This window comes from Pseudomonas sp. REST10, assembly GCF_029542605.1.
Classification (GTDB): Bacteria; Pseudomonadota; Gammaproteobacteria; order Pseudomonadales; family Pseudomonadaceae; genus Aquipseudomonas; species Aquipseudomonas khazarica.
The window spans coordinates 1,469,329-1,582,991 of the sequence record NZ_CP035677.1 but is presented as its reverse complement, the minus strand read 5'-3'; the positions used below and the strand labels follow the sequence as shown (position 1 = coordinate 1,582,991).

The following is a 113,663-nucleotide window of genomic DNA, read 5'->3' as shown; positions in this document are numbered from 1 at the left end:
TACATAGGCGAGCGCCAGCGTACCGACCTGCCCTACCTCAGCGGCCAGGGTTCGAGCGATGACTGGTACCACCTGCGCCACCAGGCCGCGCTGACGCCCGAGGCGATCGCCCGCCTGGCCGAAGCCGCGCATGCGCGCTATGGCTTCAACGACTTCAAGCTCAAGGGCGGCGTGATGCACGGCGCCGAAGAGATGGACGCCATCCGCGCGATCAAGGCACGCTTCCCGGATGCGCGCGTGACCCTCGACCCCAATGGCGCCTGGTCGCTGGAGCAAGCCATCGCCCTGTGCCAGGGTCAGGGTCATGTGCTGGCCTATGCCGAAGACCCCTGCGGGCCGGAGAACGGTTACTCGGGCCGCGAAGTGATGGCCGAGTTCAAGCGCGCCACCGGCATTCCCACCGCCACCAACATGGTCGCCACCGACTGGCGCCAGATGGGCCACTCGCTGCGCCTCGAAGCGGTGGACATCCCGCTGGCCGACCCGCACTTCTGGACCATGCAGGGCGCCGTGCGCCTCGGCCAGGTGTGCGAGGAATTCGGCCTGACCTGGGGCTCGCACTCCAACAACCATTTCGACATTTCCCTGGCCATGTTCACCCATGCGGCAGCCGCCGTACCGGGCCGCGTCACCGCCATCGACACGCACTGGATCTGGCAGGAAGGCAACGAGCGCCTGACCCGTGAACCCTTGCAGATCGTCGCGGGTCAGGTGGAGGTCCCCGACAAGCCCGGCCTCGGCATCGAGCCGGACATGGAGCGGATCATGGCCGCCCACGAGCTTTACAAGAAAGTGGCCAATGGCGCGCGTGACGACGCCATGGCCATGCAGTACCTGGTTCCGGGTTGGCAATACGACCCGAAACGTCCCAGCCTCGGCCGCAACTGACTCAAGCGGCTTTCATCCACACCGGAGTATTCCAATGAAAAAAACATTCCGCGCCTCCCTCCTTTCTGCCCTGGTCGGCATCGGTGCCCTGGTCACCCACGCCGCGACGTTCGCCGATGAGGTCAACTGGCCGACTCGTCCGATCCAGGTGGTGGTCATCGCCAACCCCGGCGGCGACACCGACTTCAATGCCCGCACCATGGCCAAGTACTTCAACCAGATCACCGGCAAGACCATGGTCGTGACCAACGTCGCCGGTGGTGGTGGCACCCTGGCCGCCGAACAGGTCAAGGGCGCCGCAGCGGATGGCAACACCATTCTCTTCACCCACCCGGGCCAGCTGATCGTCAACGAAGTGGCCGGGCTCACCGAAGACAGCTACGAGACCTTCGACATCGCCTGCATCGCCGGCGTCGACAAGAGCACCGTGTTCGTCGCCTCCAAGCAGTCCGGCGTGACCAGCATGCAGGACCTGGTCGACAAGTCGAAAGCCAACCCCGGCAGCATCACCTATGGCACCGAAATGGGCAGCTTCTCGCATATCCAGGGCCTGATGCTGGAGAAACTGACCGGCGCCAAGCTGAAGATGGTCGACGGCGGCACCGTGTCCGACCGCGTGGTCGGTATGCTCGGCGGCCGCCTGGACATGGGCGCGATCACCTACGGTTCGGTGCAGGACTACGTCAAAGGAGGCCAGATGGTCGCCCTGGGCCAGCCCAACGCCGAGCGCAACGCCATGCTGGGCGAGGTGCCGACCCTCAAGGAGCAGGGCCTCGACATCACCATGGACAAGCCCTACGTGGTCGCCTTCCCGAAAGGCACCGACCCGGCCATCGTCAAGAAGATGTCCGACCTGATGAAGCAGATCACCGAAGTGCCCGCGTACGCCGAGGACCTGAAGAAGTTCAAACAGCCGGTATCCTACTTCGCCACCGAGGATGCGAAAGCGATCCTGGCCAAGACCCGCGAAGACTTCATGCAGTTCAAGGATGACCTGCGCAAGGCCAAGTAAGCCCTAACGCAACACCGGCCCGTGTCGATCCGGCCGGTGTTGCACCTCAGAACATCGAGGTACGCGATGAACACCCTGAACAAGAAAGAACTGCTCATTGGCGTCGCCATGCTCGGCGCCAGCCTGGCCTATCTGGTGATGGCCAAACAGCTGCCAGGCCATGAAGGTGTGGACGCCGCCACCGTTCCCACCCTCCTGGCCGGATTCCTGTCGCTGCTGGGCGTCATGCAACTGATCAGTGCCTTTTCCAGCAAACCCCGTGTGGCAGGCGAAACGCCAAGCCAGCCTGCGGGCAAGAACGAAGAGCCGGCACCCGGCATCATCGAACCCAAGACCGTCATCAAGACCCTGCTGCTGATCCTGGGCTACATCGCCCTGCTCGGCCCCGTGGGCTTTCCGCTGATGACCGTGGTCTACCTCTACCTGCAGTTCATCGTGCTGACTCCGGTGAACCAGAAGATTCGCCACCTGAGCTACCTGCTGATTGCCGTGGTCAGCTCCGCCGCCATTTTCCTGCTGTTCCGCGAGGCCTTCGACCTGATGCTGCCCGCTGGCCTGCTGAACAACTTCCTCTGAGGATCGACCATGCTCGAATTACTCCAGCAAGGCTTCGGTGCCGTCTTCTCCATCCATATCCTGATGCTGATGGCCGTTGGCGTGGCCATGGGCATCGTCTTCGGTGCCGTACCGGGGCTGTCCGCCACCATGGCGGTGGCGCTGTGCCTGCCGCTGACCTTCACCATGGGACCGCAGGCGGGCCTTTCGCTGCTGGTGGCGCTGTTCATCGGGGCGACCTCGGGCGGCCTGATCTCGGCAATCCTGCTGAAGATTCCCGGAACGCCCTCCTCCATCGCCACGGTGTTCGACGGCGGCCCGCTGATGGAGAAAGGCGAAGGGGTCAAGGCGCTCGGTGTCGGCATCGTCTTCTCCTTTCTCGGCACCATCTTCAGCATCGTCGCGCTGATGTTCATCGCGCCGCAGCTGGCCAAGGTGGCGCTGAGTTTCGGCCCGCACGAATACTTCGCCATCGCCGTATTCTCCCTGACCCTGATCGCCACCCTGTCGGCCGGTTCCATGGTCAAGGGCCTGTTCGCCGGCGCCCTGGGGATCGCCGTCTCCACGGTCGGCATCGCCCCCGTGGAGGCCATCCGCCGCTTCACCTTCGGCATCAATGAACTCAACGGTGGCTTTTCCATGCTCACCGTGATGATCGGCATGTTCGCCGTGGCCGAGATCATCAAGCTTGCCGAGAGCGGTCGCCATGCGGTGCAGGGCAAGGCCAAGTCGGTGAGCATGAAGAACATCAAGGGCTTCGGTTTCTCGCTCAAGGAGTTCCGCGAGCAACTGCCCAACGCCGCCCGCTCCGGAGCGATCGGCCTGGGCATCGGCATCCTCCCCGGCATCGGCGCCGGCACCTCCAACCTGGTGTCCTACATCATCGCCAAGAAGCGCGCCAAGGATGGTGATACCTACGGCAAGGGCAACATCGGCGGCGTGGTGGCCAGCGAAACGGCCAACAATGCCGGGGTCGGTGGCGCCATGATGCCGCTGATGACCCTGGGCATCCCCGGCGACACCGTGACCGCGATCATGCTCGGCGGCTTCCTGATTCACGGCATCCAGCCCGGTCCGCTGCTGTTCATCAGCCAGGGGCCGCTGGTGTACACCATCTTCGCCGCGCTGATCGTCGCCACCTGCATGATGCTGTTCATGGAGTTCTACGGCCTGCGCCTGTTCATCAAGCTGCTCGACGTGCCCAAGCACATCCTCCTGCCGATCATCCTGGTGCTCTGCGTGGTCGGTGCCTTCGGCCTGTCCAGCCGCCTGTTCGACGTCTGGTCGATCCTGCTGTTCGGCCTGCTCGGCTACGGTTTCGTCAAGGCCGGCATGCCGGCGGCGCCGTTCATCATCGGCTTCATCCTCGGGCCGATGGCGGAGACCAACCTGCGCCGGGGCCTGATGCTGTCGGACGGCAACTTCGCCGACTTCTTCACCAACCCCATCGCCGGCACCTTCCTCGGCCTGGCCCTGGCATTCGTGCTCTGGCAGGTGTTCAGCGCGCTGCGCCCGAAGCCCAGCGCGATCAACGAGATCCTCCGCACCTGAGACGGGGCGTTGAACACAAGAGGCCGCACACGCGGCCTCTTTTTTTGCCCTGCCTCGACGGCAGGCGGGGCGCCTGCGCTCAGCTAGCCGGTACAGGTCGTATTGTTCGGGAACAGGCAGCATCGGATAATGCCGCCAGAGCACCAACGCTCCCAATCGAAGATATGGAAAGTCTGTTCGATGAACCGCATAAACCGCACCGCCCTTCTCGCCTCAACCCTGCTGCTGTCCTCCACCGCACACGCCAGTGATAGCGGACTGTCCGATACGCTCAAGGCATTCGCCAACTGTGATGCCAGCTTCTTCTCGAGCATTCAGGCCCACAGTAAAACCTGGGAGCAATACGTACCGATCGAGCGTGCAGGCGAGGTTGCCTGGATTGCAGTTGAAAACCGAGCCCGTCGCTCGGCGAACTCCGTCCCAGTGCGCCACACGCCGGAGGTCGCCGGTATAAAGCTACTGTCCTACTCGGACGAAAGCTCCGACCTCGGGACGATGGGCTACTACCTGTTCTGGGGTTTCATCGCAGAAGGCAGCGCGGAGGACGTCGCTCGACAGCTCGGCAAGCTGATGGATCACCCCGAACGCTTGCAATCACTTGGCCCGACCTACGTTCGCAGTGAAATCAAGGATGGCAATCGCTGGCAGATGATCCCGCCGATCCCCGGAGCCCCGGGCACCAAGCGCCTCGAGCGGGTGCTGCTGATTGAGCCGGTAACCGGGCAAAGCGCCCAAACCCGCATCAGTTGTTCCCTGCAGGGTGCCGTCGATGCCGCGACCCTCGCAGCGTTACGCCCGGACATTCCAGCGACTGACTACCCCCAGGAAGTGCCTGATACGTCCATGGACAGCGTGGCATTACCGGAGGGCCTGACCAACGCGATTGACGCTCCTCTCCTGCAGCCGAAGTTCAAGTCGTTGCGCTATACGTACCGGTCACAGACAAATGGCAACCAAGCACCTTCTTCGGTATCGATAGCACTCGATGCCGAAGGATCGCTACTGAGAAAGAAAGAAACCTACAGCGAGACTTTTCATGTCGACCGTCTCGTCAAAGCGGACCTCGTCCAACTGAAGGCAAAGATGAACGGCATGGGAGTCAGCAACGTACTCGTGACCCAGACGCTGGAAGCTGCAATCCCTGCAAGCTGGAGCAGCGGTCAGGTCCTGAGCGCAAGAATGCACCATGAAAACGTTCCCCCAACCCCTCAGGACGAACCCGTGAACACCTTTCTGGAGTGCAAGGTAGGCGGACGTTTTCCTGCCCGCCAGGTATTCGAGTCGCTCTCCGGAGACGCCATCGAACTCGAGTGCAACCAAGGGAACTACCAAACCACCCGCGCCTTCATCGAGGATCTCGGTGTCGCCATGACACTGAAGTCGGTTTCGGATTCCAGCGAAAACGACTACACGATCACCTCACTGGAGCTGATCCGCTAGCAAATGCCAACGGCGTTGGTCAGCCAGGAGGGGCACCACAGACGTTGGCGCGCCTCCTGTCCTGCCATCATCAACCGCGCTGTCCGATTTCCGCCTGCTGCACCGTCCAGCCGGCGACCCGCTCACTGAGCGTCAGCCCCAGCCCCGGGCGCATCGGCACCTGCATGCAGCCATCGGCGATCTGCAGACGTTCCTCGAACAGCGGCTCCAGCCATTCGAAGTGCTCGACCCAGGTGGCGTGCTCGTAGGCGGCCGCCAGGTGGATATGGATCTCCATGACGAAATGCGGCGCCATGACCATGCCGCGCCGGCGCGCCGCCTCGGCCACCTGCAGGAATGGCGTGATCCCACCGACACGCGGGGCGTCGTGCATGATCACGTCCACCGCGCCCTGCTCGACGTAGGCACAGGCCTCGGCCGCGCTGCTGAGCATCTCGCCGCTGCCAACCGGCGTGACCAGCTGCGCCGACAGCGCGGCATGCCCCGCCAGATCGTGGGCGTCCAGCGGCTCCTCGATCCACACCAGGTTCAGCTCCTCCAGCGCCTTGCCCATGCGCAGCGCCGTGGTGCGGTCCCACTGCTGGTTGACGTCGACCATCAGCGCGACGTCATCGCCCAGTGCCCGACGCAAGGCCTGCACGCGGCGCAGGTCTGCGGCCTGGTCCGGCTGGCCGACCTTGAGCTTGACCCCACCGATGCCGCGCGCCAGCGACTGGCCGGCACGCTCGATGACCTCCTCGATGGGGGCCTGCAGGTAGCCTCCGGAGGTGTTGTAGCAAGGCACCGCCTCGCGCTGGGCGCCGAGCAGCTTGGCCAGCGGCAGCCCCGCACGGCGCGCCTTGAGATCCCACAACGCGCTGTCGAACGCCGCGATGGTCTGCACCGCCAGGCCGCTGCGACCGATGGAGGCACTGGCCCAGCTCAGCTTGCTCCACAGCCGGGCGATATCGTTGGGGTCCTCGCCGATCAGCAGCGGCGCCAGCTCCAGCGCCTGTGCGTACTGCGCCGGGCCGCCGGTACGCAGGGTGTAGGTGAACCCCAGGCCGTGCTGGCCCTGTTCCGTCTGCAGCTCGACGAACAGCAGGCTGACAGCCGCCAGTGGCAACTGGCGCCCAGTGGACACCTTGGCATCGCTCACCGCCCGCGCCAGCGGCAGCTCGACGGAACGCAGACCGACCCAGCGCACGGGGTCGGGGTTGTAACGCTCGATACTCATCCTCTTCTCCTCGATCAGGGCCGGCAAGGCAGTGCCGGCCCGTCGATGATGGACGCGAGAATTGATACAGGTCTAATCTACTTAACCACTCCATTGATACCCGAATTAGATCAATGTTCGACCTGTCCCAGCTGCGCTGCTTCACCACCCTGGCGGCGGAACTGAACTTCCGCCGCGCTGCCGAACGCCTGAACATGACCCAGCCCCCGCTGAGCCGGCAGATCCAGCTGCTCGAGCATCAGCTCGGCGTCAGCCTGTTCACCCGCAGCACGCGCTCGGTGGCGCTGACGGCGGCCGGCCGGGCCTTCTTCGTCGAAGCCCAGGCCCTGCTCGACCAGGCCCACCGTGCGGCACAGAGCGCCCGCCTGGCGGCCATCGGCGAAAGCGGTTCGCTGAACATCAGCTTCGTCGCCAGTGCGGTCTACGACCTGCTGCCGCACGCCGTGAGTTGCGCCAGGCGCGAGCGCCCCGGCGTGGAAATCGCCTTGCTGGAGATGAGCACCTTCGAGCAGGTGCAGGCCCTGCGCGCCCGCCGCGTCGACCTGGCCATCGTGCGGGCGCCCCTGCAACAGCCCGGCCTGAACAGCGAATGCCTGCTGCGCGAACCCTTCGTCCTGGCCGTGCCGGCCGAGCATCCCCTGGCCCACGCACGGCAACCGAAGGTGCAGATGCTGCATGAGCAGCCGTTCATTCTTTATGCCCATACCGCGTGGCAGCCGTTCAACGAACTGCATACCGGCCTGTTCCGGGCCAGCGGTATCCAGCCGCAGTTCGTCCAGTCGCTGGGCTCGACCCTGGCCATCCTGTCACTGGTCAACGCCGGCATGGGGCTGGCACTGGTGCCGCGCAACGCCAGCGCCATTCGCTTCGAACAGGTGCGTTTTCGCGACCTGGCGCTGCCCGCCGGAATCTGCGGCGAACTGCACCTGGCCTGGCGCGACGACAATGACAACCCCGCGCTGCCCGCCGTGCTCGAGGCCGTGCGCCAGGCGGCGCGCGACCTTCACCCGCAAACCTGAGTCTCAGGCGCGCTGGCCGACCTCGGCCTGCTGCACCGTCCAGCCCGCGACCTGCTCGCTGAGGCTCAGCCCCAGCCCCGGACGGCTCGGCACCCGCATGCGCCCGTTCTGGATCTCCAGACGCTCGTTGAACAGCGGCTCCAGCCACTCGAAGTGCTCGACCCAGGGCTCGCGGACATGGGTGGCCGCCAGGTGCACGTGCAGCTCCATGGCGAAGTGCGGCGCCAGGCTCATGCCGGCCTGCTCGGCCAGCGTCTGTATGCGCAGGTAGGGGGTGATACCGCCGACGCGCGGCGCATCGGGCATGAGGAAGTCGGCGCCACGCTGGCGGATGAACTCCCAGTGCTCGGCCGGGCTGGTGAGCATCTCGCCGGTGGCGATCGGCGTATCGAACTGACGCACCAGCTCGGCATGGCCTTCGGCGTCGTAGCAATCCAGCGGCTCCTCGATCCAGATCAGGTCGAAGGGTTCGAGGCGCCGGCACATGCGACGGGCCAGCGGCCGGTCCCACTGCTGGTTGGCATCGACCATCAGCGGGAAGCTCTCGCCCAGGTGCTCGCGCACCGTGCTGACGCGGTGGATATCCAGCGCCCAGTCGGGCTGGCCGACCTTGAGCTTGATGCCGCCGATGCCCTTCTCGCGGGAGAGCTCGGTATTCTTCAGCAACTGCTTGAGCGGCGTATGCAGGAAACCGCCGGAGGTGTTGTAGCAGCGCACCGAGTCACGCTGCGCGCCCAGCAGACGCGCCAGCGACAGGCCGGCGCGACGCGCCTTGAGGTCCCACAGGGCGACGTCGAAGGCGCCGATGGCCTGCGTCGCCAGCCCGCTGCGGCCGACCGAGGCGCCGGCCCAGCAAAGCTTGTCCCAGAGCCTGGCGATATCACTGGGGTTCTCGCCGATCAGGTTCGGCGCCACTTCCAGGGCGTGGGCGAACTGGCCGGGACCACCGGCGCGCTTGGAGTAGCTGAAACCCAGGCCGCGATGACCGTCGCGGGTTTCGATCTCGGCGATCAGGATGGCGATCTCGGTCATCGGCTTCTGCCGTCCGGTGAGCACCTTGGCATCGCTGATCGGGTTGGCCAGCGGCAGCGCCACGGAGCGCAGGTTCAGCCAGGTGATGCGGTCGTCGTCGGCATGTGGAATGGAGCGTTCGGTCATTGCGTGTTCCTCGTGCTGGACCCCGGCGCCCCGGATGGGCCGCCAGAAAATGGGCAACCCGAGCCAGATTATGATGATTGCGCAATCATTCAAGCACCCGTCAGAGCAGGTCCTGACCGCCTGTTCTGACCCGGCTCGACGCAACAATCCGATGAAAGCAAAGTGCCATCTCAAAATGACCTGTCTATACTCCAGCCATCGGCCTCCCTCAGGCCGGTACAACGCCAGGAGAGAGGGATATCCATAAGACTGACATCTGCGACCGTCAGGCTGGCAAACCCCAACGCTAGACCTCCGAGGCATGCCACCATGTTTCTGCAAAAATCTCTGCGCGCGCAGATTCTCGCCCTGCTCGGCGGCAGCCTGGCGCTGATCCTCATCACTGCCCTGGCCTGTTTCAGCTTTCTCTCCAACGGCATTCATTCCTACCGTGGCCTGCTCGATGGCCCGGTGGAGTCCTCGCGCCTGATCGACTCCGCCAACGTCGAGTTCAAGATCCAGGTGCAGGAATGGAAGAACGTGCTCCTGCGTGGTCAGGACAGCGCCAACCTGCAACGCTACTGGAGCCAGTTCGAAGAACAGGAGCGCAAGGTGCAGGACATCCTCGGCAAACTGGTTCAGGTAGCCGCTGCCGACCCGGCCCTGAAACAGCAGGTCGAACGCCTGCGCAGCGAGCACCAGGCACTCGGCGCCAACTACCGCAAGGGCCGTGATGCCTTCGTCGCTGCCGGTGCCGACGCCAAGGCCGGCGACGCGGCGGTCAAGGGCATCGACCGCGATGCCAGCGACCAGATGACCGCGCTGGTCGAGCAACTGCGGCAGAACAGCCTGAGCCAGGCCGAACAGATCAACAGCAGCGCCACTCGCACCATTCTCAGCGGCACCATCGTGATGCTCGGCGCCGCCCTGGTCATCGCGGTGTTCAGCCTGTGGCTGGTGAACCGCAACCTGATCATCCCCATTCGCCATCTGATCGGTCACGTCGACCAGCTCAGCCACGGCCAGTTCGGACAACGTGTGGAGAGCACCCGCCAGGACGAACTGGGCCTGCTCGCAGGTGCCGCCAACAAGTTGCGTGATTTCCTCGCCAGCACCACTGAGCGCCTGCACCACAGCACGCAGAACCTCGACAACGCCAGCAGCGAGTTGAACGCCATCGCCTCGCGCATGACCGAAGGCGTCAGCGAGCAGTTCGAACGCACCGATCAGGTCGCCACGGCGATGCACGAGATGTCCGCTACCGCGCAGGAGGTGGCCCGCCACGCTGCCGACGCCGCCCATGCGGCCAACGATGCCGACGACTCCGCACGCCAGGGCGGCGCGGTGATGCAATCGACCATCGCCACCATCACCGACATCCGTGGCGAAATCGCCAGTACCGCCGAGGTGATCCGCCGCCTGGAGAACGACAGCGGCCGTATCGGCAAGGTGCTCGAAGTGATCCGTGGGATTGCCGAACAGACCAACCTGCTGGCCCTCAACGCCGCCATCGAGGCCGCCCGTGCCGGCGAGCAGGGTCGCGGCTTCGCGGTGGTCGCCGACGAGGTGCGTCACCTGGCCCAGCGCACGGCCGAGTCCACGGCGGAGATCAACCAGATCATCGACACCGTGCAGACCGGGGCGCTGAATGCGGTGCGCGCCATCGAGAGCGGCCAGCAGCGCAGCGAACAGGGGGTGACCCAGGTCACCGAGGCCGGCGCCATGCTGCAGCGCATCACCGACGCGGTGGAGGCGATCCGTGACATGAACCATCAGATCGCCACCGCCGCCGAGGAGCAGACCTCGGTGGCCGAGGACATCTCGCGCAACCTCACCGAGCTGACCGCCATCGCCAGCGCCAACCAGGACAACGTCGAGCGCACGCAGATGGCCAGTCACAACCTGCGCGAAATGTCCGGGGAACTGGGCGACGTCACCCGCCGCCTGGGCTCCTGAGCCCTTCCCGCATGCCGGCGCAGGGATGCGCCGGCCAACTGTTCGAGCAAACTTGACGAGACGCTTTGACAGCGGCGGTATCTGGCACTAAGGTCCCCTTCTTGCCTATTCCCAGGCCTCCCCCTGCTCGCCAAGGAAACGGAATATGTTGCTCCGTCGCATGCTCATCATGCTCGGCGTCGTACTGCTCGTGGTACTCGCCCTCGCCGCCTACAAAGGCTTCTCCATCTACCAGCAGATCCAGATGTTCTCGGCCCCGCAGCCGGCCATCAGCGTGTCCGCAGCGCATGCCGAAGAGCAGCCGTGGCAAGGCCGCCTGCCCGCCATCGGCACCCTCAAGGCATTCCAGGGCGTCGACCTTGCCGCAGAAGTGGAAGGCATCGTGCGCGACGTGATGTTCGAGTCCGGGCAGAAAGTGACCCAGGGCCAGCCGCTGATCCAGCTCGACAGCGAAGTGGAGCGCGCCAGCCTGGCCACCGCCGAGGCCGAACGCAGCCTGGCGCAGGTCGAGTTCGAGCGCGGACGCAGCCTGGTCAGCCGGCAGAACATCTCCAAGAGCGAGTTCGACCGCCTGTCCTCGACCCTGCAGAAGGCCAGCGCCAGCGTCGCCCAGTTCAAGGCGCAGCTGGAGAAGAAGCGCATCAGTGCGCCATTCGCCGGCACCATTGGTATCCGTCAGGTCGACACCGGCGACTACCTCTCGCCAGGCGCCACCATCGCCACCCTGCAGGACCTGTCACGCCTGCATGTCGACTTCTTCCTCCCGGAGCAGCGTGCGCCGCAGCTGCAGGTCGGTCAGCCGGTCAAGCTGAGCGTCGCCGCCTATCCGGGGCAATCCTTCGACGGTCGCATCAGCGCGATCAACCCCAAGGTGGAGAACGAGACGCGCAACCTGCAGGTGCGTGCCACGCTGAACAACCCGGACGAGAAACTGCTGCCGGGCATGTTCGCCAACCTGGAAGTGCTGCTGCCGGATGACCAGCCGCGCGTCGTGGTCCCGGAAACCGCCATCACCTACACCCTGTACGGCAACTCGGTGTACGTCATCGCCGAGAAGAAGGGCGAGGACGGCGAACCGGTCAAGGATGCCGACGGCACCACGCAACTGGCCGTCGAGCGCCGCTTCGTCGAGACCGGCGAGCGTCGTGACGGTCGCGTGGTGGTCAGCAAGGGCCTGCAGGCCGGCGAGCAGGTGGTCACCTCCGGCCAGCTCAAGCTGGACAACGGTGCCCACGTGGCCATCGTCGACGACCAGGCGCAGCAGCTCGGGACAGACGAACCGGCTGACGCCACCGCGCAGTGACTTCGTCACCGTTGTAATGCTGTTCGATTGAGCGTGCGTCGCACCGGGCCCCTCCGAGGAGGGACCCGACGAGGGGAACCGGGTAGCGCAACGATGCTCCCGCACCCCGGCCCCGCCCCACGAACGGGGAGCGGCGCAGAACGTGCGCAACTGTTGATAGACAGGCCGCCGCAGGGCGGCCAAGGAAACCCTTATGGCTTTTACCGATCCCTTCATCCGCCGCCCGGTGCTGGCCACCGTGGTCAGCCTGCTGATCGTCCTGCTCGGTTTCCAGGCGTTCAGCAAGCTGGTCATCCGCCAGTACCCGCAGATGGAGAATGCCCTGATCACGGTGACCACCTCCTATCCCGGAGCCAACGCCGAGACCATCCAGGGCTACATCACCCAGCCCCTGCAGCAGAGCCTGGCCAGCGCCGAAGGCATCGACTACATGACCTCGTCGAGCCAGCAGAACCTGTCCACGATCTCCATCTACGCGCGTATCGGCGCCAACAGCGACCGCCTGTTCACCGAACTGCTGGCCAAGGCCAACGAGGTGAAGAACCAGCTGCCGCAGGATGCCGAGGACCCGGTGCTGTCGAAAGAGGCCGCCGACGCCTCGGCGCTGATGTACGTCAGCTTCTACAGCGACGAGCTGTCCAACCCGCAGATCACCGACTACCTGTCGCGCGTGATCCAGCCCAAGCTGGCCACCCTGCCCGGCATGGCCGAGGCGCAGATCCTCGGCAACCAGGTATTCGCCATGCGCCTGTGGCTGGACCCGGTGAAGATGGCTGCCTATGGCGTTACCGCCGGCGACCTCAACAGCGCGGTGCGCAAGTACAACTTCCTCTCCGCCGCCGGCGAGGTGAAGGGCCAGTACGTGGTCACCAGCATCAACGCCAGCACCGACCTGAAGTCGGTCGACGCCTTCGGTGCCATCCCGGTGAAGACGGTCGGCGACACCCGCGTGCTGGTGCGTGACATCGCCCGCGTGGAGATGGGCGCGGCCAACTACGACTCGATCAGCTCCTTCGATGGCATCCCCTCGGTGTACATCGCCATCAAGGGCACCCCCAGCGCCAACCCGCTGGACGTGATCAAGGAAGTGCGCAAGGCCCTGCCCGAGCTTGAAGCGCAGCTACCGCCGAACCTCAAGGTGGCCATCGCCTACGACGCCACCCAGTTCATCCAGGCCTCCATCGACGAAGTGGTGAAGACCCTGGCCGAGGCCGTGCTGATCGTCATCGTCGTGGTGTTCCTGTTCCTCGGCGCCTTCCGTTCGGTCCTGATCCCGGTGGTGACCATTCCGCTGTCGATGATCGGCGTGCTGTTCTTCATGCAGCTGATGGGCTACTCGATCAACCTGCTGACCCTGCTGGCCATGGTGCTGGCCATCGGCCTGGTGGTGGACGACGCCATCGTCGTGGTGGAGAACATCCACCGCCACATCGAGGAAGGCAAGACCCCCTTCGATGCCGCCATCGAGGGCGCCCGCGAGATCGCCGTGCCGGTGATCTCGATGACCATCACCCTGGCCGCCGTGTATGCGCCGATCGGCTTCCTCGAAGGCCTGACGGGGGCGCTGTTCAAGGAATTCGCCCTGACCCTGGCCGGTGCGGTGATCATCTCCGGCATCGTCGCCCTGACCCTGTCGCCGATGATGTGCGCCAAGCTGCTGCGCCACGAGGAAAACCCCTCGGGCCTGGCCCATCGCCTGGACATGATCTTCGACAAGCTCAAGCAGCGTTACCAGAAGATGCTGCACGGCACCCTCAACACCCGTCCGGTGGTGGTGGTGTTCGGCCTGATCGTCATGGCACTGATCCCGGTGCTGCTCAGCTTCACCCAGAGCGAACTGGCGCCCGAGGAAGATCAGGGCATCGTGTTCCTCTTCGCCAACGCACCGCAGCCGACCAACCTCGACTACGTCAACGCCTACACCAACCAGTTCGTGGAGATCTTCAAGACCTTCCCCGAGTACTACTCGTCGTTCCAGATCAACGGCTTCGACGGTGTGCAGTCGGGCATCGGCGGCTTCCTGCTGACGCCCTGGGACGAGCGCGACCGCACGCAGATGGAGATTCTTCCCGAGGTGCAGGCCAAGCTGAACCATATTCCCGGCCTGCAGATCTTCGGCTTCAACCTGCCGTCGCTGCCGGGTACCGGTGAAGGCCTGCCGTTCCAGTTCGTGATCAACACGCCGAACGACTACGAGTCGCTGCTGCAGGTGGCCGAGCGGGTCAAGGCGCGTGCGCAGGAGTCGGGCAAGTTCGCCTTCCTCAACATCGACCTGGCGTTCGACAAGCCGGAGATCGTGGTCGACATCGACCGCGAGAAGGCCGCGCAGATGGGCGTGTCCATGGAGGACCTCGGCAGCACCCTGGCCAGCCTGCTCGGCGAAGGCGAGATCAACCGCTTCACCATCGACGGCCGCAGCTACAAGGTGATCGCCCAGGTCGAGCGCGCCTACCGCGAGAATCCGGGCTGGCTGGACAACTACTACGTGCGCAGCGAGAGCGGCAGCATGGTCCCGCTGGGTACGCTGATCACCCTCAGCGATCGCGCCCGACCGACCAAGCTCAAGCAGTTCCAGCAGCTCAACTCGGCAATCATCGAGGGCGTGGCCATCGTCAGCCAGGGCGATGCCATCGACACCATCACCGCCATCGCCCGGGAAGAAGCGCCACGCGGCTACAGCTTCGACTACGCCGGTGCCTCGCGTCAGTACATCCAGGAAGGCAGCGCGCTGTTCGTCACCTTCGCCCTGGCGCTGGCGATCATCTTCCTGGTGCTGGCGGCGCAGTTCGAGAGCTTCCGTGACCCGCTGGTGATCCTGGTGACCGTGCCGCTGTCGATCTGCGGCGCGCTGATCCCGATCTTCCTCGGTTTCTCGACGATGAACATCTACACCCAGGTGGGCCTGGTGACGCTGATCGGCCTGATCAGCAAGCACGGCATCCTCATCGTCGAGTTCGCCAACCAGCTGCGTCACGAGAAGGGCCTGCCCCTGCGCGAGGCCATCGAGGAGGCCGCGGCGATCCGCCTGCGCCCGGTCCTGATGACCACTGCCGCGATGGTGTTCGGCATGCTGCCGCTGATCTTCGCCACCGGTGCCGGTGCGGTGAGCCGCTTCGACATCGGCCTGGTGATCGCCACCGGCATGAGCGTCGGCACCCTGTTCACCCTGTTCGTCCTGCCCTGCGTCTACAGCCTGCTGGCCAAGCCGGACGCGCAGCCACAGGCGCAGGCCGAGGCCTCGCCCGCTCACTGATCGCCCGTGGGAGGGCTCCGGCGGCGCCTGTCGCGGCCAGAGCCCTCCCAGCGGCACCCCTGCCAGCCAGCTGCTGATTCACCCAACCGACAGAAGGTCGCAATTAATCCTTGCTATTTTCGTAATAGGAATTATTCTCAGTTACGTAAAGACGGCCAAGGAGAACTGCCATGACCTACCTGATCGATGCCTGGCTGGATCGGCCACATCCCTACCTGCGTATCCTCAACCGCCAGACCGGCGAAGTCTGCGCCGTGCTGGAAGAAGATGCGCTGGACGAGCTGCGTGACCAGGGTGACCTGGACCTGCATGAACTGAGTTCGAGCGAGCCCATCGTGCTCAAGGAGTTGGTGCGCAGCCTGTTCCTGTTCTGCTACGCCAGGGCCTTGCGCCCCTGAGCGACACGTCGAGCGCCAGCCCTGGCGTCAAAACGCAAACGGGGCGCCCTGGTGACAGGGCGCCCCGTTTCGTTGCAGCCGCGCAGGATGGGCGACGTTTCACCCTTGCACCGTGATCACGATGCAAGGGTAGCGCCAGCGACCCGCCTGCGGATGGCGCTTACAGGATGTCGAGCAGCTCGACGTCGAACACCAGCACGCTGTGCGGCGGGATGCTGCCGACGCCCTGGGCGCCATAGGCCAGCTCGCTCGGCACGTGCAGGCGCCACTTGCTGCCGGTACCCATCAGTTGCAGGGCCTCGACCCAGCCCGGAATCACGCCGCCCACCGGGAATTCAGCCGGCTGGCCACGCTCGTAGGAGCTGTCGAACACGGTGCCGTCGATCAGGGTGCCGTGGTAATGGGTACGCACCTGGTCCTCGGCCGACGGCTTGGCGCCCTCGCCCGCCACCAGCACTTCGTACTGCAGGCCGGACGGCAATACGGTCACGCCGTCACGCTTGGCGTTCTCGGTCAGGTAGGCACGGCCTTCGCCAGCAGCCGCTTCGGCCTTGGCAGCGGCTTCGGCCTGCATGATCTCGCGGATGACCTTGAAGCTGGCCCCCAGCTCGGCCTCGGAAACGCGACTGGCCTGGCCGGAGAAGGCATCGGTCAGACCGGCGAGGATGGCCTGCAGGTCGACGCCCGGCGGCGGGTTGTCGCGCAGCTGACCACCGAGTTGACGACCGATGCCGTAACTGACGCGGCCCTCGTCGGAGGACAGATCGGGGCTGAAGGTGAATTCGGACATGAAAAGGCTCCGCTTGGGGCTACAAAAAGGTCGGCCAGCCTAGCACAGAACAGGATTCGACCGGACGCCGCGCCAGCCTGCCGAATGCAAATGGCCAGCTCGCCCTCACCGCCGCGCAATTGCTACTACCTTTAGCTAAGCCTCACTTAAGAAAAGGACAGATATCATATTGATATCATTCGTTCGCTTCCCCACGCAGGAGAGTGCGTCATGCAGGATAGCTCTCGCGTCAGTCTTCGGACATGGATATGGCGTGCTTTCGCTCAAACGGCCCTGATCCCGCTGATACTGGTGGAAACCGTACTCATCAGCGTCTATCTGATCAGCAACGTCTCCATTCGTGATGCGCAGATGTCCCACCTGCGCGAGACCGCACTCAACGACCTGCAAAGCGCGGCCGAACAGGAAGCCCATCTGTTCGAAAGCGAGCTGGGCCATATCTCGCGGCTGACATCCACCTACGCGGCGCTGACCCAGCAGACCCTGCACGACCAGCGACCTGTCGCCCCGGCCGAACTGGCCGTCACGCCCAGTGGCGTGCGCTACAGCGCCGAGGATGACGGCGGCTCGGCGTCTTTCTACTCCAACGTCACGCCGCTGCAGCAGCAGGACCTGAGCAAGGTCGCCCGGCTCGCCCAGCTCGACCCGCTGATGCGCGAAACGGTGCAGCAGAACCCGCTGGTCGCCAGCATCTACTTCAACAGCTGGGACAGCTACAACCGCATCTACCCCTGGTTCGACACGTCGCAGCAATACCCTCACGACATGGTCATCCCGGACTTCAACTTCTATTACCTGGCGGACGCCGCGCACAACCCCGAGCGCAAGGTCGAGCTGACCGACATCTACCTCGACCCGGCAGGCCAGGGCTGGATGCTCTCCGCCATCGCCCCGGTGTTTCGGGGCGACTTCCTCGAGGGGGTGGTCGGCCTGGACGTCACCGTGAGCAAGCTGCTCGAACATATCCAGGGCCTGGACGTGCCCTGGGGCGGCTACGCGGTGATCGTCAGCAACGAGATGAACATCATGGCCTTGCCTCCGGCCGGTGAAACGGATTTTGGCCTCAGCGAGCTGACCACGCATTCCTACGGTGACGCCATCAGCTCGGAGCTGTTCAAGCCGGAAGATTTCAATCTGCTGAAACGCAACGACACCATGGCCCTGGCGAAAAGCATCGGCGAGCGCAGCAACGGCGTCCTCGCCATGTCGCTTGATGGCCAGCCCAAGCTGGCGGCCTGGGCCAATATCCCGGCGACGGGTTGGCACCTGCTGGCGATCGTCGACGAGAGCGTGGTGTTCAGCCAGACCAATGCCCTGGCCAGCCACTACCGCAATATCGGCTACCTGCTGATCGCCGGCCTGGTGCTGTTCTATCTGGTGTTCTTCGCCTTCATGTGGGGCCGCGCCCGCAAGCTGACCGAGCGGCTGCGCCAACCCATCGGCGGCATCGTCACCATGCTTCGTGAAATCGGCCAGGGTAACTGGAAGCCGAAGCGCCCGGCGACCACCATCGCCGAGCTGGAAACCATCATCGACGACGTCGAATCCATGGGCCAGCAACTGGAGCGCAATGCCACCCAGCTGCAGCGCGCCACCCATGAAGCGCAGGAGGCCAGCCTGGCCAAGAGCCAGTTCATCTCCAGCATGAGCCATGAGCTACGCACCCCACTCAATGCCATTCAGGGCTTCGCCCAGCTGATGCGCATGCAACAGGCACCGCAAGACGTCCAGGAGACCGACTACCTGGAAGAGATTCTGCTGGCCAGCCGTCACCTCAACCAGCTGGTCGGGGACATTCTCGACTGGTCCAGCCTGCAGAGCGATCAACCGCGCCTGGAGTTGCGGAAGGTCGACGCCGTCGAGCTGATGCACGAGTGCGCGGACCTGGTCGCCCCGGAAGTCGAAGCACGCGGCCTGAGCCTGCAGGTGTCGCTGCCGAGCGAGCCCCTGCCGGTGCTGGCCGATCAGCGGCGCCTGCGCCAGGTGCTGTTGAACCTGCTCTCCAATGCGATCAAGTACACCCCCGCCGGAAGCATCACCCTGAGCTGCCAGGCCCGGGATGAACAGGTCCGACTGATGGTCAGCGACACCGGCATGGGCATCGCCAGCGAGCTGCAACCGCTGCTGTTCGAACCGTTCCAGCGCCTCGGCCAGGAGAACGGCGCCATCCAGGGCACCGGGATCGGCCTCTCGCTGTGCAAGGAGTACGCCGCCCTGATGAACGGCGAGATGGGCCTGGAAAGCCAGCCCGAGCAGGGCAGCCGCTTCTGGATCAGCCTGCCCCGCTACAGGGAATCCGAACGCACCGCCACGGAGCAGCCGCACAAGGCCAGAGCCCGCGTCTATCACGGCGACCTGGATGAGCGTAACCGCGAACTCGTCAGCCTGGCGCTGTCGGACTCCGACCTGCTGCAGTTCGACGATGGCCGCGAACTGCTGACAGCATTGCGCGCCCAGCGCCCGGATGTGCTGCTGTTGAGCGTGGACATGCACGGCCTGGACGGGCGCGAACTGTTGCGCACGCTGCACCAGAGCCCCGAGCTGGCAGACCTGCCAGTCGTGCTGCTGAGCCGTGAAGACCAGCTCGAGGAGCTGGTGGGGCTCGGCGTCAGTGCCCTGCTCGCCGTACCCATCGACCCCAACGAGCTTTACCAGCTGGTCCGAGACCTGACTGGCCAGGAGGCACCGCATGCTCTCTAAGGACTTCCAGCAATCACGGGTGGTCATCGTCGACGATGTGGTCGCCAACAGCCGCCTGCTCGAATCCAGCCTGAAGGCTTTCGGCCTGCGCAACACCATCAGCTTCTCGGATTCCGCCGCTGCGCTGGAATGGCTGCAGCACAACCCCTGGAGCCTGCTGCTGCTCGACCTGGACATGCCCGCCCCCAACGGCTTCGATATCCTGCGTGCACTGTCCGGTCGCGACCGCAGCACCAATCCGATCATCATCATCACCGCCCTCAGCGATACGGCCAGCCGGCGTACCGGCCTGGAGCTGGGCGCCAACGACTACCTGAGCAAGCCGGTCGACCTGCCCGAGATGATCCTGCGCGTGCGCAACAGCCTGCAGATGAACCAGGCGACCCTGGCCCTGCACGAAGCCAACCGCACCCTGGAACAACGCGTGCGCGAGCGCACCGCGCAACTGACCCTGAGCTACGGCGCGGTGGTGCGTACCCTGTCGCGCGCAGCGGCCTACCGTGACAACGAGACCGGCAACCACATCATGCGCATCGGCGAGTCCGCCGCGCTGATCGCCCAGGCCCACGGCATGGACCCGCACTGGGTCGAGCTGATCCGCCAGGCGGCACCCATGCACGACGTCGGCAAGATCGGCATAGCCGACGAGATCCTGCTCAAGCCCGGCAGGCTCAACGATGACGAGCGGCAGCTGATGCAGCAGCACCCGCAGATCGGCCACGCCATTCTTTCCGACCAACATGCCTCGGAACTGACCGCCCTGGCAGCGGAGATCGCCCTGAGCCACCACGAGAAATGGGACGGCAGCGGCTATCCTGAAGGTCTGAAAGGCGAGGCGATACCACTCTCCGGGCGCATCGTCGCCATCTGCGACGTCTACGACGCCCTGCGCATGGCGCGCCCCTACAAGGCTCCCTGGCCACGGGAGAAGGCGCAGGCCTTCATCCGCGAACAGTCGGGCAAGCACTTCGACCCGGCCCTGGTCGCCATCGTCGAGGGGCTGTACGAGCAGATAGAGGCCCTGCAGCAGAACCTCAGCGACGCGCCACAGGCGAAATGACCTTCGCGGATCAGGCCTGGCAAGGCCTGGCCACCGCCATCACAACTCGGGTACCGCCAGCATGAACTTCAGATCCATCTCCATCGCCCCGCGCGCCGCAATAGGATTTGGCTTGATTGCGTTACTGGTGTTCGCGCTGGGGGGCTTCGCCCTGCAGCAGATGCGCAGCATGCATGCCCACTCCAGCGAGGTCGAGGACAACTGGATACCCAGCCTCAATACTCTCGGCGACGTCACCCAGGACGTCCTGCGCCTGCGTGCAGTGACCTTGCGCATGGCGTTGAGCGACGACGCCCAGCAGTTGCAGGCGAGCGTATCGCTTGCCGACGAGCTGCTCGCCGATCTGGAGCGTGCTCAGCAGCATTACGAAACGCTGATCAGCTCAGACGAGGAACGCGCTCGATACGAGCAGTTCAAACGTGCGGAAACGGTCTATCTGCAGTTACGCGAACAGCTCGCGGAGGAGCTTCGTCAAGATGGCCGGCAGGCTGCGCACGCGACACTCGACAGCGTCAACCAACAAGCCGACTCGATGGTGGCTGCTCTCACCGAACTGATCGCGCTGAACCGCCAGGGCGCGTCAGCGGCGGCACGATCCTCCGGCGCCGTGTACAGCCATGCCCTGCGCGGCACCGTGCTGGCCATGGCCCTGGCGGCCATCGCCACGGCGATCCTCGCGACGCTGCTGACGCGCAGCATCGTCAGGCCGCTGGCCGAGGCCGTGCAGGTGGCCGACTCGGTGGCGGGCGGCAACCTGACCCTGAGCTTCGACACCCGGGGCAACGACGAACCGGCCAGGCTGCTGCTGGCCCTGAAGAGCATGCAAGGCAACCTGCGCGGCACCATCGAACAGATCGCCGATGCCTCCGACCAGCTGGCCTCCGCCGCCGAACAACTCAGCGCCGTGACCGAGAACACGGCGCTCAACCTGCACCAGCAGAGCCAGGAGATCGACCAGGCCGCCACGGCCGTCACCGAGATGAGCACGGCGGTGGACGAGGTGGCGCGCAACGCCGCCAGTGCCTCGGCAAGCGCCAACGCGTCGGGCCAGGTCGCCCAGCAGGGCAGCGAGCGCATCGCCCAGACGCTGTCGTCGATCAGCCAGCTGGCCAGCAACGTGGATGGCACCTCGAGCGACTTCGGTGAACTGGCCGACAAGATTCGCGGCATCAGCAAGGTGCTGGATGTGATTCGCGGCATCGCCGAACAGACCAACCTGCTCGCCCTCAACGCCGCCATCGAGGCCGCGCGTGCCGGCGAGGCGGGCCGTGGCTTCGCCGTGGTCGCCGACGAGGTCCGCGCGCTGGCGCACAAGACCGGCCAGTCGACGCGGGAAATCGAAACCATGATCGGCACCGTGCAGAACGATACCGAGCGTGCGCTGCATGCCATGGAGTCGAGCAACGGCCTGGCCCAGCACACCCTCGATATCGCCCAGGGCGCCGGCAGCGCGCTGCAGCAGATCATCCAGTCGATCGCCGAGATCGGCGAGCGCAGCCTGGTGATCGCCAGCGCGACCGAAGAGCAGGCCCACGTCGCCCGCGAGGTAGACCGCAACCTGGTCAACATCCGCGACCTGTCGCTGCAGAACTCGGCCGGCTCGGAACAGACCAGCACCGCCAGCCGCGCCCTGTCGAACCTGGCGGCCGACATGCAGGGCATGGTCGCGCGTTTTCAGGTCTGAGCGGCAGAGCGGCGTGCACGGCGGCAGCGCTCGGAGCAGTAGCGCACCTCGTCCCAGCAGCGCGCCCACTTCTTGCGCCAGGTGAAGGGCAGGCCGCAGCACGCGCACAGCTTCACCGGCAGCTCACCCTTCTTCACAGCATTTCTCCGACATCCAGCCGCGCCAGCAAGCGTTCCCCCCAGTCCCAGAGCGCCTGTTGCCGGGCGTCGTCCATGCGCGCCAGGTTACGGTAGACCATGCCCATGCGCGGGTTGCGCTGCAGGGGGTCGCGGTGACGCATGAGGAAGTGCCAGTACAGCGCATTGAACGGACAGGCCGACTCACCGGTGCTCTCGCTCACCTTGTAACTGCAGCCCTGGCAGTGATCGGACATGCGCTTGATGTACTGACCACTGGCGCAGTAGGGCTTGGAGCCGAGGTAGCCGCCATCGGCGTGCATCACCATGCCCAGGGTATTGGGCAACTCGACCCAGTCGAAGGCGTCCATATACACCGCCAGGTACCAGTCACAGATGGCCTTGGGCGCGATGCCGGCGAGCAGGGCGAAGTTGCCGGTGAGCATCAGCCGCTGGATGTGGTGTGCATAGGCGTGCCGCAGAGTCTGACCGATCGCCTGGCGCATGCAGTTCATGCGCGTCTCGCCGGTCCAGTAGAACGCCGGCAACGCACGCGAGTTGCCGAACGCATTGCCTTCGGCATAGTCGGGCATGCGCAGCCAGTAGATGCCGCGCACGTACTCGCGCCAGCCGATCAGCTGGCGAATGAAGCCCTCGGCCGCGTTCAGCGGCACATCGCCTGCGCGGTAGGCCGCCTCGACCTCGGCGCAGATCCGCCGCAGGTCGAGCAGGCCGATGTTCAATGCGGCACTGATGCGCGAGTGAAAGAGAAACGGCTGGTCGTCGGCCATGGCGTCCTGGTAATCGCCGAAGTCGGCGAGGCCCCTGACGAGGAAGTGCTGCCAGAGACGCTCGGCCTGCTCCGCCGTCACCGGATAGTCGAAGCCGTCCAGGCTGCCGTAATGGTCGGGGAAGCGTTGCGCGACCAGCGCCAGCACTTCACGGCTGATGGCGTCCGGCTCGATCCGTAACGGCGCGGGCGGCTGCACCTCGCGCGGCAACGCCTTGCGGTTGTCTGCGTCGAAGTTCCAGGCGCCGCCCTCGGGCGTACCGTCCGGATTGAGCAGCAGGCCGTTGCGGCGACGCATCTCACGGTAGAAGTACTCCATGCGCAGCTGCTTGCGTCCCTGCGCCCAGTCGGCGAAGGCCTCCCGGCTGCAGAGAAAGCGCGAGTCGGCATGCCAGTGGATCGGCACGCCGCAGTGGCGCAGTGCCTGCTCCAGACGCCAGTCGCCGCATTCGGTCAGGTGCACTTCGGCAGGATCGAGCTGCTGCGTCCAGCGCAGCAGCTCGCCGGGCAGCGAACCACTGTTGTCCACGTCGTCCAGGGTTACGTAGTGCACCTGCAGCCCCTGCTCGCGCAACTGCTCGGCGAAATGGCGCATGGCGCTGAAGATCAGGGCGATCTTCTGCGGGTGGTGCGGCACATGGCTGGCCTCCTCCATCACCTCAGCCAGCAGCAGGTGGTCGCGCTGCGGGTCGACGTCCTGCAGAGCGCCAAGGCCCGGCGTCAGCTGGTCTCCCAGGATCAGCACCAGCCGGCGCACACCCGGCTCGCGCGTGAACGAGGCGGTCACCAACTGGAACGGAAGGCGATGGGCACGCGCAGGCTGTTGTCAGCCGATGGCATGCCGCACATCTCGTCGTGCACCGAGCTGTGCACCAGGAAGAAGGGCAGCGCCGGCATTTCCTGCAGGACGTCCCGTGCGTGCTCGACCGAGCGCAGGTTCAGCGTGCTGCCGCGCGGGTCGAGAATCGGATGGCTGCGGCCGTCCATCTGCGCTTCGAGCAGATAAATGCCGCCTTCCAGGGAAATCAGGTTCAGTTCATCGATACGCCCGGCCTGGGCGTGGATAGACAGGTCATGCAGATTCATCAGGTCGGCCTCCTGGTTAAACTATACAAGAACCTATACAAAATTGATTCTTGTACAACACAGGAAAAACTCAAACCTGAAAAGCAGACCGCCCGTCATGTTCGGACGGGCGGTCGGGGGCGTGCGGGTCAGTCGTGCTTGGGCTTGGTCAGCTTGTCCAGATAGCCCATGGCGAAGGCGGATGCGACGAACGTCATGTGAATGATCACGTACCACATCAGCTTCTCGTTCTCGATCTGCTGGGCATCCATGAACATGCGCAACAGGTGAATCGAGGAGATCGCCACGATGGAGGCGGCAACCTTCATCTTCAGCGAGCTGGAGTCCATCTTGCCCAGCCAGTCGAGTTTCTCCTTGCCTTCATCGATGTCCAGCTGCGAGACGAAGTTCTCGTAGCCGGAGATCATCACCATCACCAGCAGGCCGCCGACCAGCGCCATGTCGATGAGCGACAGCAGCACCAGGATGAGCTCCGACTCGCTCTTCTCGAACACGTGCGGAAGGATGTGGAAGATTTCCTGGAAGAACTTCAGCGACAGGGCCAGCAGCGCGAGCGACAGGCCGAAGTAGATAGGCGCCAGCAACCAGCGCGAGGCATACATCGCGTTTTCGAGTAAGCGTTCCATGTGTGGCTCACAGAAGGAAAAGAAAAACGGCGGCGAGTATAACCAGCAGCCGGCCGCAGCAGAAGCATCGGTGAAATTGTGGATAACCCTCTGGACCGGGGCCTGGGCAGCCCTGGGGGCGCTGCCGCTCAGCTCTGCCCGTCGGTCTCGGGATGGCGCTGGAAGGCCCCTGGCAGGCTGTAGCGCTCACCGTTGACGCGGCGCAGCTCGGCCTGCAGGTGCACGCGCCAGATCGGCGGTTCGCTGCACTCGACATATCCCTGCACGAACAGGCTCTCGGCGATCGCCTCGAGCACGTCCTCAGCGACGAAAGGCCCATGGAACGGGCCCTGGGCCCGGATCGCAGAAGGTTGCGCCCCCGACATCCCGGCAGCGCAGAGCAACGTCCAGCGTCCGTTGTCTCCTGCCAGTGGCCTGATGATGCATTCGATGCGGGTCACCAGGCCCAGGCATTGGCGGGTAAGGCAGAGGCTGCGCGACATGACGACGACCCTCGCAGAATCCAGACCTCAGCCTACACCCCGAACGCTTGCACTGTGAAGCCAAAGTTATTCACGCAATCTGTGGATAACTCTGTGCATGACGGGTGAGCAAGATGCCTGGGGCAGCTACCCCAGGCGATCCGGGACAGTCGTGCAAGATTCGATCAGCTGGCGCCGCCCTCCTCCTCGCCCTTCTTGCGTCGGGGTGCCTTGGCCGGTTTGGCGGCCTCGGCCTTGGCCTTCTCGACCTTGGCTTTCTCGGCCTCGACCGGCTTGCTCTCTTCCTCCAGGCCGATCTCGGCGATATCGCGCAGGCGCTCGACCACCCGGGCGTTGACGCTGCCCTTGGGGAAACGGCCCTTCTCGTCGGGGTGCCCGGCCGGCTCGCCGACCAGCAGGCTCAGGGCCTCGTCGACATGGCGCACGGCGTAGACGTTGAACTGGCCGGCGCGCACCGCCTGCAGCACGCGCTCGTCGAGCATCAGGTTGGCGACGTTGGAATGCGGGATGATCACCCCCTGTTCGCCCGTCAGGCCACGCGCCTCGCAGAGCCGGAAGAAGCCCTCGATCTTCTCGTTGACCCCGCCGACCGCCTGCACTTCGCCGAACTGGTTGATCGAACCGGTGATGGCGAAGCACTGCTTGAGCGGCGTGCGCGACAGCGCGGAGATCAGCGTGCACACCTCGCCCAGCGAGGCGCTGTCGCCATCGACGTAGCCATAGGACTGCTCCAGGGCGATGCTCGCGGAAATCTCCAGCGGGAATTCCTGGGCATAGCGACTGCCGAGGAAGCCGGTCAGGATCATCACCCCCTTGGAGTGGATCGACTGGCCGAGGCTCACCTCGCGTTCGATATCGACGATGCCGCTGCCGCCGGGGTAGACGGTGGCGGAAATACGCGCCGGCACGCCGAAGTCCGAGTCGCCGACGGCCAGCACGGTGAGGCCGTTGCACTTGCCCACGGCAGCGCCACTGGTGTCGATGAGGATGATACCGGCCAGCATGTCATCGATGATCCGCGCCGAGACCCGCCCGGTGCGGGTCGCCTTGGCCTTCAGCGCGCGCTCGATATGGCCGACCTCGGTGATGCTTTCACCGGCCAGCTGACGGATGAAGTCGGCCTCGCTGACCAGCTGGAACAGATCGCCGATCCGCGCCGACAGGCGCCCCTGGTGCTCGGCCAGACGCGCACTGTAGGTGGCCAGGCGTGCCACGGCCGCGCCGGTGAGCGGCGCCATGCCCTCTTCCGAGGTGCGGGTCTTCATCAACTGGGCGAACTGCTCCAGGCTGTCCTCGGCCAGCGGGATGTCCTCGTCGAAGTCGACCAGCACACGGAACATCTCCTGGAAGTCCGGATCGTGATCCTGCAGCGCGTAATAGAGCTGGCGCGAGCCGATGATCACCACCTTGAGCTGCAGCGGGATGACCTGCGGGTTGAGGGTCACGGTGGCAATGCGGCCCAGGTCGCCCAGCGGCGACTCCATCTTCAGCTGGCGCGAATGCAGGGCGCGCTTCAGCGCCTCCCAGACGAAGGGCTCGCCGAGCAGCTTCTCCGCCTCGACCACCAGGTAGCCGCCGTTGGCCCGATGCAGGGCGCCGGGACGCAGCTGCCGATAGCTGGTGTACAGCGCCCCCTGGTCGGAGCTGTATTCGATACGGCCGAACAGGTTGTCGTAGGTCGGGTGCGACTCGAACACCACCGGCGCGCCGCCATTGGCGTGATGGCCGACCACCAGGCTCGGGCAGTACATCTCTTCCAGCAGCTTGCGCAGCTGCGGGTCGGCCTTGTCCACATCCACCAGCTGCTCGACCGCGGTCTTCAGCAGGTTGACCTGCATGGCCTGCAGGTAGGCGCAGACACCGGCGTTCTCCGCATACTTCTCCGACAGCGGCGCCAGCAGCGGCTGCAGGGCCACGGTGATGGTCTCTTCGTTGAGCTGGCGCAGCAGGTTGCTCGATTCGCGCTTCCACTGCGGCAGGCTCGCCAGTTCTTCGTTCAGGCGCTCTTCCAGCTCGGCGATATCGGCGTGGAAGCGCTCACGGTCGGCCTCCGGCAACTGGGCGAACTCGGCCTCGTCCAGCGCCTTGCCGTCCGCCATCGGGGTGAAGGCGATGTTGCTGCTGTCGCGGTACAGCGCCACGCCCTTCTCCAGCGCCAGGCGCTCGATCACGTCCAGCGCCTGGTCGTAGCGCTTGTTGAAGCCACGGTCGATGGCGCTCTTCTTCTGCTGGTAGGTCGGCGTCTCGAACACCGCCGGGAAGGTGGCCAGCAGGTTGTCGATCAGCTGATTGATATCGGCGATGAAATCGCCGGCGGTGCCGGCAGGCAGCTCCAGGGCGCGTGGCTCGCGTGGCTCGTCGAAGTGGTTGACGTAGACGCGGTCGGCCGGGGTGTCCATGCGCTTGGCTTCCGCCTTGAGGTAGCGCTGGACGAAGGAGAAGCGCCCGGTACCCGGCTCGCCCATGACGAACACGTTGTAGCCCGGGCGCGGCATGGCCACGCCGAACTGCAGGGCCTCGACCGCGCGCGCCTGGCCCAGCACGCCGCGGAAGGGTTCGAGATCATCGGTACTGTCGAAATTGAACTGCTCGGGGGCGAAGGGGCGGGTCAGTGATTCGGGGGCAAGGCGCAAAGCATCGAGGCTACGCTTGGACATTGGCGATCCTTATAGCGGGCGGAGTCTTCCGCAAAACATGGGGTGATTCTGGGCCTGTGGCGCGAAGAGGATCAAGGCTTGATTCAAGGCAATGCGCAAAAACGGTGCTGCGATAAGCTGCCACGCATTGCCCCACCAAGCCTGCGCCATCGACAGGCAGCCCCACCACAAGGAACCTTGCCTATGAGTGCCTTTCAGGAAATCGCCGCCCTGCTCAGCCTGTCCGCGCTGCTCGGCATGCTTGCCGTGAAGCTGCGCCAGCCGCTGATCATCGCCTACATCCTGGTCGGCATTCTCGCCGGCCCGGCGGTGATGAACCTGTCGGGCGATCACAGTTCCATCAGCCTGCTGTCGGAAATCGGCATCACCGTGCTGCTGTTCGTCGTCGGTCTCAAGCTGGACATGCACCTGGTACGTACCCTGGGTGCGGTGGCCCTGGCCACGGGCCTGGGGCAGCTGGCCTTCACCATCCTCGCCGGCCTGGCCCTGTGCCGCCTGCTGGGCCTGGACTGGACGAGCGCCGGCTACGTGGCCGTCGCGCTGACCTTTTCCAGCACCATCATCATCGTCAAGCTGCTGTCGGACAAAGGCGAGATCGACTCGCTGCACGGGCGCATCGCCATGGGTTTCCTCATCGTGCAGGACATCGCCGTGGTGCTGGCGATGCTGGTGATCAGCCTGTACCAGCCGGCCAGTGGCGAGCACACGGGCCTGTCACCGCTGGCCCTGATCGGCGCGCTGCTGGCCAGCCTGCTGGTGCTCTACCTGCTGATGCGCTTCGCCCTGCCCCGCCTGCTGACCCCCATGGCCCGCTCCCCCGAACTGCTGATGCTGGTGGCGATCGCCTGGGGCACGCTGCTGGCGGGCGGTGCCGAGGCACTTGGCCTGTCCAAGGAGCTGGGCGCATTCATCGCCGGTTTCTGCCTGGCCTCCACGCCGCTGCGCGAGGCGATCGCCAGCCGCCTGACCAGCCTGCGCGACTTCCTCCTGCTGTTCTTCTTCCTGCACCTGGGCATCCAGCTGGACTTTTCCTACCTGCACCAGCAGATCGGCAGCGCCGTGCTGCTGTCGCTGTTCGTGCTGATCGGCAACCCCCTGATCGTCATGGCCATCATGGGCGCCATGGGCTACCGCAAGCGCACCGGTTTCATGGCCGGGCTGACGGTGGCGCAGATCAGTGAGTTCTCCATCATCTTCGTCGCCATGGGCATCAGCCTCGGCCACGTGGGCGGAGCGGCACTGGGACTGACGACCCTGGTGGGAATCATCACCATCACCCTGTCCACCTACATGATTCTCTACTCGCAACCGCTGTTCGAACGCCTGTCCCCCTGGCTCGGGCTGTTCGAGCGGCGTGTCGCCCACCGCGAGAATGCCGAGGACAACGCCCCCGCCCAGGCGCAGCCGGAGGTCATCGTCTACGGCCTCGGTCGCTACGGGCGTGAGCTGGCGCACCGCCTGCAGGAGGGCGGCCTGCGCGTGCTGGGCGTGGACTTCGACCCACAGGCGCTGGCCAGCGCCCGCCAGGCCGGCCTGGCCGTGTGCTACGGCGATGCCGAGGACGCCGACTTCATCGCCCACCTGCCCCTGCAGCAGGCCCGCGCGCTGGTCAGCACCATCCCCCAGCGCGAGGTCAACGCATTGCTGCTGCGCGCCGCGCGCAGTGCCGGCTTTCGCGGCAGCGTGACCCTCAGCGCCTTCCGCGAAGGCGACCTGGAAGCCTTCAATCGCGCCGGCGCGGCCAGCGTCCTGCAACCCTACATCGACGCCGCCGACTCGGCCGCGCGGCGTCTGCTGCAGGAAGTCGAGGCGCCGCTCAGTTGAACTCGGCGCAGTGCAGGCAGTACTCGGCGACCGGCATGGCGGCCAGGCGCGCCGCATCGATCGGCTCGCCACAACACAGGCATTCGCCATAGCGCCCTTCCGCCAGCCGCTGCTGCGCCTGGCGCACCCGCACCAGGCCCTGCTCGGCCTCGGCCAGCAGGGCTTCCAGCACTTCATCGTTCTGCCGTTGCTGCGCCTGCTCGGCGAAATCGGCCGAATGGGTGCGCCCAAGATCGCGGCGAATCGCCTCGGCGCGGGTCGTATAGTCGCGCTGCAGCGCGTCCAGCACATCTCGATGAGCCATGAGCCCTGTCTCCTTGGGAGTGAGGAATCGCCAGTGTGATCCGCCGCGCACGGCGCAAGACTGACGCCGATCAGCACTTGCGCGAAATGCGTTCATCGACTGCCTTGACACCCAGCGCATGGCTGACCAAAGCTCGGTCATCCTCATAACCAGAAGAACAGTGCCCTTGAAACGGATATTCGCCGTCATCGCCCTGAGTCTCAGCCTGCCCCTGCATGCCGCCAGCCTCGAACGATTGGCTGACGATCCCTACTGGATCGCCCTGGGCCATTACGAAACCGGCAAACTCGGTGGCTGGCGCAGCTACGTCGACGACGACGATTTCTTTCTCGCGGAACACGGCGCCAGCGACCCGGCAGCCGAGCTCCAGGCGACCGTCAAGGCGCTGTACCAGCCCGCCGAGCTGGGCGACCGCCACCCGCAGTGCGTCTACCCGGCGCGCACGCGCTGGCTCAAGGCGCAGCTGCAACTGAACGACCTGCCCACCCCGGACTGCGCCGAGTACCGCACGTGGATCGCCGACGTGAACCCACACAGCACGGTGCTGGTGTTCCCGGCGGCCTACCTGAACAGCCCGTCGTCGATGTTCGGTCATACCCTGCTGCGCATCGACCAGCCCGACATCGACAGCCACAACACCGCCTTGCTCAGCTACGCGCTGAACTTCGGGGCCTTCATCGAAGGCAACGACAACAGCATCCTCTATGCCTGGCGCGGGCTGATGGGGGGTTACCCCGGTTTGTTCGCCCTGGTGCCGTACCGCGAGAAACTCAGCGAGTACAACCGTCTGGAGAACCGTGACCTGTGGGAGTACCGGCTCAATCTGACGCCGGAAGAAACCACGCGCATGGTCGAGCACGTCTGGGAACTCAAGCAGATCCGCTTCGACTACTTCTTCTTCGACGAGAACTGCTCCTACCGCCTGCTGGAACTGCTGGAAATCGCCCGCCCCGGCATCGAGCTGACCGAGCACTTCCCGCTCACCGCCATCCCCACCGACACCGTGCGTGCGGTCAAGGACGCCGGGCTGATCGAGCGCATCGACTATCGCCCGTCGCGTGAGCGCGAGCTGCTGGAGCGTGCCGCCCCGCTGGACGCCGACGAGCAGGCCTGGGTACTGCGCCTGAGCCAGGACCCGGCGCAACTGGACGACGCCGCCTTCACCGCCCTGCCCGCCGAGCGCCGCGCCCTGATGCAGGACGCGGCCTTCCGCCTGGTGCGCTACCACGCCAACGACGAAGAGCGCAGCAGCAACGCCCAGCGCAGCTTCCAGCTGCTCGGCGCCATCAGCCGCAATCCGCCGCCGGCGCTGGACGTCGAGCGCCCACCGCTGCCCGAGGAAGGCCACGAGTCACGGACCTGGCAACTGGCCGGCGGCAGCCGCGACGATCGCGCCTTCGCCGAGTACGGCCTGCGCATGGCCTACCACGACCTGAACGACAACCTCGACGGTTTCCCGCTCGGCGCACAGATCGAGATTCTCCAGCTCAAGCTGCGTCAGTACGAGAACAACCACTGGCAGCTGCAGCGCCTGGACCTGGCCAACATCCGCTCGCTGACCCCGCGCAACGCCTTGCTGCAACCGCTCTCCTGGCAGGTCGGGGGCGGTCTGGAGCGGGTGCTGGGTGAAGACGGCGATACTCCGCTGGTCGGTCATCTCAGTGGCGGTGCAGGCGCCAGCTGGCAACTGCACGACAACCTGCTCGGCTTCGCCCTCGGCACCGCGCGCCTGGAATACAACGAGGACTTCGCCGCCGTCATCGCCCCCGCGCTGGGCTTCAACACCGGCCTGCTCTGGCGCAACCCCATGGGCAACCTGACCCTGGAGGCGGCTGGCGACTACTTCCACAACGGAGAGGTGCGCCGCCGCCTGTCACTCAACCAGCAGTGGGAAGTCTCGCGCAACCTCGGCCTGCGCCTGAGCGCCCAGCGTGAGTTCAGCCAGCTCGCCAGCCCGGTCAACGAGGTGAAGCTGGAGCTGCGCTGGTATCACTACTGACGCAGCGCCTGCCAATCCAGGCCGAAGCGCGCCAGGTACTTGCGCAGGCGGTCGGCATCGTTGGGTTGCGCCTTGGCCAGGCGTGATACCTGATACAGGCGTCTGCCCGCTTCCGACAGGCTGTCGGCCTGGCGGCACACCTCGATCACCGCCTGCAGCTGCAGACGGTCGAACAGATCGAGGCCGGCAGCCTGCTCACCGAGCAGATCGCCCAGCGCGTCCTGCTGCTGGGCCAGCCCCCAGGCCCGCCGCAGCCGCGTGATTTCCTCCTCGACCTGCGCCTCGTCGATACGCCCGCTGTCGGCCAGGGTGGCCATGCGCGTGATCGAGGCCGACAGCTCGCGGAAGTTGCCCTGCCAGGCCGCCTCGCCCGAGCTGGCAAACGCCAGGTAGCGGCGCCGTGCCTCCAGGTTGAAGCGCACCATGCGCCCCTGCTCGCGAGCATGACGCTCAAGCTCGAAGTCGATGTTCGGTTCGATGTCCTCACGCCGCCCGGCCAGGCCCGGCAGCTCGAAGGTCCACAGATTGATACGGGCATAGAGGTCCTCACGGAACAGGCCCTCGGCGACCCGCGTACGCAGGTCGCGGTGAGTGCCGGCGATCAGCAGAAAGTCGCTGCTTACCTCCTTGTCCGAGCCCATCGGGAAGAAGCGTTTTTCCTCGATGGCCTTGAGCAGCATGGCCTGCTCGTCGAGACCCAGCTCGCCGATCTCGTCAAGGAACAGCATGCCGCCATCGGCCGCGCGCAGCAGGCCATCGCGGGCGTTCTGCGCACCGGTGAAGGCGCCCTTGATATGGCCGAACAGCGCCGACATCGCGCCATCGCCGCGCAAGGTGGCGCAGTTGACCTCGACGAAACGCCCCTCGACCAGATGGCGACTGCGCTTGAGTTCGTACACGCGGCGAGCGAGGAACGACTTGCCGGCACCGGTCGGGCCGATCAGCAGCATCGGCGCCGATGAGCGCAACGCGACCCGTTCGATCTGCTCGATGCTGCGGTTGAAGGCGTCATTGCGCGTGGCGATGCCGGACTTGAGGAAGGCCAGGCTTTCCAGGCGCTTGCTCTGAAAGCGCGAGGCGATGCGGTCATAGCGCGACAGGTCGAGGTCGATCAGTGCATGGGTACCGGTGACCTGCGCCGCCTCATCACGCTTTCGCGCCGGTGAGGTCTGCACCAGGCGCGCCGGCAGATAACGCGCCTCGGTCAGCAGGAACCAGCAGATCTGGGCCACGTGGGTACCGGTGGTGATGTGCACCAGGTAGTCCTCGTGCTCGGTATCGAAGGCATAACCGCTGGTGAAGTCATGCAGTGCGCCATACACCTCCTCGAAATCCCAGGGGTTGCGCAGGTGCATCGGCTGCAGGCGCACCTCGGTCTCCGGGGAAATCTGCCGGATGTCGGCGCGGATGCGCTCGGCCAGGCTGAGGTCGCGTGCATCGGTACCGTGAATCAGCTCCAGGCGATCGATCAGCAGATCGGCCTGCTGACACAGACCGATGCTCGGCCGCCACTTGTTCCAGCGGTTGGCGCCCTTGCCGACCCGATCCAGGGTCGCGCCGATGAAACCGATGGCGACCGTGCGCTTGCCATTCATATCCGCCGCCTCAGAGACTATCCATAAAGATAAACAACGATATCATCAGATATGAAAATTGCAGAGTGCGCTGTCGAGAGCTTTTCCCTTATGAGCAAGAAAACAAAATTAAATCCTTACAAATCAATTAGTTGAAATTTAATCACAGCCAACCAACAAAACCTGGCACAGCCGCTGCAATAGTCCTGGCACAACGGATAAACACAGCGAGACGCCACGATGGCCAACTTCAATCTGTTCAACACCCGGGCCGCGCAACTGCCGGCCAGCGACACCCTGAATCAGCAGCAGGCACCGGCTTATGCCTACACGCCCAAGCACAAGCTGGCTCAGCTCGCCGTCACCGGCTGCCTGAACCAGACCTTCTACGCCGAGGCTGAAACGCAGCTGGCCGAAGTGCTGAAGCTGGTCGCCGAACTCGACGCCCGCTACGTGGCCAAGGCCGCACTGTACGCCCGCAAGAAAGGCCACATGAAAGACATGCCGGCCCTGCTGCTGGCAGCCCTGGCCGCCCAGCGCTCGAGCCTGGTGCCGGCGCTGTTCGAGCAGGTGGTGGACAACGGCAAGATGCTGCGCACCTTCGTGCAGATCCTGCGCAGCGGCGTGACCGGACGCAGATCGCTCGGTTCGCAGCCCAAGCGCCTGGTGCAGAACTGGCTGAACGCGGCCAGCGAACGCCAGCTGCTGCAGGCGGCGATCGGCAACCAGCCGTCACTGGCGGACGTGGTGAAGATGGTTCACCCCAAGCCGAGCGAAGCCTGGCGCGAAGCCTTCTTCGCCTGGCTGATCGGCAAGCCGGCCGATGCCGCCGCCCTGCCGCCGCTGACCCGTGCCCTGCTGGCCTTCCGCAGCGGCGCCAGCAGCGAGCTGCCGGACGTGCCGTTCCAGCTGCTCGGCAACGAGACGCTGAACGCCGAGCAGTGGGCCGAACTGGCCGGACGCATGGGCTGGCAGGCCCTGCGCATGAACCTCAACACCCTGCTGCGCCATGGCGCACTGGCGGTCGAGGGTTGCGCAGAGCGGGTCGCACAGCGTCTGGCTGACGCCGAAGCCGTGGCCAAGGCACGGGTTTACCCGTACCAGCTGCTGGCCGCCTACCGCATGACCGGCGACGGTGTGCCGCTGGCCGTGCGCGAGGCGCTGCAGGACGCCCTGGAGCTGTCGCTGGCCAACGTGCCGGCGCTGAGCGGCCATGTGGTGGTGTGCCCGGACGTGTCCGGCTCGATGCACAGCCCCGTGACCGGCTACCGCCAGGGCGCGACCACGGCGGTGCGCTGCATCGATGTCGCGGCGTTGGTGGCGGCGGCAATCCTGCGCAAGCAACCGCGTGCTCAGGTACTGCCGTTCGAGAACAAGGTGGTGAAGGTGGCGCTCAACCCGCGTGACAGCGTGATGAGCAACGCGCAGAAGCTGGCGGCGGTCGGCGGTGGCGGCACCAGCTGCTCCGCGCCGCTCAAGCAACTGGCCGACGCCAAGGCCAAGGTGGACACACTGGTTCTGGTTTCCGACAACGAATCCTGGATCGACGCCCGCCGCCATGGCGCCACCGAAACCCTGCGGCAGTGGGAACGGATCAAGCACATCAACCCGCAAGCGCGGCTGATCTGCATCGATCTGCAACCCTACGGCACCACGCAGGCGGCGGACCGCAAGGACATCCTGAATGTCGGCGGCTTCAGCGACGCGGTGTTCGATGTGCTGGCACAGTTCGCCAGCGGCCGCTTCGGCGCCGGCCACTGGGTCGACGCCATCGAGCAGATGGAGTTATGACAACGCGCCCGGCCAATTGCGGCCGGGCACACAGATCAACGATTTCGAGCGCATTCGAATGCCGATGGGACTACATCCAAGACGTCTCATCACACCCTTGTCGACTGCGCACGAAGGCACGAATGCCAGTGGCTGTACATGGGTTATGCCGGGTTCGATACCGGCCCGTGGCAACACGGAACAGTCACTCATCTTGTCGTGCCACCTGATTCAGAGTTTTGCGACGAATGCCGGTGGAACTACACCCTTCCACGGTCGAGATGCGGGTTCGAATCCCGTCGGTTCCAGAGGGTCTGGTGGCACTTCGTCACGACCGCGCCGGAGCCTGTTTGGGTGCGAGGCAAGGCACGAGCCGTGAGGTTTGGTTATTCCAAATGAACGGCGAGTAACGCTGCATCGCACCCAAACAGGCCCGGCCCTCCGGGTTGCGCTAGAAATCCCGCCAGCCGTTGTTGCGGGACTTGGCAAGGGAACACCATTCCCTGCGTCCCGCGCCTAGCCTGGCGGGATTTCTAGCAGCAACGCGGTTCGCGACGAAGCGTCACCAGCCCCTCCACGGGGTCGTAGTTCAATGGCAGAACACGAAAACGTTTCACCACACCTTGTCGTCGCATCTTTTTTGGCCCGCCACGGCGGGCCGGCAGCGAATGCCACGGGTACTACATTGGGTCGCGGGTTCGAATCCCGCCAGCCGCAAGGCTGTAGCTCAGCCGGTAGAGCAAATGTGCCCGTTATCTCGTCGCTGCGCGGAGGCCCGGCCTCCACTTTTTTGACTGACCCGGCGAATGCCGGTGGAACTACAGAACGTGAAGGTTGCGGGTTCGACTCCCGCCCCGGCAACGGGTAGCTCAATGGGATAGAGCAGCGCGCATGTTTCACCACCTCTAGTCGCCGCACTGCACACACGCCGGATGACCGGCACGAATGACGAGTGAATGACGATGCAAACCAAGACTTACAACCTGCTGGAAGTGGCCAACGGCAAGCCGATCAAGCTGTGGACGCAAGGCGTCCCGGTCGAGGAGGACGCCAAGCAGCAACTGATGAACACGGCGAAGATGCCGTTCATCTTCAAGCACCTGGCGGTGATGCCGGATGTGCACCTGGGTAAGGGCTCGACCATCGGCAGCGTGATCCCCACGGTCGGCGCGATCATCCCGGCGGCCGTTGGTGTGGATATCGGTTGCGGCATGATCGCCGCGCGCACCACGCTGATGGCCCACGACCTGCCGGATAACCTGGCCGGCCTGCGCGCCGCCATCGAGAAGGCCGTGCCGCACGGCCGTACCTCCGGGCGCGGCGCCCGCGATAAAGGTGCCTGGGAGAACGTGCCGGAGCTGACCGACCACGCCTGGTCGGCGCTGAGCGAGCGCTTCAAACTGATCACCGACAAGCACCCGAAGCTGGAGAAGACCAACAACCGCAAACACCTGGGAACCCTGGGAACCGGCAACCACTTCATCGAGGTCTGCCTGGATGAAGCCAACCGCGTGTGGTTCATGCTGCACAGCGGATCACGCGGCGTAGGTAACGCCATCGGTAACCTGTTCATCGAACTGGCCCAGGCCGATATGCGTCAGCACATCGCCAACCTGCCGCACCGCGACCTGGCCTACTTCGAAGAAGGCAGCCAGCACTTCAACGACTACGTGGAAGCCGTGGGCTGGGCGCAGGACTTCGCCAAGCAGAACCGCGCACTGATGATGCACGCGGTGATCGCGGCGGCACGAGGCGTGATCAGCAAGCCGTTCGACGTGGCGCTGGAAGCGGTGAACTGCCACCACAACTACGTGCAGAAGGAGCGCCACTTCGGCGAAGAGGTGCTGGTAACGCGAAAAGGTGCGGTGTCGGCGAAGAAGGGTGAGCTGGGGATCATCCCCGGTTCCATGGGGGCCAAGAGCTTCATCGTGCGCGGCCTGGGGAACGAGGACGCGTTCTGCTCCTGCAGCCACGGCGCCGGCCGAACCATGAGCCGTACCAAGGCGAAGAAACTGTTTACCGTGGACGACCAGATCAAGGCCACGGCCCACGTCGAATGCCGAAAGGACGCCGACGTGATCGACGAAATCCCGATGGCCTACAAGGACATCGACCGGGTAATGGACGCCCAGCGCGAGCTGGTTGAAGTGATGCATACCCTGCGACAGGTGGTATGCGTGAAAGGATAGGAAAATGAAGTACCTGAACGACTGGCTGGAGCGGCTGAAAAGCCGCGCCCCCGCCGCAGATTACGGGGAGAACTGGCGCCTGCAGGAAGCGCAGAGCGCCCTGCGCCAGGGCCACGCAGAGGGCGACTGGGCAAGACTGAGCTGCCACCGCAATGGCCTGGTGCGCGAGGCCGCCGTACGCGAGCTCGGCGAGCAACCCTCGCCCGAGGCGTTGACGGCGCTGCTCGAACGCCTCAACGACTGGGTGCCGCAGATACGTACCCTGGCCAAGGCGGCGCTGCAGCGATACCTCACCAGCGAGCACGCCGCCGAGTTGCTGTACGCCCTGCCCCAGCTGATGGCACTGGCCGGGCGCCAGCGTGACGACCATGCTCCGACCCTGGCCGCCGCCCGCCTGGCACTGCAGGCCGGCTCGGTGCGCAGCCAGGTGGAAGCCGCCTTCGCCAGCAGCCAGGGGCAGGCGGCGCGTTTTCTCTTCGCGCTGCTGCTCGAAGTCAGCGACACCCCTGCCCGGCTGCTGGAGCGAGCCCTGGCGCACCGCGAAATGACCGTGCGCCAGCAAGCGGTGCTGGCCTGCCAGGCTCTGCCGGATGAACAGGCCATCGCGCTGCTGCAAGAAGCCCTGCACACACCCGGCGCCAGCGTGCGGGTAAAGGCCATGCATGCCCTGCTGCAGCGCCTCGACGACCCACGCGAACTGCTGCGTCGTGCACTGCTCGATGCCTCGCCCACCATGCGTAGTCTGGCACTCTGGGCGGCGCCACGCTGGCAGCTGGACGCCCGCCAGGTACTGAGCGGCCGTCTGCAACAAGCGCTGCCAGAGAGCAAGCGCGAGTGGCTCATGGTCCTCGGCCTGGCCGCCGACCTGGATACGCGCCTGGCGGATGACTGGCTGCAAGCCGCTCTGCGCGCCCCGCAAAGCAGCGTGCGCCTGGCCGCCGTCAGCGCCCTCGGTGACACACAGTTGAACGAGCAACTGGCCGCTCTCGATGACCCGGCAGACAAGGTCTTCGCCATGGCCGTGCGCAGACTCAGCCAGCAGCCCTGGTCAGCGATGGCCGAGGCACTGGATGCCCGCCTCGACCGCCAGCAGCTATCGCCCGCGCGCCACAGTGCGCTGATGCACCTGCGCCCGCGCTGGCAGCAACTGGCTTACCTGCTGCGCCGCCTGGACAGCCGCGAGGCTGACCAGCACTGGCTGGAGCAGATCGCCCAGTGGTGCCAGCGACAAGGGCTGATGGTCGACCCAAGCACAAGCCGCGACGAACGTACCCAGCTGCTGGAGCGACTGCAAAAACTGGAACAGCACGGCCAGCTGCCGTCAGGCTGCTACGCCCGTCTGGCCTGAAGGACACAAGGAAGAATGAAATGAACCTGCAACAACGCCACCCCCTCAGCGACGCCATGCGCGCGCGGGTAATGGAAGAACTTGAGCGCATAGAGCGCGAGCGCAACGTCAAGGTGCTGTATGCCTGCGAGTCAGGCAGCCGCGCCTGGGGCTTCGCCTCGCCCGACAGCGACTACGACGTGCGCTTCGTCTACGTGGAAAAACCGGACTGGTTCGTCCAGGTCGACACACCGCGCGACGTGATCGAGCGGCCGCTGGACGACGAGTTGGACGTCAGCGGCTGGGAGCTGCGCAAGACCCTCGGCCTGCTGCGCAAGTCCAACCCGACGCTGCTGGAATGGCTCGACTCACCGTTGGTGTATCGCCAGGAAGACGACGCCACGGCGCGCCTGCGCGAACTGGCCGAGCTGTTCTACAGCCCGCCGGCGGCGCGTCATCACTACCTGTCGATGGCCAGGAAGAATTTTCGCGGCTACCTGCAGGACGAGACGGTGCGCTTCAAGAAGTACTTCTACGTGCTGCGCCCGCTGCTTGCCGTACGCTGGATCGACCAGGGCCGCGGCCGCCCGCCGATGACCTTCGCCGACCTGCTGCAGACGGTGGACGACCGCGCCCTGCTGGCGGAAGTCGACGAGTTGCTGGCGCTCAAGCGCAGTTCTGACGAGTCGGCCTACGGCCCACGTCGCCCGGCGCTGCATGCGTTTATCGAAGCGCAGCTGGAAGGACCGGTGCCGTCGTTGCCACGAACACACACCGACTCTGGGTGCCTGGATGATTTCTTGCGCGACTGCGTATGGAGCTATGCCTCGAGATGAACGCTCGAAATAATGACAGTCACTCCAGACGACAACGCTCCAAGTGCAGCCTGTCGCTCAAAATCGCCAGAAACGCGCCCATCGCCGTGCTGCTGCGTCGTGGACCTACGGGTTGGGTACAGATGATCCGCTGGGATCTGCGTACCGACAGTTTTACCGAGGGCCAATGGTTCAAAGGGCGCATCTACGCGGAACTGAGCGATCTCTCACCCGACGGGGAGTTGCTGCTCTATTCAGCCAGAAAAGGCAATGCCTGGACGCTGGCCCGGACTGATAGAGTTGGCGAAACCTGGACGGCGATCAGCCGCCCACCCTACTTCACAGCCTTGGGCCTATGGCCCAATGGCTGCTGGGATGGAGGTGGCCTGTTCAACGAGCTGCGCTCCGTGAAACTCGGCCTGCCCTTTCCCAAGGCCCAGAACTCATTTACGCAGGACCGCTTGAAAGTCACTGGTACACAGGAACACCTACACCAGCCGCTGTCCCTGCAAATCGCCTTGCAAGAAGGCTGGCAGCCACTGAACCAGTCGTTGGAAAACCTTAATCACTACCACTGGCAACTGAACACATGTCTGGGCAAGGAAATTGGTCAAGGCGCGGTACGCATCACCCGTAGCGTCCGTCAAGGCAAACATTGGAAGCTGCACAAACGTTTCACCGTCAGCAATGTGCATAACCAATGGGATCTGGGCGAAGTCGATTTAGTGGATTTCGACACCCGGGGACGACTGATCCTAAGCACAGATGGCCGCCTGATGATTTGCGACTCACCCATCGAGCCGGAACTGCAATGGCGCGAGCTGGCAAATTTTGCCCATAACAAACCGCAGCCTCTCCCGCCGCCAGACTGGGCCAAAGAGTGGCCACCTGTAAGCAACAGAGAAGAATAATGAACACGGACTTCCTCGAACTGGACGGCGCCATCGGTGGCGGCCAGATTCTGCGCAGCGCGCTGAGCCTGTCGATGCTCACCGGCCGGTCGTTTCGCATCCACAACATCCGCGCCAAGCGCAGCCGGCCGGGCTTGCTGCGCCAGCATCTGACCGCAGTGAATGCCGCCGCGCAGATCTGCTCGGCCAACACCTGCGGTGTCGAACTTGGCTCGCAGAGCCTGAGCTTCGTACCGGGGCCGATTCGCGGTGGCGATTACCGTTTCGCCATCGGCACCGCCGGCAGCTGCAGCCTGGTGCTGCAGACGCTGCTGCCCGCCCTGCTGCAGGCCGACGCACCGAGCCGCATCCACCTCAGCGGCGGCACGCACAACCCGCTGGCACCGCCTTTCGAATTTCTCGCGCACAGCTGGCTGCCACTGCTGCAGCGCATGGGCGCACAGGTCGAACTGCAGCTGCTGCGCCACGGCTTCGTGCCGGCCGGCGGCGGTGAACTGGCCCTGCAGATCACCCCTGGAACCCTGCAACCGCTGCACCTGAGCGGCCCCGGCGAACGCGTCGGCCAGCAGGCACGGGCACTGCTGGCCGACGTGCCGGGACATGTGGCCGAGCGCGAACTGGCGCGGGTCGGCAAGCGCCTGAAATGGCCGACCGAAGACCTCAAGGGGGTGTGGCTGGAGCGAGACATCGGCCCCGGCAACATACTGCTGCTGGAGGTCACCTGCAGTGATGTCACCGCCGTGTTCAGCAGCGTCGGGCAGACCAGCGTGCGCGCCGAACAGGTGGCCGACCAGGCCATCGAACAGGCGCGCACCTGGCTCGGCAGCGGCGCCGCTGTCGAGGAGCACCTGGCCGACCAGTTGTTGCTGCCACTGGCCATGGCAGGTGCCGGCAGTTTCACCACGCCACACGCCAGCGAACACCTGAGCAGCAACATCGAGGTCATCCAGCGCTTCCTGGATATCGATATCCAGTGCTGCAAGTCGGACCGCAACGTGCAAGTACAGGTGCTGCGACGCTGACCGCGTCGCTGTCGACAATCAGCCACTGGCCCAGGCTCTCCTATACTGAGATTCCCGCCCCCTTCCAGGAGAGCCATCATGCGCCGTACGCTCATGTTTCTCGTCGCTGCACTGATCAGCCTGCCGCTCTGGGCCATGCACTGCCCTCAGGACATGGCCAAGATCGATGCCCTGTTGCAAAGCGAACCGCCGACCGACCCCGAGGTACTGGCCAAGGTGAAGGAGTTGCGCGCCGAGGGCGAAGCCCTGCACAAGGCGGGCGATCACGCCGAATCGGTCAAGGTGCTGGGCGAAGCGCTGGACCTGCTGTCCGCCAGCGAGTGACACCCCTGGGCGCGATGCGTGAGCCTGCTAGAAACCGCTGTATAGCAGGCTCAACGCCAACTGACGCACTTCCTGCAGGTCCACCGGTTTGCTCAGGCAGGCCGCGGCGCCACGCGCCCGGGCGTCCTCGAACAGCCGGTCATCGGCCACCGCACTGATCACGATCACCGGTATGTTGCGCAACCTCGGTTCCAGGCGCATGGCATCCAGCACGTCCAGGCCACTGCCGTCCGGCAGGTCGATATCCAGCAGCACTAGCGCCGGTTCGCTCTCCTGCAATACGGCCAACGCACTCTTGCAGGAGCTGACGCCGCGAACCTCGGCGAACTCCCGCAACGAGGCCTGCAGAATCCGCATGCAGGCCGGGTGATCTTCGACGCACAGCACCTGAACCAGGCTCTGCACGGTCTGAGGCGCGGCCTCATGGTTCTCGTCGCCCAGCGCGTCCGGGCTGGCCGCGCTGGGCAGGTCGAGCCAGAAGCAGCTGCCGACGCCCGGCTCGCTGCGCAGGCCGATCTCGCCATCCATCAGGGTGGCCAGTTCGCGGCAGAGCACCAGCCCGATACCGGCACCGGGAATGTTCGAGCTCTCACGCCCCAGTCGCTGGAACGGCTGGAACAATTGCGCCTGCTGTTCGCTCGACAACCCCGGGCCGGTGTCATCGACCCACAGCCGCACGCAGTCGGCGCGCACCTCGTACCCCATGCGAATCATCCCGCGCGGGCTGTTGTACTTGATCGCATTGGAGAGCAGGTTGAGCAGAATCTGCCGTACGCGCCGCGGATCGCCCTGCACGAACAGGGGCGGATCCGCCGGTTCCATGACCTGCAGGTGCAGCTGTTTCTGCTGCACCTCCGGCTGTACCAGCTCGGCACAGCCACTGAGCAACGTACCGATGTCGATCGCCTGCAACTGCAGCTGCTGACGCCGGCTCTCGATACTGGACAGATCGAGAATGTCGTCGACCAGCGAGGTGAGATGGCGACTGGCGCTGACGATTTCCCGCGAATAGTCGGTCTCCAGGCGGGCATCCGGCTTGTCCTGCGCCTCCATCTCGATCAGCTGGGCAAAGCCATGGATGGCGTTGAGCGGCGTGCGCAGCTCATGGCTCATGCTCGACAGGAAGCGACTCTTGGCCTGGCTGGCCGCAAGCGCCTCCAGGCTGGCATGCCGCAACTCCTCCTGAACCTGCTTGAGCCGGGTGATATCGACGTGCGTACCCGCGATGCGCAGCGGCCAGCCGCTCTCGTCCCGGGCCAGGACCTTACCCCGGCTGAGCAGCCAGAGGTATTCGCCACGGCAGTCCAGGTAGCGGTATTCGGCATCGAAATGCTCATCGCCATTGTCGGCGAACTGCTTGCGCAGGTGACGCAGGCGCTCGAGGTCATCCGGGTGCACACGCTGGTTGAACTCGCTCAGCGTCAGGTGCGTGCCACCCAGGCCGAAGCGGCGAACGAAGCGCTCGCTGAGCTCGATGGTCAGGGCCCGGCTATCGATTTCCCAGAGGCTTTCCGTGGTGCTGTCGAGCACCAGCTGCAGGATGCTCTGGGCTTCGAGCCGCTCCTGCTCGCTGGCCTTGAGCTGCTTGCCGGCCCGCTGCATGGCATCGGCGAGGCGCCGCACTTCATGGATGTGGCTGTCCGGCGCGACGGGCAGCTCCCTGCCCTCACCCAGGCGGGTCGCCATGTCGACGATGCCGGAGATGGGCTTGGCCAACTGATCGCTCAGATGCCGCGAACGCAGCCACATCAGGGCGAAGAACAACAGATAGAAGGCCAGCAGCCCGGCGATCAGCAGGTAGCCGATCTGCATGTAACGCTCGGACAACTGGTTGGTATCGTGAAACACCTGCTCCTCGTCCACCACCAGCAGCAGGCGCCAGCCGGTCTGCGGAATCTCGCTCCAGGCCACCAGCTGATTGCGCCCGCCCAGCAAGACTTCCTGCACGCCACCTGGGCCCTCGCTCATCGCCTCCAGCAGCGGTTCCATGCCCTCACGCTTGGCCAGATTGAAATCCTCGGGCTTGAGCACCTCGCGGCGCACCGCCTCCTCGTAGGAGTACTGGGTCAGCTCGCGCAGGCCGAAGTCCAGCTCCCCCGCTTCGGGGAGCGCCATGATGTTGTAGTCATGGCTGACCAGCATCGCATAGCCCCGCCAGGGCACGTTGAGCTCGGCGATCTCGCTCAGCACCTGGCCGACCGTGACATCCAGCCCTACTACACCTTCGAGAAAGCTCTCGCGGTAGACCGGGGCGATGACCGACATCGTCCAGCCCAGGCCCGCCGGGTCCAGATACACGTCGGTCCATACCACCTTGCGCTCGGGGTTGTGCTTGGCGTCGGCAAGGTAATAGAAGTTGTAATCGGGTATCACCATGTCGTGGGGATACTGCGCCGGCGTGTCGAACCAGGGATAGATACGGTTGTAGCTGTCCCAGCTGTTGAAATACAGCGCCGCCACCAGCGGGTTGGCGTGCAGGATCGAACGCATCAGCGGGTCCACCTGCGACAGGCGCATGACCTTGGCGTGGTCCTGTTGCGCCAACGGCGTGCTGTTGGCGTAGAACGAAGCAGCCCGACCATCGTCACTGCGGGTATAGAACACCCCGGAGTCGGTCAGCGCATGGCGCGCCCGTTCGAGGTCATCGGCCTGGAAACGGCTATCGAGCAGCGCATCATGCGTCGCATCGCGATAGACCTGCAGCAGCGACTCGATGGAGCGCAGGCGACCATCGATGATCTGCCCCTCGCGCAACGCAGCGCTGGCCAGGTCCTTGACCGCCGTTTCCTGCAGGTGGCTGATCTGCGCATCACGAATGGCCTGATTGCTCAGCAGGTACACCGCAATCAGCACCGACTCCACCAGAATCAGCGGGATCAGCGCGCTTTGCACGAACGCTCGCCAGATCCACTGACGCAGAGGGTGGCGGCTAGAACTCGGCATTGCGGCTCCTTTCCATGGGCAGGCAGGCGGATGCGGGACGCCATCATAGCCTCCTGAGATGGAATCCGCAGTCGACGCCGAGGAACCTTTACCGTAAACTCCGCGTCCTAGATGTAACCACGAAGGTTTTGGGGCCGATTAGGATTCGACGCCGGTAACGAAACTTGAGGGGCATGCCGAGTAGGTGACAGTTCTCGTAAATCCGCTGCCACAATTTGATAGTTGCCAACGACGACAACTACGCCCTGGCCGCCTAAGGGCGCCAGCTGACCCTAGGGGATGCCTGTAAACCCGAAGATCTGGTCAGTCATATAGAACAGGATCGCCGCCAAGTTCGCTGCAGACGTAACGGCTAAAACTCATGCAGCTCGCTCCAAGCACCCTGCCACTCGGGCGGCGCGGAGTTAACTCAGTAGAGATGGCTAAGCATGTAGAACCAATAGCGGAGAGCTGGCGGACGGGGGTTCAAATCCCCCCGGCTCCACCAAATAAACCCCTGATTTTCCTAGAGAAAGTCAGGGGTTTTTCTTTGGGGTGTCGAAAAGGTGTCGAGTGAGACCAAATCTACGTAGCTCACCAGGATCAAGCGACTTGAGGCCACAGAGGGCATGGACCGCCTGTCCATCAGCAACCTCTGCAGGATAAAAACCCTTTTCTTTGTGAGGCTTTTAATATAGATAGTAAAAGGCCATACACCAGAGGTTCCTGACACTCTTCTTAACTCTTAACCGGGAAAGGGGAAGACTGTGAATGAAGAACGCTTCCACAGCGGACTAAACATCGCTGGTCACAGCCTGAAGGTTGTGAACGAAGAACTGCAAGCGATCCCAACACGAACCAGTCCACCCGAGGTTAACGACAGGCTGCTTCACATTCGTGAGAATGTAGAAAACTGCGTGCAAATCATTGAAGCATTGCAACGCTATCTGGCCACCTCTCATTCGAAGCCGCCACCGGACCGGTACCTTCCTCACACCATGTCTAACTCAGGCCTGAATGCAAAGAAGCGTTCAGGGTGAGGATGCAGCAAAGGCTGCTGTATCAGGTCAAAGCTACCTGAGGCCCTAACCTCACCGCATCCTGTAGATGATCTGGCGCCAGATGCGCGTAGCGCATGGTCATAGCCAAGCTGGAGTGACCCAGGATTTTCTGCAGGGTGAGGATGTTCCCGCCGTTCTGGATGAAGTGGCTGGCGAAGGTGTGCCGCAGGGCGTGGGCGGCCTGGCCTTTCGGTAGGCGTATCGTCGTCCTGGCCAGGGCGCGGCGGAACGAGGTGATGGCCGAATTTGGCTGGCCGTGTTGCTTCCAGTGCCTGACGATCTTGGCTTCCAGCTCTGCAGTAATCGGCACCGAGCGAACCTTGCCGCTCTTGGTTCCGCTGAAGGTGATCACGCCATTACGCAGGCCGGTCGGTTTCAGCTTCTCAGCCTCTGACCATCGAGCCCCCGTGGCCAAGCAGATCAACGCGACTATCTCGACGTGCGGGTTGTCACAGCCGCGACGTATCTCTTCCAGCAGCTCGGCTATCTGGTCAGTGGTCAGCCAGGACAACTCGCGTTCCTGCACCTTGAGCGGCTTCACCAGGGCGAGCGGGTTGGCGTAGTCGATCACACCCAAACCACGCAGCTCGTTGTAGACCGCACGCAGGTAGCCCAACTCGTTGTTCAGCGTCTTGGGTGACGTGCCCTCCCCTAGCCTGAGCCGGCGATCCTGGGCGTAGGTTTGCGGGTCGAGCTTGCTGCCCTGGGGATTGCGCAGGCGCTTGGCGAGACCATCGAGCTTGCTACGGCGGCGTTCACCATCGCGCAAGGAATGCCCGTGCAGATCGAACCAGAGGCCAACCAGCTCGGCGAGCGTGCGACGGTCTTTCGGCCTGGGCGACCAATCCGGATTCTCGACGACCTTGGCCCTGCAGGATGCTTCGAAGCGTTGGGCTTCACCCTTGGTCTTGAACGTCTTGCGGAAGCGCTTGCCCTTGATGGGCTCGACGTCGACCTTCCAGCGGCCATCCGATAGCTGATCGATCGCCATCAGACGGCTCGCCCCCACCGGACATAGCGCTCTTCCAGGATGCCTTTGATGTGCTTGTACAGTGCGTCTTCATCCATGCCTTTAGCGGCATAGTGGTCGCGGATCACCGGCCAGCACTCCCAATCCTTGAGCCGGTGAAATGACCGTCTAGCGCCCACTCGCTCCCGTGCCAGCAGGCTTACGAAGTTTCCCAGGAACAGTTCCACGTTCTTGCCCGAGAAGCCACGCGCCGTCTTGTGATAGCGCTTGTACTCGGCTTCATCGAGCAGAGAATCGACAGGTAGATCAACACGCACGTCATCGCGAATCAGCGTCCAGATCGGCTCGAAGTATCCAGGGCGGGCGATCAGCTTGAACTGGCTCAGGCCATAGCGCCACAGGCCGTCCAGATGCTGGGAGAAGGCCGCGAAGGTGCGCGTATCGATGGTCTGGCCGCTCTGCAGGTCTACCGAGCCGCTGGCGAACTGCTGGACGATGGAGTGGTGATAACGCAGCTCGACGCGCCACACATCCTGGGCCGGGTTGTAGTTGTCAGGGTCGGTTTCGTCGAAGCTGTCACGGCGACGCCAGACGCTTTCCCAGTAGTCGAGCTTGTCGGTGGCCCTGGCCTGTTCGGTCTTGTTGTAGATGCACAGCTGCAGGCCGTTGGCCGAGCCGAACATCGAGGTTTCACCGCGGCCATACACGCTGGACTTTGTGGCCCAGTGCAGTTCGTTGATGCCGGAAACGTCCCGGTGCGTTCGGGCTCTGCAGTGCATCCTGGCGACCAGATCGGCCGGAGGCGTCCAGCCTTGCAGGTCCAGGGCGAGATGGACCGCGCACTGATTGACCTCGACGTTCGTCAGCACCTGGGCGGCATAGTGATCCATGCGGACCTGCAGGCGCTCGGGCGACAGGCTGTCGATCGCATGGGGCGATACCTCGATTTTCAGGTGCGGGCCGATGTTCTCGGCCTTGGCGTTGAAATTCTTCACCAGCAGCACAAAGCCCAGGTCAGCGTTCTGCAGCTTGTACTGATAGCCCGAGTCACGGCTTACCCGACCGGCATGCCAGCGGTCCCCTGCGAAATCAACGATAGCGCCGGGCTTGTCGAACAGACCCAGGATGTCGGGGCGCAACAGACCCTTGTAGAGTTGCCTCACCGTATCGACGCCGCAGCGCAGCAGGCGAACTTTCGACAGGTCAGTGATACGAGCCGTGTTGCGGTCAACGAACAACCGCCCGGTCGCGCTTTCATAGCCGTTGTTATCCAGTCTGATCTGATCTTTTGCCATGTTCAAAACTCCAACAATGGCCAGTACTGGCCGAAATCATTCGTCTCTATCTGACGTGTTACAGGGGCGTCAGGCGGCGTTCGCGCGCCGCTCGCCTCGCTCTGAACTAAACCGCTCGCTCGCTGCGCGCTGCGCCCCCGACGCAGCCGAACCCGTCTCGGCTGCGCCGAGACACACACGGCTACGTCAGGGGCTTGCACTGCTCTTTTCCTTTTCTCATCCAGTTGTCGGGGTATTCCGCTTGAATCTGGCGGTCGATCAGGCAGGCCTGTTTCTGGAAATAGCCCGGCACCTGGGGACGCTCGAAAGGTGGGATGCTGGCGAACCAGAGGAAGGCGCTGAGCAACACCAGGAACACAAGGTGGAGGGCGTCAGCGAAGTGCAGCGGGAATGGTCGGTTCAACACCAAGGGCGCAGCCCTTGTAATCCCGCTCTTGCCGCCGAGGGCTCGGGAGCGCGGGGCGGTGAAGCTGCCCCACTCTCCCGTGGTCAGGCTATTCATGATGGTGTGGGGTCAAGGGTGCGCTGCGCCCGTGCTTCCGTTCGCCGGAACGGTGGAGCTGTTCCGACGAGCCGGGAGCGCGGCCCTGGACCCTTCCGAATGGGTCAGGGTCATGCGGTCCAGTACGTTGCCGGAACCATGCCGGTCGCGGTGCCGCATCGCCCTGATAGAGCAAATATCATCGAAGTAGAACTCGTTGGGGTTGCGTGTGCTGGAGCTGAGTTCGACACCCAGGAAGCACGGCGCACCTTGCATATCCGGCGTGGGAATCAGCACGCCGACGATCTGGATGCACTGCCAGAAGGACTCCGGCTCAGCGTCCCAGATGGTTTCCACTAGGGCGGTTTGGCCAACGAAGCTCAAGGCCGTGGCAGTGTCGAGCTGGATACGTGGCTTACGCATGGTGGCGCTCTCCTTGCGAGGGGGCGGCTTGGGCCTGGATCAGCTGCGGCAGCGGCAGGCGTTCCAGCAGCTTGCCGGGGGCGTGGCGGTCGCGGATGCTCTGGATGGCGTTGATGCTGTCGAAGTACACCTCCAGCGGCAGATCCTCGCTGCCATCGAACGGCATGATCAGGAAGTAGCCGTGTTCGAAGATGCCCGGCACCGGCAGCACCACGCCGACGATGTGGTAGCAGCGCCAGAGCATTTCGTCGTCGCCGTCCCAGCGCAGTTCGACGAGTACGGTCTGGCCCAGGAAGGCAAGTGCGGTCGCTGGGTCGAGCTGGAACGGCGGCTTAGACATGGGCGTAGTCCCCCGCGCTGAATACGGTCTTGCCCTTCTCCAGATCAGCCCGGAGGCGGGCGAGGTTGACCATACGGAAGTCGGCCAGCTTCATGCTCGGGATGGTCTTGCTGTCCACCCAGTTGATGACCTCTTCGACCGAAACGCCGCTCAGCTCGGCGAAGGTCTTCACGCTGCACAGGTCCAGGCTGTCGTCGCGCTTACTCATTCTTCCCACTCCTCTTCCAGCAGCTTCTGAGTGAGCAGCGCGACGTTCACCATCACGTGGCGCCCGACCTTGCGGTGCGGGATGTAGCCGTTGCGCATCCAGCCGCGAACCGTGTCGTGGTCTTCACTCATGCGAATCCAGTTTGCGAACTCCCGCCACGGCATCAGCGGTGGCGGGCTCACAAGGTCTTTCAGCGTCAGGGGGATTCCTTCCATCGCAGTGGCCTTTGTTGCACTATGTTGGTCTTTGTTGCGCTACGTTCTGGGCAACCTGCGAGGACGCCAGACGTAAACTACAGTCGTAATATACATCGACGGTAGGCGACTTTGTATATTACAAATGTAGATTACTAGACCTTTATGGAATCAATAGACGACCGCGTTAGAGCTCTTGTCGATAAGACAGGGCTAGACGAGCTGGTGAAGAAGACGGAAATCAGTGGGACGCGGTGGAGAACTGTTCGCTACGACAAGCGAACCAGGATCAGCACTCAGGAGGTAGAAGCGCTGACGCTTCTATACCCCTCATATGCTCTTTGGCTGGCTAGTGGCGCGATTGCGCCGGAAAGTGGGCAGACCAGCCCCGAGTACGACGAGGCCAACCGAAACTTGACCGATCAGAACGCGGGATAGCGATCACCCAGGAAGTAGCCAAGCGCTGGTACGCCCGCACGGAAGGGAGATTCAAGGATGAAGGCTGACAGAGACGACGCCCCCGAATGGCTCAGAAGCGATACCCGCAAACGCTCAAGCCTGGCCATGCTGATACCCGGCATGATCGGAACCGGCATAACGCTTGGGGCGTTGTATTTCGGTAGCCAGTTCCTCCTGCAGGGCAAGGTGCAGGAAATGGCCGAGAAGCGGATGCCGCCAAAGCCGACACCAGTCGCCGAAATCACCCGAGCAGATCCAGCGCCCAAGAAGGACTGGGATCGCATCGTAGAGCAGCAAGCAAGGCGAGACGCAATGTCTCAGCAGCAACCTGAGCAACCCACCGGCTCAGACAGCCCTGCTGCCAAACAGAACATATTCAACGACCACAACTACACCCCGAGAGGGGCTGACAACGTGCTCAGCCTTCGTGAGAGCTATCAGCCCGTGGAGCCGGAAAAACCGGCTGGAAAGGTGCGGGTGACAGTTATCAAGGAAACTAAGGACTCAACGTGCTGGCCCTTGAAAGAAGGGAGCATCGAGCGGCGAAACTGTAAATCACATGTTGGGCTTAATTATAGGGATTAACGTCGTACTATGGGGTAAACCGAAGAGCAGCGTAAGGTTGCCCAGTAGCACTTTGTTAGCCCAATTTACTGCCAATAAGCTGCCCACTTTTAAATACATAGACACCAATTTCCGAAAGCATTTTGCCTCCGCAACTAGGACAGCTTTCTGTTGATGAAATAGCCCCATTAATAGTGATATTCATTTGGCCGATATTTGGGACCATTTCGCCCTCAATGCCGCAATCTTCACAGGTCAACGTTACCGAAGCTACAGCCCTAGATTTTGTCGCAATAAATCCTTTTGCGTCAGGAATGACATAGTGGCCTAAGCAAGGCTGACCCCGACTAATCGAAACTTCTCGATAGGTATTAGTGACAGCTCCAATAAAAGCAAGAGTCTCATCAAAATTCTGACTATCTTTAAAGCCTATCCAGTAATTTCCGTTGTCGTACCAATATTCTTTTCCAGCAACACAAATAGCCCTTATGTGTGCTGCGTCGTCGCCGTATAGATTTCGATATCGCTCGGCCTCATTTAGTTTCGTGCCGCTAAGGTCCGAGTTAAGAGCGAATATTACTGATCTTGCTTTCTCTACTGGGTGATGCTTTTCCTTCCCGTCTTCACCTTTCAAGCCAGGAAGATAGCCAAAGTTATTAGCTAAGTTTTTTGCGCTCTCATGAGCCATTTTTAGCTCAGTAGCATTTAGCGTCGTCTTAACTTCAATTGTATAAAGAACGGACTCGATTGGGAAAATTCCAACTTTTTCGTCCATCAGTATTGGAGGCAAGATAGCCCTATTATAAAGAATAATGTCTACTTGCCCCGAAAGCTTCCCGCTATAGCTATCTATTATCTGGCCAGTACCCACTCCGACGTCAGCTGGTAATAATGGTTGAAATAGCTGGCTAACTAGCAACTCAAGAACGGTGCCCTTTACTCCTTGGTGTGAGAAGCCTGCCGCCGCTCTTGCCTGAGATATGGCAGATACAATCTTAGATCTTAGCAAGTCTTGATACGGATTGTTTACGGTCATGTACAAACTTCCGAGAAATGGCTAGCAATTAACCTACAAGGAAAAGGGGACAGATTTATTTATTGTGCTCGTCTGTCAAAAAAATCTGTCCCTTTTTTTTGCTTAATCCGGGTCATATGCAGCCCAAGCTGTGTAGCTCTCTGGTCCAGGGTTTCGATCCTCTGGATTTGAATAGCCAAGGGTATGAGCAAGATCTTCAACAATGTTGAATGAAGCCATTTGAAGTGCGGAAATATGTAGCTCTAACCTGTTAAACTTGTTTGAGTCAGGAAGGTCTTTTAGTTCTATTAAAGTCTGCTGAATCATATTTAAATTTGTTTTTATATTGGTGTATTGACCGATCAGGACGTTAGCAACCATTCGCTCGAATTGTGGTATTACATGTCCGTGAAGGTCATAAACAAGGGTGTTGAGCGTTTTTATGTCTCGAATAGCAAATTTAAATGGGGGGTCAAAATCTGCAGGTATAGCGCCAGTTCTTACTTGATTGGTTAGCTGAATACACCACTCTGAGGTAAATAAAATTTTTTTTGCCTCGATATAAAGCTGAGCAAGTATTATCAAATTTTCCTGAGCTTTAGCAGCCTTGACGCGTCGCTCGCCAAGCATACTGATAAAAATAGCCGTAGCGACAGCTAGAAGCGAGCCAATAGCCCCCCACGCCTGCCAGTCAATGACACATCCTAACTCCCAGAAAGCCCAACATCCGTCCATAGGCACCTAACGTTTGGTTAAGGGGCGGGCTTTAGCCCATCCCAGTGAGCGAATCGAACGGTTAGAGGATTACTGCAATGTTTTAATCGTTTCTTGAATTTCATAATTAAGCTTTTCGCTTTTTCCTGCGTCCTCTTGCCATTCAGTTAGCAATGATTGTAAAAGCCGTATCGTCAGATGCTTGTACTCTGGAAAGTGACGTAGCTCATAGATAAACGCTCTTTGGCTGACAAGTTTTAACGGGCCGTCAGTGTCTTGTCCTTGGCTGATGTTACGTAGCAATAGGTGATAACGCTCGTAGCGCTGATTCTTCAATTCATCTTTTCGGAGTGAAACGTATCGGTAAGCTGAAAAAGCCAATACGGCCACGGAAAAAATAAAAGCAAGAATTGTCGCTATTGAGCCAATTTCATTGAGGTGGCTGACGATCCACTGTCCCATCGATAATCCTCTAACGTTTGGTTAGGTGTTGGGCTTTAGCCCGTCCCTGTGAGCGGAGCGAGCGGCTTGAGTGAAAAGGGGACAGATTTATTTATTGCGCTCGCCTGTCATAAAATAAATCTGCCCCCTTTTTTACTTATGGGCCTTTGCTGCATCAAGAAGCTGTTTAAATTTATAAATGGCCAAATTTATATCGTCTTGTGTGTCACCGTCCCATTTTTCTACGGACACTAGCTCTGCCCTTAAATCTTCAATGCGAAATTCTATTTCAGCGATTTCGGCAGGCCCACAAAGCTCAGCAATTTCTAGCCACTTGTTATCTGGAATTCGCTCCTGAACTGACAGTCCATTCTTAGCCTCCAAGATTAATTTCTGCAGATTACTCATGTGCTACCTAACGTTTGGTTAAGGGGCCGGCTTTTGCCGGTCCCGAGTGAGCGAAGCGAGCGACTTGAACCATTTGTTATATGCTGGTAGCTATAAAAGTAGCCGGTTCTTTTGCTCTTTACGTCGCTTTTCATTTGCTTCGAGTTCTTCTCTTTTAAATTTTTTCATTTCCTCATAAAACTTTGTTGAATTTATTCGAAGATTCCACATATGACCGATGGCAACTGTTGTGGCAATAACAGCAGTGGCACCCGCCCATGCTGTTTTGTTTTTTGCAACATTGCTCAAAGTTAGATAGTAAGGCGAAGCTTCTGTGAAACTAATTCCTAGCTCTAGCAGCAGTGTATAGCCAAAGAGAAATACTCCAACAATTAGAAGGGCAAGAATTGAAAACATTCCCAAGTAATACATTATGGATGAGGAGAATATCCAAGCATTTCGAATGAAAGGCGGGATTCCGAGAATTATTCCGAGAAAGCGGTAGCCAATTATTTCGGCGAAGTCATTATATCCTTGCGGTAAGAATGGGCGAAGAAGGTAAGAGAAGAACCATATAGTAATAATTATTTTTATTGATATTAATGTAATGTCCCACCACATTTTGCCTCCGAAGAATATAACAGACAGGTTAAGGGGCGACCGCGAGCGTAGCTTGCGGGCGTCCAGAGTGAGCGAAGCGAACGGTCTTGAACCGTTTGTTATGCGGCACGGACTGACAGGAGAGCATCGATCTTTTTGAGCAGGAGTGGGCGGCTTTTCTTAAGCAGAACATATTTTGGAAGCCTCGCAAGATAGTAAAGAAATAGGGCATTTTCTCTTGCATAAGCTGCATCGCTCCTTTGCTTGCCTGTTACGTGCTGCTTTAACACTTGGAGATACTCAGCATTCCAGGCCCACACGTTGCCCGCCGCTAGCTTTATTGAATAAAAAGCATCAGTCGGCCAGCTAATTTTTTCGGTTATTTTTTTGCAGTTTGAGCAAACGCCGCGACCTTTGATGCTGGCACTTGTTGGTAGTTTGCTGACCAAGTAGACTCCTGAATCAACTTGCCTAAACCCCTGCCTCTCTTGCGCGGCGAATAAAACTAAACCATCACAAGACTTACACTTAGCAGCAATTTCCATGGGCCACGTATAGTAGTCATAGCGGTTATCTATGGGGTACCAATTTCTGTAGTGTGATCTTGTAATGGGGAGCACCTGTCGATCCTTCGCTTTGAGATGCATAACTATAAATTAGGCGACATTGCTGTCGCATAACATCCCCAGTAATGTCTGATAATCAACTATAATTCGGCGCAAGCCTTTGATTTATCACGTATCAAAAGTGAGAAACGCGACACTCACAGGTTGGAAAAGCGACACCGAAGACCTAAAGCACAGGGGCGTGATGGCCAGAAGCTAGCTATAGCCGCCGAACCTGTCTAGCTGGCTTGTCGAAAAAGTGTCGAAATCAACGGGCGACAGAGTGCCGCAATGGGCAGAAGGTGTGAGGCGGAAGCCCCGATTTTGCTGGCTTTGGGCAACGATGGGCAGTAGCGGGCAGCCGTTCAAACGGGTTCAAATCCCCCCGGCTCCACCAATTGAAACAAGCATAAGCCCCTGATTTTCCTAGAGAATTTCAGGGGCTTTGTGTTTTCAGGGGCAGCGAATGTCCCGAAAGTGTCACAGCAGGATCAGGCTACCAATAATCCGGTTTGACGATGGCTGGCTTCCTGGGAAGCGGCACCTTTAGCGGGAGCTGGAAAGCTGCAAGCTCAGACTCGGGAATGTGCCGGCGGATCCAGTGGGCATGCTCTTTCAGTGATCCCGGCGGATCCCGCTGTTCGTGGCGGTGCGGAAGAACCACGCCAATGCGGATGTGCGGGAAGTCCGAGCGAATGGCCGCGAGAGCAGGCGCCAGGTCAGTGTCGCCCGAGACCAGCACGATCTGATCTAGCTGCAGATCCACAGACCGGCATGCTGCCCGATACATGCCTAGAGCCAGGTTAACGTCCGTCTCTTTCTCTTCGAGCTGCCAAATCGCTACCTGATCTTGCCTGGAAGGCTTCTGACCATCGAGGTACCTAGGCGCATACCCCTTGGCCAGCCGGTGCGTACCGAGCGTGACCGAGACGCCTCTCGCCTGCAAAGCTCGGATATAGCGATTCTGCGCATCGTTGGAGACCTGGCCACGAGTCGCAAGCCTGGCGATGACAGGAGAGGTGAAGTAATCGACGGAGACCAGTTCGGCCGACGGTTCCTGGATCCGTAAGATCTCGGCAAGCAGTGCAGGCAGATCCAACCACTTATGGTCGGAGCCATGTAGGACGCCGTAATAGAGGTTGTAGCCGTCTACGAAGAAAGCTGTACGCACAATGCCCTATCCCTAGAAACGAAAAAACCGGCTTTATGGGCCGGTTTCTTCACCCGAGGCTAAGGCTGAACTGAATCGGCCCGCCAAGGGTTGAGTCGTGAGTGCAGTATGCCGGCGTACTGCTTAGGAAACAAGGACAAAAGTGGGATATACCGGGATACAGGCGGATTGCAGTGGTCTACGGATCCCGGACATCCATTTAGGGCGAGAATACTCGCCATAAATGGGTGTCCGGAATCAAAGGAAAGGCCAGCTCACAGGCAGACCTTTCCTCAATTGGCATAGCCCTGTTCCCCCTGCGAATCGCTCAGCGCCTGGCCACGTCAGCCCAGTGCAATAACACGCTTGAGCATCGATCTGAACAGATCGACCTGCTCGGCGCTGTAACCTGAGAAGACCTTGTCCTGCTGGGTCTTGGCGATATGCCAGAGGATGTCGGCCTGTTCCAGGCCTCCAGCGCTCAGGACGTAGGCACCTTCGCAGCCCTCCACCAGGCCTTTGCGCTGAAGGTTGCGGATCGATTCTTCGATTTCGCGCGTCGGCATCGCGACCTGCGACTGCAGCTCACTCATGCCCAGCGAAGCATCGCCCTCGAGCACCATGAGCATGCGCGCCTCGCTGGTGCGCAGGCCTGTCGCCAGTTGTCGTGGCTGATAGTCGCTCTGGTAGCTGCGCACGGCCTGGGTCATCAGGTAGAAGAGGTTTTCCCCCAAGCGCCCCTGGAAGGCGGTCTTGCTGACGCTTTCGCTTTTCCTGAGCAGACGCGGGTGCGGCAGTACCGAGGAGTAGGCCCCCTGGTGATACAGCAGAGGAGCACGGCCGAAATCGTCGAAGGCCACCACCTTGCCAAGCAGAATCCAGTGATCACCACCGTCGATCTGCTGATGCAGTTCGCACTGAAAACGCGCCGCACAGTCGGCGAACAGCGGCGCGCCACCGGCACCCTCCTCGACCTCGATACCCGCGAACTTGTCGTCGCTGGAACGGGCGAACTGATTGGACAGATCGATCTGATCGGCCGCCAGAACATTCACGGCAAAATGGCTGGCGGTATTGAATACGTCATAGCTGCTGGAACGCTTGTCGATGCTCCAGAGGATCAGCGCCGGCTCGAGAGAAACCGAATTGAAGCTGTTGGCGGTCACCCCGACACGCTGCCCGTTGGCTGCGGAGGTCATGATGGTCACCCCCGTGGCGAAGTTACCCAGGGCACGGCGAAAGGCACGCGGGTCGAAGTCCGCTTCTTGTTGAATGCTCATGATGTTCCTCTGTGCCGGGGCATGCCCGGCAAATGGATTCGCGAAAGTTGAAGGCTCAGCGGGGCCGAGTCAGACCATGCTCGGGTCCGGCTCCAGGCCCATCAGCTCCCGACCGAGGATCTGCGCGCAGACGTCGTAATCGGTGTAGGCATGCGCCCCAGTCATGTGCGAATCGCGGAACAGTCGCTGCATCTCGTTGCTATCGAACCAGCTGGTGCCGCCGGCCGCCTCGAACAGGCGATCCACCGCCTGGATGCACATTTTCACCGCGTAGGCCTGGTTGGTGCGCCAGAAGGCCAGGGTACGACTGTCCGGGTACTGATGGCGCTCGCCGTGCTCGGCATGTTCAAGCCAGGTCTTTTCCAGGAAGGCGCGGGCGGCGGAAATCTGATGATTGGATTCAGCCAGGCGCATCAGCGCGGGGGTTGCAGTACCGACACTGACGCCGGTGTATGCGCGCACACGGTTCCTGGTCTTCTCGGCATAGACCAGCAGCATGCGCTCGGCGATACCCAGGCTGATGGCGGCAAAGCCACTGGCAAAGTACGGCCGGTAGGGTGCGTAAAAAATCTTGCTGTCGGGATACAGGCCATAGCCGGCCGAGCGCCCCTCCATCATGTCCTTGGCCGCTTCGATCCGGTGCTCGGGAATGAATACGTCACGCAGAATCAGGGTCTTGGTACCGCTGGCCTTCATGCCGGCGACGTACCAGTCGTCACGGATCTCATACTCGCTGCGCGGTACCACGCCGAAACAATAGACTGGCGGCTCACCTTCCCCGGCGGGTCGGCGGAAACCTACGATGGCCCACTCGGCATGATCACAGCCGCTGCTCCAACCCAGTTCGCCGTTGAGGATGATGCCCCCCTCTACGTTCTGTGCCTTGCCAAAGGGGGCGATGCTGCTGCTCGCGGTCGCATCACGGTCCTCCCCCCAGACATCTTCCTGCAATTGGCGAGAAAACATGGCCATCTGGTGGCTATGGGTGCACAGCAGGCTGAATGCCCAGGCCGTGCCGCCACAGGCACCGGCCAAGGCCGCCACACAGTCGGCGAACTCGGGCAGGGAGATTTCCAGGCCACCGTAGGCCTTGGGCTGGAAGGCACGATGCATGCCGATGCCCTTGAGCATGGCGATGTTCTCGGCAGGGACCCTGCGATCCCTTTCCGCCTGGGCAGCATTGGCAGCAATGGCCGGGAGGATTTCCTGCAGGGCATCGAGCAGAGGATTTGGCTTTTTCATTGTAGGGGCCTTTCTTGTTAGAGATTCGTTCGCTTTGCTCATGACTGACGCGACATGAGTCGAGCTGCGCACTGTGGCGGCTGTACGAGGAGGATTATGCGCAGGCCCAGCGATGGCCAAAATGGACGTTACGGTCTGTTGATTGCACTTTTCATGGGAACTCTCGCCATTCAGGCTGGAGAGCTCGTAACGCTGCACAATTTGTTAACAACATAACGAAAAAGCTATTATCCACCGTCTCTTCCCGCCTCGGATACACCTCGCCATGCGTCGCTGGCCCAACGCCTTGCGTGCCCTGCATCATCGCAATTTCCGCCTGTACTTCAGCGGCCACGCCATTTCCACGTTGGGCACCTGGGTGCAACAGGTCGCCTTGTCCTGGCTGATCTACCGGCTAACCGACTCGGTCGCCCTGCTCGGGCTGACCACCTTCGCCGCGCTGTTGCCGCAGTTGCTGGTCGGCCCGTTCGCCGGAGCCTGGATCGATCGTCACGACAAGCGCCGCCTGCTGATTCTGGTCGAGGGTGCATTGGCCCTGCAGGCGCTGACACTGGCAGCGCTGACAGCCAGTGAGCTGATCAGCCCTGCGCTGATCGTGGCCATGGCGGCCTTGCTCGGCATCCTCAATGCCGTGGACACGCCCTTGCGCCAGTCGCTGTTGAGCCAGTTCGTCAATGATCGCGCAGACCTGCCCAATGCACTGGCGCTCAATGCCATGCTGTTCACTCTGTCGCGCTTCATCGGCCCGCCCCTGGCCGGCCTGCTGCTGGGTTTTGTCAGCGAGGCGGTATGCTTCGCCCTCAATGCGGCCTCCTATCTGGCCCTGATGATCGGCCTGACCTGCGTACGCCTGGCACCCTCACTGCGCGCCAGTGGCTCGTTTCGCAATGTCTTCGGCGAAGGACTGCACTATGTCCTGGGCAACCCGCCCGTACAGCGCCTGATGCTCAGCGTGCTGGCGGTCAACCTGACTGCATCCAGCTACGTCGTGCTGCTGCCGGTCTTCGCCCGCGATATCTTCGGCGGTGATGCCACCACCCTGGGCTGGCTGTGGGGCGCAGCCGGTCTCGGCTCGCTGGGCTCGAGCATGTTGCTGGCCGGCAGGAACACCACTGCCACCCTGCCCGGCCTGATCCTCGCCTCGATTGCCATCAGCGCCCTGGCCATGCTGATACTGGCCAGCAGCACACTGCTCTGGCTGTCGCTGATTGCCATGGCGCTGCTGGGCTTCGGCATCACTATCAACAATGTCGGCACCAACATCATTCTGCAGAGCAATGCACCCGAGGCTCTGCGCGGCCGGGTCGTGGCCTTGTACACCTCGACCCGTTTCGGTTTCGACGCCATCGGCGGGCTGCTGGCCGGCCTGCTTGCCGCCCGCCTGGGAGCCCCCTGGGTATTGGCCGTAGCAGGCAGCCTGCTGCTGATCTACTGGGGCTGGGCGCTGTATCAGCAACGCCAGGTGCTGGCCAGTCGCTGAGACAGGCGAGGAACCGGACATAAGCGCGGCTCGCGGCTGAAGCCGCGCCTACCGCGAGCAGCAATGCCTCACTAGTCGAGTCGGCTCAGGCGATAGGCCAGCAACACGCCCACTCCAGCCAACCCGACCACCAGTCCCATCGGCCAGGGCGTGCCGTCATACAAGGCGCCCACCAGGGCACTGCAGAAGGTCCCCACGGCGAACTGCGATGCCACCGCCAGGCCAGCCGCCGCGCCGGCCTGGCGCGGAAAGATGGCCATCAGACAGGCCAGGCAGTTGGCACCGAGCATGCCGGTAACACTGACGTACAGCAGCACGCACAGCGCCAAAGCCGTCAAACCACCCACGCCCAGGGCGGTGAAGGCCAGCAGCGCCAGCCCGGACAACACTGCGACACCGGCCCCCAGGCCAAGCATGCGCTGTGCACCGAGCCGCCCCACCAGACGGGCATTGGCAAAACTCATGCTCATGATGCCGGCGATATTCAGGCCGAACAGCCAGGCATATTGCTGCGGGGAAATGCCGAAATACTGGATGTAGACGAAGGGCGATGCAGTGATGAAGGCGAACATGCCGCCGAACGCCAGGCCCATGCACAGGATGTAACCCAGTGCCCGCGGCTGCCGGGCGATCTCGCCATAGGCACGGAATGCGGCAAACGCCGAGGAGCCGCGCGCGTCGAGCGGATGGGTTTCCGGCACGCGCCAGGCCACCAGCACCAGACACAGAGCGGCGAATCCCAGCAGGAAGACGAAGATGAGCCGCCAGCCATCGAACATGATCAGGTAGCTGCCGATGAGCGGCGCCAGCAGGGTGGCAATCATCGTCACCTGCTGCATCAGCGAAAGTACCCGCGCCGCGTCGTCGAGTGGGAACAGGTCACGCACGATCACCCGCGCCAGCACCGAGGCCGACGCCCCACCGAGCGCCTGCAGCAGGCGCCAGACCAGCAGTTGCTCCGCCGTGGCGGCCAGCGCGCAGCCCAGGCTGGCCAGCAGGTACAGACAGATGCCGCCAAGCAGCAGGCGACGCCTGCCATAACGATCCGAGAGTGGTCCATAGAACAGCATGCCCAGGCTGAATCCAGCCAGGAACAGACCGATGCTCAGTTGCACCTGCCGCTCGCTCGCCCCCAGGTCGCTGGCGATCAGCGGCAGGCTGGGCAGGTACATGTCGATCGACAAGGGCCCGAACGCCACCAGTGCCGCGAGCAGGACGATCAGGCGACGCGGTTTATCGACGAAGGACATACGGGCTCCTGCAAGCGATGAAAAAAAGCCGCCCGCAGGCGGCCAGGTCGCACAGTGGAGATCAGAGCGAAAGCAACCACAGGCAGAGCCCGGGGAAGGCCACCAGCAGCACGATGCGCAGCAGGTCGGAACAGAGGAATGGAATCACCCCGCGCGCCATATCCATCAGCGGCACATCGCCTGCCGTGCGCTGCACGATCAGCAGGTTCATGCCCATGGGCGGGGTGACCAGACCGATCTCCACCACCATCAGGGCGAGAATGCCGAACCAGATCGACTTGTCCACCTGGCTCATGCCGAAGAAGTCCAGGCCCATGATCACCGGGTAGAAGATCGGGATGGTCAGCAGGATCATCGCCAGCGAATCCATGACCATGCCCAGCACCAGGTACAGCACCAGGATGGCGACCAGCACCAGCATCGGCTCCATGCCGCTGGCCAGTACCCAGGCGGCCAGTTCGGCCGGCATCTGCGTCAGCGCCAAGCCGGAATTGAGCAGGTCGGCGCCGAGCAGCACGAGGAAGATCATCGCCGTGGTTTCCGCCGTGCCCAGCAGGCTCGCGCGGATACCGGCCCAGCGCATGCCGCCCTGGAACACCGCGAGCAGACCGCAGGCCGCTGCGCCGATGGAGGCCGCTTCGGTCGGGTTCGACCAGCCCCCGTAGATACCGATGATCACCACGAGGAACACGCCGATCACCGGCACCACGCTGGCGAAGGCCTTGAGCCGTTCGGCTGCGCTGGCCTTGGCCTGCTCGTGCTCGCCGTGCCCTTCGCGAGCGACCATGATGCGCAGCACCAGCATGTAGCCCACCACGGCCATCAGCCCTGGAACCACGGCAGCCACGAACAGGCTGGCGATCGACTCCTGGGTCAGTACCGCATAGATGATCAGCGGCACCGACGGCGGAATCAGAATACCCAGTGTCCCGCCGGCTGCCACGGTGGCCGTGGCCAGGCGCCCGGAGTAGTTGTAGCGACGCAGTTCAGGCAGGGCGACATGGCTCATGGTCGCCGAGGTTGCCAACGACGAGCCGCAGATTGCGCCGAAGCCGGCGCAGGCACCGATCGCCGACATGCCCATGCCGCCGCGCCAGTGCCCGATAAAGGCTGAAGCGCAGCGAAAGATGGAGCGCGACAACCCACCATGGGTGGCGAACTGGCCCATCAGCACGAACAGCGGAATCACCGCCAGGTCATAGTTGGACAGGCGCGAGTAGACCAGGTTGTTGAGGGTGAACAGCAGCGCCGACAGATCGCCGTCATTGACCGCCCAGAAGCAGGCCACGCCACCGACCATCATGGTGATGCCGATGTGCACGCGCAGCACCAGCAGGATCATGGTGATGGCCAGTGCGATCAGGCCGAGACTCAGACCGCTCATGGACGACCTCCGGGACGCTGATACAGCTCGAAGACACGCGCCAGAGCGCACATGGCCAGCAACAACAGACTGGGCACGATGAACAGCAGGGGAATCCACAACGGAATCGACAGCAGCGTGGAAACGTCGCCGTACTCCCGGCTGTCGAGTGCCTGCAGCCCCGTGCGCCAGGCCAGCAGCAGCGCCACCAGCAGGCAAGCGAGATGGGCGAAGGTATCCAGCAGACGCCGCAACGCAGGGGAAACGGCCAGGGTGAAGGCATCCACCTTGATATGCGCACCGCGCAGCTCGCATAGCGGCAAGAAGGCTGCAATGGCGATGGCAGCGCCAATTTCCATCAATTCGATATCACCGCGAATGGGTGCAGACAGCAGCTTGCGGCCGACAATGGAAACCAGCGACATACCGATGAGTAACAGCAGCAGCAACCCACCGCCCAGCGCAAAGCCCTGCGCCGGATAGTACAGGGCACGGTACAGACGACCATGCCCTGCGGGCGAACTGCCGTCGAAGGACAGCGACTCGTTCATGATCAGGACTACCGATTACCAGCGGCCAGGTTGCGGACGCCGTCGATCAGCGCCTTTCCGTCGAGGTTCTTGCCATTGGCTTCACCGATCCATTGCTCGATGGCACTGGCCGACGCCTTCTGCATCTCTGCATAGGCAGCGGGTTCGATGCGGGCCAGAGCGGCCTCTGGAGCTGCTGACTCGGCAGCTTCCGTGGCCTTGTCCCAGGCCTCGGCAAAGCGCTCGGACAACGCCTTGCCGCTGTTACGCTCGATGATGGCCTGCAGATCCGCCGGCAGAGCATCGAACCTGCGCTGGTTCATCAGCATGGTCAGCACGGTATAGCCGAACGCCGGTTGCCCTTCCGGGGTGACACTGTGGAACTGGGTGACTTCATCCAGCTTGGTCGCCGGCACCACCTCCCAGGCGGCCAGCGCACCGTCGACCACGCCCTTGGAAATGGCCTCGGTCATCTGCGCCGGCGGCATGCTCACCGGGGTGGCACCCAGGCTCTCGATGGTTTTTGCCGCAGTACGACTGGAAGCACGCAGCTTCAGGCCATTGAGGTCGGCCAGGGTATTCACCCGCTTGCCACGGGTATGCAGGCTCATGCCGCCATCGCCATGCACCACCAGCACCTTGTAGCCCTGGAAATCATCCTTGGCGTACTGCTCGTAGTAATCCCAGATGATCGCGTTACCAGCCTTGCCGCCATAGGGCAGGACGAAGGGCAGCTCCAGCGCCTCGACTCGCGGGAACTTCCCGGCGGAATAGGCCGGCGCCGTCCAGACGATATCCGCCACGCCATTGCGCGCCATGTCCGCCAGCTTCGCCGGGGTGCCGCCCAGTTGCATCGACGGGTAGATCTGACACTGGATACGGCCAGCCGACTCCTTTTCCAGCTGGGCACACCAGGGCTCGATGATGTTGGCCTGAGCATTGGACGTGGAAGGAAGGAAATGAGCGACCTTCAGCTTGACCGTCTGCGCCTGAGCGCAGGAGCCGGCAGCAGTCAGTGCCACACACAGAAAGGCGGAGTAAAGGGATTTCATGCGGTAGCTCCATTTTGTTGTTGTAACCATGCGCACGCAGTACGACGCCGGTCTGGGTGAAGCGCTATTACGTTAATAAGCTAATAAATTTACGAACAATGTCAATCACTACTGGTGTCGAACACCGCTTAGGCGACGACCAGCAACGGTCAAAAATCAATGATTTATCGTTTATTTTCAACGAATTGAACACCTTCAAAGCAGCAAACCACTCGCCATGAAAGCCCATGGAAAATCCAGCCTTATTGTTAACATATTAATTTGATGCTAGGTTCATTTCGCCACTCCTGCTTCGCGGCAGCGGTATGGCGGGCACTTAACATAGCCTCAGAGATAACAACAATGACTCGAAAAGCACCTTCACTCCCCCTGCTCTCCTGCATGCTCGCAGGCTCCTGGATCGTCAGCGGCAATGCCCTCGCCGCCTTGCTCGACGACAGCAAAGCCAGCCTCGAACTGCGCAACATGTACCTCAACCGCGACTACCGTGAGCCAGGCACCGCCACCTCCTACGGCGAAGTCTGGGCCCAGGGGTTCATCGCACGTCTGGAATCCGGCTACAGCGAAGGCACGGTCGGCTTCGGCGCCGACGTGATCGGCATGCTCGGCGTACGTCTGGACTCCGGCAAAGGGCGGGTCAACGGCGCCAGCGGCGGTGGTGGCATCGGTATGCTGCCGCTGGAAAGCGATGGCAGCCCGGTGGATGACTACAGCGAACTGGGCGTGACGGCCAAGGCCCGCCTATCCAAGAGCACCCTGCACCTGGGCACCCTGCAGCCCTTGTTACCGGTCGTGCAGTACAACAACACCCGCCTGCTGCCCGGAACCTACAGCGGCGGCCTGCTCACCTCGCAGGAAATCGCGGGGCTGACCCTGCATGCCGGTCGCCTTACCGAGTACAACCTGCGCGACCAGAGCCACCGTCAGGACTTCCCTAACGACATCGATAGCTTCGACCTGCTCGGTGGCAGCTATGCCGTCAATCCACAGCTGACCGCCAGCTACTACTACGGTCGCTATGACAACACCTACAAGCAGCATTTCGCAGGCCTGGTCCATAACCTGCCGCTGGCTGAGGGGCTGAACCTGCGCAGCGATCTGCGCTATTTCCAGACCGATTACGATGCCAGCGGCGTTGGCAGGAACCACTTCCTCAACGGCATGTTCACCCTGAGCGCCGGCGCGCATAAGTTCGCTGCCGGCTTCCAGCGCATGTCCGGTGATTCGGTGCTCGGCGTGATCACCGGCGCCGATCCGTACAGCACCAACCTGTCGACCTACTGGACCTTCAACCGGCAGAACGAAGATGCCTGGCAACTGCGCTACGACTACGACTTCGTCGGCCTGGGCATTCCCGGCCTGACCTTCATGACCCGCTATATCAGCGGTTACGACATCGAAAGCAGCGCCGGCAACAATGGCAAAGAGTGGGAACGCAACAGCGACCTGGTCTACACCTTCCAGGACAGCACCCTGAAGGGCTTGCGCGTACACCTGCGCAACGTGACCTACCGTGCCGGGCAGGTCACCGGCCCGGGCGCCGTGGATATCGACGAGAACCGCGTGATCGTCAGCTACACCCTGCCCCTGCTGTAACCTCGTGCGTGCCCGGCGCCGGCCGGGCACGCACGCAGCCGCGTGCATCGCCCCTCGAATGAATCCGTGCCAGGGCACTCGGGAGCATGCGGCCTGCCCTGCGCCAACCGGTCACTGGATTGACATGCGAACCAGATGCGAACCGGCTACGCCCTGCTGCGCTGCCTTCAGATGCCGTCAGCCCGGCTACGCAAGCGGTATTCGCCCGGCGTGACGCCGGCATGCCGGGAGAAGAAGCGACTGAAGTAGGCCGGGTCCTTGAACCCCAGCTGGTAGCAGATCTCGTTGACACTGCAGGCGGTAAACAGCAGCAGGCGCTTGGCCTCCTGCATCAGGCGCTCGAACACCAGGCGTTTGGACGGCATGTCGGCGATACGCCGGCAGACATCGTTGAGGCGCGCCTCGGTCACCCCCAGCAGGCGCGCATAATCGGCCAGGGGCAGATGCTGCAGGTAATGCGCCTCGACCAGTTGATTGAAGCGCTGGAAGATATGCATGTCCTCGCGCCGCGCCGGCTGCGCTGACAGGGAGCGCTCCGACAGACGCAACAGACCGATGAAGATCAGCCGCGTCAGCGCCTGCAAGGCCGTTTCGCGCCCTGGCCGGGCAGCGGAAAACTCGCCGCGCAACTGGTCGAACAGCAGATTCAGGCGCAGCACTTCATCGCGATACGCCTCTCCCAGCTCACCGATTGCCACGCAGATCGGCGCGAGCTGCGCGCCGGGAGCCAGCCCGACCACCTCCTGCAACAGCGGCCAGACCAGCTGCTGGCGCACGGTGATCACATGGCCATCGCTGGCAGCCTCGGTGACGAATGCATGGGCGATGGTCGGCGGCGTGAGAAAGAACATAGGTCCCTGCTGCACGTAGCGCTGGTCGTCGAGGTAGACGCGCACGCTGCCACTCTTGACGTAATGCACCTGGAAGAACCGATCGTGTCGATGAACCGGCATGTTGCGCCCGAAGAAGTCCGCCAGCTTGCCCAGCGCCTCGTAATGCACTTCGGAATCGGCATAGCGCTGGTCATAGACCTGGCCGATATCGATATTGGGGATCGGCGGGCGGCTCGCCATCACATGCGCTTCAAGGCTTGATCTGCTTGAGCTCGTTGAGCAGGCCGAACAGTTGCTGGAGCTTTTCCGCGCCGAACTGCTCGAGGATACGCTGGTAGTTGCGCTCCATGTCCTCGCTCATCGACACGAAGCACTGCTGCCCCTGCTCGGTCAGGCCGACGAAGACACGACGCTGATCCTGCGCCGACTTCCAGCGCCGCACCACACCATCGCGCTCCATCCGCGACAGCACGCCGGTCATGCTCGGCTTGAGGATGCAGGCCTGGCTGGCCAACTGATGGATCTCCATTTCTCCGGATTGCCGCAGGATCCGAATGATCCGCCATTGCTGCTCGGTCAATCCGTGCTGGTTCAGCGAAGGACGGAAGAAGCCCATGGCCGCTTCGCGCGCCTGCAGCAGGGTAAGAGTCAGGGAGGGACGTGGGGCAGCCATGGACGAGTCGATTCTCCGGCGGTGTCAGAAATAGATAGGAATTTAAACAATTTCTGCCCAGCCGACGCAAACACCAGTGAGTCACACGCGTCGGCCTGGCAAGCCAAGTCAAGCACATTGGCAGCCCCAGACAATAAATGACGGGCGAAGCACCGTTTAATGAGCACACAGCCGAGGCTCGACAGGGAGCATGACTTGACCAAAGTTAATATGTTAACTATAACATTAGCATGTTAACGATTTACCGGTACCGAACCGATAGTTCGGCACCACTGCCTTTATGCACTGGGAGCTTCCCAGATCGATCCAGGAGTGAAGCATGCGTCACGCCGCTAGCGACATCGCCACAGGCACTCTGTTCGGCATCGCGCTGAACTACCAAGGGCTGCTGCAAAGCCGGCTGGCCGAGTTCAACGAGCCGCCCTATCAGAAGCCACCGGTCAAGCCGGTGCTGTTCATCAAGACCCCCAATACCCGCAATGGTGATGGTCAGGCCGTGTTCATGCCGGCCGGCGAACGCCTGCAGCCGGGGCCTGCCCTGGGCGTGGTGATCGGCAAGACCGCCAGCCGCGTCAGCGAAGCCGAGGCGATGAAGCATGTCGCCGGCTACCTGATCGTCAATGAATTCAGCCTGCCGGAAGACAGCTATTACCGCCCGGCCGTCAAGGCCAAATGCCGTGACGGTTTCTGCGCCCTGAGCAGCGACGTGGTCGCGCTGAGCAACCCGCACAACCTGACCCTGACCCTGCTGGTCAACGGCGAAGTGCGCCAGGAAAACAGCACGGCCAACTTCGTGCGCAGCATCCCGCAACTGATCACCGAACTCAGCGAGTTCATGACCCTGCATGAAGGCGACGTGCTGATCACCGGCACCCCGGAAGGCCGCGTCGACGTGCAGCCCGGCGATGAAGTCGTGGTGGAAATCAGTGGCCTGGGCCGGCTGACCAACACCATCGTCGCGGAATAAGGAGAGCACCATGAAACACGCCCGCATCCGCTACCAGGATGAAATTCACGCCGTCACCGTCGAGACAGACAACGCCGTGCGCCTGGCCGATGGTCGCCTGCTCGCCGAAGCCGATGTCGAGTGGCTGGCACCTGCTGAAGGCAGCATGTTCGCCCTCGGCCTGAACTACGCCGACCACGCCGCCGAGCTGGCCTTCAAGGCGCCGACCGAACCGCTGGCGTTCATCAAGTCGCCGGGCACCTATACCGGCCACAACCAGGTCACCTGGCGCCCCGACAACGTCAAGTACATGCACTACGAGTGCGAACTGGTCGCCGTGATCGGCAAGCCGGCGAAGAACGTCAAGCGCGAGGACGCCCTCGAGTACCTGGCGGGCTACACCGTTTGCAACGACTACGCGATCCGCGACTACCTGGAGAATTACTACCGGCCCAACCTGCGGGTGAAGAACCGTGACTGCACCACCCCGGTGGGCCCGTGGATCGTCGATGCAGCCGAAGTGCCGGACCCGTCCAGGCTCAGGCTGCGCACCTGGATCAACGGCGAGTTGAAACAGGAAGGCAGCACCGCCGACATGATCTTCGACATCCCCTATCTCATCGAATACTTCTCCAGCTTCATGACCCTGCAGCCGGGCGACATGATCGCCACCGGCACGCCGGAAGGCCTGGCCGACGTGGTGCCGGGCGATGAAGTGGTGGTGGAAGTGGAAGGCGTTGGCCGCCTGGTCAACCGCATCGTCAGCGAATCCGAATTCTTCGCCGCCCGCGGCCGATAACACGCACAAGGTACAGAATCATGATCAAGCACTGGATCAACGGCAAGGAAGTCGAGAGCAAAGAGACTTTCACCAACTACAACCCCGCCACCACCGAAGCCATTGGCGAAGTCGCCAGCGGTGGGGCCGAGGAAATCGACCTGGCCGTGGCCGCCGCCAAGGCAGCCTTCCCCAAGTGGGCCAACACCCCTGCCAAGGAACGCGCCAGGCTGATGCGCAAGCTGGGTGAGCTGATCGACCAGAACGTGCCCAAGCTGGCCGAGCTGGAAACCCTCGACACCGGCCTGCCCATTCACCAGACCCGGAACGTGCTGATCCCGCGCGCCTCGCACAACTTCGACTTCTTCGCCGAAGTCTGCACGCGCATGGACGGCCACAGCTATCCGGTCGACGACCAGATGCTCAACTACACCCTGTACCAGCCGGTCGGCGTATGCGGCCTGGTGTCGCCATGGAACGTGCCGTTCATGACCGCCACCTGGAAGACCGCACCGTGCCTGGCACTGGGCAACACCGCGGTACTGAAGATGAGCGAGCTGTCGCCACTGACGGCCAACGAGCTGGGCCGCCTGGCCCTGGAGGCCGGCATTCCGCCGGGCGTGCTCAACGTGGTCCAGGGCTATGGCGCCACCGCCGGCGATGCGCTGGTGCGTCACCCCGACGTACGCGCCATCTCCTTCACCGGCGGCACCGCCACCGGGCGCAGGATCATGCAGACCGCTGGTCTGAAGAAATACTCGATGGAACTGGGTGGCAAGAGCCCGGTGCTGATCTTCGACGACGCCGACCTCGACCGTGCCCTCGATGCCGCGCTGTTCACCATCTTCTCGCTGAACGGTGAGCGCTGCACCGCCGGTTCGCGCATCTTCATCCAGGAAAGCGTCTACGACCAGTTCGTCGCCGAGTTCGCCGCACGCGCCAAACGCCTGATCGTCGGCGACCCCACCGACCCGAAGACCCAGGTCGGTTCGATGATCACCCAGGCGCACTACGACAAGGTCACCGGCTACATCAGGATCGGCATCGAGGAAGGTGCCAATCTGGTCGCTGGCGGCCTGGAGCGTCCGGCTGGCCTGCCCGCGCATCTGGCCAGGGGTCAGTTCATCCAGCCGACCGTATTCGCCGACGTCGACAACCGCATGCGCATTGCCCAGGAAGAAATCTTCGGCCCGGTGGCCTGCCTGATCAAGTTCAAGGACGAAGCCGAAGCCCTGCGCCTGGCCAACGACACCGAGTACGGCCTGGCTTCCTACATCTGGACCCAGGACATCGGCAAGGCCCATCGCCTGGCGCGCGGCATCGAAGCCGGCATGGTCTTCATCAACAGCCAGAACGTACGCGACCTGCGCCAGCCGTTCGGTGGTGTGAAGGGTTCGGGCACCGGCCGTGAAGGCGGCGAGTACAGCTTCGAGGTATTCGCCGAGATCAAGAACGTGTGCATTTCCATGGGCAGCCACCACATTCCGCGCTGGGGCCTCTGAAAAGCCGTTCGCACCTGAGCGACCGTTGCCTTAGCCTCGACGGTCTGCACACGCGACGAATGCGCGGATTGCATCCCCTTCCGCTGGAGGGGGATGCGGACGACGCAACGAAGATTTTGCCGGACGTGCGAACAACCACAATCAAGCACGAAAGCGCCGTTGCAACGGACTTTCCAGCAGGAGAATCACCATGGGCAAACTCGCTCTGGCTGCCAAGATCACCCACGTCCCCTCGATGTACATCTCCGAGTTCCCCGGCCCGCGCCAGGGGTTCCGTCAGGCGGCCATCGACGGCCACATCGAGATCAGCAGGCGCTGCCGCGAGCTGGGCGTGGACACCATCGTGGTGTTCGACACCCACTGGCTGGTCAACGCCGGCTACCACATCAACTGCGGGCCGCACTTCAAGGGTCTGTACACCAGCAACGAGCTGCCGCACTTCATCAGCAACATGCCGTACGAGTTCCCGGGCAACCCCGAACTGGGCAAGATCCTCGCCGCCGAGTGCAACCGCATGGGCGTGGAGACCATGGCCCACGACGCCACCACCCTGGCGCCGGAGTACGGCACCCTGGTGCCGATGCGCTACATGAACCAGGACCAGCACTTCAAGGTGATTTCGGTCTCCTCGCTGTGCACCTCGCACTACCTCAATGACAGCGCCCGCCTCGGCTGGGCCATGCGCAAGGCAGTGGAAGAGCACTACGACGGGACCGTGGCATTTCTCGCCAGCGGCTCGCTGTCGCACCGCTTCGCACAGAACGGCCAGGCACCGGAGTTCGCCACCCGGATCTGGAGCCCGTTCCTGGAGACGCTCGACCAGCGCGTGATCCAGATGTGGCAGAACGGCGAATGGCAAGACTTCTGCGCCATGCTCCCGGAGTACGCCGCCAAGGGCCACGGTGAAGGCTTCATGCACGACACCGCCAAGTTGCTCGGGGCGCTGGGCTGGTCGAACTACGACGGCCAGGTGGAAGTACTCACTCCCTACTTCGCCGCCTCCGGCACCGGGCAGATCAACGCCATCTTCCCGGTCACCGCGCAGGACGGTTCGGCCATTCCCGCGCCGAGCGCCTCCCAACCGGCCAGCGTGCCTTCGACCAGCCGACTGTAACCCCCAGCGGGAGCGGCTGCCGCCACGACAGACGACTGACTGAAGCTCGACTGAACCGCTCCTGCCTTTGCGAGGACACTGCAATGCCCCACCTGGTGCTGCTGTACACCCCGGACCTGGAAAGCCAGGCCGACATTCCCGGCCTGTGCCGCGCGCTGGCCGACAGCATGCTCGAACAGCGCGACGAAAGCGGCAAGGCCGTGTTCCCCACTGGTGGCACCCGTGTGCTGGCCTACCCCGCCACGCACAGTGCCGTGGCCGACGGCAAGGGCGACTACGGCTTTCTCTACGCCAACCTGCGCATGGGTGCCGGCCGCAGCGCGGCCGTGCACAAGCAGGTTGGCGACAGCCTGCTGGCCACCTTGCGTCAGTACCTGGATGCCCTGCAGCAGCAGCGCCCGATCGGTCTCACGCTGCAGATCGACGAAAGCTCCGGACAGGTCTACGACGGCAAGCACAGCAGTCTGCACCCGCTGTTCAACACCTAACCCGCGCCCTCCCTGCGCGACTCGACACCACTGCCGCGTATCTGCCCGAAGCACTGCGCGCCTACCGCTCAAGAGAGATCCGCCATGCTCGACTCGACCCTCATCCAGCAGGCTGCCGCCCGCCTCGACGCCGCCGAGCGCTCGCGCCAGCAGGTTCGCCAGTTCTCCCTGGACCACCCCGCGATCACCATCGAGGATGCCTACGCCATCCAGCGCGCCTGGGTCGCGCAGAAGATCAGGGACGGACGCAAGCTGGTCGGCCACAAGATCGGCCTGACCTCGCGCGCCATGCAGGTGTCGTCGAACATCAGCGAACCGGACTACGGCGCCCTGCTCGACGACATGCTGTTCGATGAAGGCAGCGACATCCCCTTCGAGCGCTTCATCGTGCCGCGCGTGGAAGTGGAACTGGCATTCATCCTCGGCAAGCCGCTGAAAGGCCCGAACGTGACGATCTTCGACGTGCTCGACGCCACCGAGTGGGTGATTCCGGCGCTGGAGATCATCGACGCGCGCATCCAGCAGCTCGACCCGGAAACCCAGGTCACGCGCAAGGTGTTCGATACCATCTCCGACAACGCCGCCAACGCCGGCGTGGTCATGGGTGGCCGTGCCGTGCGCCCGACCGAGATCGACCTGCGCAAGGTGCCGGCGGTGCTCTACCGCAACGGCGTGATCGAGGAGTCCGGGGTATCCGCCGCGGTACTCAACCACCCGGCCAAGGGCGTGGCCTGGCTGGCCAACAAACTGGCGCCGTACGACGTCACCCTGGAACCGGGCCAGATCATCCTCGGCGGCTCGTTCACCCGTCCGGTGGCGGCCAATCCGGGCGATACCTTCCACGTCGACTACGACATGCTCGGCAGCATCGCCTGCCGGTTTATCTAAGCCACAAGCGGCAAGCTTCAAGCCACAAGAACAGCAGCGCTCGCTTGCCGCTTGAAGCTTGTGCCTTGCAGCTCTCCGAAGGAGCCCCCATGGACATGCCCATCAACACCTTCAAGCAACGCCTGCAATCGGGCGAGGCGCAGATCGGCCTGTGGCTCGGCCTGGCCGATCCGTACTGCGCGGAGCTGGCGGCCAACGCCGGCTTCGACTGGCTGCTGATCGACGGCGAACACGCGCCCAACGACCTGCGCGGCCTGCTCGGCCAGTTGCAGGCCGTGGCGCCGTACGCCTCTCAGCCGGTTATCCGCCCGGTGATCGGCGACACCGCGTTGCTCAAGCAGATTCTCGACATTGGCGCACAAACCCTGCTGGTGCCGATGGTAGAGAGCGCCGAGCAAGCCCGTGAGCTGGTGCGCGCCATGCATTATCCGCCGAGCGGCGTGCGTGGTGTCGGCAGCGCCCTGGCGCGTGCCTCGCGCTGGAACAGCATCCCCGGCTACCTGGACCAGGCTGACGCGCAGATGTGCCTGCTGGTGCAGATCGAGAACCTCGACGGTCTGGCCAGGCTCGATGAGATCGTCGCCGTCGATGGCGTCGATGGCGTGTTCATCGGCCCGGCTGACCTCAGTGCCTCCATGGGCCATCGCGGCAACCCCGGTCACCCCGACGTGCAAGCCGCCATCGAAGACGCCATCGTGCGTATCGGCAAGGCCGGCAAGGCCGCCGGCATCCTCAGTGCCGATCAGAGCCTGGCCCGTCGCTATATCGAACTGGGCGCCAGATTCGTCGCCGTAGGCGTCGACACCACCGTACTGATGCGCGGCCTGCAGACCCTGGCCAGCGCCTTCAAGGATGCTCCGGCACCGTCCACCAGTGGCGGCGGCGTTTACTGACCCGCCCCGCCAGCATTTGCAAGAGAACGACATGAAACTCACCGATCTGAACCTGCTGCGCGAACAGGCCTATATCGATGGCCAATGGGTCGAGGCGGACAACGCAACGCGCTTCGCCGTGACCAACCCGGCCAATGGCGAGCTGATCGCCGACGTGGCCGCCGTCGGCCAGGCAGAGACCGCCCGCGCCATTGCCGCGGCGAAAGCGGCCCTGCCCGCCTGGCGCGAGAAGACCGCCAAGGAACGCAGCGCCATCCTGCGCAACTGGTACAACCTGATCATGGCCAACCAGGAAGACCTGGCCCGCCTGCTCAGCTGGGAACAGGGCAAGCCGCTGGCCGAAAGCCGTGGCGAGATCGCCTACGGCGCCAGCTTCATCGAGTGGTTCGCCGAAGAAGCCAAGCGTGTCTACGGCGACGTCATCCCGCATGACAAGCAAGGCCGTCGCCTGGTGGTGATCAAGCAAGCCATCGGCGTGGTCGCGGCGATCACCCCGTGGAACTTCCCCAACGCCATGATCACCCGCAAGGTCGGCCCGGCCCTGGCCGCCGGCTGCACCGTGGTGCTCAAGCCCGCTTCGGAAACCCCGCTGTCGGCCCTGGCCCTGGCGGTACTGGGCGAGCGCGCCGGCATCCCGGCTGGCGTGCTGAACATCGTCCCCGGCAATGACTCGCGCGCCATTGGCGGCGAGCTGACCGGCAACCCGGACGTGGCCAAGCTGTCCTTCACCGGCTCCACCGGCATCGGCAAACTGCTGATGGCGCAATGCGCCGAGACCATCAAGAAAGTGTCACTGGAACTGGGCGGCAATGCGCCGTTCATCGTCTTCGACGATGCCGATCTGGATGCCGCCGTGCAGGGCGCCATCGGCTCCAAGTTCCGCAACAGCGGGCAGACCTGCGTGTGCACCAACCGTCTGCTGGTGCAGAACGGCGTGTACGACGAGTTCAGCCAGCGTCTGGTCGAGGCAGTGAATGCTCTGAAGGTCGCTCCGGCGGGTGATGACGGCGCCCAGCAGGGCCCGCTGATCAACGCCAAGGCCGTGGCCAAGGTCGAAGAGCATATCCAGGACGCCGTGAGCAAAGGCGCCAAGGTGCTCGCCGGTGGCAAGCCGCATGCGCTTGGCGGCAGCTTCTTCGAACCTACCGTGCTCGGCGACGTCACCCCCGAGATGCTGGTCGCACGCGACGAAACCTTCGGCCCGCTGGCACCGATCTTCCGCTTCGACAGCGAGGCCGAGGCCATCGCCATGGCCAACGACACCGAGTTCGGCCTCGCCTCCTACCTGTACACCCGCGATCTGGGTCGAGCCTGGCGCGTCAGCGAAGCGCTGGAATACGGCATGGTCGGTGTCAACGAAGGGCTGATCTCCACCGAGGTCGCGCCGTTCGGCGGCATCAAGCAGTCGGGCCTGGGCCGTGAAGGCTCGCACTACGGTATCGACGACTATATCGAGCAGAAATACATGTGCCTGGGTATCTCCTGAGCCCCGCCACACCCCGCAGGCTTGTCACCCTTATGGCCCCTGACCGGGCCATTTTTTTGAGTGCTCGGCTGCACGCCCGGCCATGAACCGCGTCAATCCGAACTAGCAGTCCGATCCTGTGCCCATCACGCGGCACCCACCATGTCTTACGAGAACCACATGCCCCGCTCCCGCACGCTACTCGCTCCCCTGCTCTGCCTGCTCGGTTTGGCGAACGGCGCCCAGGCCGAAGACAGTGTCTATCACCAGGCGCTCGACCAGGAGTTGGCCAACCGCGCCGTCGCTCGCCAGGTGGTGCCACAACTGGCCGAACGGCATATCGGCACGGCGCAGGGCGAATTCTGGCAAGCCTATGCCGAGCTGGAAGCCATGCAGCACGCACGCTATGCCGACGAAGCCAGCCGCCAGAGCCTGCGCAATGAGCACCGCGGCGGCCTCAAGGCCGGCGCCTCGCTGGCTTTCGCCCGGTTGTTCAACGCGACGTTCATCCAGGTGCTGGCCGGTGCGACCGAGCGCTATCTGGCAGAGCTCGAAGCCCTGCCGGCTCAAGACGACAGCGCCAGCCAGCGCTTCTGGGACTATGTGATCGAACAGGAGCGCGCCCAGGTGAATGCCCTGGCACTGGCGGCCGAGAGCGATTTCCAGGGGGCGACGGCCGTGTTGGCGAACTTCAGCCGGCAACGGCTGCAGAGCGAGTGACGAGCATCGCGACCACCTGAGTCGCAGGGTGGACAACGCGTCAGCCGTCCACCTTCCCAGGAGGGGTCATGCTGGACATAAAGAACCTCTCCCACCCTAGGGCTTCACTCCGCGCAACTCGCGCAGCAGCTCCAGCAAGGTCGCCAGTTTCTCCTCACCCATCTGCTGCTGGATACGCTGGTAGTTCTTCTCCATTTCGACGCTCATCGAGGCGAAACACTGCTCGCCTTGTTCCGTCAGGCTGACCAGCACTCGCCGCTGGTCCTCGAGCATCCTGCGCCGCCCGACGAGGCCATCACGCTGCAGCCGTGCCAGCACGCCGCTCATGCTCGGTTTGAGGATGCAGGCCAGACGCGCCAACTGGTGATTCTCCAGCTCGCCCTGCTGACGCAGGATGCGGATCACCCGCCATTGCTGCTCGGTAAGGTCGTGCAGGTTGAGTTGCGGACGGAAAAACCGCATCGCCGTTTCACGGGCTTGCAGCAGGGTCAGAGTCAGGGAAGGACGAGGACTTGGCATGTTCGCGCTGAATGATCGGTTACGGAGCTGTTCAATTATCTGTCGCTGGCACAGCATGGGATGGTCTTCTTCAGGTCGCCCCAGAAGTGATCCAGGGCTTCTTTCTGCTGCGCGGAAAGGTTCTCCAGCATGTACACGCGACGGCGCTCGTCAGTACCCAGCACCTGCATCGGCCGCTCCGTGGCGAGGTCCTGGTGGACCTGCAGCTCTGGCTTGAGCGGCGAGTAGAAGTAGGTCACCCGCGCGTTGCGAATCGCCTGTTCAGGCTGCAGCAGGTAATCCATGAAGCGGTAGGCCAGGTCAGGATTGGTGGCATTGGCCGGGATCGCCAGGCTGTCGATGAAGGCCACCGCCCCCTCCTCCGGCACCTGAAAACGCAACTGGGGATTGCGCTGCGCCGCAGTCAGCGCATGCCCGGCCCAGGCCATCGCCACGCACAGACGGCGCTCGCCCAGCGCCTTGATATAGCTTTCGTTATCCAGCGCATCCAACTGTGGCCCGATCTTCAGCAACGGCTGCAAGCTGCGCTCGATCTGCCGCGGGCCATACTGCGGCAAATTGCGCCCACGGTAGTTGAACCAGAGCGAGGCGGTCTCTTCCGGCGCATCCAGCATGCTCAGGCCACAACCGCGCAGGCGCGAGGCCTGGCGCTCACTGAACAGCAGGCTCCAGCTGTTGGGCAGCGGCCCGCCATAGCTGGCTTCGGCGCGTTGCGGGTCGATGGCCAGGCCGACCACGCCCCACAGGTAAGGCAGCGCATAACGATCAGCCGACTCGACACCCGCCAGCATGGCCAGCAAGCCAGGCGCGATGTTTTGCCGATTGGGCAGGCGTGCCATCTCCAGCGGGCGCAGCTGGCCACTGCGAATCAAGCGCCCCAGCTGGAAATGGGACGGGACGATCACGTCATAGGGCGTAGCCGAAGCCAGTGCCGCGTCCAGTTCTTCGGCAGCCGTGAATGTCTGGTAATCGACGCGAATCCCGGTCTGCTGTGCGAAATCCGCCAGCACCTGGGGATCGATGTAGTTCTTCCAGTTGAGCACACGCAGAGCCTCCTGAGCCTGTGCCTGAGCGCACAGCAACAGGATCAGCAATGCAGCTAGCAACCTCATGGTGACACTCCTTGGCGAGAGGTGGATCACCATTAAATCCCTGCGCCTCGGGCCGATGCATGCGCGAGCCTGCCAGGCACTTGTCCAGGGCTGACATCACGGCAGGCATTGATTGCCGCGACTCATTAAGCTGTTCATGATCTCTCATCCTGCCTGGACATCACCATGAACGATCTGCTTCGCCACACCCCCAGCCTGAGTCTTGCCCTGGCCATGTCAGCGTTGCAGGCCGCACTGCAGCACGCCCAGAACGCTGGCGTGAACGTCAGCATCGCCGTGGTCGATGGCGCCGGCCATCTGCTGCACATGGCGCACATGGACGGCGCGCCGCTGCTGAGCCGCGACATCGCCCTGAACAAGGCACGCACGGCGGTCAGCTTCGGCCTGGCCACGCACGCCTGGCAGGAACGCCTGCAACGCTGCTCCCCAGCGGTACGCCAGGGCCTGCCCTTGCAACCGGGGCTGGCCCTGTTCGGCGGCGGCGAACCGTTTCGGCACGCCGGGCAGATCATCGGTGCCATCGGCATTTCCGGTGCATCCGAAGCGCTCGACGGGGCATGCGCCGGCGCGGCGCTGGCGCGGGTCACGCAGTTGCTCGAGCGTGTCAGTCCGGATCAAAACTAACGGCAGGCAGGAACAAGACGCTCCCAGGGTGGCAGGCACTACTATCACCCCAACACACAGGACTTCCTTTCCGTCTTCAGGCAGCAGTCATGATCAATATCGAAACGCCGACCTACTACACGGCCACCAAGAAGTACGACCTCAGCTTCCCTTCGCTGGATCAGGACCTGGAAGCGGACGTCGTGGTGATCGGCGGTGGCTTCTCCGGCATCAACACCGCACTGGAGCTGGCCGAAAAAGGCATCACCAATATCGTCGTGCTGGAAGGACGCTACCTTGGCTTCGGTGGCACCGGGCGCAACGGTGGGCAGATCATGGCCGGTATCGGTCACGACCTGGAAAAGATCAAGAAGGACGTGGGCGAGGCCGGCCTGCGGCAGATCTTCGAGATCAGCGACATGGGCGCCGACATCATCAAGGGGCGTATCGCCAGGTACGACATCGATGCCGATTTCTGCCACGGCTACGGCTACATGGGTTTCAACGCCCGCCAGGAGAAAACCCTGCGCGCCTGGGAGAAGGAGTTCAAATCCCTGGGTTCGCCCCACGAGATTCGCTTTCTCGGCGGTTCCGAGGTCAAGCAGATCATCGGCTCCGATGCCTACAGCAGTGCCCTGCTGCACATGGGTGGCGGCCACGTGCACTCGCTCAACCTGCTGCTCGGCGAAGCCAAGGCACTGGCCAGCTACGGGGTGAAGATCTTCGAATACAGCCCGGCCCTGGAAGTGCAGTATGGCGAGCGCATCACCGTGCGCACCGGCAAGGGTTCGGTCAAGGCCAGCAAACTGCTGTGGGCCTGCGACAGCTTCCTCAACAAGCTGGAGCCGGAACTGCATCGCAGCACCATCAACACCTATGCCTTCCAGATGATGACCGAGCCGCTGTCGGATGAGCTGATCCAGCGCATCAGCCCGATTCGCGGTGCCTATAGCGACATTCGCCCAGTCATCGATTACTACCGCGTGACCAACGAGAACCGCCTGCTGTTCGGCGCTGCCACGCCGCTGGTCGAGCACATCCCCGGCGACCTCAAGGCCTGGAACCGCAACCTGATGCTGAAGATCTTCCCTTACCTCAAGGACGTGAAGATCGACCTGGCCTGGGGCGGACCGATGGCCTGCAGCGCCAACCTGTTCCCGCAGATCGGCAGCCTGCCGGGCCGCCCCAACGCCTTCTTCGTACAGGGCTACTCGGGCTTCGGCGTGACCCCCAGCCACATCATCTGCAAGGTGCTGGCCGAGGGCATGAGCGAAGGGTCGGCGCGCTACGACCTGATCAGCTCGGTCAAGCGCGGCAGCATCATCGGCAAGGACCAGCTGCGCCCGCTGCTGCTCACCGGCGGCAAGACCTGGCACCAGATTTCCGGCTACTGGAATGGCCGCCGTTAACGACACCCCGGCGCCAGACGCGGCGCCCTCGCTTACCTCTCAAGGAGTTACTGCCATGTCCCTCACTGCCATCACCAACGGCATCACCCTCGACCAGCTGGACGCCTGGGGCACCGTGGCCGATCTCGGCTCGGAAATCCTCGAAGGCGAGGTCAAGTGCTTCGGCAAGATGACCGCCGGCGCCCCGACCGATCCGGTCAGCGCCGCCTACTTTGGCACCACCAAGGGCAAGTTCCGCATGACCTACCCGTTCAACGAACAGGCCACCGTGGTCACTGGCGAAGTCGTCCTGACCGACGAGTCCACCGGCCAGGCGAGCCGCTTCAAGGCCGGTGATACCTGGTTCGTGACCAAGGGCACACCGGTCCTGTGGGAAATCGTCAGCGACAGTTTCGTCAAGCACTACTACGCCGTCGCCTGATGCACGCGGGCGGCGGCCCTGCCGTCGCCCCACGCCGTTCATTGCCCGAGGCCACGATGAACCCCGTCACCTACCAGAGTCTCGGCCAGCACTGCCTCAGCGCCTTCCAGCATTTCGTCCCGGCCTCCCTGGCCGCCTTCTACCGCATCGATGCCAACCTGCAGGCCTACGACTTTCAACTGCGTGGCATGCAGCCGCCGATGCACGCTGCCTACCTCAATGGCTATCGCGATCTCGACCCGCTCAGCCCCGAGGCCTGCGCAGCATCCGGTCTGCCGGTGATGTCCCTGGAGCAGGGCCTGCGTCGCCAGCCGGTCGCCAGCGGCCAGCTGTACCAGGGTTTTCTCCGGCGCTATGCGGTGATCGACGTGGTCGAGGTGATCGCCCATGTCGATGAACGCCCGGTAATGGGTATCTCGCTGCTGCGCCACGCCGACCAGGGTCCGTTCAGTGCGCATGAACTGCAGGGCCTGCTGCCCTTGCACGGGCTGATGCAAATGGCCGCGCAAGGCCTGCCCGACGCACAGGATCGCCTGCTGCAGCTGACCCCGCGTGAACGGCAGATCGCCCTGCTGCTACGCGACGGCGCCAGCAACAAGGAACTGGCGCGCGGACTCGGGATCGGCCTGCCCACGGTGAAGACCCACTTGCTCAACCTGTTTCGCAAACAGGCGGTGAGCAACCGTACCGAGCTGGTTGCAGCCCTCTTCATCTGACGCAGAAGTACAGACCACAGGGCCACACACCGGCCGCTCGCCCTGCGTAACGCGGCGGGCAGCAGCTGAAACAAGCGCGGCATGACCATCTCGCTCACCGCAACAACGGCCACGTCATTGCAGCGCCTCAACGATGCAGGCCCACAGCGGCTCAGTGTTCGGTGGCCAGAGACATCGAATCGCCCAGCAGACCAAACAGCGCCTCGCTGCGCCGCACGCAGGTATCGGGGCTGGCGTAGAACAGTTCCACATGCAGGCTGTCGATGATGCCCAGGTACGCCTCGGCGTAGCCCGCTACCCGCTCGTCATCACGCCGAGCCCAGGCGTACCGATCCCGCAGCGAGTCGCTGAAGGCCGCGCGAAGCCGCGCCAGATAGGCCTCGTAGCCGGAACCGACGGCGCTGCGCAAGTCCGCAGGCGGCAGGAACGCCGTACGCAACAGAAAACGCAGATGCGCAGAGCGTACGTAGCGACAAGGAAGACGCAGGGCGTATACCTTGCCGACGATCTCGTCACTGCTCGCCTCATCAGCAAAACAGTCGGCGACGTGCTCCAGCTCCTGGGCCAGCGCCAGCTCGAAGACCTGGTGGAACAGCGCATCCTTGCTGGCGAAATGCGCATACAGCGAGGCCTTGCGCATGCCCGCCAGCAGGGCGATCTCGTTGAGCGACGAAGCGTCATAGCCATGCTCGGCAAAATGACCGACGGCCATGGCACAGATGTTCGCGGCGGAGGGGGTCAGTGCTTTCGGCAAAACGGTCTCCAGCAGTCCTTACGCGCTCGCGCTGTGACGAGCGGGAGTGTCACTCTGTACGGGCGGCCAACGCCGCAGCGCCGGGCACGTCTGCTGGCAAACCTGGCAGTGCCCCGGTGAAGACTTCACCTTGCCAGGCCAGCTCGATCTCCCGGTGCCGAGCGCTGCCCTGGAACTGCGCGATGAACGCATCGACCTTGGCCAGCAACGCGGCATTCTCGCTTCGTGCCGCCACGCCGACGCTGTAGCAGCACTGGCGCTCGCCGATGGCGCCGGGCAACAGCTCGATTCGTCCATGCCAGCGGCTTTGCCGGTTGTTCGCCGCCCAGTGGTAGATCGTCCGCTCGACCACGAAGGCATCGACCACCCCCTCGGCCAGGGCATCGTGAATTCGGCTCTGATCGGAGAACACCAGCAGATTGGCCAGTTCGACGCGAGCGCCCGGCTGACGCTGATTGGCCGACCAGCGCACGCCAAGGCGGGCCAGGGTTTCCAGCACCAGCGGGTCGTTGCCACAACCCAGCACACGCCCCTGCAGGTCGGCCAGGCTGCGAATGCCCGTCTCGCCGTAACGCCTGGCCATGATCAGCGGTGCCACGCTGTAGGGCTGGGAAAAGGCTACCCCCTCGAACACCGGCAAGGCCGGCAGCGCACTCCACATCAGATCAGCCGGTGGCTCGCCAAGCCGCTGGCCGAAATCCAGTGCCGACAGACATTGCTCCCAGCTGTGCTCGACGAACTCGACCTCGACACCCAGCCACTGGCCGAAAGCGCGCACATAGTCGGCATCCAGCCCACGCAACGGCTCACCGGGTACGCTACGAAACGACAAGCCGATGAAAGCCGGCTCGATGGCCACGCGAATGCATCCGCGCCGCAGGATCGTCGTCAGTGCATCATGGCCCGGCTCGACGGCGACATGCTGGCTACGCAGCAGCCGTTGCAGGCCGGCATCGCCCTCGTCCAGCGTGGCCGCCTCCTGCCCGAGCCGGGCCGCGCGCTCGGCCAGCTCGGTCAGGCCATCCAGACGCTGCCGCAACTGCGGCACGCTCTCCAGGATCACCCGGTTGGTCTGCTGCAACCCGTCGACATTCTCCGACACGGTGCTGAACAGGCCGTCCATCTGTTCCAGGGACAGATTGAGCTGCTGGGTCAGCATCACGAAGCGCCCCTGGCTGTGCGCAGACACCGCCAGCATGCGCCGCTGCAGATCGCTCAGGTCCATGCGCGCCGTGGCATCCTGGGCACTGAGCAAGGTGCGCTGAGCCAGGCGCCTGACCTCATCGGCGACCACCGCAAAGCCGCGTCCGGCTTCGCCGGCACGAGCCGATTCGATGGCCGCGTTGAGTGCCAGCAGATTGACCTGCTTGGCGATGTCGCCGATATCGTGCAGCACCGCGATCACCTCTTCCGACTTGGCCGTGACCTGTACCGCGACCTCGTCCAGTTGCAGGCGGATATCGCCCTCGGCCTGTTGCAACTGTTCGCTCAAGGCATGCTGCATGGCCACGGCCAGCGACCGGCTGTCGCGCATGTGCTGCGCCGAATCGCTCAGCGCTCGAGCCATCTGCTGGCCACGCCGGTCGATTTCCACACAGGCCTGACGTCCACTCGACAAGCCACTGGCAGTGGCTCGTTGCAAGCTGGTGAGCAGTTGCAGCAGACGTGAACAGAGCCAGGAGCTCAGGACGCGGGTAGCAGTGGGCTGTTCCGGCTCGGGCTGGATGACCAGCGTCATCGGCGACTCTTGCGCTGGCCGGGAAAACCAGTGTTTGAACATGCGTGTGCCACTCCAGAATACGGCGCAAGGCGAACCTGCGACCTGACGGACATTCTCTGGCGACACTCTTACCTGCTGGCCGGCAGGCAGGCATGCACCTGCCTGCCAACGCTCTTGACCTTGTCTGCCGGGAGCGGCGCTTGGCGCTGCCACGAGGCGGTACAGCCTGCGCCATGCCTACGCTCGGAAAACGGCTCAACCATCCGGTTGATACCCGGCTCAGGAGGCGCGGTGCAGCATGCGGACATTCCACTCACCACAACAGGAACATCCCCATGAGTACCTCCGACTGGATTACCGTTGGCGCCCTGGCCGACGGCTTCGCCCCTGACGCCTTCATCCTGCCGCAGCTCGCCGAGCTGGCCGGCCAGCGCTTCAACCTGTTCTTCGAGAATGGCTGGGAAATCGACCACCGCTTCGACGCCGAACAACTGCACTGGGTCGCCGCCGATGGTCACTCCCAGGGCAGCGCTCCCTACCGAGCCACCTCGGTGCGCAATGGCATCTACCTGGTCGACTTCATCAAGCATGAAGGCGGCAAGGACCATTCGATCAGCCTGGTGCTCGACACCCTGAGCCAGTCGTTCACCGCCGTGATCGGCACCCTGCCCAAGGCCGAGGAAGCCCGCGAAGGCCTGTATGAGCGCGCCCTGGCCGGCAAGTCCCTGACCGGCGTGCAAGCCAGCTTCCATCACGGCAGCCTGGACAAACCCTGGCAACCCGGCAGTTGCCCACACGCAGCAAGCCGCGAACTGATCGGTCTGCGCAACCGCTATCGCTACAGCCCGACCGAGGTCTACGAGCACATCTACCTCAACGACGACTACTACAGCTGGCAGTGCCTGAAGGGCGTCGAGAAGGGCCTGTGCGACACCGACCGCTGCCATTACTACAAGATCGCCGACGCGCTGTATCTGTTCGTCTGGCGCGAAAAGATCGTGCCGACCCTGGGCCTGGTGATGATCGACCTGAAGAACCACCGCAGCGACGGCAAGATCTTCGGCTACGCCGGCGACCGCTTCGACGCGCTGTCCAACTTCCCGGTGTCCTCGTACTGCGACCTGCTCAATCGCACGGAGTACGGCGATGACTAGGACTGTCGTCATCACCGGCGCCGGCACAGGAATCGGCGAGGCCTGCGCCCGCCGCCTGGCGGCCGAGGGCGCCAACCTGGTGCTGATCGGCCGGCGCGCCGAACCGCTGCAACGGGTGGCCGCCGCAACCGGCGGTCTGGTACTGGTTGGCGATGCTGCCGACAGCAGCACCTGGGATGGCTTCATCGCCACTATCCGCGCTCGCTTAGCAGGGATCGACGCCCTGCTGTGCTGCGCCGGCGGCCATGGCCTGGGCAGCGCCAGCGAGACCAGCGACGCGAGTTGGCAGTCGGCACTGCGCAGCAACCTCGACAGCGCCTTCCACAGCGCCCGCGCCTGCCTGCCGCTGTTGCTCGAGCGGCGCGGCAGCATCGTCCTGCTGGGCTCCATCGCCTCACTCGCCGCCGGCCCCGAGGTGTGCGGCTACACCACCGCCAAGCATGCGCTGCTCGGTCTCAATCGCTCGCTGGCGCGGGACTATGGCCCACAGGGCGTGCGGGTCAACTGCATCTGCCCGGGCTGGGTACGCACACCGATGGCCGACGAGGAAATGCAGGCGTTGATGCAGCACTACGGCGACGATCTCGACGCAGCCTACGCCCGTGTCACTGCCGACGTGCCGCTGCGGCGCGCCGCCAGCGCCGAGGAGATCGCCAACGTCTGCCGTTTCCTGATCGGCGACGAGGCTTCGATCATCACCGGCGCGACCATCGTCGCCGATGGCGGCTCGAGCGTGGTCGACGTACCGACGCTGGCCTACGCCCACCTGGGAGGTGCCTGATGGCCACGGTCTTCGACTACAGCGGGCAGACCGTGCTGGTCACTGGCGGCGCCCAGGGTATCGGCCGCGGCATCGTCGAAGCGTTCGCCGCCAGCGGTGCCCAGGTACTGATCGCCGACCTGCGTCTGGACACCGCCCAGGCACTGGCCGACGAACTGAACGCACGCGACCTGAGCGCCGAGGCAGTGGGCATCGACCTGGCTGATCGCGAAGCCATCAGCACTCTGCTCGCCAGCCTGCCGCGCCTGGACGTGCTGGTGCACAACGCCGGCTACTTTCCGCTGACAGCGTTTGCCGACATCACCCCGCAGGTTCTCGAGCGCACGCTGGCGGTCAACCTCAGCGCACTGTTCTGGCTGAGCCAGGGCGCACTGCCGCTGTTCAGCCGCCAGGGCGGCGGCAACGTGCTGGTGACCTCCTCGGTAACCGGGCCGCGAGTCGCCTATCCGGGGTTGAGCCACTACGCCGCGTCCAAGGCCGGGGTCAATGGCTTCATCCGCAGTGCTGCGCTGGAGCTGGCGCCGCTGGGTGTCCGCGTCAATGGCGTGGAGCCGGGGATGATCCGCACCCCGGCGATGGACAACCTCGGCGACAGCCTGCTCAGTGCGCGCATCGCCGCCAGCGTGCCGCTGGGGCGTCTGGGCGAGCCGCAGGACATTGCCGGCGCCATGCTGTTTCTCGCCTCCGAGCATGCCTGCTATGTCACCGGCCAGACCCTCGTCGTCGACGGCGGCGCCACCCTGCCGGAGACCCTGGCAGCATTGAACTGAAAACCGCAACCGGCAAACAGAAGCCCCTGCACCTCACGGTGACAGGGGCTTTCACTCGATCGAGTCGGTCCCGGCGACAACACGACGCCGTGCAGGCAGCGTCACACACGAAGCGCCACGCTACACATCGACTCGGCTCTCAAACAACGCCGACAGCCTAGGTCAGCGCCATGGCGCGGTAGTCCTTCGGCGACAGCTCGAAGTGCTTCTTGAACGCCCTGCTGAAATGCGCCGAATCGGTGAAGCCCCACTTGTAGGCGATGGAAGTGATCGACTCCCCCTTGAGGAAAGGATTGGACAGGTCATCGGCACTGCGCTTGAGGCGCGAACGCTGAATGTAGCGACAAACGCTGTCGCCCTGCTCCTCGAACAGGCGGTACAGGTGGCGTACCGAGATGTTCAGGCGCGAAGCCAGGCCAACGGGATTGAGGTTGGGCTGGCTCAGCGAATCGTCGATGATCTTCTGCACGTAGCTGCGCAGGTTGTTGCCGTGCAACAGCTCGGCGGAAAGGGGTTTGTCGTGCGTGCTCGACAAGGCGGGCGCCAACAGGGAAATGAACGCCGTCCGCAGCGCCTCGCCTTCGACACCGTCGTCATGCTCGCTCTCCGGCTCACGGCACAGCTGGTCTACCAGCATGTGCAGCATCTTGCCGCTGGAACAGGTCGCACTGACCTTGCCGAACTTGTTGTCCTTGAGCACCCGATCGACCTCGTTGCGCGGCAGCGACAACGATGCATGTTCGATCAGACCGAACGGGGTGATCTCGCAGGAGCCGACCGAGTCCATCAGCAGCAGATCGCCGGGCGCCAGCTGAATGTTCGTACCGTTCTGGGAAATCTGTGAAAAGCCGCTGCGCTGGCTGACCAGGAAGCAACTCTGATCGTTGTCATGATCGGGCTTGATGGAGTGACGGGCGATCAGCCCGGCATTGGTACGTAAGTGAGCCATGGGCAAACCGGCATGGCACTGCAGGGAGATTTCGCCGATGAACAGCGATCGATTGAATGCCATCTGGGTCTCGAACTGACCACAGATCGCCTGCAAGGAGGCCTTCCAGCTTTCAAGGCCCTCTTGGGCCAGGGTTTGGCCATTCATACGCACCTCCACCGATGCTGTCTTGTTTTTGTTGCGCAATAGTTAACATGTTATCTATAGAGGCGCAACCATGAACCACCTTGGCTTTATCAATGCAGATTAGGTGCCAACAATCAGTTCAGGAACATATTCATTTATTCATGCGCACGGATTGCATGAAGCGGCCTGAAAACAACCAATAAACCCGTGCAAGCCGCGAAACAGGGCGATTTCCAGGACGACCAACGCCAAGCACCCAGGCACCGACAGCGCCCTGCTCAGGTCAGCAGGAAAGGCATGCGCCCGTTCGGTGCAGCAGCAGCCAAACAGGCCCTCAGCAGGTGCGCAGCAGGCGCTGCAAGATGATGAACGCATTGATCAGGCAATCACGCTGCTCATCATTGAGACGGATGTAGCGTCGGAAGTTGGGCATCCGGTTGACCACCTCGCTGGCGGCCATATGCTCCAGCCTGACCTGCCAGCCAGCGGCCTGGCGCTCGATCGCCAGCCGCTTGAAATCCAGTGGCATCAGCACCTGACGCAAAGCCTCGTCGCCCAGCAGGCAGCGTTCCAGCGCGGCCAGTTCTGCGGCATCGCCCTGGCGCCGTTTGCACGCCAGCCCGCTACGGGTCAGCGCGCCGCTGTGGCGTAGCTCGACACGCAATACGGCTGCAGCGGGTGCCGGCACATGCAGGACGAAATCAGTCAGCACCAGGTGCATGAGCAACTCGCTTTGCGTGCGCTCGACCACCTCGAACTCCAGCTCGCAGCCGGGAACGCCAAAGCGTCCCCGCGCACCGCCATCCAGCGCCTCGAATGACAGGCCGGCGAGATTGCGCCGCACCTGCTCCAGGGTCGCCCCCGGCCGATAGCCGGAGGGCAGCCGCTGCTTGCCGAACAGCTCAGACAGTCTTGGCAACATGGAAACCCGACTCTACGCCGTGTACACCCGGCTCATGGTTGAACTCTTTTTCCAGAATCTCTTCCACCGGCACCGGGCGGAAGGGATTGACCTTCTGCACCACCAGGGTCCAGAACAGCGCATAGGCTGCAGTGATCCCGAGCATGAGGGCGAAGGGCACATAGACCGCACTCGGTTCGATGCCGGGTGGCGCGATGAACCAGATGCCCAGCAGCATACCGACACTGGAGACGATCTGCGGTAACGGAAAGAACGGCGACTTGTAGGCACGCGGCAGATCCGGACGGCGGATGCGCAGGAGCACCACCGAGAGGGTCACCAGCAGGTATGCCGTGGCCCAGGCGCACACCGCAGCGAGGATCAGCGGCAGCATGCTGTCGGCATTGCCCCCCAGCCACCAGGCGTGCAGGCAGGGAATCGCCGCCACGACGGCGATGCACACCACAGGTGTCTTGAAGCGCGGGTGCAGGTACGCGAAGACCCTCGGCAACGCGCCATCGACCGCCATGCCGTAGAGAATGCGCGGCACCCCGGCCATCAGCGTATTGATGGTGGCCGCGCCGGCGAACAGGAAGCCGATGCCCAGCCAGATCGGACCGATGTCGCCCATCACCTGTTGGGCGAACTGCGGAATCGCCATCGGCGTGTCCAGCAGGTGCACGCCCGCAGCTTCATCGAGCAGGACATTTTCCACCTGACGCTTCATCGCCGCACCGTAGATGAACATGCAGCTCCCCACCCCCAGCAGGCCGACTGCCATGGCCCGCGGCAGGACCCAGGCGGAGCGCTTGAGATCGGGCGCCAGCGGGGTCACGAACTCACAGCCGACGAACATGAACATGGCCATGCCCACCAGCGACAGAATGGTGATCAGGTCGGTGCCCACCAGCGACGCACCGAACAGTCCATCCAGCTCCACCGCCGGTGCTGCGATCAGGCCACCGATGCCGAACACCATCAGGGTGCTCCACATCACGGCGGTGAGTATCACTTCGGCCTTGCTGAACACGCTGATGCCGAAGGCATTGAGAATGCCGAATCCGATCACGAAGACAACGCCCAGCAGCCAGGCACCCCCTGCCGATTCGGCCAGCGTATTGAGGTGCTCGAAGTTCACCAGCGCCATCACCCCGGCCAGGATGGTCTCGGCCGTACCGGCGAAGACATGCACGATAAGGTAAGCCGACAGGGTACCGGTGATGGCGAAGAAACGCCCCATGCCGGCCGAGATATAGTCATACACCGAGCCGGTGGTCGGCATCAGCGACGCCGCCTCGGCAAAGGTGGTCGACTGCGCGAGCATCATCAGCATGGCGATAACCATGGCCATGGCGAAGGCGCTGCCGCCGATGCCAAAACCCATGGTGGCGGTGAGAATGACCGGACTGGCCATGATCAGGCCGACGGTACTGGCCAGCGCGGTCGGGAAACCAACCGTTCCGCGAGCCAGGTGCTCATTGAGCTTAGCGTTGATCGACATCGTGGGAACCTCGAAAGCAGATATTCTGGTTATTAGTCATACCGGCACCCCATCGATGCCGTTCCGCTGGATCGCCGGCACAGCCGTCAACCCCTTCCCTATACACACCCGATACAAGGCCCTCGGGTGGACAGTCGACAACACTTTGCGCCCCCACACGGAGCCAGTCTTGCCCCTGGCTGCCGCCTTTCTTGTTGCTGCCTGACATGCCCTCCCCAGCTGGCTGACGCGATCAAAAGCCCTGGCAGGGACGGACAAGACTTGCCCTCGTCACGAGGTGACTAATAGCCCGTCGCGCCAAAGTCTAGCGCTCGGCGCCTCTCTCGGAGCCTCAGAAGCTCCGGATCACCGACACGAGAAACAGGGGAGCACACCCATGGCACATTCCACCCGTCGTCCACCACTGGCCCAGGCCATCGGTCTGAGCCTGGCGCTGCTGAGCGCCAGCCAGATCAGCTGTGCCTATGAACTCTATGCTGACGACGATACCCACCTGAACGCCGACTTTCTCGCCGTCTATGGCTGGATGAACAGTCGCAAGAACTACGATGGCACGCCAGGTGGTTCGAGCTGGCGCGAAGGCTTCGTCAAGTACGGTTTCAGTGGCGACCAGCGCCTGGGCGACTCGGGCACCCTCTACGGCGCCTTCAACCTGGTCAGCTCCGGCACCTGGGGCGACGGTGATGCAGCCGGCAACACGGATGGCCGCGAGCGCACCACCAAGATCGAAGACGCCTACCTGGGCTGGCGTTCCGGCGACCTGTTCCCGCTACTGGGTAGCGATGGCGTGGATGCCTCTTTCGGCCGCCAGGTGATCACGCTCGGCAGCGGCTTCCTGCTCAACGACGACGGCCCCAACCTGGGCAACGGCCCCGCCGACGGCGCGCTGGACCGTGGCGGGGCCTACTACATCGCCGCCCGTCACGCCTTCGACCGCACCGCCCTGCTGAAACTGGGCGGTCAGGACGGCCTTCACGGCAGCGCCTTCTGGTTGAAATCCGACAACCGCGCCCAGGCGGAAACCTCGCTGGCTGGCGGTACGCTGGACTACAGCGGGAAAGCAGGCACCCTGGGGCTGACCTACATTCATGGCCTGGGTGTGACCGATCAATGGGCCAGCGACTTCCAGCAACAACGCGATGGCATGGACATCTACAGCCTGCGTGGCGAAGGTGATGGCGGCATCGAGAATGCCAGCTTCGCCTTCGAATACGCCTGGCAGGACAAGGATGCCGGTGCCGAGAAGGCCTGGTATGCCGAGGCCGGCTATACCTTCGCCGACATCGCCTGGTCGCCCAAGATCACCTACCGCTACAGCCGTTACTCCGAAGGCTGGGATTCGCTGTTCAACGGTTTCAGCACGGGTTACGGCACCTGGTTCCAGGGCGAAGTGGCCTCCAACTATGCCGGCCCGTTCAACAGCAACACCGGAATCCACCATGTCGGTTTCAAGGTCACGCCGCTGGAGAACCTGACCCTCGGTGCGCTGTACTTCGACTTCAACACCCTGAAGAAAAGCGACGCGCTGAACCTCGACGCCCGCGAGCTGGACCTGTACGCCGAATGGGCGGTCACCGACCACCTGATCATCAGCCCGTTGATCGGCCTGTACCAGCCGAAGAAGGATGAAAGCAACGGTGGCAACCAGGTCGGCGGCAATGGCACCAACGTCTACAGCCAGTTGACCGTGGCCGTTCCGTTCTAAGCCACCCCATGCTCCGCAGAACGCCGCTCGCCCTCGACGCAAGCGGCGTTTCCTGTTTCTTGCGGCCATAAAAAAAACGCCGGCAAATGCGCGGCGGTACAAGCATGCAGTGTGATGAAGATCGCTGCCGCAACTCCCCAACAGCAGCAACGCCACTATTGCGCAGGCCACCCAGCCCAGGCTTGCACCACGCTGCCAAGGCTGTTGCACGCCGCTGCCAACGCGTCTGCGTGCAGGCACAGTCATGCCATTGCGGCAGGCACAGTCAAGTCATTGCCCCAGGCTGTCTTTAAGCTGGAAAGGTGCGCGCCCTTGGCGCTCGTCACTCTAATCCTGCCTCTGGAGCACTGCATGAGCAGCCTGATCGAAACCCTTCCCAGCGTCGCGGCCTTCCTCACCCGTTCGCACGCGTCCTTCATCGACGGTGAACAGCGCCAGCCACTCAACGGCCATCATCGCGACCTCCACAACCCGGCCACAGGCAGCGTGCTGAGCAGCACCCTGCAGGCCGATGCCGGACAGGTCGAGGCCATCGTGCAATCGGCTCATCGCGCCTTCAAATCGGGGGTCTGGACGGGCCTGGCGCCCGCCGAGCGCGAGCGCATCCTGCTACGTTTCGCCGATGTGGTGGAGGCTCATGGCGAGGAACTGGCGCAGCTGGAAACCCTCAACCAGGGCAAGTCGATTCACCTGGCACGCGCCGTCGAAGTCGGCGCCTCGCTCAACTACATGCGCTACATGGCCGGCTGGGCGACCAAGATCGAAGGTCAGACCCTCGACGTCTCCATCCCGGTGCCGGCCGGTGCGCGCTTCAATGCCTACACCCGGCGTGAAGCGGTCGGGGTGATCGCCGGCATCGTGCCCTGGAACTTCCCTCTGATGATCGCCCTGTGGAAGGTCATGCCGGCGCTGGCCTGCGGCAACACCATCATCATCAAGCCAGCTGACGAAACCCCGCTGACTGCACTGCGCCTGGCCGAACTGGCCATCGAAGCCGGCATACCCGCAGGCGTGTTCAACGTCCTGGTGGGCAAGGGTTCGCAAGCCGGTTCCGCGCTGGTTGCGCATCCGCTGGTAAGCAAGGTGTCGTTCACCGGTTCCACCGCCGTCGGCAAGCAGGTCGGCGTCGCCGCGCTGCAAAACATGACGCGTTTCACCCTCGAACTGGGCGGCAAGAACCCCATGCTGGTGCTGGCCGACGCCGACATCGACAAGGCCGTGGCCGGGGCCATCGGTGGTGGCCTGCTCAACCAGGGGCAGGTCTGTGCCGCTGCATCGCGCCTGTACGTGCATGCCAGCCGCTACGCGGATTTCGTCGAAGCGCTGACCGCCCAGGTCGCAGCGCTCAAGGTCGGTGCCGGCATGAACGCCGAGGCGCAGATCAACGCTCTGGTTTCGCGCAAGCAGCAGGACAGCGTACTGAACTACCTCGGCATCGCCCGCCAGGAAGGCGCGCGTTTCACCACCGGTGGCGGACAGCCCGATCTGCCGGGCTACTTCGTGCAACCGACCGTGCTTGCCGACGTGCAGCAGAAGATGACTTCCACACAGGAGGAAATCTTCGGCCCGGTGTTGTCGGTGCTGTCGTTCGACGACATCGACCAGGCCGTCGCCATGGCCAACGACAGCCGCTACGGCCTGACCGCCAGCATCTGGAGCAACGACCTCGGCCGCGTGATGGACCTGATCCCGCGTATCGAGGCCGGTACCCTGTGGGTCAACAACCACGTACCGGTCGACCCCAACATGCCGTTCGGTGGGTACAAGCAATCAGGCATCGGCCGTGAGTTCGGCAAGGCCGCCATCGAAGGCTTCACCGAAAGCAAATCGGTGTGCATCACCTACTGATGCGCACCATGCAGCCCGCCTCGGTCGCGGGCTGCATCCCGGATGTGGACTTGAACCCGGGCACGCACTGCGCCACAACGAATACCGAGGAAGCCTCAGCCTGTTCTGCTGCGCCTCTGGCACCAGGAGAAATCCGCCTGAGCCTGGGCGCTGAGAACAGCGCAAGATCGCGCCCGATCACTCCTCGCGGACAAGACCCTGCTGGTGAGCTACACCATCAATCCGCAGGGCTTCTTCTGAACCACAAACGGCACGCCCACCTGGCCAACATGGCCTGGCTCGCTGCGCGTAGAGAGCAGGCTCAGAGCTTGCCCTCCGAACCGCTGTAGCGGGTGCCCTGAACATTGCCATCCGCATCTGAGAGGCAGGACCAGTGAGCGTCTGCCCCCGGAACCCTGACCATCACCCCGATACCCGCTTCGGCAGTCATGACATCGATGACAGACAACGAGCTCTGGGCCACCCCCGTGGTTTTCGCAACAGCCGCCAGACACGCCTGCTCGGCCTTGCTTGGCTCCTTGCTGGGGACCACGCCAGACGATGCCGAGGCATCCTGACAGACACCATGAACGCCGTGTTTCGCTGTATAGGAAACACTCATGCTCTGATCCGGGTTCTGCATGAGCGAGATGGTGACGCCGTCATGTGAGGCCTCGTAATAGCTGTCGCTGAATTTCTTCAGCTTGGCTTCCTTGCCATTCACATAGACGGGGCCACCTTGATCGGCATGCACCTCGATCGAACCGGGGCAGCTGTAGTTCAACAGAGGAATTCCGGCTTGCGCCATGCTGGAAGCAAGCAGTGCGATACTCGCGACAAGATGAATGTTCATGGGATTGGCGTCGTCCTCGGCAGGGATTGGAGCAATTGAAATCCAGCCTCTCCAAACGCCGGAAATCATTCTCGAGCCAGGCTGGATCCGCCCTCAGGAATCTAGCATGGAATCGATCCCGCCCGACGCCAGCCGGCAAATGGCAAGCTGCGGCAGCGGCCTGACCACTCTGCGCAAACCCGTGTGCAGCCCTTCGCTCAACGTCCGTAAGTGGCCGTCACGCTCGCACTGGCCAGCTTGTTGAAATGCACGAGGAAGCCGATCAGTGCTGGCGAGGCGTTCGCCAATGGCGGCTCCAGCTTTTCCACCTTCAACGCATGCACGGTGAACACATAGCGGTGCGGTTTGTCCCCCTGCGGCGGGCAAGCGCCGCCAAAACCGGCCGAGCCGTAGTCGCTGACGCCCTCTACCGCTCCCTCCGGCAGCGCTTGGCCAGCCTTCTGGCCAACGCCCTCAGGCAGCGACGAGGTGCTTGCCGGCAGGTCATAGAGAACCCAATGCCACCAGCCCGACCCTGTGGGGGCATCCGGGTCGTAAGCGGTAACCACGAAGCTTTTCGTCCCGGCTGGCGCGCCACTCCAGGACAACGCCGGCGAAAGATTGTCACCACTACAGCCGAAGCCGCTGTATACGTGCCGTTCGGACAGGGTTCCCCCATCCGCGAACGACGAACTGGTCAACGTGAAGTCTGCAGCCCTGACCAATGCAGGCAGACAGACGAAAGCAAGAGCGACAGCGATCACAGGGCGCATCGGAGAGATTCCTTGACAGTATTCGACGGCGGCAATGATCCCGCCGCGTAACCTGCCCCGCTACGCCAAACGCTCCAGATGCGCGCCATTCTGCGCCAGGCGTTGGCGCATCACCGAGGGCGCGAATCCCCAGCGCGCCTGGAAGGCCGCGCTGAAGCGGCTGTGCGACTCCCAACCACAATGCAGGGCGATGTCGTTGATGGAGCGCTGGGTACTCTGCAGCAGGACCAGAGCGGTTTCCAGGCGCACCTCGCGGACCAGCCCGGCGAGGGTGAAGCCCGACCCTGCGAGGCGTCGGCGCAGCGTCGAGGCGCTGGTATGGAAAACCTCGGCGAGACGTTCGATTCTCCAGTCCTCCTCAGGCCGCAGAGCGATGAGGCGGCGGATACGCTCCGCCCAGGAAATCTGCTCGACGGGCTTGAGACGCACGCCACGCTCACCCAGAACAAGCAACAGTTCGATCACCCGGTGACGCTGCAGCAAAGGAGAAACCGTCGCCGCCTCCAGGGCCAGCGCAGTGCGCTCGATGACCTCGCTCAGTTCACCGTCAAGGTCCATGGTCCTGGCTGCGGACAGCTCGTCCCGCACCGGCGGCAGGATGGCCGCAACCGCCCTGACAGGCTCGTCGGAAAAGGCCAAGGCCAGCGCCTCGTAACACGACTCGTCAGCGGGATCATTGAGCACGTCCCACTGGGTTCCCCGTGCCAGCACCACCACTTCGTTCTTCGATACGCTGAGGGTCCCGGTCGGTGCGATGAGCGCCTTGCGACCACGGCGCACCAGCACCAGAAGGTCCTCGCGGATCGACAGGGTTCTCACACGATGCCTGGCGCTGCTGGCAATGCGAATGACCTGAGCCGGCGCGGAAGCGATGTCAGTAACGGGAGTGGACACGAGGGACAGTTCCTTTTCGGTTGGTTTCGCCACCATCGGCTTTCGCAGCCGCGCTGTGCCTCGGAAGGCAGTGGTCACATGCACATCACGCAGGACAGGCGTGCGGACCCGGGCTTCGTCTGAAGGGCTGTTCGCGCTGCCAATCTACTGGGTGTGCCGTCGGAAAGCCAAGCCAGGGCACTTGCCCACTCTGGCAACGGCCCGCTCTGGCTAGGTTCGGTCATCGGCGGCAAGCTCCGTGGCGATCGCCTCGATCAGCGCGCGTACGCGGCGCGGCTGGCTGCGCTTCCCCGGGTAGACGATCTGCAGGGCCGTACGTGCCGCACTGTATGGCGCCAGGACTTCGATCAGCCGTCCGCCATCAAGGTCGGCCTGCACGTCCCAGACCGATTTCAGGCACAGACCATGGCCCTGCAGCGCCCAGCGCCTGACCAGTTCGCCATGGTTGGCCATGCGCCGGCTGCGGACGGCGACCGAGTAGGGCTTGCCGTCGACGAGAAACGACCACTGGTGATCACTGTTGATGCCGAAACGCATGACGATGCAGTCATGTCCATGCAGTTCATCGGGGTGCAACGGCATGCCCATGCGCTCGAGGTAGCTAGGCGCGGCGCATACGACGCGCCGGTTCTCGCCGATGGGTTTGACCTTCAGGCTGCTGTCGGCCAGCGTGCCGTAGCGCACGGCAAAATCGAGGCCCTGGCTGACCAGGTCGACGAAGCCGTCGGTGAGGTTGAGCTCGACGCTGACCTCGCGGTGCTGGTCGAGAAAGCGGTCGACAATCGGCACGATGCGCGCCTGCCCCAGATCGACCGGAGCACTCAAGCGTACCGGCCCACTCAGGCTCTGCGCACCAAGACGCACCCGACTGTCCAGTTCCTCCGCTTCGGCCAGCAGGCGGCGGGCGCCCTCGGCCAGCGTCCGGCCTTCGTCCGTCAGGCTGATCGAGCGCGTGGTGCGGGTCAGCAACGCCACGCCATAGTGCGACTCCAGTGCGGCCAGCCGCTCGGACACCGAGGCGGGCGAGAGCCCCAGCTCACGCCCGGCTGCAGAAAGCCCGCCCTTCTCGATGATCAGCAGGAACAGCTCCAGGTGGTTGAGCATCATTCGAAATATCCGAAATATCTTTTCGATTCTTGCTGGATTTTAAGCATGCAGCGCAAAGCATAAGGTACCCCCATCGTTCATCGAAGGGGAAGCACCGTGAACTTCACCGAGCAAAGCACCAGCGTCATCGTCGGCGGCCATACGGGTATCGGTTGGGCACTTGCGGATGCACTCCGCGAGCGCCCGGGTCGGGTGCTGGTGGCCAGCCGCCGCAGCGGCCTGGATGTCACCGACCCGAGCGCCGTGGAGCGCTACTTCGAGGCCATCGGCACTATCGACCACCTGATCTTCACCGCCGGCTCACAAGCGCCGGGCGGGCAACTGCTCGACATGGATCTGAGCACGGCGAGGGCCGCCTTCGACACCAAGTTCTGGGGCAGCCTGGCCGTGGCCAAGGTAGGCGCACGGTACCTGCGCGCGGGTGGCAGCCTGACGCTGACGAGCGGCTTCCTGGCACGCCGCGCCGTGCCCGGCACCTTCGTCAAGACGGCGATGAACGCAGCGCTCGAAGCCGTCGCCAAGGTGCTGGCACGTGAACTGGCGCCATTGCGGGTGAACGTCGTCAGCCCTGGCCTGACCGACAGCGAGGCCTATGCCGGCATGGCAGAGGATGCGCGCCTGGCCATGCTGCAACGCGCCGCCAACAACCTGCCGGTCGGCCGCGTCGGCAGGCCGCAAGACCTGGCCCAGGGCTACCTGCTGGCCATCGACAACCCTTTCATGACAGGTGCGGTCATCGATATCGATGGCGGCGCACTCATCAACTGATCCCACGGAGAAAACTCCATGTCCGACTCTCGCAAACTCTTCGACCCGGTCCGCGTTGGCAACCTGGAACTGGCCAACCGCCTGGTGATGGCACCGATGACGCGTGCACGCAGCACGCAGCCCGGTGACGTACCCAACGCCCTCAACGCCAGCTATTACGCGCAGCGCGCCAGCGCCGGGCTGATCGTCTCGGAGGCCACGCAGATCTCGCCACAGGGCAAGGGCTACTCGTTCACCCCCGGCATCCACAGTGCCGAGCAGGTGGAAGGCTGGCGCCTGGTGACCCGCGCCGTGCACCAGGCCGGGGGGCGTATCTACCTGCAGCTCTGGCACGTCGGACGCATGTCGCACCCGGACTTCCATGACGGGCAGCTTCCGGTCGCGCCCTCGTCCGTCGCCTTCGACGGCGCGATCTGGAAAGTCGACCCGGTCACCGGCGAGGGCGGCATGCACCCCTGCCCCATCCCGCGAGCACTCGAGCGCGAGGAAATACAGGCAATCGTCGAGGATTACCGAGTCGCCGCCAGGCACGCGATTGCCGCCGGCTTCGACGGTGTCGAGGTGCACGCGGCCAATGGCTACCTGATCGACCAGTTCCTGCGCACCACCTCCAACCTGCGCAGCGACGAATACGGCGGCTCGCGGGAAAATCGCCTGCGCTTTCTGCGTCAGGTGATCGACGCCGTGGCCGACGAAGTCGGCGCCGCGCGCACCGCCATTCGCCTGGCTCCGTTCCTCACCGCGCGTGGCATGGCCTGCCCGGACATCCTGCCGACCATCCTCGATGCGGCCAGCTACCTGGACGCCAGGCAGATCGCCTACCTGCATCTGGTCGAGGCCGACTGGGACGACGCCCCCGAATTCACCGAGGCGTTTCGCCAGGACATCCGCCAGCGTTTCCGCGGCCCGATCATCGTCGCCGGCAAATACGATCAGGCACGCGCCGAGTGGGTGCTGGGCAAGGGCTATGCCGATCTGGTGGCCTTCGGCCGCCCGTTCATCGCCAACCCCGACCTGCCCCGCCGCTATGCCGAAAACCTGCCGCTGGCCGACTTCGAGCCGAGCAGCCTGTTCGGCGGCGATGCGCGCGGCTACAGCGACTATCCCGCGTCGCCGGTCAAGGAGCAGGCGCTGTGAGCCCGCAGGCCCACGACCAGGGCGCCGGCCTGCCGGCGGGCAACCTGCTGGGGCTCGATCACTTCACCCTGCGTACCAGCCGCCTGGAGCAGACAGTCGAGTTTTTCACCCGGGTGATCGGCTTGAGCGACGGTCCGCGACCGGCGTTTCGCTTCCCCGGACGCTGGCTGTACGTCGGCGCCCATCCGGTGCTGCATCTCGTCGCCGTGACCGCCGACGACCGCCAACTGCACGCCTACCTGGGCGAGCAGGAGAGTGCCGACGGCAGTGGCTGCGTCGACCACATCTCGCTGCGCGGCACGCACCTGGCCGAGACGCAGCAGCACCTGCTCAGCCTCGGCCAGACGTTTCGCGAACGCATCGTGCCGCAGATCGGCGAGCACCAGCTGTTTCTCGAGGACCCCAACGGCGTGACCATCGAGCTGATCTTTCCGTACCGCCCGGAGAACGCCGTGCTGGGCGAAGCCATGCCGCGACCGGACATCGGCTGATGTGATGAGCCGCCGTGGCGGCAAGGAGCACCTTGAATGATCCACCTGGGCATCACCGACCTGACCTTCCACCACGCCACCGGCGCCGTGGTCGCTGCGCTGCTCGAACACCTGGGGTACTCGGTGCGCTGCAGCCATGCGCCGCACGAGGAAAACTTCGAACGCCTGCGCCAGGGCCGGATCGACATGCTGGCCTCGGCCTGGCTGCCGTCCAGCCACGGCCTGTACCTTGAGCAGGTGCAGCAGAGCGTGGCCACCCGCGAGCTGGGCCTGCACTACCAGCCCTATGCCCTGTGGGGCGTGCCGGACTACGTGCCGCAGAGCGAGGTCGCCGAGATCGCGGACCTGCTGCGCCCGGCCGTGCGCGCACGAATGACGCCGGTGATCCAGGGCATCGGCCCTGGCGCAGGGATCACCCGTTTCTCGCAACAGATAATGCAGGCCTATGGCCTGACCGACGCGGGTTACCGCTTCCTCACCGGCACGCAGGCGCAATGCATCGAGGCCATCGAGAGCGCCATCGCCGAACGCCGCTGGGCGGTGGTACCACTGTGGCAACCACAGTTTCTGCATGCGCAGCATCGCCTGCGCGAACTGCATGAGCCGCTGGGCCTGCTCGGCGGCATCGACCGCGCGGTGCTGCTGGCCCGAGAGGACCGTCTGCAGCACTTCAGCCCGCTGCACCTGCAGGTGCTGGACAACATCCGCCTGGGTAATGCCCAGGTCGCGGAACTCGACCTCGCCATCAACCGTGGTGGCCTGCAGCCGCAAGCCGCCGCACAGGCCTGGCTGGCCGCCAACCCACGCACATTCGGCCAATGGCTGGAGCCGATCGACGGCTGAGCCGTCCCGCCAGAGGAACGCCCCATGCACGACACCCCCGAAACACGCCTGGCCACACTCGGCCTGCAACTGCCCGAGCCCGCGCCGGCGCTCGGCAACTACCTGCCCTGGTGCATCGCCGGCGATACCTTCATGACCTCGGGGCAGTTTCCCTGGTTCGCCGGCGGCGTCAGGTATCGCGGCCAGCTGGGCCGCGACCTGGACCTCGAACAGGGTTACGCGGCCTGCTCGCTGGCGGCGCTCAACGCCATCGCGCAGCTCAAGCAGGCGCTCGGCGAACTGTCGCGGGTGCGCCAGATCGTGCGCCTCGAAGGGGTGCTGAACGTAGCCGAGGGAGAGACCGAACACCCCAAGGCGCTGGATGGCGCCTCCGACCTCATCACCCGCGTATTCGACCGTCAGGGACAGCACACCCGGATGATCTGGACCAATCCGGTGATACCGATGGACAGCGTGTGCATGGTCTATCTGTTCGCCAGGGTCGAGCCGCACTGACCCACCTCTGACGCCGCCTCAGCGTCTGACCGAGGCGCCTGCCAGGCCTGCTCCCCCGCTCGGGAGCAGGCGACGCTCCCCCCTATCGACTGAAGCCAAGAGCCTGGGCAAACCGCGCGGCCAGCCACCGTGGCGTCCGGCTGATCCAGCACAGTCGCCTGCTCATGAGGGAAAGGTTCAGACGCCAGGACGCTGGCCGCACCTGCGGCAGCGCGCTAGTCGAGATTCCACGGCCCTATCGTCACCCCGATGCCGTCATCACCGCAGTCGAGCGGGAATTGCTCGCCGCGCCGCAGGAAGTTCTGCTGCTCTCGCCGGCAGCGCTCGGCATCTCGTTTCACCATCTGTTCAAGACCGCTGTTTCCCGTCATCAGCTGATGGCGCGCATCAGGCTCCTTGACGGTAATCCAGGGTTGGGGGTCCCTGATGTTGAACTTCTCCGCAGGCGGATCAGCCTGCACTGACTTTTCGCCCTCGACTGCAGGCAGCTCCTCAGGCTTCACACTGTAACGGCTGAAGATCGAGTCATCGGGCAAATCAGTGGCCAGCGCATTACCCGCCAGCAGCAACAGGACACTTCCCCAGGAACGACAATTCATCACACACCTCACAACAACTTCTATCCATTCATCACTCAACTTCGAGTGAGCGTAATCAGGCACAGCCCTCACCCCCTCCAGGTCGATTCATGCAAGGTCGGCAATGCATGAATCAACCCGCAGGGCCGAATCAGCTCCGCCCGCCGATGAGCCCAGGGCGCCGGTGCAGAGACAGGCCGAGGGTTATCGCTGCCATGAGCATGCAATACGCCGCTATCGGCCACGCGCTACCACCTGGCGTCAGCAAGATGATGAGCGTGCCAATCCCGCCTAGCAGGACACCGCCCAGGCAGAAGTAAACCGCTGTGGCAGTACCGGCGATATGATCGAGCCCACGCAATGCACCATTGGGGCCGACAGAAACCGCCGCAGAGATTCCCACGCCTATGAGCCACATCGGGCCAATGAAGCCCATGACCGACTCCTGGATCAGTGATTCTCCAGCAACCAGCAGCAGGGCACCAGCGATGAGACAGCCCATCCCCGCGCGAAGAATGACGATTTCCCCGACACGCCGCACCAGCCGCCCGATCACCTGAGCCGCGATCATCATCACGATTGCGACCGTGCCGAACACCAGACTGAACTCGAACGCAGACAGCTGCTGTCGCCCCATCATCACCCAGGGGGCGACCGAGAAGAAGACGAAGAAACTGCCCATCCCGGCACTGTAGCCGAGGGTATAAAGCCAGAACCCGAAGGACTTCAGAGGCACGAACAACTGCCGCCAACTCAGGCTGCCCGTTCTGGCTCGCCGGGTCTCTGGCCAGAGCAGCCAGGCTGAAACGACCGCCCCGAGCATGGCGACAGCGAGCACCAGGAAGATCGCCCGCCACCCCAGCCATGCCGCGACCGAAGTCCCCAGCAGTGGCCCCAGCGCGGGCACCATCGCCAGCATGGAGCCCAGCAAGCCATAGATGACGCTGCCCTCGGGACGCTTGGCATAGACGTCGCGCACGGTGGCAAACACCGCGACCAGACAAGCCGATGCCCCGGCCGCCTGGAGCGTACGCAGCGCCAGGAATGCCGCGGGCGACGAGGCCAGGGCGAGCCCGACCGAGGCCAGGAAGTAGGTCATGCCACCGAGCAACAGCACGGGGCGCCTGCCGAAATGGTCGGACAGCGGCCCGACTATCAACTGGCCCGCCCCCAGCACGACCAGGTAGACCGTCAGGGTCAACTGAATGGTACTGGCGCTGGCATTCAGCGCCTGGGCCATCGAGGGGATAACGGGCAGATACATGTCCATCCCCAACGACGCGATCAGGTCGAAGGGGGACAACAGAAGCAGCGTGACGGCGAGAGAGTATCGCCAGGTAAGATCTTTTGAGTGCACGAAGCCATCTCCTTGAGCGAGAGGTTTGGCTGCGGTCTCATCATGTAAAGAAGCCAGAAGAGCGCCGCAACAACCGGAAAGAAAGGTTGCTGCGGCTTACTTGACGGCTTGCTTGGCGGTACTCATTGACGTTCATTCCCGATGCGATGGGCTAGCGTATCACCGCCCAATCGAGCGGTGAAGCAAGCGCCAGCGTCTGAGCCAGGCCCAACAACGCCGTCTTGCTTGCACAGCAAGTGGCCAGCCCGTCCTGCGGCTGATCGACGAAACATTCACGAGCCCGGTGAGGCGGATGTGAGCGCGCCTCTGAGTCAGGTGCCAAGGCGCAGCCCACTCGCAATCTGGGCTGCGCCTAGCGGTAGCAAACGCCTCAGGCGTTGCCCAGGTCCACGGTGCGGAATGCGCTTGCGGTAGGGAATCTCCACGCAGTTGTGCCAGCATCGTACTGCCAGTGGTGGAAGGGACAGACCACGCGGTCGTTCTCGACGGTGCCATGGGACAGGTCGGCGCCCATATGCGGGCAGTAGGCATCGAGGATACGGATCAGACGCCGGAGAGACTCCGCCCCGCCGGCTTGACGACCCCACCCGCGCGCGCAACCGCTTGCGTTCGGGTCAGCGCGACCACGCTGTTGAGCATGATCCGCACCAGTTCGGTTTGCCGGCGCACGCCGGTTTTCGAGAAGATCGAACGCAAGTGAGCCCGTGCGGTGTTGCGGCGGATGTTCAGCGCCTCGGCAGCCTCCTCCAGAGACAGACCATTGGCCAACTCCAGGGCCAACGCGGTTTCCGCCGGTGTCAGGTTGAACAGCTGCTTGGTCACGAGGCTGCTGGCCTGGGACTTGCCGACGGCATCCCGGATATAGACCAGCGCCGTGGGCCGCCCCTTGCCCTCGACCAACTCCTGGGAGGGTATGGTCTCGACAACGAGACCGAAACTCACCTGCCCGGACGGGCGTGAAATGGACATCACCTCGGCCCTGTCCGCGCCAGCCACACCCTGGCGCATGGCAGCACCGCGCAGAACCCGCTGCAGCTCCCGGTTGTCACTCGGATAGGTCGCCTCCAGACGTCCGCCAACCAGTTTCAGCCCGTCATTGCTGCTGAGGATCTCCTGAGCAACCGGGTTGAGTTCCAGAACCATGCTGCTCTCGTCCAGGACCATGGTGGCGATCGACAAGCGCCCGATCGCCTGGGAGTACAGACTGCCGAGAGATACACTGCGATCAAACTGGGAATACACATGAACCGCTCGCCGAATATGTGGCAGAAACAGTTCGCAGAGCTTGCGCTCATCCTCGGAAAAGCGCGGGCTGGACTTGGGGCGGCTGATGCGAAAACGCAGAAGCCCGCCATCGGGCGTGGTGATATTTGCCAACAGCGAGTCGAACACATTGTGGGGCTGGCAATACAGCAGGTAAAAGGTCGAACGCTCCCATTCACTGTCGCTCATCAGGTCCGCAATGGTGAAAACCTCGTTGGGCGCGAGATTGGTAAAGGGAGCCGCTTGGTCGTGGTAGCTGATGAAAAGCACTTCGCCACTGAGATCTCCTACGCCCTCGACCTCGCCCGAAACGATCATCGGGGCCAGTTCAGGCTCATCGGTCGCACGCATGATCAAGGTGACAAAGTTGGCCTGAAACAATTGCCGGAGCTGATTCAGAGCGTCGCCCAAGGCACGAGGTTCGAACGCGGCGTCATACATGCTACTGATGATCCTGTCGTACTGAGCCACGCTGAGTCCGACTCTTTCCAGCATCTGATCTTGCGTCGTGGAGCTCATGGTCACACCTCACAGAGCAGGTCCGGCTTGTCACTTGTTTTTATCAAGCGTTTCGGCTGACAGGCAGCACGCACCTCCCGAAACGGTTGGCTACACAAACTCCTTAACCCCCCCTCATATCTACACCCAAACCCAACTGCCAACGGCCAGAGGACGACGGACGGGATCGTAGAAAGCCAGGTGCAGCAACTTCATCGCACGCGAGCCTCAGCGACATGCCTGAAAAAGCCCCATGAACGTATCCGCACGGCATCAGGTCGCAGTCACCGGCAAGGGAGCAGGATGCGATGTGCGAAGCCCCCAGCCACGCAGGCCATGCGCCGAATACCAACGCCACTGTCATTTTCTCGTCAACTAGCGCAGGGACGCCCAGAACACCCCCATCTGCTCGGGCACAGGCGGGTATGGAAGAGCGTGCGGGTTGACGCTGGCGTAAGGAAGCGGTGCGGGTGCAGCGCTATCGGGAAGCATCTGGTCGCGTGCCGTGAGCAGGCAGATCGCAGCGACAGACAAGAGCAGGACGACAGCCTTGATCCTGCATGAACGGGGAGATAACGGGCTACGTGGGACAGTGAACATAGCAGTACCTCTGTTGTTCTTGTTCTATCCACCCGACGGCTGCGACACCGGTAAACGGGGGGGATGACTCGATCTTCTGACCAGGAAACGGCACCAGCATCGTCCAAACGGACTAGACGACACCCTGCGGATCCCATGCGCGCACGCTCATGGCAACTCGAACAGACCGGCAGCCCCCATGCCGCCGCCGATGCACATCGACACCACGACATAACGGGCACCCCGCCGGCGCCCCTCCAGCAGCGCATGGCCGACCATCCGAGAACCGGACATACCGAACGGATGGCCGATGGCGATGGCCCCGCCGTTGACGTTCAGGCGGTCGTTGGCAATCCCCAGTGCATCACGGCAGTGCAGCACCTGACAGGCGAAGGCTTCGTTGATCTCCCACAGGTCGATGTCCGCGACGCTCAAGCCGAAGCGCCTGAGCAACCTGGGTACGGCATGCACCGGGCCGATGCCCATCTCCTCCGGCGCACAGCCGGCGACGGCTATGCCACGGTAGATCCCCAGCGGCGTCAGGCCACGGCAGCGGGCTTCGTCGGCACTCATCAGCAGGCAGGCGCTGGCACCATCGGAGAACTGCGAGGCGTTGCCAGCGGTGACGAACTCGCCCTGCCCCACCCACTTGCCGTCCTTCCACACCGGCTTGAGCGCGGCCAGGTCCTCGAGCGTGGTACTCGGGCGGTTGCACTCGTCACGCTCGACCAGCACGGTTTCATGGCCGCTCGGGTTGCCCTGCTTGTCGAAGCACAGCTTGTCGGCGTACAGCGGCACGATTTCCTCGGCGAAACGTCCGCCCTGCTGGGCCGCCGCCGTGCGCTGCTGACTCTGCAGGGCATACTCGTCCTGCGCAGCGCGGCTGATGGCGTAGCGGCGCGAGACAATCTCGGCCGTTTCGATCATCGGGATATAGGCACTCGGCATCACCTTGAGCACCGCCTGGGACTGCGCACGATAGGTGTTCTTGTGTGGCGTCTGGGTCAGCGACAGCGACTCCACTCCCCCGGCGATGGCGATCTCCAGCTCGCCGCTGAGAATGCTCCCGGCCGCCACGCCGATCGCCATCAACCCGGACGCGCACATGCGGTCCAGCGCCATGCCCGGCACACTGTGCGGCAGGCCGGCGGTGTAGGCACACAGGCGGCCGATGTTGTACGCCTGGGTGCCCTGCTGCACCGCCGCGCCCATGATCACATCGCCGACCGCAGCGCCCTCGACGCCGGCGCGTTCGAGCACGGCCCGTACCACATGGCCACCGAGCACCGGCGCCTCGGTGTCGTTGAACGAACCACGAAAGGATTTGGCCAGCGCGGTACGCGCAGTGGCGACGATAACGGCTTCAGTCATCAGGGCTCTCACTCGGGAATGGGGTTGAAGGTGTAGCGGCTGAGGGTGTCGACCACACAGCCCGGGCGCTCGCTGCCCTCGATCTCGACGGTGATGCGCACCAGGAACTGCACGGCGGCGCCAACCCGCTCGGCCCCCAGCACCTCGCCACGCCCGCGCACCCGCGCGCCGACCCTGACCGCTGCGGGAAAGCGCGTGCGCTCGCTGCCGTAGTTCACCCCCATCGCCAGGTTCTCGATGCACATCAGCTGCGGCATGAACAGGTTGGCCAGCGACAGGGTCAGGTAGCCATGCGCGATACAGGCACCGAACGGGCCCTCGGCGGCGCGCTGCGGATCCACATGAATCCACTGGTGATCACCGGTGGCCTCGGCGAACAGGTCGATCCGCTCCTGGGTGACGGTGATCCACTCGCTGTGGCCCAACTGCATCCCGACAGCGCCCAGCATCTGCTCCGCACTCTTGAATACCTTGCTCATCCGCGCCTCCTCAGGCGTGCTGCGAACTGACCGAAAGCACTTCGCCCACCAGGTACGAGGCGTAGTCACTGGCCAGAAAGATCATCACGTTGGCGACTTCCCAGACCTCCGCCGCACGGCCGAAAGCCTCACGGCTGGCCAGTTGTTCCAACAGCTCCTGGCTGGAGGCTTTCTTGAGGAAGTCATGCAGGGCGATGGACGGCGCCACGGCATTGATACGCACGCCGTGCTCGGCGGCTTCGACCGCGCTGCAGCGGGTCAGCGCCATCACCCCGGCCTTGGCGGCGGCATAGTGGGCCTGCTCCTTCTGCGCCCGCCAGCCAAGTACCGAGGCGTTGTTGATGATGGCGCCAGCGCCGCGTTTCTCCATGTGCGGCAGCATCGCGCGGGTCATGCGGAAGGTCCCGTTGAGGGTCACGTCGATCACGCGCAGCCAGTCGTCATCGCTCATTGCGCTGAGCCGTTTCTGCCCGCCGAGACCGGCGTTGTTGATCAGTACATCGACACCGTCCAGGGCCTGCTCGGCAGCGCTCACCAGGGCCTGCACCTCGTCCTCCACCGCCACATTGCACAGCTGCCCATGGATGGCCTGCAGACCGGTCTCCGCCTTGAGGCGCACGACCGCATCTTCCAGGCGACGCGGATGGATATCGGAAATCATCAGGGCACGGCAGCCTTCCTCGGCGCAGCGCCTGGCGGCGGCATAGCCGATGCCGGCGCCAGCCGCTGCGGTGATCAGCACCGACTTGCCAGCCAGCAGCTGGTGGCCCGGAACGTAGGGGGGAGCGTGTTTCACGGCAAGACCTCGGCAGTAGACGACATGCGAGCAGATTTAACGGCCCCGCCTTGCCCCGCGCATCGTCAAAACGGACGGTACGCCAGCGGGAAACGAGGCCTTGCGAACAGCCCTCGAGACGGTCTTGCGAAGGTTCGAGGGCGGCCGGCTCAGCTGCCGTAGACCTTCTGCGCCGGCACCTCGAGCGCCAGCAGCTGGGCCATGGCCTGGCCGATCTCCGCAGGAGCCCAGCGCGCGCCCTTGTCCACCCCGGCGGTGCTGCGCCAGCCGTCGGCGATGGAAATCCGCCCGCCTTCGGACTCGAACACACGACCGGTGACATGCGCGGCCGCCTCATGGGCCAGCCAGGCCAGCAGGCTGGACACGTTCTCCGGTGCCCAGTAATCGAAGCTGCCATCCGTCGGCGCGGCCATGCGCGCGGCCATGGATTCGACGGCGCTGGTCATGCCGGTACGTGCAGCCGGTGCCACGGCGTTGGCCGTGATGCCATAGCGTCCCAGCTCGGCCGCCTGGTTGAGCGTCAGCGCGGCGATACCGGCCTTGGCCGCAGCGTAGTTGGACTGGCCGATGGAACCCTGCAGACCGGCACCGGAGGTGGTGTTGATGATGCGTGCGTTGACCGCCTTGCCGGCCTTGGACAGGTCGCGCCAGTAGTGCACGGCGTGCGCACTGATGCAGAAGTGCCCCTTGAGGTGCACGCTCATGATCGCGTCCCACTCGGCCTCGGTCATCGAGGCGAACATGCGGTCGCGGTTGATGCCGGCGTTGTTGACCACCACGTGCAGATCGCCGAAGCAGTCGATGGCCTGCTTCACGGCGTTTTCACTGTCGCCGTAGTGGGTGATGTCGGAGGCGTTGGCCACCGCCTTGCCACCGGCGGCGATGATCTCCGCGACCACCGCCCGCGCTGCGGCCAGGTTGATGTCGTTGACCACCACGCAGGCACCCTCGCCAGCGAACACCCGTGCATGGGCGGCGCCCAGGCCAGCGCCTGCGCCGGTGATGATGGCCACCCGGCCGTTCAGGATTCCCATCTTCAATTCTCCCGGATTCGTCGCGGCAGGTTCTGCCAGAAGCCCTTACAGGCGTTCGATGATCGTCACGTTGGCCAGCCCGCCGCCTTCGCACATCGCCTGCAGGCCGTAACGACCACCGCTGCGCTCCAGTTCGTGCAGCAGCGTGGTCATCAGCCGCGCGCCCGTGGCGCCGAGCGGATGCCCCAGCGCGATGCCGCCGCCATTGACGTTGGTCCTGGCGGGGTCGAAGTCCAGCTCCTTGGCCCAGGCCATGACCACCGAGGCGAAGGCCTCGTTGATTTCCACCAGGTCGATCTCGGCCATACGCATGCCAGCCTTCTTCAGCGCGTGGCGGGTCGCCTCGATCGGCGCCGTCAGGTGCCAGATCGGATCGTCACCGCGCACGCTGAGGTGGTGAATGCGCGCCCGAGGTGTCAGGCCATAGCGCTCGAGCGCGGCATCCGAGACCACCAGCAAGGCGGCCGCCGCATCGCAGGTCTGGCTGGATACCGCCGCCGTGATGCTCGGGAAGCGCGGATCGACCGGTTCCAGGCTGGCCATCTTTTCCAGCGTGGTGACACGCGGCGTCTCGTCCTGGCTCAGGCCTTCGCAGGCCAGCACCTCGCGCGCGAAATGACCGGCCTCGATGGCCGCCAGGGCACGGCGGTGGCTTTCCAGCGCGAAGCCTTCCATGTCGGCGCGGCTGATCTGCCAGTGATCGGCGATGCGCTGGGCAGCGTAGAACTGGCTGACCGGCTGATCGGCGAAGCGGGCACGCCAGCCGGCGCTGCCGGAGAACGGGTCAGGGAAGCCCAGCGGCTGGCCGGCGAGCATGGCCGAGGAGATCGGGATCCGGGTCATGGTCTGCACGCCTCCGACCGCGACGACGTCCTGAGTGCCGCTCATCACGGCCTGCGCAGCGAAGTGCAAGGCCTGCTGCGATGAGCCGCACTGGCGATCCACCGTGGTACCAGGCACACACAGCGGCAGGCCGGCGGCCAGCCAGCTGGTGCGCGCGATATTGGCAGCCTGCGCACCGATGGTGTCGACGCAGCCGAAGATCACATCATCGTATTCATCGGCTGGAATGGCATTGCGCTCGACCAGCGCCTTGAGCACATGGGCGCCGAGATCGATGGCGTGCACATGAGCCAGACTGCCCTTGCGCTTGCCGGTGGGCGTGCGCAACGCATCGACGATATAGGCCTGGGTCATGACTCACTCCTCGAAGGTGCTGCCCGGCAGCAATGCCGCGCCGAGCAGGTGCTGGTCGACGCGGGTCTTGTGCAGGGCTCGGTCGCCCCAGGCGTTGTCCAGTGCCCAGGCACGCTTCATGAACATCTGCAGGTCCACTTCCCAGGTGTACCCCATGGCGCCGTGCACCTGAATGCCGTGCCGCGCCGCCATCCAGCTGGCCTCGCAGCAGGTCAGGCGGGCGTGGGAGATGCGCACGTCGACATCCGCCTCGTCCCTGGCCAGGGCATGGGCGGCGCGGTACAGCACCGGCTTGGCGAACTCGATCCGGGCCGCCACGTCGGCCAGCTGGTGCTTGACCGCCTGGAAGCTGCCGATCGGCTTGCCGAACTGCTTGCGCTGGGACACGTAGTCGACCGACAGATCAAGCATGCGCTGCGCCAGCCCCACCAGTTGCCCGGCCACCGACAGTGCGCCCCGGTTCAGGGTCTGCGCCCACAGTACAGCGCCCACGCCGGCACCGGCGATGCGCGTCTCGGCGCTTGGCGTCCACTTCACGTCGTACAGGCGACGCGAGACATCGATGCTGCGATTGGCCTGCAACTCCACCTGATCAGGGCGCAGGGCATGGACTTCGTTGTCATGCGCCAGCAGCAGCAGGTCGGCCATGTGCGCGTCGGCCACCCAGGGGTTGACCGGGTGGCCGACGGCCACGCGGATACTCCCCGCGGCGATCTGCGCCAGCCAGTGATCGCTCTGCCCGCTGGCCGGCAGGCCGCTGAGCAGGCCCGCAGCGAGGTAGGCGGTATCGCCCAGTGAATCCGGAATGGCGTAGTAGCCAAGCTCCTGGGTCATCAACGCCCAGGCCATGTCATCCATGCCCAGGCCACCGCAGGCTTCCGGCACGGACAGCGCGGTCAGGCCCTGTTCGGCAATCTTGCTGCGCAGATCCGGGCTGCGGCCTGCATCGGTTTCCCAGATTTCACGGAGCATCTCCGGCGCCGCCTCGGTCATCAGAAAGCGGCTGATGGCGCCGCGAAACGCCAGTTGATCTTCGGTAAAGGTGAAGTTCATCGCCCGCTCCTCACTTCGGCAGGCCGAGCATGCGCTCGGCGATGATGTTGCGCTGGATCTCGTTGGTGCCGGCATAGATCGGACCGGCCTGGGCGAACAGGAAGCCCTCCAGCCAGCCGCCCTCGTCGGCGCTCAGCAGCGGCGCGCCGCCGCGCAACTCGCCACGGGCACCGAGGATGCGCATGGCGGTCTCGTTGATCAGCAGGTCCAGCTCGGACCAGACGATCTTGTTGATGCTGGATTCGGCGCCGATCTTCTCGCCCCGGCTCAGCCGCCCCACGGTGTGGTAGGCACCCAGGCAGTAGGCCTCGGCGCCCATCCAGGCCCGCGCCACCGCATCGCGAATGCTCGGGTCACGGTCGGCCAGCGCCTTGTTGCGGCGGTACAGCTCGACCAGGCGCCTGGCGCTGGACTGGAAGCGCGCCGGCGAGCGCAGCAGCAGGCCGCGCTCGAAGCCGGCCGTGGCCATCGCCACATGCCAGCCTTCGCCCTCGTCGCCGATGCGATTGACCACAGGCACACGCACGTCATCGAAGAAGATCTCGGCGAAGGCATCCTGGCCATCCAGGGCCTTGATCGGGCGAATGCACACACCGCGAGCATCCAGCGGCACCATCAGGAAACTCAGGCCATGGTGACGGCTGGACGCGGGATCGCTGCGAAACAGGCCGAAGGCCATGTCGGCGAAGCTGGCCCGGGTGGACCAGGTCTTCTGGCCGTTGAGCACGTAGTGGTCGCCGTCACGGATCGCCCTGGCGCTGATCGCGGCCATATCGGAGCCGGCGTTCGGCTCGGACCAGGCCTGAGCCCACATGATCTCGCTGGAGGCGGTACGCGGCAGGAAGTCACGCTTCTGCTCGTCGCTGCCGAACTCCATCAGGGTCGGCCCCAGCAGCAGCTGGCCGTTGATGTTGACGCGCATCGGCGCACCGGCACCGTAATACTCTTCCTCGAAGATCAGCCACTCGATCAGGTCGCAACCGCGCCCCCCCAGGTGCTCGGGCCACATGACCATCGAATAGCGCGCCTCGAACAGCTTGCCTTCCCAGGCGCGGTGCTGTTCGAAGCCTTCGCGGGTGTCGTAGCTGAGCAGCTTCTGCTCGGGCAGGTTGGCGGCGAGCCAGTCGCGCACTTCGGCGCGAAAGGCCTTTTGCTTGGGGCTGTAGATCAGGTCCATGGAATGCCTCAGAACTTTGCTTGGCGTTTTTCGACGAAGGCGCGGCGGGTTTCTGCCGAGTCGGCCTCGCTGTAGGCCTGCAGGGTGAAGCCCTGCTCCCAGCGGTACTTGTCTTCCAGGTTGCCGTCCTCGATACCGTTGAGGGCTTCCTTGGCGATGCGGATCATCGACGGGCTCTTGGCGGCGATCCTCGCGGCGATTTCCATGGCTGCGTCGCGCAAGCGCTCACGCGGCACCACGCGTTCGATGAAGCCGTAGCGTTCGGCCTCGCGCGCACCGATCCTGTCGCCGGTGAAGAACAGGTAGCGCACCTTCTGGACCGGGAACAGGCGCTGCAGGTGAGCCCCGCCGCCCATCGCACCGCGATCGACCTCGGGCAGGGCGAAGCTGGCACACTCGGAGGCCACGACGATGTCGGCCGCGCCGGTAATGCCGATGCCACCGCCAAGGACGAAACCATGCACCGCGACGATCACCGGCACCGGACAGCGGTGCACGGCCTTGAAGGTCTCGTAGTTGCCGCGGTTGACCTCGACGATCAGCTCCGGATGCTGCTCCAGCTCCTTGATATCGACACCGGCGCAGAAGCCACGGCCTTCGGCGCGCAGGACGATGACGCGGATCTGCGAGTCGGCGCCGAGGATGTTGAGGGTATCGGCCAGCGCCTGCCACTCGTGGCTGTCCAGCGCATTGACCGGTGGTTTGTCGATGACCAGTTCGGCCACGCCCTTGTCGACGCGGGTGGTAAAGGCATTGCTCATTGGTGGACTCCTGCACGTTCGAGCGTGGGCGGGGCGTGGCGCTGGTACAGCTCGGCGAGGCAGGCCTCGGCCTGCGCGACGATCTCGGAAATGATGGTTTCGCAGCTGGCCAGCTGGTCGATGGCCGCCGCCACCTGGCCAGAGGGCAGGATGCCCTCGTCCGGCCGGCCGTCCTGCATGGAGCGTTTCAGCAGCACCGGCTGGTTGGCTGCCATGACGGCCTGCGCCAGCGCCTCCGGCTCCTCCCTGAGCACCTTGAGCAGCACCGCGAGCATGTGCGCGCCGCTCATGCCGGTCTGCTGCTTCCAGCTCCAGGCACTGCGCAGGGCGATCAGCAGGCGGCCCAGGCCGCTGGCGTTCTCCAGGCGATTGATGAACGCGTTGTCGATCATGCGGTGGCGCATGCCGTCGACGGCCAGGGTCACGCGAACCTGCTGTGGATCCTTGACCCTGAGGTAGCGCTCCAGGGTACTGGCCGGTGTCGGTGACTCCCGGCTCATGAGAAAACGCGTGCCCATGGCGATGCCGCAGGCACCGGCAGCCAATGCCGCGGCCAGGCCACGTCCGGTGGCAAAGCCCCCGGCGGCGATCACCGGCACGTCGACCGCGTCGAGCACCTGCGGCAGCAGGATGGAGCTGGGCACGCCACCGGTGTGGCCGCCGCCCTCGCCGCCCTGGACGGTGATCAGGTCGGCGCCCATCTGCACCGCCTTGATCGCATGCTTGGCCGCACCGACAGTGGGGATGCAGAGTATTCCGGCATCCTTGAAGCGCTGCACGGTGCCGGCATCCGGGCCGCGGCCATAGCTGACCGCCTTGAGGCCGAAGTCGATGGCCAGGTCCACGCAGTCGGCGGCGTTCTCCTGGAACATGTGGAAGTTCAGGCCGAAATTGCGGCTGCCGGTGGCGGCGATGACCCGTTCGATCTCGCTGCGGGTCTGCGCCGTGTTCAGCGTGGCCGCGGCGAGAAAGCCGAAGCCACCGGCACGCGTGGTACCGATCACCAGGTTGGCATCGGCCACCCAGCCCATGGCTGTCTGCACCACCGGGTAACGGCAGCCCAGACGCCGGGTCAGTTCGCTCTGCAGCCAGGCGCTCATCCGGCCTCTCCTGCGGACTTCCTGTTCGCCGCAACCATGGCCCTGGCGTCATAGCCGCCCAGCTTGTCGCCAGACACCAGCTCGTTGTGGGTGTGGGCGAAGTGGTGCCAGGCGAACACCGCGTCCATGGCCGTGCGCTTGCCGGCCAGGTCCTCGACGTGGTTGATCGCCTGCTTGGTCAATGCCAGGCCCATGCGCGGCTGCCTGGCGATCCGGCCCGCCAGCTCGTAGGTGGTGGCCTCCAACTCGGCACGCGACACCACCCGGTTGACCATGCCCACGTCGTAGGCACGGCCTGCCGACATGCGATCGCCGGTCATGAGAAATTCCTTGGCGATGCGCGGGTTCATCTCGTAGGGATGCGCGAAGTACTCCACACCCGGAATGCCCATCCGCACCACCGGGTCCTGGA

107 protein-coding genes, 1 other RNA gene and 3 pseudogenes (2 of these 111 only partly in view) are annotated in these 113,663 nt (G+C 63.6%); 51 read left to right on the top strand and 60 right to left on the bottom strand.

Going from position 1 to position 113,663, the window contains the following annotated elements; genetic code table 11:
* From EWH21_RS07340 to EWH21_RS07320, 5 genes are all read left to right on the top strand, one after another.
* Nucleotides 1-888, top strand: partial view of an enolase C-terminal domain-like protein gene (locus EWH21_RS07340; RefSeq protein WP_277700188.1) — the 3' portion only. The gene continues 507 nt to the left of window position 1, outside the view; 888 of the gene's 1,395 nt are visible here — the last part of the coding sequence; its start codon lies off the left edge, out of view; the stop codon is at nt 886-888.
* Nucleotides 889-922: 34 nt separating this feature from the next.
* The gene (locus EWH21_RS07335) at nt 923-1,900 is read left to right on the top strand and encodes a tripartite tricarboxylate transporter substrate binding protein (protein WP_037047135.1); all 978 of its coding nucleotides are present in this window, start codon (nt 923-925) and stop codon (nt 1,898-1,900) included.
* A 66-nt stretch (nt 1,901-1,966) separates the two neighbouring features.
* Nucleotides 1,967-2,476, top strand: coding sequence for a tripartite tricarboxylate transporter TctB family protein (locus EWH21_RS07330; RefSeq protein ID WP_134677295.1), 510 nt, complete (start codon nt 1,967-1,969; stop codon nt 2,474-2,476).
* Nucleotides 2,477-2,485: 9 nt separating this feature from the next.
* Complete coding sequence (locus EWH21_RS07325; protein WP_037047129.1) at nt 2,486-4,006, top strand: tripartite tricarboxylate transporter permease; 1,521 nt, start codon at nt 2,486-2,488, stop codon at nt 4,004-4,006.
* 180 nt (nt 4,007-4,186) lie between these two features.
* The gene (locus EWH21_RS07320; RefSeq protein ID WP_152488127.1) at nt 4,187-5,446 is read left to right on the top strand and encodes a hypothetical protein; all 1,260 of its coding nucleotides are present in this window, start codon (nt 4,187-4,189) and stop codon (nt 5,444-5,446) included.
* Between the two features lie 70 nt (nt 5,447-5,516).
* Here EWH21_RS07320 and EWH21_RS07315 read toward each other — a convergent pair whose 3' ends face one another.
* Nucleotides 5,517-6,662, bottom strand: a complete 1,146-nt coding sequence (locus tag EWH21_RS07315) for a mandelate racemase/muconate lactonizing enzyme family protein (RefSeq protein WP_277700186.1) — start codon at nt 6,660-6,662, stop codon at nt 5,517-5,519.
* A gap of 113 nt (nt 6,663-6,775) precedes the next feature.
* Here EWH21_RS07315 and EWH21_RS07310 point away from each other — a divergent pair, with 113 nt between their 5' ends.
* Entirely contained in the window at nt 6,776-7,681 is a 906-nt protein-coding gene (locus EWH21_RS07310; RefSeq protein ID WP_277700185.1) for a LysR family transcriptional regulator, read from the top strand.
* Between the two features lie 3 nt (nt 7,682-7,684).
* On the opposite strand, the gene EWH21_RS07305 is transcribed toward EWH21_RS07310, so the two are convergent.
* Nucleotides 7,685-8,839: a mandelate racemase/muconate lactonizing enzyme family protein gene (locus tag EWH21_RS07305; protein ID WP_277700184.1), complete on the bottom strand. Its 1,155-nt coding sequence runs from the start codon at nt 8,837-8,839 to the stop codon at nt 7,685-7,687.
* Between the two features lie 309 nt (nt 8,840-9,148).
* Here EWH21_RS07305 and EWH21_RS07300 point away from each other — a divergent pair, with 309 nt between their 5' ends.
* The 4 genes from EWH21_RS07300 to EWH21_RS07285 all read left to right on the top strand — a co-directional run bounded on the left by EWH21_RS07300 (nt 9,149) and on the right by EWH21_RS07285 (nt 15,728).
* Nucleotides 9,149-10,774 (top strand): methyl-accepting chemotaxis protein, encoded by a 1,626-nt coding sequence (locus tag EWH21_RS07300; protein ID WP_277700183.1) that lies wholly within the window; start codon nt 9,149-9,151, stop codon nt 10,772-10,774.
* A 145-nt stretch (nt 10,775-10,919) separates the two neighbouring features.
* Entirely contained in the window at nt 10,920-12,077 is a 1,158-nt protein-coding gene (locus EWH21_RS07295; RefSeq protein ID WP_047588743.1) for an efflux RND transporter periplasmic adaptor subunit, read from the top strand.
* A gap of 193 nt (nt 12,078-12,270) precedes the next feature.
* On the top strand, nt 12,271-15,330 hold the full coding sequence (locus EWH21_RS07290) for a multidrug efflux RND transporter permease subunit (protein ID WP_047588741.1): 3,060 nt from the start codon (nt 12,271-12,273) through the stop codon (nt 15,328-15,330).
* Between the two features lie 170 nt (nt 15,331-15,500).
* Nucleotides 15,501-15,728, top strand: a complete 228-nt coding sequence (locus tag EWH21_RS07285) for a hypothetical protein (RefSeq protein WP_037047109.1) — start codon at nt 15,501-15,503, stop codon at nt 15,726-15,728.
* A gap of 160 nt (nt 15,729-15,888) precedes the next feature.
* On the opposite strand, the gene EWH21_RS07280 is transcribed toward EWH21_RS07285, so the two are convergent.
* Nucleotides 15,889-16,518: an FKBP-type peptidyl-prolyl cis-trans isomerase gene (locus tag EWH21_RS07280; RefSeq protein WP_150608523.1), complete on the bottom strand. Its 630-nt coding sequence runs from the start codon at nt 16,516-16,518 to the stop codon at nt 15,889-15,891.
* A gap of 210 nt (nt 16,519-16,728) precedes the next feature.
* On the opposite strand from EWH21_RS07280, the gene EWH21_RS07275 reads away from it, so the two are divergent.
* The 3 genes from EWH21_RS07275 to EWH21_RS07265 all read left to right on the top strand — a co-directional run bounded on the left by EWH21_RS07275 (nt 16,729) and on the right by EWH21_RS07265 (nt 21,962).
* A complete protein-coding gene (locus EWH21_RS07275) occupies nt 16,729-19,218 on the top strand; it encodes an ATP-binding protein (protein WP_277700182.1) in 2,490 nt (829 codons plus the stop codon).
* Nucleotides 19,208-20,278, top strand: a complete 1,071-nt coding sequence (locus EWH21_RS07270; RefSeq protein WP_152488123.1) for an HD domain-containing phosphohydrolase — start codon at nt 19,208-19,210, stop codon at nt 20,276-20,278. The genes EWH21_RS07275 and EWH21_RS07270 overlap by 11 nt, the downstream gene beginning before the upstream one ends.
* 61 nt (nt 20,279-20,339) lie before the next feature.
* A complete protein-coding gene (locus EWH21_RS07265; RefSeq protein ID WP_277700181.1) occupies nt 20,340-21,962 on the top strand; it encodes a methyl-accepting chemotaxis protein in 1,623 nt (540 codons plus the stop codon).
* Here EWH21_RS07265 and EWH21_RS07260 read toward each other — a convergent pair.
* The 6 genes from EWH21_RS07260 to EWH21_RS07235 all read right to left on the bottom strand — a co-directional run bounded on the left by EWH21_RS07260 (nt 21,953) and on the right by EWH21_RS07235 (nt 27,719).
* Complete coding sequence (locus tag EWH21_RS07260; protein ID WP_152488121.1) at nt 21,953-22,099, bottom strand: DUF2256 domain-containing protein; 147 nt, start codon at nt 22,097-22,099, stop codon at nt 21,953-21,955. The genes EWH21_RS07265 and EWH21_RS07260 overlap by 10 nt on opposite strands.
* On the bottom strand, nt 22,096-23,655 hold the full coding sequence (locus EWH21_RS07255; RefSeq protein WP_277700180.1) for a cryptochrome/photolyase family protein: 1,560 nt from the start codon (nt 23,653-23,655) through the stop codon (nt 22,096-22,098). The genes EWH21_RS07260 and EWH21_RS07255 overlap by 4 nt, the downstream gene beginning before the upstream one ends.
* The gene (locus EWH21_RS07250) at nt 23,652-23,954 is read right to left on the bottom strand and encodes a DUF6482 family protein (protein WP_037047088.1); all 303 of its coding nucleotides are present in this window, start codon (nt 23,952-23,954) and stop codon (nt 23,652-23,654) included. Before EWH21_RS07250 ends, EWH21_RS07255 begins: the two co-directional genes overlap by 4 nt.
* A 128-nt stretch (nt 23,955-24,082) precedes the next feature.
* On the bottom strand, nt 24,083-24,580 hold the full coding sequence (locus EWH21_RS07245) for a TIGR00645 family protein (RefSeq protein WP_277700179.1): 498 nt from the start codon (nt 24,578-24,580) through the stop codon (nt 24,083-24,085).
* 128 nt (nt 24,581-24,708) lie between these two features.
* Nucleotides 24,709-25,062, bottom strand: coding sequence for a hypothetical protein (locus EWH21_RS07240; RefSeq protein WP_037047082.1), 354 nt, complete (start codon nt 25,060-25,062; stop codon nt 24,709-24,711).
* Nucleotides 25,063-25,226: 164 nt separating this feature from the next.
* Nucleotides 25,227-27,719, bottom strand: coding sequence for an ATP-binding protein (locus tag EWH21_RS07235; RefSeq protein ID WP_037047080.1), 2,493 nt, complete (start codon nt 27,717-27,719; stop codon nt 25,227-25,229).
* A 183-nt stretch (nt 27,720-27,902) separates the two neighbouring features.
* On the opposite strand from EWH21_RS07235, the gene EWH21_RS07230 reads away from it, so the two are divergent.
* Nucleotides 27,903-29,543 (top strand): cation:proton antiporter family protein, encoded by a 1,641-nt coding sequence (locus EWH21_RS07230; protein WP_150608513.1) that lies wholly within the window; start codon nt 27,903-27,905, stop codon nt 29,541-29,543.
* On the opposite strand, the gene EWH21_RS07225 is transcribed toward EWH21_RS07230, so the two are convergent.
* Entirely contained in the window at nt 29,536-29,847 is a 312-nt protein-coding gene (locus EWH21_RS07225) for a TraR/DksA C4-type zinc finger protein (RefSeq protein ID WP_037047077.1), read from the bottom strand. The genes EWH21_RS07230 and EWH21_RS07225 overlap by 8 nt on opposite strands.
* A 118-nt stretch (nt 29,848-29,965) precedes the next feature.
* Here EWH21_RS07225 and EWH21_RS07220 point away from each other — a divergent pair, with 118 nt between their 5' ends.
* Nucleotides 29,966-31,846, top strand: coding sequence for a DUF4105 domain-containing protein (locus EWH21_RS07220; RefSeq protein ID WP_277700178.1), 1,881 nt, complete (start codon nt 29,966-29,968; stop codon nt 31,844-31,846).
* On the opposite strand, the gene rtcR is transcribed toward EWH21_RS07220, so the two are convergent.
* Entirely contained in the window at nt 31,840-33,441 is a 1,602-nt protein-coding gene (gene rtcR / locus EWH21_RS07215) for an RNA repair transcriptional activator RtcR (protein WP_037047071.1), read from the bottom strand. The genes EWH21_RS07220 and rtcR overlap by 7 nt on opposite strands.
* A gap of 219 nt (nt 33,442-33,660) precedes the next feature.
* On the opposite strand from rtcR, the gene EWH21_RS07210 reads away from it, so the two are divergent.
* The 7 genes from EWH21_RS07210 (at nt 33,661) to EWH21_RS07180 (ending at nt 41,778) form a co-directional block, all read left to right on the top strand.
* A complete protein-coding gene (locus EWH21_RS07210) occupies nt 33,661-35,211 on the top strand; it encodes a TROVE domain-containing protein (protein ID WP_277700177.1) in 1,551 nt (516 codons plus the stop codon).
* 941 nt (nt 35,212-36,152) lie between these two features.
* Complete coding sequence (locus EWH21_RS07205) at nt 36,153-37,379, top strand: RtcB family protein (RefSeq protein ID WP_277700176.1); 1,227 nt, start codon at nt 36,153-36,155, stop codon at nt 37,377-37,379.
* A 4-nt stretch (nt 37,380-37,383) separates the two neighbouring features.
* On the top strand, nt 37,384-38,727 hold the full coding sequence (locus EWH21_RS07200) for a PBS lyase (protein WP_277700175.1): 1,344 nt from the start codon (nt 37,384-37,386) through the stop codon (nt 38,725-38,727).
* Nucleotides 38,728-38,747: 20 nt separating this feature from the next.
* Complete coding sequence (locus tag EWH21_RS07195) at nt 38,748-39,542, top strand: nucleotidyltransferase domain-containing protein (protein ID WP_277700174.1); 795 nt, start codon at nt 38,748-38,750, stop codon at nt 39,540-39,542.
* Nucleotides 39,539-40,432: a hypothetical protein gene (locus EWH21_RS07190; RefSeq protein WP_277700173.1), complete on the top strand. Its 894-nt coding sequence runs from the start codon at nt 39,539-39,541 to the stop codon at nt 40,430-40,432. Before EWH21_RS07195 ends, EWH21_RS07190 begins: the two co-directional genes overlap by 4 nt.
* A complete protein-coding gene (gene rtcA, locus EWH21_RS07185) occupies nt 40,432-41,454 on the top strand; it encodes an RNA 3'-terminal phosphate cyclase (RefSeq protein ID WP_277700172.1) in 1,023 nt (340 codons plus the stop codon). Before EWH21_RS07190 ends, rtcA begins: the two co-directional genes overlap by 1 nt.
* A gap of 78 nt (nt 41,455-41,532) precedes the next feature.
* Entirely contained in the window at nt 41,533-41,778 is a 246-nt protein-coding gene (locus EWH21_RS07180) for a hypothetical protein (RefSeq protein WP_037047057.1), read from the top strand.
* A gap of 27 nt (nt 41,779-41,805) precedes the next feature.
* On the opposite strand, the gene EWH21_RS07175 is transcribed toward EWH21_RS07180, so the two are convergent.
* Entirely contained in the window at nt 41,806-44,721 is a 2,916-nt protein-coding gene (locus EWH21_RS07175; protein ID WP_277700171.1) for an ATP-binding protein, read from the bottom strand.
* A gap of 130 nt (nt 44,722-44,851) precedes the next feature.
* Between EWH21_RS07175 and ssrA the strand changes: the two genes are divergently transcribed.
* Nucleotides 44,852-45,208, top strand: a transfer-messenger RNA (tmRNA) gene (gene ssrA / locus EWH21_RS07170).
* Between the two features lie 259 nt (nt 45,209-45,467).
* On the top strand, nt 45,468-45,740 hold the full coding sequence (locus EWH21_RS07165; protein WP_277700170.1) for a hypothetical protein: 273 nt from the start codon (nt 45,468-45,470) through the stop codon (nt 45,738-45,740).
* A gap of 22 nt (nt 45,741-45,762) precedes the next feature.
* Here the strand turns inward: EWH21_RS07165 and EWH21_RS07160 are convergent, their stop codons facing one another.
* The 7 genes from EWH21_RS07160 to EWH21_RS07130 form a co-directional block, all read right to left on the bottom strand.
* Entirely contained in the window at nt 45,763-46,752 is a 990-nt protein-coding gene (locus tag EWH21_RS07160) for a tyrosine-type recombinase/integrase (RefSeq protein WP_277700169.1), read from the bottom strand.
* Entirely contained in the window at nt 46,752-48,026 is a 1,275-nt protein-coding gene (locus tag EWH21_RS07155; protein WP_277700168.1) for a hypothetical protein, read from the bottom strand. Before EWH21_RS07155 ends, EWH21_RS07160 begins: the two co-directional genes overlap by 1 nt.
* Nucleotides 48,027-48,207: 181 nt before the next feature.
* Nucleotides 48,208-48,528 (bottom strand): hypothetical protein, encoded by a 321-nt coding sequence (locus EWH21_RS07150; RefSeq protein ID WP_277700167.1) that lies wholly within the window; start codon nt 48,526-48,528, stop codon nt 48,208-48,210.
* A 12-nt stretch (nt 48,529-48,540) separates the two neighbouring features.
* Entirely contained in the window at nt 48,541-48,930 is a 390-nt protein-coding gene (locus EWH21_RS07145) for a hypothetical protein (protein ID WP_277700166.1), read from the bottom strand.
* Nucleotides 48,923-49,270 (bottom strand): hypothetical protein, encoded by a 348-nt coding sequence (locus EWH21_RS07140; RefSeq protein ID WP_277700165.1) that lies wholly within the window; start codon nt 49,268-49,270, stop codon nt 48,923-48,925. Before EWH21_RS07140 ends, EWH21_RS07145 begins: the two co-directional genes overlap by 8 nt.
* Nucleotides 49,263-49,478 (bottom strand): hypothetical protein, encoded by a 216-nt coding sequence (locus EWH21_RS07135; protein WP_277700164.1) that lies wholly within the window; start codon nt 49,476-49,478, stop codon nt 49,263-49,265. The genes EWH21_RS07140 and EWH21_RS07135 overlap by 8 nt, the downstream gene beginning before the upstream one ends.
* Nucleotides 49,475-49,693, bottom strand: a complete 219-nt coding sequence (locus EWH21_RS07130) for a helix-turn-helix domain-containing protein (protein WP_150608010.1) — start codon at nt 49,691-49,693, stop codon at nt 49,475-49,477. The genes EWH21_RS07135 and EWH21_RS07130 overlap by 4 nt, the downstream gene beginning before the upstream one ends.
* A 144-nt stretch (nt 49,694-49,837) precedes the next feature.
* Here EWH21_RS07130 and EWH21_RS07125 point away from each other — a divergent pair, with 144 nt between their 5' ends.
* Nucleotides 49,838-50,110, top strand: a complete 273-nt coding sequence (locus EWH21_RS07125) for a hypothetical protein (RefSeq protein WP_277700163.1) — start codon at nt 49,838-49,840, stop codon at nt 50,108-50,110.
* Nucleotides 50,111-50,167: 57 nt separating this feature from the next.
* Nucleotides 50,168-50,716 carry a hypothetical protein gene (locus EWH21_RS07120; RefSeq protein ID WP_277700162.1) on the top strand — a complete coding sequence of 183 codons (549 nt, stop codon included), beginning with the start codon at nt 50,168-50,170 and terminating at the stop codon, nt 50,714-50,716.
* Between the two features lie 55 nt (nt 50,717-50,771).
* Here the strand turns inward: EWH21_RS07120 and EWH21_RS07115 are convergent, their stop codons facing one another.
* The 9 genes from EWH21_RS07115 to EWH21_RS07075 all read right to left on the bottom strand — a co-directional run bounded on the left by EWH21_RS07115 (nt 50,772) and on the right by EWH21_RS07075 (nt 58,129).
* Nucleotides 50,772-51,731: a DUF6602 domain-containing protein gene (locus EWH21_RS07115; RefSeq protein WP_277700161.1), complete on the bottom strand. Its 960-nt coding sequence runs from the start codon at nt 51,729-51,731 to the stop codon at nt 50,772-50,774.
* A 102-nt stretch (nt 51,732-51,833) separates the two neighbouring features.
* The gene (locus EWH21_RS07110; protein WP_277700160.1) at nt 51,834-52,445 is read right to left on the bottom strand and encodes a hypothetical protein; all 612 of its coding nucleotides are present in this window, start codon (nt 52,443-52,445) and stop codon (nt 51,834-51,836) included.
* A gap of 69 nt (nt 52,446-52,514) precedes the next feature.
* Nucleotides 52,515-52,886 (bottom strand): hypothetical protein, encoded by a 372-nt coding sequence (locus tag EWH21_RS07105; protein ID WP_277700159.1) that lies wholly within the window; start codon nt 52,884-52,886, stop codon nt 52,515-52,517.
* 132 nt (nt 52,887-53,018) lie between these two features.
* Entirely contained in the window at nt 53,019-53,273 is a 255-nt protein-coding gene (locus EWH21_RS07100) for a hypothetical protein (protein WP_179554572.1), read from the bottom strand.
* Nucleotides 53,274-53,363: 90 nt separating this feature from the next.
* Entirely contained in the window at nt 53,364-53,873 is a 510-nt protein-coding gene (locus EWH21_RS07095; RefSeq protein WP_277700158.1) for a hypothetical protein, read from the bottom strand.
* Between the two features lie 98 nt (nt 53,874-53,971).
* Entirely contained in the window at nt 53,972-54,301 is a 330-nt protein-coding gene (locus EWH21_RS07090; protein ID WP_179554570.1) for a hypothetical protein, read from the bottom strand.
* A gap of 652 nt (nt 54,302-54,953) precedes the next feature.
* A complete protein-coding gene (locus EWH21_RS07085; protein WP_277700157.1) occupies nt 54,954-55,628 on the bottom strand; it encodes an NYN domain-containing protein in 675 nt (224 codons plus the stop codon).
* A gap of 323 nt (nt 55,629-55,951) precedes the next feature.
* Nucleotides 55,952-56,887, bottom strand: a complete 936-nt coding sequence (locus EWH21_RS07080) for a p-hydroxyphenylacetate 3-hydroxylase reductase component (RefSeq protein WP_277700156.1) — start codon at nt 56,885-56,887, stop codon at nt 55,952-55,954.
* Nucleotides 56,888-56,956: 69 nt separating this feature from the next.
* Entirely contained in the window at nt 56,957-58,129 is a 1,173-nt protein-coding gene (locus EWH21_RS07075) for a p-hydroxyphenylacetate 3-hydroxylase oxygenase component (RefSeq protein ID WP_277700155.1), read from the bottom strand.
* Nucleotides 58,130-58,394: 265 nt separating this feature from the next.
* On the opposite strand from EWH21_RS07075, the gene EWH21_RS07070 reads away from it, so the two are divergent.
* Nucleotides 58,395-59,609: an MFS transporter gene (locus tag EWH21_RS07070; RefSeq protein ID WP_277700154.1), complete on the top strand. Its 1,215-nt coding sequence runs from the start codon at nt 58,395-58,397 to the stop codon at nt 59,607-59,609.
* Between the two features lie 71 nt (nt 59,610-59,680).
* Here EWH21_RS07070 and EWH21_RS07065 read toward each other — a convergent pair whose 3' ends face one another.
* The 4 genes from EWH21_RS07065 to EWH21_RS07050 form a co-directional block, all read right to left on the bottom strand.
* Nucleotides 59,681-60,859: a Bcr/CflA family multidrug efflux MFS transporter gene (locus EWH21_RS07065; RefSeq protein WP_277700153.1), complete on the bottom strand. Its 1,179-nt coding sequence runs from the start codon at nt 60,857-60,859 to the stop codon at nt 59,681-59,683.
* 61 nt (nt 60,860-60,920) lie between these two features.
* Nucleotides 60,921-62,243, bottom strand: coding sequence for a TRAP transporter large permease (locus EWH21_RS07060; RefSeq protein ID WP_179553629.1), 1,323 nt, complete (start codon nt 62,241-62,243; stop codon nt 60,921-60,923).
* Complete coding sequence (locus EWH21_RS07055; RefSeq protein WP_210390599.1) at nt 62,240-62,773, bottom strand: TRAP transporter small permease subunit; 534 nt, start codon at nt 62,771-62,773, stop codon at nt 62,240-62,242. The genes EWH21_RS07060 and EWH21_RS07055 overlap by 4 nt, the downstream gene beginning before the upstream one ends.
* 8 nt (nt 62,774-62,781) lie before the next feature.
* Nucleotides 62,782-63,804, bottom strand: coding sequence for a TRAP transporter substrate-binding protein (locus EWH21_RS07050; RefSeq protein WP_277700152.1), 1,023 nt, complete (start codon nt 63,802-63,804; stop codon nt 62,782-62,784).
* A 381-nt stretch (nt 63,805-64,185) separates the two neighbouring features.
* On the opposite strand from EWH21_RS07050, the gene EWH21_RS07045 reads away from it, so the two are divergent.
* A complete protein-coding gene (locus tag EWH21_RS07045) occupies nt 64,186-65,400 on the top strand; it encodes an OprD family porin (protein WP_277700151.1) in 1,215 nt (404 codons plus the stop codon).
* A gap of 167 nt (nt 65,401-65,567) precedes the next feature.
* On the opposite strand, the gene hpaA is transcribed toward EWH21_RS07045, so the two are convergent.
* Nucleotides 65,568-66,473: a 4-hydroxyphenylacetate catabolism regulatory protein HpaA gene (gene hpaA / locus EWH21_RS07040; protein ID WP_277700150.1), complete on the bottom strand. Its 906-nt coding sequence runs from the start codon at nt 66,471-66,473 to the stop codon at nt 65,568-65,570.
* 10 nt (nt 66,474-66,483) lie between these two features.
* The gene (gene hpaR, locus EWH21_RS07035; protein ID WP_179553624.1) at nt 66,484-66,906 is read right to left on the bottom strand and encodes a homoprotocatechuate degradation operon regulator HpaR; all 423 of its coding nucleotides are present in this window, start codon (nt 66,904-66,906) and stop codon (nt 66,484-66,486) included.
* Nucleotides 66,907-67,225: 319 nt separating this feature from the next.
* Between hpaR (EWH21_RS07035) and EWH21_RS07030 the strand changes: the two genes are divergently transcribed.
* From EWH21_RS07030 to EWH21_RS06990, 9 genes are all read left to right on the top strand, one after another.
* Nucleotides 67,226-67,873: a fumarylacetoacetate hydrolase family protein gene (locus EWH21_RS07030; RefSeq protein ID WP_277700149.1), complete on the top strand. Its 648-nt coding sequence runs from the start codon at nt 67,226-67,228 to the stop codon at nt 67,871-67,873.
* A gap of 10 nt (nt 67,874-67,883) precedes the next feature.
* Nucleotides 67,884-68,651: a fumarylacetoacetate hydrolase family protein gene (locus EWH21_RS07025; protein WP_179553622.1), complete on the top strand. Its 768-nt coding sequence runs from the start codon at nt 67,884-67,886 to the stop codon at nt 68,649-68,651.
* Nucleotides 68,652-68,671: 20 nt separating this feature from the next.
* A complete protein-coding gene (gene hpaE, locus EWH21_RS07020) occupies nt 68,672-70,132 on the top strand; it encodes a 5-carboxymethyl-2-hydroxymuconate semialdehyde dehydrogenase (RefSeq protein ID WP_277700148.1) in 1,461 nt (486 codons plus the stop codon).
* Nucleotides 70,133-70,322: 190 nt separating this feature from the next.
* Complete coding sequence (hpaD, locus tag EWH21_RS07015) at nt 70,323-71,246, top strand: 3,4-dihydroxyphenylacetate 2,3-dioxygenase (RefSeq protein WP_277700147.1); 924 nt, start codon at nt 70,323-70,325, stop codon at nt 71,244-71,246.
* 83 nt (nt 71,247-71,329) lie between these two features.
* Nucleotides 71,330-71,734 carry a 5-carboxymethyl-2-hydroxymuconate Delta-isomerase gene (locus tag EWH21_RS07010; protein ID WP_179553619.1) on the top strand — a complete coding sequence of 135 codons (405 nt, stop codon included), beginning with the start codon at nt 71,330-71,332 and terminating at the stop codon, nt 71,732-71,734.
* 84 nt (nt 71,735-71,818) lie between these two features.
* The gene (gene hpaH / locus EWH21_RS07005; RefSeq protein ID WP_179553618.1) at nt 71,819-72,622 is read left to right on the top strand and encodes a 2-oxo-hept-4-ene-1,7-dioate hydratase; all 804 of its coding nucleotides are present in this window, start codon (nt 71,819-71,821) and stop codon (nt 72,620-72,622) included.
* Nucleotides 72,623-72,711: 89 nt separating this feature from the next.
* The gene (gene hpaI / locus EWH21_RS07000; protein WP_277700146.1) at nt 72,712-73,515 is read left to right on the top strand and encodes a 4-hydroxy-2-oxoheptanedioate aldolase; all 804 of its coding nucleotides are present in this window, start codon (nt 72,712-72,714) and stop codon (nt 73,513-73,515) included.
* 31 nt (nt 73,516-73,546) lie between these two features.
* Nucleotides 73,547-75,001, top strand: coding sequence for an NAD-dependent succinate-semialdehyde dehydrogenase (locus EWH21_RS06995; RefSeq protein WP_277700145.1), 1,455 nt, complete (start codon nt 73,547-73,549; stop codon nt 74,999-75,001).
* 159 nt (nt 75,002-75,160) lie between these two features.
* The gene (locus EWH21_RS06990) at nt 75,161-75,700 is read left to right on the top strand and encodes a hypothetical protein (protein ID WP_277700144.1); all 540 of its coding nucleotides are present in this window, start codon (nt 75,161-75,163) and stop codon (nt 75,698-75,700) included.
* Nucleotides 75,701-75,796: 96 nt separating this feature from the next.
* Here the strand turns inward: EWH21_RS06990 and hpaR (EWH21_RS06985) are convergent, their stop codons facing one another.
* The gene (gene hpaR, locus EWH21_RS06985; protein WP_210390589.1) at nt 75,797-76,219 is read right to left on the bottom strand and encodes a homoprotocatechuate degradation operon regulator HpaR; all 423 of its coding nucleotides are present in this window, start codon (nt 76,217-76,219) and stop codon (nt 75,797-75,799) included.
* A gap of 35 nt (nt 76,220-76,254) precedes the next feature.
* Nucleotides 76,255-77,331: an extracellular solute-binding protein gene (locus EWH21_RS06980; RefSeq protein WP_277700143.1), complete on the bottom strand. Its 1,077-nt coding sequence runs from the start codon at nt 77,329-77,331 to the stop codon at nt 76,255-76,257.
* A 165-nt stretch (nt 77,332-77,496) separates the two neighbouring features.
* Here EWH21_RS06980 and EWH21_RS06975 point away from each other — a divergent pair, with 165 nt between their 5' ends.
* From EWH21_RS06975 to EWH21_RS06960, 4 genes are all read left to right on the top strand, one after another.
* Entirely contained in the window at nt 77,497-77,955 is a 459-nt protein-coding gene (locus EWH21_RS06975; RefSeq protein WP_277700142.1) for a heme-binding protein, read from the top strand.
* An 89-nt stretch (nt 77,956-78,044) separates the two neighbouring features.
* Nucleotides 78,045-79,343 carry an FAD-binding oxidoreductase gene (locus tag EWH21_RS06970; protein ID WP_179553611.1) on the top strand — a complete coding sequence of 433 codons (1,299 nt, stop codon included), beginning with the start codon at nt 78,045-78,047 and terminating at the stop codon, nt 79,341-79,343.
* Between the two features lie 55 nt (nt 79,344-79,398).
* Nucleotides 79,399-79,764 (top strand): cupin domain-containing protein, encoded by a 366-nt coding sequence (locus EWH21_RS06965; RefSeq protein ID WP_210390585.1) that lies wholly within the window; start codon nt 79,399-79,401, stop codon nt 79,762-79,764.
* 56 nt (nt 79,765-79,820) lie between these two features.
* Complete coding sequence (locus tag EWH21_RS06960) at nt 79,821-80,480, top strand: helix-turn-helix transcriptional regulator (RefSeq protein WP_277700141.1); 660 nt, start codon at nt 79,821-79,823, stop codon at nt 80,478-80,480.
* A gap of 151 nt (nt 80,481-80,631) precedes the next feature.
* On the opposite strand, the gene EWH21_RS06955 is transcribed toward EWH21_RS06960, so the two are convergent.
* The 3 genes and pseudogenes from EWH21_RS06955 to EWH21_RS23990 all read right to left on the bottom strand — a co-directional run.
* Nucleotides 80,632-81,234 (bottom strand): helix-turn-helix domain-containing protein, encoded by a 603-nt coding sequence (locus EWH21_RS06955; protein ID WP_347177586.1) that lies wholly within the window; start codon nt 81,232-81,234, stop codon nt 80,632-80,634.
* A gap of 49 nt (nt 81,235-81,283) precedes the next feature.
* A complete protein-coding gene (locus EWH21_RS23995) occupies nt 81,284-82,282 on the bottom strand; it encodes a transporter substrate-binding domain-containing protein (RefSeq protein WP_347177591.1) in 999 nt (332 codons plus the stop codon).
* Nucleotides 82,283-82,312: 30 nt separating this feature from the next.
* Nucleotides 82,313-82,660, bottom strand: a pseudogene (locus tag EWH21_RS23990) (methyl-accepting chemotaxis protein); the annotation flags it as partial.
* A gap of 629 nt (nt 82,661-83,289) precedes the next feature.
* On the opposite strand from EWH21_RS23990, the gene EWH21_RS06945 reads away from it, so the two are divergent.
* From EWH21_RS06945 to EWH21_RS06935, 3 genes are read left to right on the top strand one after another with little or no spacing between them, the layout of a single operon-like run.
* Complete coding sequence (locus EWH21_RS06945; protein ID WP_277700139.1) at nt 83,290-84,108, top strand: molybdenum cofactor biosynthesis F family protein; 819 nt, start codon at nt 83,290-83,292, stop codon at nt 84,106-84,108.
* Nucleotides 84,101-84,889, top strand: a complete 789-nt coding sequence (locus tag EWH21_RS06940; protein WP_277700138.1) for an SDR family oxidoreductase — start codon at nt 84,101-84,103, stop codon at nt 84,887-84,889. Before EWH21_RS06945 ends, EWH21_RS06940 begins: the two co-directional genes overlap by 8 nt.
* Nucleotides 84,889-85,659: an SDR family oxidoreductase gene (locus EWH21_RS06935; RefSeq protein ID WP_277700137.1), complete on the top strand. Its 771-nt coding sequence runs from the start codon at nt 84,889-84,891 to the stop codon at nt 85,657-85,659. The genes EWH21_RS06940 and EWH21_RS06935 overlap by 1 nt, the downstream gene beginning before the upstream one ends.
* Before the next feature lie 157 nt (nt 85,660-85,816).
* Here EWH21_RS06935 and feaR read toward each other — a convergent pair whose 3' ends face one another.
* From feaR to EWH21_RS06920, 3 genes are all read right to left on the bottom strand, one after another.
* Entirely contained in the window at nt 85,817-86,755 is a 939-nt protein-coding gene (gene feaR, locus EWH21_RS06930; RefSeq protein ID WP_277700136.1) for a transcriptional regulator FeaR, read from the bottom strand.
* Nucleotides 86,756-87,068: 313 nt separating this feature from the next.
* Entirely contained in the window at nt 87,069-87,656 is a 588-nt protein-coding gene (locus tag EWH21_RS06925) for a DUF3156 family protein (protein ID WP_277700135.1), read from the bottom strand.
* The gene (locus EWH21_RS06920) at nt 87,637-89,136 is read right to left on the bottom strand and encodes an APC family permease (protein ID WP_277700134.1); all 1,500 of its coding nucleotides are present in this window, start codon (nt 89,134-89,136) and stop codon (nt 87,637-87,639) included. The genes EWH21_RS06925 and EWH21_RS06920 overlap by 20 nt, the downstream gene beginning before the upstream one ends.
* A 376-nt stretch (nt 89,137-89,512) precedes the next feature.
* Here EWH21_RS06920 and EWH21_RS06915 point away from each other — a divergent pair, with 376 nt between their 5' ends.
* On the top strand, nt 89,513-90,841 hold the full coding sequence (locus EWH21_RS06915) for a hypothetical protein (RefSeq protein WP_179553601.1): 1,329 nt from the start codon (nt 89,513-89,515) through the stop codon (nt 90,839-90,841).
* 351 nt (nt 90,842-91,192) lie between these two features.
* Nucleotides 91,193-92,689, top strand: coding sequence for an aldehyde dehydrogenase family protein (locus tag EWH21_RS06910; protein WP_277700133.1), 1,497 nt, complete (start codon nt 91,193-91,195; stop codon nt 92,687-92,689).
* Nucleotides 92,690-93,242: 553 nt separating this feature from the next.
* Here the strand turns inward: EWH21_RS06910 and EWH21_RS06905 are convergent.
* The 4 genes and pseudogenes from EWH21_RS06905 to EWH21_RS06890 all read right to left on the bottom strand — a co-directional run.
* Nucleotides 93,243-93,521: pseudogene (locus tag EWH21_RS06905) on the bottom strand (hypothetical protein); the annotation flags it as partial.
* Between the two features lie 197 nt (nt 93,522-93,718).
* Complete coding sequence (locus EWH21_RS06900) at nt 93,719-94,273, bottom strand: YbhB/YbcL family Raf kinase inhibitor-like protein (RefSeq protein WP_134677691.1); 555 nt, start codon at nt 94,271-94,273, stop codon at nt 93,719-93,721.
* Between the two features lie 60 nt (nt 94,274-94,333).
* Nucleotides 94,334-95,245, bottom strand: a complete 912-nt coding sequence (locus tag EWH21_RS06895; protein WP_277700132.1) for an AraC family transcriptional regulator — start codon at nt 95,243-95,245, stop codon at nt 94,334-94,336.
* Nucleotides 95,246-95,377: 132 nt separating this feature from the next.
* A complete protein-coding gene (locus EWH21_RS06890) occupies nt 95,378-96,274 on the bottom strand; it encodes a LysR substrate-binding domain-containing protein (protein WP_277700131.1) in 897 nt (298 codons plus the stop codon).
* Between the two features lie 96 nt (nt 96,275-96,370).
* On the opposite strand from EWH21_RS06890, the gene EWH21_RS06885 reads away from it, so the two are divergent.
* The 5 genes from EWH21_RS06885 to EWH21_RS06865 are packed head-to-tail and all read left to right on the top strand — an operon-like array spanning nt 96,371 to nt 100,008.
* Nucleotides 96,371-97,042 (top strand): SDR family oxidoreductase, encoded by a 672-nt coding sequence (locus EWH21_RS06885; RefSeq protein WP_277700130.1) that lies wholly within the window; start codon nt 96,371-96,373, stop codon nt 97,040-97,042.
* Between the two features lie 18 nt (nt 97,043-97,060).
* Nucleotides 97,061-98,179, top strand: a complete 1,119-nt coding sequence (locus tag EWH21_RS06880) for an alkene reductase (RefSeq protein WP_277700129.1) — start codon at nt 97,061-97,063, stop codon at nt 98,177-98,179.
* Nucleotides 98,176-98,670: a VOC family protein gene (locus tag EWH21_RS06875; protein WP_277700128.1), complete on the top strand. Its 495-nt coding sequence runs from the start codon at nt 98,176-98,178 to the stop codon at nt 98,668-98,670. The genes EWH21_RS06880 and EWH21_RS06875 overlap by 4 nt, the downstream gene beginning before the upstream one ends.
* A gap of 36 nt (nt 98,671-98,706) precedes the next feature.
* Nucleotides 98,707-99,513 carry a glycine betaine ABC transporter substrate-binding protein gene (locus EWH21_RS06870; protein WP_277700127.1) on the top strand — a complete coding sequence of 269 codons (807 nt, stop codon included), beginning with the start codon at nt 98,707-98,709 and terminating at the stop codon, nt 99,511-99,513.
* A 24-nt stretch (nt 99,514-99,537) separates the two neighbouring features.
* Nucleotides 99,538-100,008 carry an Atu1372/SO_1960 family protein gene (locus EWH21_RS06865; RefSeq protein ID WP_277700126.1) on the top strand — a complete coding sequence of 157 codons (471 nt, stop codon included), beginning with the start codon at nt 99,538-99,540 and terminating at the stop codon, nt 100,006-100,008.
* 215 nt (nt 100,009-100,223) lie between these two features.
* On the opposite strand, the gene EWH21_RS06860 is transcribed toward EWH21_RS06865, so the two are convergent.
* The 14 genes and pseudogenes from EWH21_RS06860 to EWH21_RS06795 form a co-directional block, all read right to left on the bottom strand.
* Nucleotides 100,224-100,607 carry a hypothetical protein gene (locus tag EWH21_RS06860; RefSeq protein WP_175253083.1) on the bottom strand — a complete coding sequence of 128 codons (384 nt, stop codon included), beginning with the start codon at nt 100,605-100,607 and terminating at the stop codon, nt 100,224-100,226.
* Nucleotides 100,608-100,737: 130 nt separating this feature from the next.
* Nucleotides 100,738-101,943, bottom strand: coding sequence for a CmlA/FloR family chloramphenicol efflux MFS transporter (cml, locus tag EWH21_RS06855; RefSeq protein ID WP_277700125.1), 1,206 nt, complete (start codon nt 101,941-101,943; stop codon nt 100,738-100,740).
* A gap of 395 nt (nt 101,944-102,338) precedes the next feature.
* Nucleotides 102,339-102,487 (bottom strand): annotated as a pseudogene (locus tag EWH21_RS06850) (Rieske 2Fe-2S domain-containing protein); the annotation flags it as partial.
* A complete protein-coding gene (locus EWH21_RS06845) occupies nt 102,487-103,725 on the bottom strand; it encodes a helix-turn-helix transcriptional regulator (RefSeq protein WP_277700124.1) in 1,239 nt (412 codons plus the stop codon). The gene EWH21_RS06845 and the pseudogene EWH21_RS06850, both read right to left, overlap by 1 nt.
* A gap of 726 nt (nt 103,726-104,451) precedes the next feature.
* A complete protein-coding gene (locus tag EWH21_RS06840; RefSeq protein WP_277700123.1) occupies nt 104,452-105,654 on the bottom strand; it encodes an acetyl-CoA C-acyltransferase in 1,203 nt (400 codons plus the stop codon).
* An 8-nt stretch (nt 105,655-105,662) separates the two neighbouring features.
* Nucleotides 105,663-106,133 carry a MaoC family dehydratase gene (locus EWH21_RS06835; protein WP_277700122.1) on the bottom strand — a complete coding sequence of 157 codons (471 nt, stop codon included), beginning with the start codon at nt 106,131-106,133 and terminating at the stop codon, nt 105,663-105,665.
* A gap of 10 nt (nt 106,134-106,143) precedes the next feature.
* Nucleotides 106,144-106,929, bottom strand: a complete 786-nt coding sequence (locus tag EWH21_RS06830; RefSeq protein WP_277700121.1) for an SDR family oxidoreductase — start codon at nt 106,927-106,929, stop codon at nt 106,144-106,146.
* Between the two features lie 149 nt (nt 106,930-107,078).
* Nucleotides 107,079-107,963 carry an SDR family oxidoreductase gene (locus EWH21_RS06825; RefSeq protein ID WP_152488075.1) on the bottom strand — a complete coding sequence of 295 codons (885 nt, stop codon included), beginning with the start codon at nt 107,961-107,963 and terminating at the stop codon, nt 107,079-107,081.
* 45 nt (nt 107,964-108,008) lie between these two features.
* On the bottom strand, nt 108,009-109,160 hold the full coding sequence (locus tag EWH21_RS06820) for an acetyl-CoA C-acetyltransferase (protein ID WP_277700120.1): 1,152 nt from the start codon (nt 109,158-109,160) through the stop codon (nt 108,009-108,011).
* A 3-nt stretch (nt 109,161-109,163) separates the two neighbouring features.
* Nucleotides 109,164-110,213, bottom strand: coding sequence for an acyl-CoA dehydrogenase family protein (locus EWH21_RS06815; protein ID WP_277700119.1), 1,050 nt, complete (start codon nt 110,211-110,213; stop codon nt 109,164-109,166).
* 10 nt (nt 110,214-110,223) lie between these two features.
* Nucleotides 110,224-111,390 carry an acyl-CoA dehydrogenase family protein gene (locus EWH21_RS06810; protein ID WP_277700118.1) on the bottom strand — a complete coding sequence of 389 codons (1,167 nt, stop codon included), beginning with the start codon at nt 111,388-111,390 and terminating at the stop codon, nt 110,224-110,226.
* An 8-nt stretch (nt 111,391-111,398) separates the two neighbouring features.
* Entirely contained in the window at nt 111,399-112,151 is a 753-nt protein-coding gene (locus tag EWH21_RS06805; RefSeq protein WP_277700117.1) for an enoyl-CoA hydratase family protein, read from the bottom strand.
* Nucleotides 112,148-113,251, bottom strand: coding sequence for a nitronate monooxygenase (locus EWH21_RS06800; protein WP_277700116.1), 1,104 nt, complete (start codon nt 113,249-113,251; stop codon nt 112,148-112,150). Before EWH21_RS06800 ends, EWH21_RS06805 begins: the two co-directional genes overlap by 4 nt.
* A protein-coding gene (locus tag EWH21_RS06795; protein ID WP_277700115.1) for an enoyl-CoA hydratase crosses the window boundary here: on the bottom strand, nt 113,248-113,663 show its 3' portion. Its footprint extends 481 nt past the window's final position; the window shows 416 of its 897 coding nt (coding positions 482-897); the start codon falls outside the window, past its right edge; the stop codon is at nt 113,248-113,250. Before EWH21_RS06795 ends, EWH21_RS06800 begins: the two co-directional genes overlap by 4 nt.

Coding starts and splice junctions, on each gene's coding strand:
- EWH21_RS07045 (WP_277700151.1), top strand. CDS start 64,186: ATGCTCGCAGGCTCCTGGATCGTCAGCGGCAATGCCCTCGCCGCCTTG.
- feaR (WP_277700136.1), bottom strand. CDS start 86,755: ATGAATGGCCAAACCCTGGCCCAAGAGGGCCTTGAAAGCTGGAAGGCC.
- rtcA (WP_277700172.1), top strand. CDS start 40,432: ATGAACACGGACTTCCTCGAACTGGACGGCGCCATCGGTGGCGGCCAG.
- EWH21_RS07070 (WP_277700154.1), top strand. CDS start 58,395: ATGCGTCGCTGGCCCAACGCCTTGCGTGCCCTGCATCATCGCAATTTC.
- EWH21_RS07180 (WP_037047057.1), top strand. CDS start 41,533: ATGCGCCGTACGCTCATGTTTCTCGTCGCTGCACTGATCAGCCTGCCG.
- EWH21_RS06865 (WP_277700126.1), top strand. CDS start 99,538: ATGCACGACACCCCCGAAACACGCCTGGCCACACTCGGCCTGCAACTG.
- EWH21_RS06870 (WP_277700127.1), top strand. CDS start 98,707: ATGATCCACCTGGGCATCACCGACCTGACCTTCCACCACGCCACCGGC.
- EWH21_RS06920 (WP_277700134.1), bottom strand. CDS start 89,136: ATGTCGATCAACGCTAAGCTCAATGAGCACCTGGCTCGCGGAACGGTT.
- EWH21_RS07080 (WP_277700156.1), bottom strand. CDS start 56,887: ATGAGCATTCAACAAGAAGCGGACTTCGACCCGCGTGCCTTTCGCCGT.
- EWH21_RS07075 (WP_277700155.1), bottom strand. CDS start 58,129: ATGAAAAAGCCAAATCCTCTGCTCGATGCCCTGCAGGAAATCCTCCCG.
- EWH21_RS07310 (WP_277700185.1), top strand. CDS start 6,776: ATGTTCGACCTGTCCCAGCTGCGCTGCTTCACCACCCTGGCGGCGGAA.
- EWH21_RS06975 (WP_277700142.1), top strand. CDS start 77,497: ATGAACGATCTGCTTCGCCACACCCCCAGCCTGAGTCTTGCCCTGGCC.
- EWH21_RS07245 (WP_277700179.1), bottom strand. CDS start 24,580: ATGGAACGCTTACTCGAAAACGCGATGTATGCCTCGCGCTGGTTGCTG.
- EWH21_RS07330 (WP_134677295.1), top strand. CDS start 1,967: ATGAACACCCTGAACAAGAAAGAACTGCTCATTGGCGTCGCCATGCTC.
- EWH21_RS07175 (WP_277700171.1), bottom strand. CDS start 44,721: ATGCCGAGTTCTAGCCGCCACCCTCTGCGTCAGTGGATCTGGCGAGCG.
- EWH21_RS07190 (WP_277700173.1), top strand. CDS start 39,539: ATGAACGCTCGAAATAATGACAGTCACTCCAGACGACAACGCTCCAAG.
- EWH21_RS06845 (WP_277700124.1), bottom strand. CDS start 103,725: ATGAGCTCCACGACGCAAGATCAGATGCTGGAAAGAGTCGGACTCAGC.
- EWH21_RS07100 (WP_179554572.1), bottom strand. CDS start 53,273: ATGAGTAATCTGCAGAAATTAATCTTGGAGGCTAAGAATGGACTGTCA.
- EWH21_RS07130 (WP_150608010.1), bottom strand. CDS start 49,693: ATGGAAGGAATCCCCCTGACGCTGAAAGACCTTGTGAGCCCGCCACCG.
- EWH21_RS06915 (WP_179553601.1), top strand. CDS start 89,513: ATGGCACATTCCACCCGTCGTCCACCACTGGCCCAGGCCATCGGTCTG.
- EWH21_RS07335 (WP_037047135.1), top strand. CDS start 923: ATGAAAAAAACATTCCGCGCCTCCCTCCTTTCTGCCCTGGTCGGCATC.
- EWH21_RS06880 (WP_277700129.1), top strand. CDS start 97,061: ATGTCCGACTCTCGCAAACTCTTCGACCCGGTCCGCGTTGGCAACCTG.
- EWH21_RS07195 (WP_277700174.1), top strand. CDS start 38,748: ATGAACCTGCAACAACGCCACCCCCTCAGCGACGCCATGCGCGCGCGG.
- EWH21_RS07095 (WP_277700158.1), bottom strand. CDS start 53,873: ATGTGGTGGGACATTACATTAATATCAATAAAAATAATTATTACTATA.
- EWH21_RS07270 (WP_152488123.1), top strand. CDS start 19,208: ATGCTCTCTAAGGACTTCCAGCAATCACGGGTGGTCATCGTCGACGAT.
- hpaI (WP_277700146.1), top strand. CDS start 72,712: ATGGACATGCCCATCAACACCTTCAAGCAACGCCTGCAATCGGGCGAG.
- EWH21_RS07225 (WP_037047077.1), bottom strand. CDS start 29,847: ATGGCTCATCGAGATGTGCTGGACGCGCTGCAGCGCGACTATACGACC.
- EWH21_RS06835 (WP_277700122.1), bottom strand. CDS start 106,133: ATGAGCAAGGTATTCAAGAGTGCGGAGCAGATGCTGGGCGCTGTCGGG.
- EWH21_RS07110 (WP_277700160.1), bottom strand. CDS start 52,445: ATGGACGGATGTTGGGCTTTCTGGGAGTTAGGATGTGTCATTGACTGG.
- EWH21_RS07160 (WP_277700169.1), bottom strand. CDS start 46,752: ATGGCGATCGATCAGCTATCGGATGGCCGCTGGAAGGTCGACGTCGAG.
- EWH21_RS07285 (WP_037047109.1), top strand. CDS start 15,501: ATGACCTACCTGATCGATGCCTGGCTGGATCGGCCACATCCCTACCTG.
- EWH21_RS07320 (WP_152488127.1), top strand. CDS start 4,187: ATGAACCGCATAAACCGCACCGCCCTTCTCGCCTCAACCCTGCTGCTG.
- EWH21_RS07205 (WP_277700176.1), top strand. CDS start 36,153: ATGCAAACCAAGACTTACAACCTGCTGGAAGTGGCCAACGGCAAGCCG.
- EWH21_RS06965 (WP_210390585.1), top strand. CDS start 79,399: ATGTCCCTCACTGCCATCACCAACGGCATCACCCTCGACCAGCTGGAC.
- EWH21_RS07115 (WP_277700161.1), bottom strand. CDS start 51,731: ATGACCGTAAACAATCCGTATCAAGACTTGCTAAGATCTAAGATTGTA.
- EWH21_RS07315 (WP_277700186.1), bottom strand. CDS start 6,662: ATGAGTATCGAGCGTTACAACCCCGACCCCGTGCGCTGGGTCGGTCTG.
- rtcR (WP_037047071.1), bottom strand. CDS start 33,441: ATGAATGGCAAGCGCACGGTCGCCATCGGTTTCATCGGCGCGACCCTG.
- EWH21_RS07290 (WP_047588741.1), top strand. CDS start 12,271: ATGGCTTTTACCGATCCCTTCATCCGCCGCCCGGTGCTGGCCACCGTG.
- hpaA (WP_277700150.1), bottom strand. CDS start 66,473: ATGGCGAGCCGCCCGCCGATCCCCAATATCGATATCGGCCAGGTCTAT.
- EWH21_RS06840 (WP_277700123.1), bottom strand. CDS start 105,654: ATGACTGAAGCCGTTATCGTCGCCACTGCGCGTACCGCGCTGGCCAAA.
- EWH21_RS07140 (WP_277700165.1), bottom strand. CDS start 49,270: ATGTCTAAGCCGCCGTTCCAGCTCGACCCAGCGACCGCACTTGCCTTC.
- EWH21_RS06820 (WP_277700120.1), bottom strand. CDS start 109,160: ATGACCCAGGCCTATATCGTCGATGCGTTGCGCACGCCCACCGGCAAG.
- EWH21_RS06810 (WP_277700118.1), bottom strand. CDS start 111,390: ATGGACCTGATCTACAGCCCCAAGCAAAAGGCCTTTCGCGCCGAAGTG.
- EWH21_RS06925 (WP_277700135.1), bottom strand. CDS start 87,656: ATGTTGCCAAGACTGTCTGAGCTGTTCGGCAAGCAGCGGCTGCCCTCC.
- EWH21_RS06900 (WP_134677691.1), bottom strand. CDS start 94,273: ATGCGCCCTGTGATCGCTGTCGCTCTTGCTTTCGTCTGTCTGCCTGCA.
- EWH21_RS06935 (WP_277700137.1), top strand. CDS start 84,889: ATGGCCACGGTCTTCGACTACAGCGGGCAGACCGTGCTGGTCACTGGC.
- EWH21_RS07325 (WP_037047129.1), top strand. CDS start 2,486: ATGCTCGAATTACTCCAGCAAGGCTTCGGTGCCGTCTTCTCCATCCAT.
- EWH21_RS07250 (WP_037047088.1), bottom strand. CDS start 23,954: ATGAATCTGCATGACCTGTCTATCCACGCCCAGGCCGGGCGTATCGAT.
- EWH21_RS07235 (WP_037047080.1), bottom strand. CDS start 27,719: ATGTCCAAGCGTAGCCTCGATGCTTTGCGCCTTGCCCCCGAATCACTG.
- EWH21_RS07025 (WP_179553622.1), top strand. CDS start 67,884: ATGAAACACGCCCGCATCCGCTACCAGGATGAAATTCACGCCGTCACC.
- EWH21_RS07275 (WP_277700182.1), top strand. CDS start 16,729: ATGCAGGATAGCTCTCGCGTCAGTCTTCGGACATGGATATGGCGTGCT.
- EWH21_RS07030 (WP_277700149.1), top strand. CDS start 67,226: ATGCGTCACGCCGCTAGCGACATCGCCACAGGCACTCTGTTCGGCATC.
- EWH21_RS07265 (WP_277700181.1), top strand. CDS start 20,340: ATGAACTTCAGATCCATCTCCATCGCCCCGCGCGCCGCAATAGGATTT.
- hpaR (WP_179553624.1), bottom strand. CDS start 66,906: ATGGCTGCCCCACGTCCCTCCCTGACTCTTACCCTGCTGCAGGCGCGC.
- EWH21_RS07230 (WP_150608513.1), top strand. CDS start 27,903: ATGAGTGCCTTTCAGGAAATCGCCGCCCTGCTCAGCCTGTCCGCGCTG.
- EWH21_RS07105 (WP_277700159.1), bottom strand. CDS start 52,886: ATGGGACAGTGGATCGTCAGCCACCTCAATGAAATTGGCTCAATAGCG.
- EWH21_RS07220 (WP_277700178.1), top strand. CDS start 29,966: ATGGCTGACCAAAGCTCGGTCATCCTCATAACCAGAAGAACAGTGCCC.
- EWH21_RS06940 (WP_277700138.1), top strand. CDS start 84,101: ATGACTAGGACTGTCGTCATCACCGGCGCCGGCACAGGAATCGGCGAG.
- EWH21_RS07060 (WP_179553629.1), bottom strand. CDS start 62,243: ATGAGCGGTCTGAGTCTCGGCCTGATCGCACTGGCCATCACCATGATC.
- EWH21_RS07295 (WP_047588743.1), top strand. CDS start 10,920: ATGTTGCTCCGTCGCATGCTCATCATGCTCGGCGTCGTACTGCTCGTG.
- EWH21_RS07240 (WP_037047082.1), bottom strand. CDS start 25,062: ATGTCGCGCAGCCTCTGCCTTACCCGCCAATGCCTGGGCCTGGTGACC.
- EWH21_RS06990 (WP_277700144.1), top strand. CDS start 75,161: ATGCCCCGCTCCCGCACGCTACTCGCTCCCCTGCTCTGCCTGCTCGGT.
- EWH21_RS06910 (WP_277700133.1), top strand. CDS start 91,193: ATGAGCAGCCTGATCGAAACCCTTCCCAGCGTCGCGGCCTTCCTCACC.
- EWH21_RS07125 (WP_277700163.1), top strand. CDS start 49,838: ATGGAATCAATAGACGACCGCGTTAGAGCTCTTGTCGATAAGACAGGG.
- EWH21_RS06890 (WP_277700131.1), bottom strand. CDS start 96,274: ATGATGCTCAACCACCTGGAGCTGTTCCTGCTGATCATCGAGAAGGGC.
- EWH21_RS07135 (WP_277700164.1), bottom strand. CDS start 49,478: ATGAGTAAGCGCGACGACAGCCTGGACCTGTGCAGCGTGAAGACCTTC.
- EWH21_RS06860 (WP_175253083.1), bottom strand. CDS start 100,607: ATGAATTGTCGTTCCTGGGGAAGTGTCCTGTTGCTGCTGGCGGGTAAT.
- EWH21_RS07050 (WP_277700152.1), bottom strand. CDS start 63,804: ATGAAATCCCTTTACTCCGCCTTTCTGTGTGTGGCACTGACTGCTGCC.
- EWH21_RS06800 (WP_277700116.1), bottom strand. CDS start 113,251: ATGAGCGCCTGGCTGCAGAGCGAACTGACCCGGCGTCTGGGCTGCCGT.
- hpaE (WP_277700148.1), top strand. CDS start 68,672: ATGATCAAGCACTGGATCAACGGCAAGGAAGTCGAGAGCAAAGAGACT.
- EWH21_RS06960 (WP_277700141.1), top strand. CDS start 79,821: ATGAACCCCGTCACCTACCAGAGTCTCGGCCAGCACTGCCTCAGCGCC.
- EWH21_RS06980 (WP_277700143.1), bottom strand. CDS start 77,331: ATGAGGTTGCTAGCTGCATTGCTGATCCTGTTGCTGTGCGCTCAGGCA.
- EWH21_RS06970 (WP_179553611.1), top strand. CDS start 78,045: ATGATCAATATCGAAACGCCGACCTACTACACGGCCACCAAGAAGTAC.
- EWH21_RS07055 (WP_210390599.1), bottom strand. CDS start 62,773: ATGAACGAGTCGCTGTCCTTCGACGGCAGTTCGCCCGCAGGGCATGGT.
- EWH21_RS07150 (WP_277700167.1), bottom strand. CDS start 48,528: ATGAATAGCCTGACCACGGGAGAGTGGGGCAGCTTCACCGCCCCGCGC.
- EWH21_RS06825 (WP_152488075.1), bottom strand. CDS start 107,963: ATGGGAATCCTGAACGGCCGGGTGGCCATCATCACCGGCGCAGGCGCT.
- EWH21_RS07200 (WP_277700175.1), top strand. CDS start 37,384: ATGAAGTACCTGAACGACTGGCTGGAGCGGCTGAAAAGCCGCGCCCCC.
- EWH21_RS06815 (WP_277700119.1), bottom strand. CDS start 110,213: ATGAACTTCACCTTTACCGAAGATCAACTGGCGTTTCGCGGCGCCATC.
- EWH21_RS07300 (WP_277700183.1), top strand. CDS start 9,149: ATGTTTCTGCAAAAATCTCTGCGCGCGCAGATTCTCGCCCTGCTCGGC.
- hpaH (WP_179553618.1), top strand. CDS start 71,819: ATGCTCGACTCGACCCTCATCCAGCAGGCTGCCGCCCGCCTCGACGCC.
- EWH21_RS06945 (WP_277700139.1), top strand. CDS start 83,290: ATGAGTACCTCCGACTGGATTACCGTTGGCGCCCTGGCCGACGGCTTC.
- EWH21_RS07155 (WP_277700168.1), bottom strand. CDS start 48,026: ATGGCAAAAGATCAGATCAGACTGGATAACAACGGCTATGAAAGCGCG.
- EWH21_RS06805 (WP_277700117.1), bottom strand. CDS start 112,151: ATGAGCAATGCCTTTACCACCCGCGTCGACAAGGGCGTGGCCGAACTG.
- EWH21_RS07305 (WP_277700184.1), bottom strand. CDS start 8,839: ATGACCGAACGCTCCATTCCACATGCCGACGACGACCGCATCACCTGG.
- EWH21_RS07210 (WP_277700177.1), top strand. CDS start 33,661: ATGGCCAACTTCAATCTGTTCAACACCCGGGCCGCGCAACTGCCGGCC.
- EWH21_RS07280 (WP_150608523.1), bottom strand. CDS start 16,518: ATGTCCGAATTCACCTTCAGCCCCGATCTGTCCTCCGACGAGGGCCGC.
- EWH21_RS07145 (WP_277700166.1), bottom strand. CDS start 48,930: ATGCGTAAGCCACGTATCCAGCTCGACACTGCCACGGCCTTGAGCTTC.
- EWH21_RS06995 (WP_277700145.1), top strand. CDS start 73,547: ATGAAACTCACCGATCTGAACCTGCTGCGCGAACAGGCCTATATCGAT.
- EWH21_RS07065 (WP_277700153.1), bottom strand. CDS start 60,859: ATGTCCTTCGTCGATAAACCGCGTCGCCTGATCGTCCTGCTCGCGGCA.
- EWH21_RS07120 (WP_277700162.1), top strand. CDS start 50,168: ATGAAGGCTGACAGAGACGACGCCCCCGAATGGCTCAGAAGCGATACC.
- hpaD (WP_277700147.1), top strand. CDS start 70,323: ATGGGCAAACTCGCTCTGGCTGCCAAGATCACCCACGTCCCCTCGATG.
- hpaR (WP_210390589.1), bottom strand. CDS start 76,219: ATGCCAAGTCCTCGTCCTTCCCTGACTCTGACCCTGCTGCAAGCCCGT.
- EWH21_RS07010 (WP_179553619.1), top strand. CDS start 71,330: ATGCCCCACCTGGTGCTGCTGTACACCCCGGACCTGGAAAGCCAGGCC.